This window comes from Anabaena sp. CCY 0017 (genome assembly GCF_963920885.1).
In the GTDB taxonomy this organism is placed as follows: Bacteria; Cyanobacteriota; Cyanobacteriia; order Cyanobacteriales; family Nostocaceae; genus Nodularia.
This window is the reverse complement of sequence record NZ_CAWUDG010000009.1, coordinates 1-115,343: the sequence shown is the minus strand read 5'-3', so window position 1 is coordinate 115,343 and position 115,343 is coordinate 1. Positions and strand designations below refer to the sequence as shown.

Sequence of the window (115,343 nt, the reverse complement as noted above, 5' to 3'; positions counted from 1 at the left end):
AAACAACGCATTGCCCAAGGATTGAGTTTAAATCATCTTCATTCCTCAAGCTTAGAGAAATTCACTGCGAAAATAGTAGCACTTGCCTTGTCGCCCTTTCATTCGCTGGGAGAACGCTTAGTTTATGCCAAAGTCCGCGAAGCCGTAGGTGGACGCATGAAGCACGTCATTACTGGTGGTGGGGCATTACCGAGACACATAGATAACTTTTTTGAAATTATTGGTGTGGAGATTTTGCAGGGTTACGGCTTAACAGAAACCTCTCCTGTCGCCAACGCCCGTCGTCCTTGGCATAATGTGCGGGGTTCATCCGGACAGCCAATCGCCGGCACAGAAGTAAAAATTGTAGATCCTGAAACCAAAGTGCCTTTACCTATTGGTCAACGAGGTTTGGTGCTATTGAAAGGACCGCAAATTATGCAAGGCTATTATCAAAACCCGGAAGCAACGGCCAAGGTAATTGATGCCGAGGGATGGTTTAATAGCGGCGACTTGGGTTGGGTGACACCAGAAAACGACTTGGTGCTGACTGGTAGGGCAAAAGATACAATTGTCTTGACTAATGGGGAAAATATCGAACCGCAACCAATTGAAGATGCTTCTTTGCGATCGCCCTACGTGGATCAAATTATGCTAGTAGGACAAGATCAGCGCAGCATCGGGGCTTTGATTGTCCCCAACACCGAAGCCTTAGAAAAATGGGCAGCCAGTCAAAATCTACAACTGCCGCTATCAGAAGAAAACTCTTCAGAACTCAGCAAATCTATTGATCTGGAGAGTAAAATGATCCAGGACTTGTTTCGACAAGAATTGAATCGGGAAGTGCAGAACCGTCCTGGTTATCGACCAGATGATCGGATTGGTCCGTTCAGGCTGATTCTCGAACCCTTTTCTCAGGAAAATGGCTTGATGACCCAAACCCTGAAAGTTCGGCGGCACGTAGTCGCGGAACGCTATCGCGATATTATTGACGGAATGTATACCCGATAAACATTCCACCTGCTAACTATAGAGTGAACGTGAATTTATGGATGTCTCCAACCCTAACTTGCTGCTGAAGCGTGTTGTTAATGTCAAGGTCATAGTTACTCCCCTGTGGAAAGAGGAAGTACAACAGCAACTGCAAGCACAAATCAATCAAAGTGATCAGCAACTGCAACAGCTTGATGTCGAAGGACAAAGAGCAATTGCGGCCATTCAAAAGCAGAGTCTACAACCACCAGGCCCTCAAACCCTGCAACAAATTGACGGTATCCAAGGCCAAGTTAATCAAAAGAAAACTGAACTGCTAGAGCAAAAAAATCAATTGTTGCAAAATCTCCAGCAAGTACAGTTTCTGGAGTTGGATCAAGAAGTCAATCAATTTCAAATGGAAGGTTTTTTCCGGGTCGAAAAAGGTGATAACTTGATTAGTAAAATGCAAGTAGAAATCCTGTTGCGCGATGGCGTTGTCGAAGATATTCGCGGCGACATTTAAAAGTTATCAGTTATCAGTTATCAGTTATCAGTTACCAGTCAAGAGACTTAATTTGGTTTGATTTTTCTATTTTATGCCTTGTTTACTGATAACTGTTCACTGTTGACTGCATTAATAATCAGCTTTGGTGGCGGGTCTAAATCCCCCACCATTCGCTTTGGTCACTAATAACTGATCACTGTTCACTGATTTAAATCTTCTCGGCCAAGATACAATTTAATCTGGCAAAAGCTGTTAAAGTCCATAAACCATTGATTCTGATACCACTTTATGAGCATTCACGAAGTATTTATGCCGGCGCTGAGTTCCACCATGACCGAAGGAAAAATCGTTTCCTGGGTGAAATCGCCAGGCGATAAAGTGGAAAAAGGCGAAACCGTGGTGGTGGTAGAGTCAGATAAGGCAGATATGGATGTGGAAACCTTCTATGAAGGATATCTTGCCCATATCATAGTACAAGCTGGTGATACTGCACCTGTAGGGTCGGCGATCGCCTACGTAGTCGAAACAGAAGCCGAAATCGCCACCGCCAAGAATTTGGCTAACTCCGGTTCAGCTGCGTCCACCCCAACCCCAACCCCCGAACCAGTTGCAGCCACCGCCTCAGTGGGAACACCTGCCTTGGCGACTCAAAACGGGTCTAACCACCGGGAAGGAAGACTAGTAGTTTCACCCCGCGCCCGCAAATTAGCCAAAGAACTCAAAGTTGATTTAACTACTCTCCAAGGTAGTGGCCCCTATGGTCGCATCGTTGCCGAAGATGTAGAATCATCTGTGAATAAAGGCCAGCCAGCCGCCGCTACCCCAGCACCAAAACCCACCTACACTCCAGCACCCGCACCCGCACCCGCATTAGTACCAGTTGTTCCTGGTCAAACAGTGCCGTTCACAACCTTCCAGCAAGCTGTAGTGCGGAACATGGTAGCTAGTCTAGCTGTACCAGTTTTCCGTGTGGGTTACACAATTACCACTGATGGCTTAGATAAACTTTACAAACAAATTAAATCCAAAGGCGTAACCATGACAGCGCTATTGGCTAAAGCCGTAGCGGTGACATTACAAAAACATCCATTATTAAATGCCAGTTATTCAGAACAGGGAATTGTTTCTCATTCTGGGATCAACATTGCCATAGCCGTAGCAATGGATGATGGCGGATTAATTACACCAGTTTTGCAAAATGCAGACATGGTAGATATTTATTCTCTCTCCCGGACGTGGAAAAATTTAGTAGAACGTGCTAAATCCAAACAACTCCAACCCGAAGAATACAACAGTGGTACATTTACTTTGTCGAACTTAGGGATGTTTGGCGTAGACACATTTGATGCTATTTTACCCCCTGGACAAGGCTCAATTTTAGCCATTGGTGGATCTCGTCCGCAAGTAGTAGCCACAGGCGACGGTTTATTTGGCGTGCGCCAACAAATGCAAGTAAACATTACCTGTGACCACCGGATTATTTACGGTGCTGACGCTGCGGCGTTCTTAAAAGATTTAGCAAAATTGATTGAAACCGATGCTCAATCTTTAACAATGTAGTTAAGAAAAAACCTCAAAGAAGAGGTAGGGAAAAGAGAGCAAGGGGGAGTTTTAAACAAAATAGCACTTATTCCCTTGCCTCTTCTTCAACTGTCCCCGTGATCCCAAACATCTTCCAGCATTGGGGCTAGTTCCGTATTTAACCGACCAGCGCGGACAAACTCTGCATAAGTGTCTGCTTCAATAGCCAAAAGTTCTTCCCGGAACTGTTCAGTGATAAAGTTGCGTACATTGGGATATTCAACCTGTAACTTATCAATTTTGATTTGCAGATTTTCCATCTCCCCTTTAATCAGTGTTTCTTGATAACGGTAAAACTCAGGGTCAATACCTAGACGGTTATCTGACTGGAGATGCTGCAAAACACGTTCTAAAGCCACATGACGGGTAGCCAGTTCTGAATATCGATCACGTAGAGGTGTATCACCCAAAAGATTCAGTTTCTGCAACAAAGGTTTAATACTTAATCCTTGGACGAGTAGAGTAAATAAAACTACTCCAAACACCGTAGCAATAATTTTTTCTCGTTCTGGCAGTCCTATGGGTACACTTAAGGCTAAGGCAATAGAAACAGAACCGCGTACCCCACCCCACCATAAAATAGTCTGTTCAGATAAAGGGATTTGAGATTGGGTAATCGCAGCACTCAAATTGCTGAGAAGATAAATAGCCACAGCCCGCATCAAAATCATGGCTACTATTGTAATCCCAATGATTTGCAGATTCTCGCCCAAAACAGCAAAGCGAATTTGGTCGCCAATCAATAAAAAGACAATTGAGTTCACAAAAAATGCTAAAAAATCCCAAAATTCTGAAACAATCACCCTAGTACGGGGATTCATACCGACGCGAGAACCAAAGTTACCTAAAATTAAGCCTGTGGTGACAACTCCAATTACTCCAGACCCACCCAACTCTTCAATAATTAGGTACGTACCGTAAGCAGAAACCAGAGTTAAAGACTGTTCCACCATTGGTAAATCAAAGCGCTGGGTGAGATAAGAAATACCAAAACCAATTAATCCACCCACTGCTACGCCGATACCAACGACTATTCCCAGTTGTAACAAAATTGGCTGGACACCCAATTCGGCATTTCCCAAAGATAGCGCCACCATAAAACCAAAGGCCACCACCGCCATGCCATCATTAAATAAGCTTTCGCCTTCCATCATGGTGGTGAGATTTTTACCCACGCCCAACTCGCGGAATAAAGCAGTCACAGAAACCGGGTCAGTAGCAGATAAACTAGCGCCAATCAGCAAAGCCGTACTTAAAGATATGCCCGCTAGTTGATTTAAACCAAAGGCGATGCCTGCAATGGAAATTACTACCCCTAAAACTGCATACAAGCAAATTGTCACCAAATTGCGTTTTAACTCCGCCCAGCGCAAATTCCAGGCAGCTTCAAACAATAACGGCGGCAAAAAGATGAACAGAATTAATTCTGGGGAAAGGGTAACAAGGCGGACATCAATAAAGGCCAACCCTAAGCCCACAATTACGAGGAGTAATGTATAGGGGATGTGGCGAAACCAACTAAATATCTGCGGTAACGTCGCCACCCCTAAAGATACAGAAAGTACCAAAAGAAATTGCTTGAGATTAGTGGTGATAATTTGTTCACCAATTGCTGATTCCATCATCATACGTAAACTTTAGTATAGTTTTGCACTTATTTTTATCTATCGGAGAAGAGGAAGTTAGTCAGGTGGACGCAACTCGCCTTTGTCAACCTACACCTTTATATGAAAATTTCTCCCCAAAGTATAGCAAAGTGCTAAGTACTGTAAAGCCCTGCGGGCATAGCTGTGCTGAGAGCGATCGCAATGACATTGTGTCAAACTACTTAATAATACTGCTTGATCCACCCCTCAAACATCGCAGGTTAATTGCTCAATACGGTCAGTTTGAGGAACGTCTGCTCAAGCCATGATGAAAAAGCTCAATATGCTAAATTAATCACATCAACTTGCTAGTAGCAGACTATGAGCTATCCAGACTTTTCTCCACAAGGTTATCAGGTCATCAACGAACTGGGACGGAATCGCGAAGGGGGGAGAATTGCATGGTTAGCGACAGACCTGAAGACAAGTCAACAGGTAGTAGTTAAGCAGTTCTGTTTTGCTCAAATTGGTTCAAACTGGTCAGCGTATAAAGAACACGAGCGAGAAATTCAAGTCTTACAAGGACTAAATCATCCAGGGATTCCCAAATGTTTGGGTGCATTTGAAACCCCGGATGGCTTTTGTTTAATCCAAGAATACAAAAACGCTCCAAATTTAGCAGTTGGGCGTAGCTTTGACCCGGAAGAAATCAAACAAATAGCTGTTAAAGCCTTAGAGATATTAGTTTATTTGCAAAATCGGATTCCTCCGGTGATCCATCGAGATATTAAACCAGAAAATATCTTAGTGGATGAGCAAATCAATGTCTATTTAATTGACTTTGGCATGAGTCGCATTGGTAGCCAGGAACTAGCTGCTAGTAGTGTATTTAATGGTACACCTGGCTTTATTCCACCCGAACAAATACGTAAACCAACGGTAGGATCTGACCTGTATGGTTTGGGTGCTACGCTGATTTGTCTACTCACTGGGACAAAATCAACGCAGATGTACAATTTAACTGATGATGATGACCCTTATGTGATTAATTTTCGTTATTTATTACCTCGGTTAAGTTCACACTTTCTCAACTGGTTAGAGTTAATGGTAAAACCTCGACTCAAAGAACGTTTTACTGATGCACAAACAGCTTTAGATATGTTGAAACCTCTTGATTTAATCCGTGTCCCAGAAGTTAAATTGAGTCAATCAATACTAGTGTTTGAAGCAACTAAGTTAGGTGAACAGATGAAACAACCGATTGAGGTTGTTAATACCATCTCTGGTACAGTGCTACAAGGTAAATGGCAAGTTGCACACCATCCTCAAGACCCACCTCATACCCCAGTTTCTCACCCTTGGATTGTGATAGAACCTGCTAAATTTAGCCGCAATGATACTGTATGTACTGTCTTGTTAGATACTAGCAAATTGATGGCAGATAAGTTATATAAACGCCAGCTAATATTGCGTACTAATGCTGACCCAGAAGTTTACAGTTTAACTGTGCAAGTACAGACGGCTCCTTTACCGATAGAAAGGGATACAATGCCTGACGCTGATCTTCTTTACGTATTTTTGCCCTGTGCTGTTGTATCTCTATTCTTCTCTTGGGCTATAGCTATTGGTGGAGCGGAGACTGTGATTACGGCTGTAAGTGGGGCGATGATTGGGGTAGCGATGGGGGGGGCGATGGGGGCTGGAAGTGCTGCGCGTGTAGGTGCTAGTCAGGCGGTGGGTGTGGCTGCATTCTTGGCTGTGATTGGGTCGGTAATTGGGGCGGTAATTGGGGCGGCGAGTGTAAATTTTGCCAGTGCAGGGTCTGTTTTCGGGGCTATGCTAGTGGCTGTGATTGGAACTGTAATTGGTTCGATGAATGCTAAGATTAGGTCAATTCCTATACAATTGCTGTTACTCACGGCAGGATTAGGAATCAGCTTCGGAATTGGTGTTATCTTCGGAGTTTTCAATCCCTACATTTTTTTAGCAATAGCAGGAACTGGATTACCTTTAGCAACAATGCTGCTTTATCCACGGTTTGAACGACGCAAGTTAATTGCTCAATACCGCCAGTCTGAAAATCGTCTCATCAAACCATAAATGAAGGTCAATCACAGTATACCGACACTTTTCTGAAATCCTTTTGAAAAAGCTCTATGTGCTAAATTAGTCACATTAACTTGGTGCTACCCAACTATGAACTATCCAGACTTTTCCCCACAAGGCTATCAAGTCATCAGCGAACTGGGACGGAATCGCGAAGGGGGAAGAATTGCATGGTTAGCAACAGATTTAAAGACAAGTCAACAAGTAGTAGTCAAGCAGTTCTGTTTTGCTCAAGTTGGTTCAAATTGGTCAGCTTATAAAGAACATGAGCGAGAAATTCAAGTTCTACAGGGACTCAATCATCCAGGGATTCCCAAATATTTAGGTGTATTGGAAACAACCGATGGCTTTTGTTTAATTCAAGAATACAAAAACGCCCCGAATTTAGCAGTTCAACGCAGCTTTGACCCGGAAGAAATTAAACAAATAGCCGTCAAAGCTTTAGAAATATTAGTATATTTACAAAATCGGATTCCTCCGGTGATCCATCGAGATATTAAACCAGAAAATATCTTAGTGGATGAGCAATTCAATGTTTATCTGATTGACTTTGGCATGAGTCGCATTGGTAGCCAAGAACTAGCTGCTAGTAGTCTATTTAATGGGACACCTGGTTTTATTCCGCCCGAACAAATACGTAAGCCAACGGTAGGATCTGATCTATATGGTTTGGGTGCTACGCTGATTTGTCTGCTGACTGGGACAAAATCAACGCAGATGCAAAATTTAAGTGATGATGATGACCCTTATGTGATTAATTTTCGTCATTTGTTGCCTAAATTAAGCCTGCGCTTTCTCGACTGGTTGGAGTTGATGGTGAAACCTCGATTCAAGGAACGTTTTGCTGATGCACAAACAGCTTCAGATGCGTTAAAACAGCTTGATTTGGTACGTGTACCGGGAGTTGAGTTGAGTACATCGTTGCTGGAGTTCACAGCAACGCGGTTAGGTGAAAGGCTAAGGCAAATTATTACAGTTGAGAACCCGATACCAGATACGATGCTCGAAGGTAAATGGGAAGTCGCGCCTCATCCCCAAGACCCACCCCATACCCCAGATTCTCACCCGTGGATTACTGTACAACCTCCTCAGTTTAGCCGTCATCATACTCAATGTAATGTGCAAGTGGATACTAGCAAGTTGATGGCGGACAAGCTGTATAAACGTCAGTTACTATTGCGTACCAATGCTGATCCAGCAGTTTACTCTTTAACTGTGCAAGTCCAGACAGCGCCTCTGCCAATTGAAAAGCGAAAAGTCCCTTATACTCAATTTGCTGTCATATTCTTAGTTTTTGCGGTGGTATCTATAACTATATCTTGGGCTATAGCTGTGGGTGGGGATGGGGCTTTGATGGTAGCTTTTGTGGGGGCTTTTGTGGGGGCTGTGGGTGGGGCTGCTGGTGGGGCTGTGGGTGGGGCTGGGGCTACGCGTGGGGCTGCGAGTGGGGCTGTTATGGGGGCTATAGCTGTGGGTGGGGCTGGGGCTGTTATGGTGGCTATGCTTAAGGCTGGGGCTGGTGCTGGGGGTGTGGCTATGAGTGGGGCTGTTATGGTGGCTATGGGTTGGGCTGTTATAGTGGCTAAAAATATGATTTACACTTTTGAGCATAAGTCAATTGTTCGACGGTTGCTGCTACTCACAGCAGGATTAGGAATCAGCTTCGGAATTGGTTGTATAGTCGGACTGTTCAACCCCTACATTTTATTAGTACTAGCAGGAATGGGTTTACCCTTAGCAACTATGCTGCTTTATCCACCCCTCCAACGTCGCAGGTTAATTGCTCAATACCGTAAGTCTGAAGAACGTCTCATCAAACCATGAGTATTTACTTTACAGTAGTTCCACAAATTCCTCAACGGACAAGCCAGCTTGACGAATAATTGTACGTAAAGCGCCTCGATCTAGCTCTTTATGATCTGGTACAGTGATTGTGGTTTTAGGTTGATCACGAACTAAAATAATATGACTGCCACGCTGTGGAATCACAATAAAGCTGATTGTTTCAAGTGCCTTGATACAATCTGATCCTGATATCACAGGCAGCTTACTCATACCAGTACGACTTCAATTGTATCAGAGGGAACAGGTTCGCCCCGGTCTTGCAGAACTTCAATGTAGAGTGCAATTGCTTCTTCAATGTTCGCCAAGGCTTCCTCTCTTGTTTTCCCTTGACTAATGCAACCAGGTAAACTGGGTACTTCTACCACAAAGTAACCATCTTCACCAGGATATAACAGCACTTGGCGCTTAAATTCGGCTTGAGATTTTGCAACTGTCATTACTCAACACCTACTCAATTACTTCCTCAAATCTTAGCACTCATCTTGTATTGGCGACTTGCTGTGAAATAACATATAGAGCTATCATGATAATGATTATCACTGTATTTAAAAGATTTATTACCTGAAAGCATTTTTTGCTGAGTCTGATTACCAAAAGCGCTGGGAAATGATTCAGCAAGCCCGAAATGGTGGTTCGATGACTCAGGCGATCGCTATGCAGTTGCGTCGGGCTGTGCGTCATGGTAATTTGATCATGGATGAATATTGCCAAATTGAAAAAGCGCAATGGTTAGAGGATCATTGGCAAGTCCAATGTAATAACGGCGGTGAGTACGAATGTGAACGGATATGGCTATGTACTGGCAATAAATTTGATGTCACGGCTGAACCATTATTAACAGAAATCTTAGAAACTTACCCGATTTCCATAGTCAACGGCTTACCAATTTTGGATGATTATCTGCGTTGGTCTGGTTGTGAATTATTTATTACGGGTGGGTTATCGGCTTTGCAGGTGGGACCGACAGCGCGGAATTTATCAGGCGCGAGAATGGCTAGTGAGAAAATCGTCCAGGCAATTATCAAGTCAAAAATGGCTTATGCGACTTCCCGCTAACCTGAAAGCTCAGAAAAATTAAAGATGGTGCGTTAGCCTACTGGCGTGGCAAGCTTAAAATATTGCAAAAAAATTGTAGGTTGGGTTGACGTAAGGAAACCCAACATTATTGGTCGCGTTGGGTTGCGCTGCGCTTAACCCAACCTACGTCTCATGCACTATTTTAGCCTTGTCACGCCACTACTACTTTTCATTGAGCAGCTTTTGGGGCAAAGATTAAGTAAGTTCCTCCCAACCCTTCGACAATTGTGCGGGTATTAGCAACCATCAGCTTTTGATAGGTATCAGCTTCGCTTCCTGGTTCACTCAGTCCATTAGTATATAGTGGTCTTCTTGATACTCTCACATTCGCTTCTGTAGCCACAGGTTGAATTAATTCGGAGTTAATTGTGGTCTCAGCAAAAATTGTGGGTACTTGCGCTTGCTGAATAGTTCTCGCCCAATTTTTGACTTGTGTATCTGTGATATTTCCCCCACCACTGACACCGTTTAACCCGACTACTAAAGGAATTTTGTAGGCTGTGGCATAATAATTTAATATATTACTCGTTGTAACTAATTTGCGTTGATTATCAGGAATAGTATCTACTCTTGATTTTATCCAACTATCGAGTTGAGTTAGTTGATTTTTAATTCCTGTGGCATTACTACTATATAATGTAGCGTTATCAGGTTGTAATTTTCCTAAGTTGTTGCTAATTACCTCTACCATCCTGATCGCGTTTTGAGGATTGTGCCAAATATGAGGGTTAGGTAAATTTTGACCAGATACCTGAAATTGCTGTGGTTGAGTCACCGCAAGTTGATTTACAGCTATTTTGGGGGCAGAATTTTGACTTTCGGCAACTATTTTGCTCAATTCTGGGTTTAAATTGTAGCCACTATACAGAATTATATTAGCTTGTGCGATCGCTTCCCGGTCTTCTGGTTTGGGTTGATAGAGGTAAGTGTCATTACCGGGAGAAGCCAAGCAAATCAGGTTAATTGTATTTTCAGCTATCTGTCTAGTTAAGTCACAAAGTACAGTTGTAGTGGCGACAACACGGGGGAGATTTTCGTCTATTGTTGTGGTTGTCTGAGTGAATGAAGTGCTGGCTGCTTGATTTCCACAGCCAATAAATGCAACTGTGAAGAGGGCTAATGTTGCTCGTAAGTAATTATTTAATGGTATTTCTTTTAGCATCTTTAACTCATCAGTAATGTATGAAAGTGCTGAAAATTTTAAAATAGTAGATGTGCTGATTATGGTGATTATTACTCATAACAATGAATCTAAGGCAATTGTAACCCTAGATTAAAAAGTTTGGATATACAAGCGTAACAAAATCAGCAAATTAGTCTGAATATGAAGACTTAAATTAATTTATTGGATAGTAATCCTAATTCAGCTATGAACAGGAAGATCCCCGACTTTTTAAAAAAGTCGGGGATCTAAGCTTCTTGATATTGGTTTAACAGTCTACTAATTCTGGGGTTTGATTAAGAATTTGACTTTGAATTGACATAAATCCTTGATAAGCGGAAGAATTTAATTTATCTGGGTGAAAAGCAGCGACATTATGACAGTTTTGAAATGCCAATTTTATCCCTAAATAACGCTCAACTGCTCCCCAAATAGCATCTCCACCCATCATTTGCAATAATTGAGCGCGTTCCTTCTCACTTAGTGGTGGTACAGCAGTGATAACTGATAACTGTTAACTGATAACTGGTAATTGCCCTTGCAACAATTCAAATTTAGACTGAAAACAAGTGGCGCAATTGCAACCAAGTTGATCCAGAATTGGATTAGATGTTCTGGTAGCATGAAGCGTTGCTAATTCGCTAATAGGTTGGGTAGATGCTACCGAAATCATTTGTGTAGCAAATGCAGGATTAAGACTGGATGCCTGTGCAGGAGTTGCTACCAGTAGTATAGAGGTAAGAAATACAGGACAGGCAAGCAAAGTCATTTTGGCTATGTTCATAATTCACAGATAAATACTATTTCTGATACAGCATAGCCAATTAATTGACTGTCTTCAACCTGTATGATTATGTACTTTTAACTACGCCCGAATCCTTGACCTCGTAGCACCTTAGACCAAACGAGTAATTCGCCTTTGTCACCACCTGCGGCGAGGAATTTACCTTGAGGATGCCAAGCTAGGCTAGAAAATCCGCCGGAAACACCTGTCAGCACTTGGGTTACTTGTTTAGCTTTGTTCCACAAACACAGCCAGCCATCACTAGCGGCGGAAGCGAGAAGGAAGCTGTTAGGAGCAAAGGCGATCGCAGTGATAATATCAACGTGATTCGTTAAAATTCGGGCTTCCCAACCCAAAGATTCATCCTCTAGCTTTTCCCAAACTACGATACCTTCAACGCTGGAAGATGCCAAAATTGGCGCACCCAGTTTAGTAGTAGCTTCTGACCATGCTAATTTACGGATTTTACCAGGAAAGCCACGCATCACCCAAGGATCGGGATTGTTCCATTCTAAAACAGTGATACTGCGATCCATGTTGCCAGAAGCCAGGAATTTGCCATCGGGAGACCAAGCCATCGCGATACTGACACTAGGCATATCTAGAATATACGGTTCCTGATCCCAGTTTTGGCTATCCCAAACCTTAACTCCCTGATAGCCACCAATAGCTAAATACTGTCCATCGCTACGCCAATCAAGCCCCAATACTGAGGATTTATCAAAATTCAGGGTGACAACAACTTCCCTAGAATCAGCATCCCATACTTGGACGTAACGCCCTAAACTAAAAGCTAGTTGGTTACTGGTAGGACTCCACGCTAACTGATCAACCCATGCAGGGGCGTTTTCTAATGTGGCAATTAATTCAGTATCCTGCCAGATTTTCACCTGTCCATCCTGTCCACCAACGGCTAAAAACTTGCCATCTGGGGAAAAAGCCACACAGTCTACTGATGCACCGTTACCAGTTTGTAAAGTTGTCAGATTGTCATCATGCCACAGTACAACGTCACCAGCTGCGGAAGTTGCTCCTAAAGTTTTACCATGCGGCGACCAAGCGATCGCAGTCACATAATCTGAAAGCGTCGTTGAATAGTGTTCTTCAAATTCCTTAGTTTTGCTAGCTGTGGGATTCATAATCTGTGCAGATGTAAAAGAGAATAGGGAATTTTCCTTGTAGAGACGCGATTCATCGCGTCTTCCTCAAGTGTTCAATCGCGTCTTCTTATACCAAGTATTCATCGCGTCTTCTTATAATTCAAACGAAACAAGCCAGAAAATCCTGCTTCAATTGGGCTTCATCAAGATTACGACCAATAAAGACCAATTCATTCTTGCGAGTTTCATTTGCTTTCCAAGGGCGGTCAGGTTTACCATCTAATATCATGTGAACACCTTGGAACACATATCGATTATCTTCCCCAGCAATATTTAAAATCCCTTTCATGCGGAAGATATCTGGCCCTTGAGTCTGCAATAATTCCGAAAGCCAAGCGTTGAGTTTCTGCCCATCGAGTTCGCCACTTTCTACCAAAGCTACAGAATAAACTTGTTCATCATGTTGGTGAGCATCTTCACCCAAGAAATCTGGGTCAATTTCCAAGGCACGGGCTAAGTCAAAGGCTTTCACACCCAACAAAGCATCCATTCCTAGTTGCGCGTTTTCGGTGGGGTAAATTTTAGCGATCGCATTCATACTCCGAATCCGCTTTTCTAATTCCTGTAACTGTTCTGGTGTTACCAAATCAGTTTTATTCAGCAGAATCACATCAGCAAAGGCAATCTGTTCTTGTGCTTCGTCTGCATCCCAGTGTTGCCAAATATGCTTGGCATCCACAACAGTTACTACTGCATCTAAAGACAGAAGACTTTGCATATCTTCATCGACAAAAAATGTTTGAATTACTGGGGCTGGGTCAGCTAAACCAGTAGTTTCAATTACTAAATGGTCAAACTTATCTCGCCGCTTCATCAAATTACCAACAATCCGAATTAAATCACCCCGCACTGTACAGCAAATACAGCCATTATTCATCTCAAAAATTTCTTCATCCGCATCAATAATCAATTGATTATCAATACCCACTTCCCCAAATTCATTCACAATTACAGCTACTTTTTTGCCGTGTTCGTATGTGAGAATGTGGTTTAGCAGTGTGGTTTTGCCCGCACCCAGGTAGCCTGTCAAGACAGTTACAGGGACTGTATTCGTAATTTCTTCAGTCAACATAGTCTCAATGCCTTTTTTTGATAGTTGAGATAATCATTACCACCCATAATAATTCTTTTTATATGTTTGTGGTGAATTTACTGTAATTGGTTTGAAGAGGTCAACCCAGTGCTTCATCAAAAGTCAGTTTTGTACTGATACATCTGCAATAAGTAGTAAATATTAACGCCGTTGAGTTGAAAGTAACAGCATTTTTTAACAATTCCTTAATTGACAACACAAGAATAATAATCATTACCATAAACAGGGATTCTACTCATTTAGTGAAACATGACAGTTTCCAATAACACGGACATTGTTGATTGCTGAAAGCCTTGATGTAGGGGTGGGTATGGCTACGCCACGCAAGCTATGACAGATATGTTCAATTACCAATAAAATTTTAATAAACCCGCCCCTACTTGGTTTCTACTGTTTCTGGGTGCAGAATCAGGCTTTTCAGCTTAACAAAAAATCTTGTACGGCTGTGAATACAATCTCTGGGTATTCTTCATGTAGTCCCAGGGAACCAGGAACGATGACGCTTCTCACTTCTGGTAATGCGGCTAAAGCGTTCATTTCTTGTCGCGATTTGGGCGGACTGGATTCCCCAATTACTACCATCAGGGGTATAGACAAAGATTGCACAAGTGAGAGAAAATCAGACTGCTCTCGTATAGCGTCAAGATTACCCGTGACAAAAGCCGCAGAAGCAAATCTAGCCCCTGGTTTTTGCGTGGTTTGCCATTTTTTTTCCATGAAACTGGGTGTAAGTTTAGCGTCGTCGCTAAAAACATGACGGCGATACATCCAAGTTAAAAATGATGGTGTGGTGTTGAGTTTGTACAGGGCTTGTCCTACTATAGGCGATCGCACTAATCCTTTGACCATATCTGCTATCTGTGGACTCGCTCCCATAGTTGGTAACGGACCTCGCCAAGTGGGTGCTAGTAACAAAATTCGCGTAAAAACATCGGGCTGCTTTACAGCTAGTTTTAAGACATAACTAGAAGCATGACCAGCCGCTACCACACTAATGGGACTATTAAACACAGTTTTGACAAAATCTTCTAAAAACTGCTGATATATTTCTGGTCGATAATTTAAACTAGGGCGAGAAGATTGTCCAAATCCCGGCCAGTCCACTGCTGTAACTTGAAAGTGGGGAGCTAGTAATTTGGCTAATTCACCCATTTCTGCACGCATGGAAACGCTACTGAAGGCGGGTAGTAGTAAGAGGGGTGAACCTGTCCCGATAGTTTCATAAATCACCCTTAATGGTTGGTTTTCCCAACTCCAGGTATATTCTTGAACTGCTCCACCAAATCCTAAAGGATCATAGGTTGATAGTAAATTGGTTGACATAAGGTTCAATCAGAATTGTGAACTTTACAAGAATAATTGTGGCTTACTGGCGTGCTTTCCGCCCTAAAATTTTTAGTTATAGGTATTTTCAGGTAAATAGACCACCCGCTAGGGGCGCAAGGCCTTGCGCCCTGACCGAAGAGGCGGAGGGGCTTTTTAGCAGGGGGAGCAATCCCTGCCCAGTAGCCGTGAAGCGGAGCGGAACATGGGTACAAGCCCCGCCCTTCTAGCAGGGCTGTTTCGTTCCCTAAAAGGGTTAAAATTGCAAGGGTCAAACAGATAAAAATTGAGGGCAAATCCACAATCAGGACAAAAAATTTTGGTGTCTTTAGCCCAAAATACCTGATTTTTCTTTGCGACTTTGCGCCTTTGCGTGAGATTATCCTCTTGACAAATCTCCAACACAAGCGAATGAAACAGCCCCGCCCTTCTAGGGCGCTCTTACTGGGACTTGTACAAACTCCGTCTCAGTTTTCCCCCTTGCTCCCTGCCCTCCCCTGCTTCTTTTGACGACAGATGTGATTCAAATACGTGAAAACGGAAACAGTTACAGTATTTAGAACATCCTTCATCAGAAAGATTAAATTTTTTCCTTAGCACCCAACATCTGTAAAAGTTTATCGACATTATCAATATCCCCAACAATCCGCCTAATTGGTTGCGGCCAAACCTTAACCAGAGTCGGAGTTGCCGAAACTTGGTCAATTTCCGCTTGTTCAGGATTCGTTAAAACATCAATCACCTTCATTGTGTAAGGATACCCCAGCGATCGCTCTAAAAGTCCGTGCAGGTTCTGGAGAATACGCTCAGTGTTTGCACTATGTCCAGCCACAAACAGACGTAAGACATAACACTCTGCTTGCAACTGTAGCTTTTGCGTAGGTATAACCGGGGGATAATACTTTGGTTTCGCTTGAGAACAGTCCAAATCCACAATTAAATCATGGTCTTCCCACAGTTGGGGAAAAGTCGAGCGATAAGTACTTAATACCATGCGATCGCACAAACCCTCCTGCCAAGGTGCGGTTTGCCAAACTAAATCCGTGCCAAAAATAGCGTTAAGTACAGCCTGATGACGAATCACAGCCGGATATGCTTCTGCAAAAGTGCGGACTTGGTGGGTTTGTGGATCTAACCAGTGGTCAATAGTTGCAGTATAACAAGGGACTAAAAAGTGTGGTGGTTCTGGTAAATCTAAAATTTCCTGCAAAACAGCACACAAATGCAAATGCCATCGACCCTGCTTGTTAGGGTCGATGCAGTAAATTAAATCTCCTCCTGGTGTAAAAAGGGCAATACCTTTAAACAATTGGGGTTTAGATAGTTTATCTGTGATCAAGTCAGTTACAGGGTTGAGAGAAAACAAAAATCAAAAAATTTATTTTTCACCCCCTATTCTATAGCAACCGCCAAGGAGCTTAGAACATTGTTGATTCTTGAAAGCCTTGATGTAGGGGCGGGTTTACTAAGAATTTCGACGAACCACAGACTGACCGCTTAAACCCGCCCCTACGCACTCAACACTGTGCTATAGCTAAACTCGTCCGCGAAGAAACTGCGCCATTTCGTTAGGAGTCGGCGACATTTCCAAAGCCGTTTCTTCCGTGATCCGGCCTTCGTGGTAGAGATTGAGCAAAGATTGATTCATCGTAATCATACCATCAAAGCTAGCTTGCTTCATCAGTTCAGTAATTTCATCATACTTACCATCTTTGATCCATTCTTTAATAGCCTCAGTATTAATTAAGATGTCATGGAATGCCGCCCGTTTACCATCAGTTGTCCGGCATAAACCTTGAGCCACCACGGATACTAAAGACTCGGAAATTCCTACCCGGATGGGATCTTGTTCTTCCCCTGAGTAAAGATTGAGAATCCGTTCAATGGTTTTCACCGCACTATTGGTGTGTAGGGTTCCCATAACCAAGTGACCAGTTTGAGCCGCTTTCAGGGCAGTATTCACGGTTTCTTTATCCCGCATTTCCCCCACCAGAATCAAATCTGGATCTTCCCGTAAAGCTGCTTTTAAAGCATTATCAAATTGCCGGGTGTGCATTCCTACTTCCCGTTGCTTAATCAGGGATTTGCGGCTTTCGTGGACAAATTCAATAGGATCTTCAATGGTGATGATATGTTTAGCCATCTCTCTATTGATGTAGTCAATCATCGCCGCCATTGTCGTCGATTTACCAGAACCAGTTGGCCCCGTAACTAAAATCAAGCCTTTGTGGTAGTGGCAAATATCCCGCAAAATTGGTGGTAATCTCAACTGTTCCATCGACAAGATTTTTAGAGGAATTAACCTCAACACCATTGCATAGCCTCTGAGGGAGTCAAAAATATTAATCCGCACACGGGCGAAGTCATATTGAGTTGCACCATCAAATTCGAGATTGTCTTGAAACTGCTTAATTTCTAACTCTGTCAACACCTCCTGCAACCAACTAATAAATGTCTCTCGATCTGTTGGTGGATAATCTGTTGACTGAATTTCTCCTCGGTTGCGGAAACGAGGGATTTCACCTACTCCCAAATGAACATCAGAATATCCTAAGTCATAAGCTTGTCTAATAATCTGCGCTAAACTCAGACCCGGACTACTACTTTTGGCTGTTACAGCAGAAGTAGGTATAGATATCGGCATCGGTGGGGGATTACCCGGACGATGGTTGGTGGAACTCCGATTAGTCGCTGACATATCCAACGTTTGTGTAGACTGGCGTTGGGTAGATGGTGGTGGTGGTGGTGGTGGCGGTACATTCCGGGGCGGAACAGTATTTGAATTTGATGGAACCTGTGATTCTGTCATATAACTTTAAAATTTGGAATTGATCAACCGAAATCTGGGGAAAATCTCTTGTGGCTACTCTGAATAACGTGGAAAGTTTACTCAGAACCGCAATGCAGCAATCCTTGACATGGGATTTTTCATACTTGTATATTTTCAGTCAATTTTTCTTGAATTTCATTTCCAGAGAATATTTTCTATTTTTTCTCATATATAACTGTTTAACACACTACATCTATGCAAGTCCTACAGTAAATACAACTATAAATAAAAGTATCTCTATACACTACTTTTGATAACCTAGCCTTTTTTGTATCAAGCATAGACGTAAATAAATAACACCAATAGCGAGGATAAATTTTCAGCCTGATATGAGAATTATGAGAATAGAAGGTAAAAATTATAAGAAATGTTAAGTAAAACCGAATTAATTAGTAGGAAACGCATTTGCACAACAAAGCCCTATTCCCCTCTATTCCTGAAGATAGATGCCACAAACTCGCTCATAAATTAAGTGTGAAGTTGACGTTACATTCACAGGGAAAAAAAATCAAATGTAAACTTTAGTAAATAAATGCTCATTTTATGAAAAGGGTTTTATATACTGAAACTTCAATTGAACGATTCAGTTAACTCGTTAAAAACGATATATGACTGAGATAAAAACCTTGCTGTATATTTTTGGGAGGAAAAGTCATGGTTTCGGCTCAAAGCTCTAATCTAGGAAAGACCTACTCCTTGATGATGATCAAAAGTTTTTTGATTTGGACTTTCACATTGGCAGTGTGCTTGCTGGTTGTCGGTTTTCCATTAGTCTTTGTAATGGCTACGGTCGGATGCTTGTTGTCAATTGTGTTGCAATCTGTAATGCCTGCTAGTGCAGTTTTGCTCGTATCAGGCGGTTTAATCATGTTTAATGTCTTGGCAGTCATGATTGCTGCTGGCGTGTTGACTTTTAGAGGTGTACACCCAAACGAAGTCAAGTGGTTGAGTTGGTTAAATGGAGAAACTGAACAAATGCAGACTTCTGTATATGCTGCTTGTCCTTTAACTTGTGACATAGAGGTATAGTTCATCCTGCTTAATTCGACAAACAGAGCATCTGCCCGGTTAAGCCGGGTTTTTTCATTTTTGGTGCGCCATCAGAATCCCGCTATCTTCAAGATACCGGGATTTTAAAACTGGAAATTTTCATAGGATTGCTATAGTTTGTAGTAGACATCTGGTGACAAAGTAGAGATGTTTCGTGAAACGCCTTTACAAGGTTCTGAAAAAAGGTTTGAAGTGCAACAGCCACATACTAGATATTTTCGTTATAAAAAATGACTATTAAAAAGAAAATTTGCATTATTTTGGGGACAAGACCGGAAGCAATTAAACTGGCTCCAGTCATTCAGATATTTCAACAGTCGCCCAAATTTGATTTGCAGGTAATTTTAACTGGACAACATCGCGAGATGGTTGAGCAGGTGATGCAGTTATTCCACCTGAAGGCTGATGATGATTTAGAAATTATGCAGCCGCAGCAAAGTTTAAATGATATTACTTGCCGCAGCTTACAAGGTTTAGAAGCATTATTCCAAAAAAGTCAGCCGGATTTAGTCATAGTCCAGGGAGACACTACCACAGCTTTTGCCGCAGCTTTGGCAGCTTTTTATCAAAAAATCCCCGTTGGTCATGTAGAAGCTGGGTTAAGAACTGATGACTTATTTAATCCATATCCAGAAGAAGCAAATCGGCGGCTAATTTCTCAACTGACTCAGTTGCATTTTGCGCCAACTCCGTGGGCGGCGGAGAACTTACAGCGTTCTGGGGTTTTGGGAGAAATTCATCTCACAGGTAATACTGTGATTGATGCACTATTAAATGTAGCTGCAACTAAACCCGCTTGTAATGTACCCGGTTTAGATTGGAATTCGTATCGCACCTTGTTAGCCACAGTCCATCGGCGGGAAAATTGGGGAGAACCATTACAAGCGATCGCTCAAGCATTTTTACAGATATTAAATAAGTTTTCTGATACAGCCTTACTGTTACCATTACACCGTAATCCCACAGTAAGACAACCATTACAGACGCTTTTAGGAAATCATCCGCGTATCTTTTTGATTGAGCCGTTAGATTATAGCGAACTAGTGGGGGCTATTGAGCGATCGCATTTCCTTTTAACTGATTCTGGTGGTTTGCAAGAAGAAGCCCCTAGCCTGGGAAAACCAGTGTTGGTTCTCAGAGATACGACAGAAAGGCCAGAGGCTGTAACTGCTGGTACAGCTAAACTTGTGGGAACTACAACCCAAAACATTGTTCAATCTGCGGGTGAGTTGCTAAGTAACCCCAACGCCTATCAAGCAATGGCAAACGCCATAAATCCCTATGGAGATGGTCACTCCGCCGAACGCATCTTAGAAATTGTGCAAAATTATTTTTAAGTTCTAAAAATTGCACTGCGAGTTTGGGGGCCAACAATGCCATCAACAAGTAAGTTATTCCGAGCCTGAAACTCTCTGACTACGCGAGTTGTGGTCGGTCCATAATATCCCGTAGGTTGGACATTTAAAGCTCTTTGAACTTCCGTCACGGCCGCACCGCGAGATCCCCGACTCAAAAGAACTTGCCCACCAGTACCGGCTTGGTTGCCATTCCTAAAAATGGCATTGCGAGTTTGAGGGCCAACAATGCCATCAACACGTAAATTATTTCGAGCCTGAAATGCTCTAACTACGCGAGTTGTAGTCGGGCCATAATACCCAGTTTGTTGTACACCCAAAGCTCTTTGAACTTCCGTCACAGCCGCACCACGAGATCCCAAACCCAGAATCACTGTCCCACCTGTACCATTATTCGGGGTGACAGGGCGATTATTTGGTGTGCTACCCACCCATCTCGCCGAAACGAATCTATTTTGAGACAGTCGAGCGAAACCATTGATAATTTCCGTAGTCCTTATTTGAGTACCATTAGGGATACATTCCAAAGTTCGGGAGTTGAGGTTAGCATCTTCACGGACACGTAAACAACTACCGTTAGTTCTTACATAAGATGTGGAAGCTGACTGAGCGTGGGTAACAGTAGCAAAAAGTAAACTAATGCCAGCGAAAGCTAACCAAGCAGAAGATTTGAGAAAATTTAGCCAGTGGAATTTGAATTTCGGCAGATGTTCTGCTTTGGCTGCAACTATCGCAGCAGGCTGAAAGAGTTTTTTCCACTCAAGCTGAAAGTTAGGAAGATTGTATTCAATATTTTCATTCCCTTCCTCATTGGCCATAGAGATATGAGAATAAGCCATATAGTCCATAATGCCCCCTTTATGCAATAGCTTGATAACTTTTACTTGATTTTACTCTATATTTAATTTTACGGTATTCAAAATTACATTAAACTTTTTTGGTCTTAAAAATATCAATACGAATTTGTAAGCCTTTGTGCCATACTTCCACAGCTTTAGAATTGACTAAGTAAGAATAAGTACCGTTATCTGCGCGATATGTATCTTGGCCAATATTCCGAGCTGGAATCTTAATCGATTTACTTGAATTTTGTTTGAACTGCCCAAAATAAAATAACTGGCCATTGTCTTGACAAATTTTGATCAGATTATTTGCAGTTTCACCTTCAAGAATTATGATGCCACTGCATTCAGTTTCAAGTCTTACAGGGGCAGGATTGATGGGTTGAGGCGGTGAAACTTGTTGTACAGTTGGGGGTGTTTTTTGGTCTGTGCTTGCAGATGCTAACAAGCGAATAGGGTCAGATGCTACCTTACCATTAGGATAAACTTCAAAGTGCAGATGAGGGGCGGAACTATTACCCGTAGAACCCATTTCGGCAATCATTTGGCCTTGTTTGACCTTTTGACCTTTACTCACAAGTAAACGGCGACTGTGGCCATACACTGTGACACTTTGATCAAGATGTTTAATTTCTATAGCATTGCCCAATCCCCAATTATCCCAACCTGCTTTGACAACAGTACCGGATGCAGCCGCAAAAATCGGAGTCCCAGAAGCCCCGGCGATATCAATTCCTTCATGTTGATATTTGCGGAAACCTTGAGAAATTAACCCTTGAGCTGGCCAGATAAAGTGACTAGATGCAAAAGAAATATGAACTGGTGGTAACTGAGTTAGGGCAGAAGTATTGATACTTAGTGTACTAATTAAACTAATTAATGCAATCAAACCATAAATAATAATCTTAACTTTTGCCATAAACATGATCATTTAGACACTTTCTGATTAAGTGTTATTTCAACATACAACAGGTAAGATCAGGATAATAAATATGTCAAATTGGCAACTTTTCAACTTCCTTAGCAAGAGGCAGGGGAGCAGGGGGCAAGGGGGAAGGATTCAGGTTTTTTTCTGGCAACAGGGATACAAGCCCCTAAATTTATTTATGAACATTAAAAAAAACTCATGAACCTGAATATACAGGTCATGAGTCAAGAAAATTATTGATCTCAACAAATCAAGATTTGCTAGTTTTTACAGCTTCGGTGATTAGTAACTCAGGTTGTGGCTGTTCTTCTTCCTCTGGTAAACCAAAAATCGATCTATATAACTTTACATACTGCTTGGCTGATTCATACCAACTGAAGTTCTGGCTCATCCCCCGTTGTTGTAATTCCTGCCATTGAGGTTGGAAACGGAAACCTTCCCAAGCCCGAATCATACAGGTAAACAGGTCTAACGGTTCATAGCGGTCAAAGCAATAACCAGTACCGGCAGCGTTCATGGGGTCGTGGTGGGATACAGTGTCAACTAATCCACCTGTACGGCGGACAATGGGGGGACAACCATAACGTAAAGACATCATTTGACTGATACCGCAGGGTTCAAAGCGGCTAGGCATTAAGAAGGTATCAGCACCAGCATAAATCCGGCGAGACAGGGCATCGTTATACAGCAAATAAGTGGCCATGCGTCCAGGATAGCGGGATGCTAACTGCCACATTTGGGTTTCGTAATTGCGATCGCCTGTTCCCAACAACACGAATTGAGCATCTGTATAAGCCATGAACCGGTCGAGCATTTGCAACAGCAAATCAATGCCTTTTTGCTCTACTAACCGTGTCACCATGCCAATTAAAAAGGCTTTACTATTAACTTCTAAACCCACTTCTTCTTGCAGAGCAATTTTGTTCGCCTTGCGTTTATCTAGAGTATCGATAGTAAACGGTTGCGCCAGGGCTTTATCGTTACTGGGATCGTAAACCTCAAGGTCGATACCGTTAATAATTCCCGATAACTTACCACTAATGAAAGACAGCAAACCTTCTAAAGTTTCACCGTAAGCAGGAGTTTTGATTTGTTCGGCATAAGTGGGAGAAACTGTATTTACCCGGTCGGCAAATTGTACTGCCGCCGCCATTGTGTTATGTCCCTGCATATACCAAGGACACCAGGTAATTTTTTGTAAATACCAACTCCACGGCCCTTGATAAGCCAAGTTGTGAATTGTAAACACAGTGCTGATATCAGGGTCTTGGTGCATCCACACTGGAATCATCCCTGTGTGCCAATCGTGACAGTGAATAATTTCTGGTTTCCAGTAGTTCCAGCAAAATTCAGCTGCACCATTGGCAAAGAAAGTGAACCGCCAGTCCTCACTCTCACCACCATAAATCCGGCGGGGTAAAAAGGCAGGATGTCCAAATAAGTACAAGGGAACATCAGTACCAGGTAACACGCTTTCGTAAACGTCAAAATCCTGGAACATGGCAGATCCCTTCCAAATCGGTGCTTCAGGAACCTCCATTTTGTCTGGGAGGAAGCCGTAATAAGGTAAGAAGATGCGGACATCATGCCCCATTTTTCTCAAAATTTTGGGCAATGCACCCACAACATCCCCCATTCCTCCCACTTTCGCAACCGGAGCTGCTTCTGCTGCAACGAATAGAATCCGCATGGTAGTTTTTATTTCCCTGGTTGTGCTTATCAGTTATCAGTTATCAGTTATTGACTGCGTACTGATTACTTATCTAATCATATTGACTTGCCCAATAGACATCTGGTGAAAATAAAATATGCGTGATTACAGAACCGTTGTAGAGACTTTCACATAACATCTCTACATTCTTTGTTACCAGATGTCTAATAGCTTAGGAACCCCGTTGAATCTCGGTAAATATTTCCTCTAAAATTTCCTGTGCGCCTTGTTTTCTTAACAGTGCTGCTAGTTCTGCACCCAGCTTTTCGGCATTTTTCGCCTCACCAGTTACTGTGTCTTTGACTATTTTTTGACCATCGACGCTGGCGACTATGCCACTTAGGGTTAAATTATCACCATCTATGACTGTATTTACCCCTATAGGTACTTGACAACCACCTTCGAGAATCCGTAAAAATGATCTTTCTGCGAGACAGCGATCGCGTGTTTCGGTATGTTCAATCGCTTTGAGGATGTTGATGATTTCCTTGTCATCAGCCCGGCATTCGATGCCTAAAGCCCCTTGTCCGACTGCGTGGAGCGAAATTTCCTTCGGCAAAACTTGATGGATGCGATCGCTCATTCCCAAGCGCTCTAAACCGGCGGCTGCTAAAATCAGGGCATCATATTCGCCTGAATCCAGTTTTTTCAAGCGGGTATTTAAATTTCCCCGGACATCTTTAAAAGTAAAATGGGGAAATTTGTTGCGTAACTGCGCTAATCTTCTTAAAGAAGATGTGCCAATAACTGCACCTGCGGGCAGAGTCTCAATTTGTTTATCTTTATATTTATCATGTACAACTAGGGCATCTGCTGGGTTTTCCCGTTCTGTAATTACTGCCAGAGTTAAACCTTCTGGTAAATTAGTGGGTAAATCCTTCAAAGAATGAACTGCAAAATCAATTTCCTGATTGAGCATTCCCAGTTCTAATTCTTTAGTAAATAGTCCTTTATCGCCAATTTTGGCTAATGCTACATCCAGGATATTGTCGCCTTGGGTAGACATGGTATGGACTTCAAAAATAATCTCAGGAAAGCTTTTTTGCAGTTGGTCGCGTACCCAGTAGGTTTGAACTAGGGCGAGTTGACTTTTACGAGAACCAATGCGGATAGTGCGTGTAGGACTAGAAATAACTGAAGTCATAAAACAATATGTCAAACCAGGCGATAAACTTATTCTCATCTAGACTACCGCAGTGGGTGAGTCTTCGGATGGTTATTGCCTGATTGAGGTAAACTTTATTATTGTTTTTTTTACATTTGTTTACATTTTTTTGAATTACAGTGATATTATGACTAATTTGACATCTGATTAATTAAAACTTAAGTGTCAACCCTATGAACCGTTCCGCTTGCCTGATCTTTAATCCAGTTGCGGGTCAAGGTGATCCAGAATTAGAACTGGCAATGATTCGCTCATTATTAGAGCCAGAAATTGACTTGGATATTTATCAAACCACGCCAGAAATTGGTGCTGATGAACTGGCGCAAGCGGCTGTAGAACGGGGTGTAGAAGCGATTATTGCTTCCGGGGGAGATGGTACTTTGTCGGCGGCGGCTATGGCAATAGTAAATACTGATATCCCTTTGGGGATTATTTCACGGGGAACAGCCAACGCTTTCGCCGCCGCATTGAGAATACCTGATACCATCGATGCTGCTTGTATGACAATTTTGCAGGGACAAACTCGATATGTGGATGCAGCTTATTGTAATGGTAAGCCAATGGTACTATTGACAGGTATCGGTTTTGAAGCGGAAACTGTAGAACTGGCAGACCGAGACGCGAAAAGACGGTTTGGGATTATAGCTTATGTTTTAGCTGGGGTGCAACAACTACAGAATTTACAGAGTTTTGAAGTAGAAATTGAAACTGAGGATAGGATCATTAAAACGACAGCCTCAGCTGTAACGGTGGCTAATGCTGCTCCTCCTAGTTCAGTCCTGGCTCAGGGGCCAGCCGGAATTATTTATGATGATGGATTATTAGATTTAACCATCGTGGCTCCCGCAAGTAAAGCCGGAGCGATCGCAGCTGCATTTCATCTATTCCAAACGGCTTCAACGAGTAGCGCCGCCGAGCGAGACGATATTGGCTACCTGCGCGGAAATCGATTTAAAATCAGGGCTGAACCGCCTCAAAAGGTGGTTTTAGATGGTGAAATGATTGGTACAACTCCGATTGAAATTCATTGTGTACCAGCAGGCTTGAAAATTTTTGTGCCTTTTGACCAAGTAATTGATCCGGCGGAAAAACTAGAGGGACTTCCGAATTTGACTATTGAGATGAAAGACTCAAACGCAGAAGTGGGGGAGTAAGTCAGGTTGAGAAGCAAGAATTAACGTTGAGGAGTAGGTTGTATTGAAACTCGTTTCTGATCCAGCGATCGCGAAAAAAATTAGTAAAATGCAGCAACGGGTAAAATGGCAAGACCCGTTAATTTTAGAGCGTGGTATTGACCAAACTCGCCTGGTGTTAGCAGATGATCACGCGAATAATTCTGATTTTTCTTTTTTAGTTGTGGGTGACAGTGGGACTGGTAGTCACCGAGGACATAATCCACAGCGACAAGTTGCAGAACAAATGCTACCCCATCATGCTGAATGCAGTTTTATGTTACACACAGGTGATGTGATTTATTTGGTGGGGTCGAGTGAATATTACCAGCAGAACTTTATTCGACCTTACAGAGAATTTCTTGTGGGTGGGGAAGATTCAGACAAGATTGATTACGACCAGATGGTTTTCAATCTACCCATTTTACCAGTACCGGGAAATCATGATTACTATGACTTACCAGTTATTTTAAGTTTGCTTTCTTTGACTACTTTACCGATTCGGCGGTTATTGCGCTCAAAATTAGACCTGGATGTAGGCTTACATGGTTCTAGGAAAGGTAGCGCTTATGCAAAGGCATTTTTAGACTATCTCAAAGCCTTACAGCTTCCAGGTGAGTTAGCGCAACACTTAGATAATTACTATACTGCACAGACCGATACAGGTCGCTGTCTGAATTACCAACCAGGAAATTTTACCCGTTTACCAAATCGTTATTATACGTTTTGTTACAGAGGCATTGACTTTTTTGCCCTAGATTCCAATACATTTAATGAACCAGCACCAATACCTCAAACCCGCGCCGGCAGAGAACAGCGCCGAGTTTTGGAAAAACGCCGTCAGGAGTTTGAGCAGGAAAAGCTGCAAATCATGGAAACTTCCGCCCAGCTAAATCCGGAGAATCCCAGCGACGCTGAGAAACTGGATGATTTACAGGGTCAAATATCCCAAATTGAAGAACTGATTGTTGATATCGAGAAGCAATTACACACAGATAAAAACGCTGTGACTGATATCGAACAACTGGAATGGTTAAAACAAAGACTGATTAAATCTTGGAATAGCGCAGATATACGGGGAAGAATTATTTATTTCCACCATCCGCCTTATGTGACTGAAGCGACAAAATGGCAACAAGCGCAAACTTTAGCGGTTCGCGATCGCCTGCGTGGTGTCTTGGATGCAGTAGCCGCAGAAGTCGGTGATTTGACACAGGGACAGCCTCTAGTAGATTTAGTCTTAAATGGTCACGCGCACTGCTTAGAACACCTGGAAACCTTGGATACAGGACACGCTGATGCTAATATTCACTGGGTTGTGTGTGGCGGTAGTGGGTATAGTTTGCGTCGCCAAAGAACTGAAGGCGCAGATTTAAGAGAAACCGTGGGAGATAATAGTAAATTAGTGGCGCGATCGCATTTATTCGTTGGTCGTCATGGTCGCGGTTCTAAAAAGAAACGACCTTATTCTAGTTTACGCATAGATGTTACAGGCGATGCCCATGCTAAATTTATTGTCCGTCCCTTGGTTGCCGAATGGTATCAAAGGCAATGGCATAATTATGAAATGGCATCTTTTACGATTTAACAAAGACAAAACCCATATTTTCTACCTCCCCTCCTCGCTTGCACAGGAAGAGTTGGGGGAGGGGTAGAATGACTATGCCAAACATCACGAATTCAAATTTCAAGAGTCCTAAATTCTTCCTGGGCCTTTACCCCTGGTATCTCCCTTTTCTGTCAACTTACCTTCTTGATCCTGATTTATTTCTTGGAGTTCTTCAACACGTTCAGCGCTGTCTTGAATAGCCTGTTTTCGAGCGTCTCCCGGTTTTTCATAATACATTTCTGGCTCCACAGCATAGTTATTCACTAAACCTTCTTGGTCTATTGTGTAGCCATCAGTGGTATTTATGCTATCTGTATTACTTTGGTCATTTGTAGATGTATCTTCCTGTGTTTGTTCTGTGGGAAGAGTTTTATAATTTTCGCCTTCTCTCTCTTTACGAGCTGCGGTTTCAGCAGGTATTATGCCTCGATCATAATTATCTACATCTACACGTTCAGATGAATCAATAGCCTGATTATTCACTTTTTTATTAGTCATATATGATTATGCCTTTTTTAAATAACGCCAAGAACTAGATTAAGCTAATGAAAATAATAAAACTACTATCTTTAGAACTAATTTAAATCAGAAAGCTGCTTTTTTTTTCTACCTTTAGACATAATCCCAATTATAATTTTGCAACCAAGCAATTTCTCTCCCCTCTCCTTAATAAGGAGAGGGGCTGGGGGTGAGGTTCTATATTTTATTTACAAAATTGGGACTTGACAAATAAAAAGATTCCAATTTGTCTATGATGTTGGTGGGTTACGCTGTGCTAACCCACCCTACTGGACTGACACGCTTAAAATGAGGCATTAGCCAAAGTCTATATCATCCGCGTTTATCGGCGTTTATCGGCGTTTTTCACATCTAAACTAATACCTATTTTAAGCTGGTCACGCCACTACAATTTTCGGTAAATTAATTTTTTGGTGTTACCTTACTCACCCACAATTTCTTGCTTCAATAATCTGATTTTAGCAATTAATTCTTGGCGAGTTTCAGATTTAGTCAAATAACGCAAACTAAACCAAGTAAAATAACCAATACCAATCAACTCAAAACTTGGTGATAGTAGAGGAACACCATTGATGGCTGCTAATATTGCTATTACTACCTTAAGTGTAATAATTGCAGTCAGAATTAAAACAACATTAATCAAAGAGCGCTGATTTTTCTGAAAAAAGCTACTTATATATTCAGGAATTTGATCTAAAAAGTGAGTTATTCTTCTAGTAACTCGTCGCCATTGAGCTTCCGGTTCAGAAGCTGGAGGTAGCTGAGACAAATTTGCCGTTTCTCCCCCGCTTGGTGGTAGCATTCCACCAGGTGCAATCGCATCCACTGGTTCTAATTGCTTTTGTTGAGTTTCCATAGTGTTTTATTTTGGTAGCTACAGCATTTATTCTAAATTACTGGATTTCACTCAAGATCACAATCAGCTTTGTGAGCTAAACTTCAAGTTTTGCACTTACACAAAGGCGGGCAGGATTTCCAGCCTCAAAGATTTATAATATTAAGATATCTATTCCATTTACTTGCAAAGTACAGTAATTGGGGAATGTAGAATTAACTGGATTTACTCAAAATGAGGAGACCTAACCCTCACTTCCCTAGAATTATAGCGTTTCCTCATCAAATAAGGTATATGATAGTTACCTCATAGCTTGCGGGGTCGGTTTCAAGTACCGAATCAACTGAGAAACGCTATATCTACCTCTTATTACTAACTTGGCTTTGAAATGAACCAATTTAGCCTTGTGGTGGAGCAACAACGGCGTTAACAATCACATCATTAACACCATTAATTTCTTGTGCTAATGGTTCAATCTTAGATAACTGATCCTGATTCTTTACAGTTCCTGACACAGTGACTGTACCTTCTTCTGTAGCGTCAACTGTTAGTAGACCATCAGGGATATTAGCCTCCAACTTAGAACGCACTTCACTGGCTAAGTCTTCAGCAGTTCTATCGGTAATATCGCCACCAGCAGCTAAATTTCGTTCTTCACGAGCGCGAATATCTGCATCTAGTTGATCTCTGCGAACTTGGCTCTGAGAATCTTCCAGGGAGGTTTGTCTGTCTTCTGCGGTTGGTACTTCTCCAACTTGACCAGGAGCCGGTGCTGCGGGATCTGTTCTTGCAGTGTCATCAGCACAAGCAGCCGCACCAAATAATAGAACGCAACTAATTAATAAAGGAGTTAAGTTTTTCATTTTTGTAAGTCTTCCTCACAAATTCAAAGTTGGAAAATATTTCGACATTTTTAGGAGTAGCAAGCAGCATTTCTCATGCTCTTTCTACTCCAGAGAAATCCGGGTGTATTGCTCGACAACTGGGTTAAACTTTTTCATCTCGACGGTCAATAATCACTACCGTTGGATCATCTAGTTCGCTTGTTTTTGAGTAATTAGTACGAACTGTATCTGCAACTGGTGTAGTCTCACGTCTGATAGAATCATGCTCTGAGAGATGTTCTACTTGATCATGAGGATAATCATAAACACCAAACTCTTCAATACCGTAGCGATTGAAAATTCTTTCGGCTGCTGCCAGTTCTGTTTCTGTGCCTTCTACAATGACTAAATAATGTCCTTGTTCAACTCGCTGGTTGTAAACTCTGGCTCGTTCTTCGGGTATTCCTAAACCAACTAATGCCCCAATTAAGCCGCCAGCGACTGCACCAATACCAGCACCAGCCAGAGTAGTAGCCAAAGTTGTTGCTGTTGCACCTGCGAGCATAATTGGTCCAATTCCAGGAATTGCTAAAGTCCCCAGACCAACTAATAAGCCAGTGATACCGCCCACCGCGCCACCAGTTAGCGCCCCAGTTGTTGCACCCTCGTCAGCTTTATTACCGACTTTTTCTGTTACTTGAGTCCCAGCAACATCATCTTGATGATCTGCATCTTTGGCAATAACAGAAACTCTATCCATTGAAAAGCCAGAATTTTTCAATTCATGCAGTGCTTGTTCAGTGTCTCTACGATTAGAAAAAGTGCCTACAGCTCTTCTACGCACGGTAGTAACCATTTTAAATTCCTCTATTTCAGTTTTCTGTAAATTTACGCTTTAATTCACCCGCAGTCACAAAGACTGTTCTAGTAAATTATTAAATTGCATTCTTATACAAAGTGCTATCAACATTTCTATTTACACATTTTTAGAAAAATTATCCATCAATCTCTTGACATAATTGCCGTCTCTATCATTAGGCATAAGTATTTGTTAAATACCTATATGCTTAGATCCCCGACTTCTTGAAGAAGTCGGGGATCTTTTTGTTGTAGCGTGGCCTTTTACGGAGTATACAGATAAATCTATGACTTCTGGAAAAGGTATTTCTTCCCTGAGAAAGTGTAGGTCTAGATAATTGGCAATCTAAACTATGTAAATAAGCCTTTTTAGCAAGAAATGGCTATTAAATTGAGCGCTATTAGGAAAATAATATTATGTTTCAAGGTGTAGAAAACATTTTGACGGGTGTTTGGCTATCTATGGAAATAGCACCCGGAAATGGAATGTCGGAAATTTTAACTCCAGAACAAGTATCATTACTCTTTTCTGGACCTAAGTTGATAGTCGCACTATTAGCCGGGACTTTAATGGCTTTGGCTTTCCAATTTCTCTTGACAAATTTTTCACTGGCTGTAGGAATTTTATCTTTAGGAACAGATTCCTTCTCTCGGTCTGAGTCGAGTAGCTGGGGTGGGACAATTCGCAAGGTTGAAACTAAAATAGGATTTTGGGCATTAATCACCGCAAGTATGGCATTATTTGTTGCTTGTTTTCTGGCGGTGAAATTGAGCTTAATTGAAAGTATGCTTTTAGGCGCAATTATGGGTGTGGTTATCTGGTCTACCTATTTTACATTAGTGGTTTGGCTGGGTTCATCAACCTTGAGTTCCTTGGTTGGTTCTTTTATCAATACTACTAATGCGGGATTACAGGCTATATTGGGAACTGCATCGGCGACAATTGGCGCAAATGCGGCGAAAAAACAAGCGGTTTCCACTGCGGAAGAAATTACAAATGCAGTCCGGCGGGAATTAACTTCGGGTTTAGATGCTGAAGGTATCAAGAATACTCTAGAAACGTCTTTAAAATCTCTGCAAATACCACAAGTTAATTTAGCAGATGTTCGCCAACAATTTGATAAAATTCTCAGTGATGTAGATTTAAAATCTATTGGTGATGCTGATTTACTTAAAAATATCAACCGCCAAACATTTATTGATTTAATTAGCAATCAGGTAAATTTATCCAAGCAACAAATTAATCAAATTGCTGACCAACTCGAAGATGCTTGGAAACAAGTTATTGCTCGTCAAAATCCCACAGAGCAAGTAATTAATTTACTCAAGTCTGCTACACCTGAAGAGTTGAAGTCTGAAAATTTAGGTGAACGTCTTCAGGAATTGGTGGGAGTGAGAGAAAATGGCAATGGTCGCAATACTTTAATTAAACAAGGAATACAATATGGTTTGGGTACTGCGGGTACAGCAGTATTAAATCGAGTAGATTTTTCTGATATTGATATCGAAAAAATTACAACTCAAGTCCAAAAGCTGAGGGATAAAGTTCAAGATATAGATGTTGAGCAAATTACACACCAGTTAGAAGATATCAGAGATAAAACTACTGCACAAATAGCTGCAAGATTACCACAGCAACCAGACAATACTATTAAAGCGGATGTAAAAGACTATATTCTCAATTCTTTACCTTGGCATTTGAACCGCACTACAATTAGAGATGAATTTCAAGAAGTTATCTATGATCCACAAGCAGATCCGACAACGACGCGCCGGGAATTAGCGGAAATTAATCAAGAAGATTTTAGAAACTTGCTCAAACAGCGCAGCGATATTAGCGAGGCGAGAGTAACAGAAATTACTCACCAGATGGAAAGCGTTCGTGAAGAAGTTTTAGAAATTGTTCAACAGGCGGAAGTACGCGAAAAAGGCGAAGAATTGCGTTTGCGTGTGGAAAATTATTTGCGTTCTACAAGTAAAGATGAACTGAATGCAGATGCTATTGAACGAGATTTTACCAGTTTATTACAAGATTTTACAGATTTAGAGATTCGGTTACAAGCCTTTGAGCATGACACTTTTGTGCGGTTACTTTTGCATCGTCAAGATTTGAGTGAAGCAGAGGCTAATAAGATTGTTAATCAACTGGAAAGTATCTGTAATCAAGTCTTGAATCAAGAACGAGAACGCCAAGCACAAGCAACAGCAAAAGCTAATGAATTATGGCAAAGAATTGAAGAGTATCTGCGGAATACTAACAAAGACGAATTGAATCCTGAAGGGATTAAACGTGAATTTGCTACTCTCCTAGAACAGCCAGAAGTTGGAATTAATTTAATCCGCGATCGCCTATCTCATTTTAACCGCGATACAGTGGTAAAATTGCTGAGTCAACGGCAAGATTTGAGCGAGTCAGAGGTCAACCGAATCTTTGACCAAATTCAAGCAGTAGGCGATCGCATTGTACAATTACCCCAAACCACAATAGATAAATTGGCGGAATATCTCCGCAATACTAACCTCGAAGAACTCAACCCAGGAGGTATTAGAGGAGATTTAGAAACATTATTAGCTGACCCACGAGAAGGTGCTTTAGCATTCCGCCATCGCCTATCCCAAATTGACCGTGATACATTGGTTAAACTCCTCAGTCAAAGTCAAGATTTGAGCGAAGAGCAAATTAATCAGAGAATTGATCAGGTACAAAAGGCGATTAATAGTATTATTAAAGCGCCAAGACGTTACGCTAGTCGTGCTGCTCAAAAAGTGACGGATTTTGAAGCTCATCTGGAAAACTATTTGCGTCATACTGATAAAGAAGAACTCAACCCCGAAAGCATCAAACGTGATCTGCAATTGTTGCTGCGAGATCCGCAAGTGGGAGTGGGGAATTTAGGCGATCGCCTGGCGAAATTTGACCGTTCCACAATTGTGGCTTTATTATCTGAAAGGGAAGATATTTCTGAGGAAGAAGCGAACCGAATTGTCGATCAAATTGAGTCGGTGCGTGATGCAGTTGTCAGTCAAATCCAGCAGGTTCAGGAAAGGCTGCAATCGGTAATTGATAGCGTTTTTGGTAAAATCCGCGATTATCTCAACTCCTTGGAGCGTCCAGAACTGAATTATGAGGGGATTCAGCAAGACTTCGCGAAGTTATTTGATGATCCTCAAGCGGGATTTGAAGCTTTGCGCGATCGCCTGAGTCAATTTGACCGTGATACCCTAGTTGCTATCCTCAGTTCTCGTGAAGATATTTCCCCAGAGGATGCTAACCGAATTATCAACCAAATCGAAGGGGCGCGGGATAGTGTATTGCAAAGAGGTGAACGCATCCAGCAAGAAGTACAAAAACGCCTAGAAGCAATTCAAGAACAAGGAAAAATCCAAGCTGAGGAAACTAAAAGAATTGTAGCGAATGCAGCTTGGTGGCTATTTGGGACGGCTGTAACTTCTTTATTTGCGAGTGCGATCGCTGGTGCTTTAGCAACTCAACTGCGGTATATGATATACATTCCCCCAATGTAGAGAGCGATGAGAGTCAGTCCATCCCAAGTCACATAGATTTGGGTGCGACTGACAGCATGATATATTAGTCCAGCTGTTGCTACTGAAGTCATAATCATGGCAATAATCGCAGTTAACAAATGCACATCACTAATTTGCAACCACAAATTACCTTTGAGGTAAACTACATCGTAAACGCCCAAAATCGCTAAATTCCAGAGATTAGAGCCAAAAAGATTCGACACAGCCATTTCCACTGCATTCATGCGAATAGCTTCCACAGATACCACCACTTCCGGTAATGATGTCGCCCCAGCTAGCAGCAACGCCCCGATAAAGCTTTGTCCTAGTCCCGTAACTGCGGAAACTTGGTCGCCCAAAAACGCCAACCACACACCCAGGACTACAGTGGCTACAGCAAGTAAGGTAAAATTCAGATAAGCTTGTCCCCGCTTAATGTGTTGGTATTGCAAAGCTTCCGGTTCTGCTTCTAAAATAGCTGCGGCGAGTCGTCGCATTTCAAACTGCGTCATCATTTTGGCGCTGACGATATAAAGCAAAATTAATAACAAGCTAGGAACACCAACCCATCCTAAAGTTAGAGAAATTCCTTGCTGAGTGAAAAGCATTCCCGCAGCAGTTACGCCCAACATCGCACAACCCAGACTAGCGGAGAGTCCCAGCCCCACAGGTGCGCGTTTGAGTAATGGTTCGCGTCCGCTAAAAATATCCAGCAGTCCCAGAATCATCAAATTGAAAAGACAACTACCTAAAATTGCTCCTGCGGCTAAGTTTGGGGCGTTTAATACAGTAACTGCACTAACTCCTGTCGCCAACTCTGGTAAAGATGTCACACCAGATAATAGTAAACCACCAACCCAGGTACGCCCCAGCCCAGTTTTTTCTGCGACAACATCAGCACTTTGGGAAAGCCGCATTCCCACAGCAATTACGGCGAGGAAACAGACTATAACTTGAATAAAAAGCAACATAGGGAATAAAAAGTGTGGGGATTTGATGCACTATTAAAATACAACAATTATGAATTACGAACTATAGCTATCCTATTTGATTTATGAATTTATCGAACCGCCAAGTCGCCAAGTTCGCCAAGTGAAGAAGTAAAGAGGTTTATAAATGATTTAGGACTGCTATATGAATTACAAACTACGTAGCTTGCTTCTCGCCTTTGGCGAGTATTACGAATTACGAATTACGAATTACTTTTAAAGTTTTCAGGCTGGTATCTGCACAACCAGTTATAAATCCACCCATTGATTGAATTTGTTGTAAATATTCTAAGGCTGCTGGAGTAATTAGTTCTCCAGGCATTAAAATGGGGATTCCTGGAGGATAAGGACAGACGATTTCTGTACAGATGCGATCGCTTGTTTGAGACAAAGGTAAAATTTCACTAACGGCAAAAAAGGCTTCACGGGGAGAAACACTGCCTAAATTATCCCATACAACGAACCCCTTCTGACTTGGGGGAGTACAAATTGGGTGCATCTGCGCCAGAGAAGTAAAACCTTGCACCAATTGCTCAATATCAGATGCAGTGTTACCCAAACTAATAATAAAAGTCAGATGTTGCAATGATGCAAACTCAGCCGTCACACCCAGCTTTTCGTCTAAAATTTCTTCGGCTGCAAATCCGGTTAAACCTAAACCAGAAACAGTAACAGTTAAGCGTGTTTGGTCTAAATTTGGCATTTGCAAAACCGATAATCCCGGAATTTCGCTAATTCTCCTTCTCGCTATATCTGCAAGTTCTAAAGTGCGAGACATTAGCCCTTTTCCAGATAATGCCATTTGTTGACGTGCGGCATCTAAAGAAGCTAAAAGTATATAACTAGGACTGGTAGACTGCACAAGTTGTAAAGCTTTATTGACTCGATCAATATCTATCCTATCCCCTTGGATGTGTAACATTGATGCTTGTGTCATTGCACCCAATACCTTATGAGTAGACTGTACAGTTAAATCTGCACCTGCGGCTAATGCTGAGAGAGGTAAATCAGGATGAAAAGCAAAGTGTGCGCCGTGTGCCTCGTCTACCAGTAAGGGGATATGATATTGGTGAGTAATTTGGGCGATCGCTTGCAAATTTCCACAAACACCGTAATATGTAGGATAAACTACCAGCACTGCTTTAGTATCAGGATGCTTTTCCAGTGATGTTTTTACAGCTTGCGGTGTGATACTGTGAGCAATATCTAAAACTGGGTCATATTCAGGATTAACAAAAATCGGGATAGCACCAGAAAGAATTAAGCCAGAAATTACAGATGAATGGACATTTCGGGGCATAATAATTTTATCCCCAGTGCCACAGGTAGCCAGAATAGCCGCTTCAATCCCACAGGTAGAACCATTCACCAGAAACCAAGTTTTTTCCGCCCCAAAAGCCTCTGCTGCTAATTCTTGCGCTGCTAAAATCACGCCTTGGGGTGCAAACAAATTATCTAAATCTGCTAGTTCCGTTAAATCAGCCCGAAACACTTTTTTCCCCAGTAAATCAGCCAATGGTTGAGAAATGCCTACACCTCGCTTATGTCCTGGCGTATAAAAAGGCGCGTGAGCATGGATTGTACACGCTTTTATGGCATCTAATAAAGGTGTTTGTTTTTGATTTCGCATTTTTGTATAAACTAACCGCTTATAAGTTCATCTGAAAACAATTTATGAGTTTGGACAACAGAATCGAATATAATTAACTAATAAGCTATATTAGCTGCTAATTTAAGTTTCTATGCAAATTACATCTATGCCCGAAGAAGAAGTAAACTTTTTTGAAGAAGATGAAGATCAAGAAATTGAATCTGATTCCCGCATAACTCATAGTTCAGAATTAGAAGAAATACAAAAAATTGTTGTGGCTGGAAGTGACTGGACAACAGCGACAATACTGGATCAAATGGTTCGTAAAAATATCCAGCTAAATCCAAGATTTCAAAGAAGAGATGCTTGGGATATAACTCGTAAAAGCCGATTTATAGAATCATTAATTCTGGGATTTCCTGTACCACAAATAGTATTAGCTGCTCAAAAAGAGCGAAAAAAATTCATAGTTCTTGATGGTAAGCAAAGATTGCTAACAATTCTTCAATTTTATGGTGAGAGTGAAACTCCAAATAACGCTTTTGCTTTAAAGAATTTAGAGTTCATAACTGATATGAATGGTAGCACTTATGAAGACTTAAGAAGTCAGCCTTTTTTGAATAAAGTGCTTGATGATCTTGATAACCAAACTATTCGTACTATAGTAGTTCGGAATGTAGACACCGAAAATTTTCTGTATAAAATTTTTCTCCGTCTTAATGTACAAAGCACTCCTTTATCAGCACAAGAACTAAGACAAGCATTGCATCCTGGTGATTTTATCAATTTTCTAGATGACCAATCAATTAAAAGTCAGGCGCTGAAAAAAATATTCAAATCACCAAATCCTGATTTTCGGATGCGTGATGTCGAATTACTGCTGCGTTATGTAGGATTCCATTATTTTATATCTGAATATCGGGGAAATCTTAAAGCATTTTTAGACGAAACTTGTCAAAAGCTTAATAAAGATTGGGATCAAAGACATGATAATATTGACAATGTAGTTAATGAATTTGAAAAAGCAGTAGAAACTACCATTAATATATTTCAGGAAAAAAACTTTTGTCGAATGTGGTTAAACAATGAAAATACATATCGAAAACGTTTTAATAAAGCTATTTTAGATGTGATGGTTTTTTACTTTTCGGATGAAATTATCAGACAGTCTGCGGAACGAAATAAAGAAAAAGTTGAAGATTCGTTTAAAAAGTTATGTTCATCAAATACTAAGTTTAGGGAAGGTGTTGAGGGAACTACCAATAATATTCGGGAAACTTACAATCGTTTAAGATGGTGGGGTGAAAACCTACTAGAAGTTTTAGATGTCGAGTTTAATCTACCTGAATTTAGAGATAATCGTATTGTATTCAACGGTTTGAGGTAGCATTTATTTTAAATATGCCAAAATCCGTGAGATTTCGTACTTTAAACAAAGAATTAACTAGGCTCAAAAAACAATTTCTTCCTAAAATTAGCCCCATTGGTTTATATTCAGAAAGACAGTTATCTAGAACTCTTGCATACAGAGTGTTAGCCCATGCTGAAATTGAATCTTATCTTGAGGATAGAGCTTGGGAAGTTACTCTGAACGCTAAACAAGTGTGGGATAACGGAGGTAAAACCTGTTTGACTTTGATAAGTTTAGTTGCTTTCTCCGGTCAAATGATGGAGATACCACCACTTACACTGACACCACCAACAACAAATAGAAATAATTCATTAGATAAAATAAAGATAAGTAAAAAAATAGACTTAGCCATTAAGTCTTTTAAAAAAGTTCTTGATAATAATCATGGAGTCAAAGAAGCTAATATTTTGGCATTACTCTTACCCATAGGGATAGATAGTGATGACTTAGATCCTGCTTGCCTTGCTACCATGAATACATTTGGTAAAGAAAGAGGTATTGTAGCGCATACCTCAGCTACATCCTACAGAACTATTCAACCACCAGATCCTGCAAATGAATTAAGCATGGTAAGACAGATTACTGATGAACTTTTAAAAGTAGATGAATTAATTAATAAGTTGATGCAATGAAAATTAAACGCCACATTTAGTTTATGAGAATTGTGGGATAATAGATTATCAAGCTGAATAGCTGAAAATTAGAATCATCTTTAGCTGGGATAGCCATTTTGGGAGATGTCGGTTGCCTGAGTTTTGATCTAGCTTGGGAAAGTCGAATCATAAAATTAGACATACCGTGATTTATCCCACAGCTATTTCTGTACCAGAACCACAAATACCCAACCCCGAACCGAACCCATTACCCAGTCCCCAACCATTACCAGCACCAGTTCCAGAGCCAGTTCCAACCCCCATTCCTCAACCAGTTCCAGCACCAGCACCAGCACCAGCACCAGCACCAGTACCAGCACCTATTCCCCAAACAGTTCCAGGAACAATCCCCCAAACCATCCCTGAACCTGTTTAAATTGACTTTGTAGTTAACAAAATCTCCAATCGAAAATGCTAAGAGCCGGAATTGTCGGACTTCCCAACGTCGGAAAATCTACTTTATTTAATGCTGTAGTGGCGAACGCCAAAGCCGAAGCAGCTAACTTTCCCTTCTGCACGATTGAACCGAATGTGGGCATCGTCTCAGTACCGGATGAGCGCTTAAACGTTCTGGCTAATATTGCCAGTTCTGTACAAACTATACCAGCACGGGTTGAGTTTGTCGATATCGCCGGCTTGGTTAAAGGTGCTAGTCAAGGAGAAGGATTAGGTAATCAATTTTTGTCCCACATCCGCGAAGTTGATGCAATTATCCATGTGGTGCGTTGTTTTGAAAATGAAGATATTATCCATGTCGCCGGTTCTATTGACCCAGCGCGAGATATTGAAATCATTAATTTAGAATTGGGTTTATCTGATTTAGCGCAAATTGAACGCCGAATTGACCGCACTCGTAAACAAGCCCGCACCAGCAAAGATGCACAGTTTGAAATCACAATTCTGGAAAAACTAGCTGCGGCTTTAAATGAAGGTAAATCTGTCCGTCAGGTAAGTTTGGCGGAAGAAGAAGTAGAGATTATTAAGGGATTGGAACTACTAACCAATAAACCAATTATTTACGCTGCTAATGTTTCTGAAGAGGAATTAGCAACGGGGAATGATTTTGTCGAAAAAGTTCGGCAAGTTGCAGCTAGTGAAAATGCCCAAGTTGTGATTGTTTCGGCGCAAGTAGAAGCTGAATTAGTGGAATTACCAGAAGCAGATAAAGCTGATTTTCTAGAATCTTTAGGTGTCAAAGAAGGCGGTTTAAAATCTTTAATTCGGGCGACTTATACCCTTTTAGGTTTGCGAACATATTTCACCTGTGGTCCCAAAGAAACCCGTGCTTGGACAATTAACGCGGGAATGTCTGCACCCCAAGCGGCTGGAGTAATTCACACTGATTTTGAACGGGGATTTATTCGCGCTGAAACCGTTGCTTATGACGCTTTAGTTACACATGGTTCTATGAGTGCGGCAAAGGAAAAAGGCTTAGTTCGCAGTGAAGGAAAAGAATATATTGTGCAAGAAGGGGACGTAATGTTATTCCGGTTTAACGTGTAGTTATTCAGTTAACAGTTATCAGTTATTTTCAGGTAAATAGACCACGCGGTAGGGGTGCAAGACTTTGCGCCCCTACGACAGATGTGGTTCAAATACATGAAAATGAAAGCGGAGTTTTCCAAATCCCGTGAAAAGTTAGAATCTAAATCTCCCCACTCAGCACTTTGCTATAACTGATTCAATTTCTTCCCATAATGTATACATAGGAACCCAAGTTTTCGTCATCTGTACCCAAAACCACACCACCATCTGCACCAGGGACAAGTTCTATCCCTTCAATTTTCCGGTAATTAGAACGGTGGAGAGGTGTAAATTCTGCATTTTGTCGCCAGAGGATTTTATTACTATTAAATCCCAGAGAACCAGCTATATATACAGCCGATTGAAAGGGTCCATCATCTCCAATATCACTGGCAGAGGTAATATAAACTACTCCGGTGGGATCTATTTTTATATCGGTAAGATGGCGCACATTCTCAGAGGGAAATGGTACTTGCAATTCTCTAGAACCTGCAAGGGTAATTTGATATTTAGCTAAATCAAACGTTCCCCAATACATGATTCCCAGTTGTTCTCCTGCGCCTCGATGACCCCATATAGCAACTAATTTATTATCTATATTCTGCAAGCTGAATCCTTCAAAGTTACTATCTTTGGGTACTGCTGGTAAGTTAAATTCTTTGATAACCTCAACAGTTTTTTTTACAGCATCTAATTGTAGATAATAAGCTTTGCCAAAACTGGTTAAAGCGATAAAGTCAGTGTTATTTTTCCCTGGAACCGATGTTATGGCTTCTAAGTCGATGGGTAATTCTGTATCATTAGGCCAGTCTATGGGGAAATATTCAGGTTGCTTTTTACCTTCAATACTAACTATGGCCAGACGACCTTGATTTTTTTGTTTGTTGTCATGAACAATTAAAAATTCTAGGGTGTCGTTTTGCTGTTCTACTAACGCTATACCACTAATACCAAAGAAAAAACCACCCCGCACTGGTAGCCAATCTCGCGCCAAAGTGGGCTGTGATATGAGTAAAAATATAGTTAAGACAAATATAGGAATGATTAATTGGAAAAATCGAGGCATTGTCAAAAATGTTTGCATAGATGCTCAATCATAGCAAACTACGGCGATCGCCTTCAGTTGGCAAAAGGTGAAAAAAGATGACATTGAGAGAATCAGCAGCACCAATACCTGAACTATTATCTTTGACTACAGAAAGTTTTACCTATGCTTTGGAAGTGCTAGCTAATATTGACAGCGATTTAGCTCATATTTTAGAGACGCTAGGAAATCCACCGAGATGGGAAAGAGAATCGGGTTTTCCCACGTTGCTGAGGATAATTCTGGAACAGCAAGTTTCTTTAGCGGCTGCGAATGCTGTATTTAATCGATTGTCTGGAGTTGTTCTATCCCTCACACCAGAGAATTTCATTAAACTTGGTGATGTTCAATTACAAGAGGTTGGTTTTAGTCGCCAAAAGATGCGCTATTGTCGTGAATTAGCAGATGCAATCGTCAATGGTCGGCTTGATCTCGCCAAGCTGGAGACAATGGATGAAACTGCGATTAGAACCGAGTTAAAGCGTATTAAAGGTATTGGAGATTGGACAGTTGATATTTACTTACTGATGGCGCTGAAACGTCCTGATGTCTTTCCTAAAGGTGATTTAGGAATTGCGATCGCCTTCGGCGCGGCTTTGCCTATCGCTATACAAAATATCAAAAAATTACCGACACGTCCAACACCTGCACAAATAGAAGTAATTGCTCAAAACTGGCGACCGTGGCGCGCAGTTGCTACCAGAATCTTATGGCATTACTATCTCAGTAATGCCAAGAGAAAATCAGTTAAAGTTGACCTGTGAATACCCGTTCGGCTGGGCCTGTCATGTAAACTCGTTGGTCGATTTCTGACCATTCAATCTGCAATGGACCACCTGGTAATTCTACAGTGGCGATGCGATCGCAATTTCCAGTCAGTACCCCAGCCACTAAGGCAGCACAAGCACCTGTCCCACAGGCTAATGTTATACCTGCGCCTCGTTCCCATACCCGCATTTTTACATAGTCTCGACTGACTACTTGAATAAATTCAGTATTTATGCGTTGAGGAAAGGCTGGGTGATGTTCAAATTGGGGTCCGATAATTTCTAAGGGAATAGCAGCAACATCTGAAACAAAGGTTATACAGTGGGGATTTCCCATACTCACACAGGTAACTTCCCAAGTTTTACCCGCAACTTCTATGGGTTGATTAATTACTTTTGTCTCAGCAGTACCCAAGGTGGTGGGAATTTCTCCAGCTAGTAATCTTGGTAAACCCATATCTACCTTAACTTGCCCATCAGCCATCAGTTGAGGTGTAATCATCCCAGCTAAGGTATGAATCTGATATGAGTCTTTGTTTCGAGATTCGCCTTCTAAATCGGCGATAAATCTACCTAAACAGCGAATCCCATTCCCACACATTTCCGGTTCTGAACCATCGGAATTAAAAATCCGCATGGTGTAATCTGCACCGTTTTCTCCCGGTAAAGCAAAAATCACACCATCAGCACCGATACCAAAGTGGCGATCGCACAATGGAATTGCTTGCTCAGGAGTCAATAGTGGTAAGGATGACGCGCGATTGTCAACTAAAATAAAATCGTTTCCCAGACCGTGATACTTAGTAAATTCGATTGCCATTTTTTCGATGATGAATTAAGAATGATTAGGGATAGATTGGTATTGGACAATAATCTTCCCCAGTTCCTCAATTATTCCATCATTACTAAAAATGCCTACAATTGAATTTGATACGTCATTACCTAGCATTCGCCAACTACAAGAACTCATTAAACAAAAAACAGTGATCGAGTTGAAACTGGTAACGGGTGATCTGTTGACAGGTAAGGTTTCCTGGCAAGATCAGAACTGTGTTTGTCTTGTTGATGATCATAATCGGCAAATCACTATTTGGAAACAGGCGATCGCTTATTACACCAGCCTAAGTAATCCTGAGACACAAATGCGATCAATCGCGTCTGTACAAGCAAGTCAAGAATAAGATTTTAAAGGTGTGATGCTGCTAGCAAAAAATGGTTGGAGTTGATTTAAACTCGACAATTTACCGCAGAACAGCAATTGATCGCCAACTCGCAAATCGGTTTTTTGCTCAGGACTGCGGATAAATTTACCATCTCGTCGCATCGCTTGTACTTGAACTCCTGATTCTGGGTGCAGATCCAAATCTGCAAGGGTGATACCTAAAACTGGACAATCAGCATTAACTATAATCCACTGACAAGCTTTATTTTCTCCAGGAACAGCCACTTTTCCCTGAGCAAATTCTTCTAAAGCTGCTAATTCCTCAGATGCGCCCACTAACAACAAGCGATCGCCTGCTTCTAAGATAGTTGTAGCATCGGGATAATCTATTTCGACTTCGTTAGCACGGCGAATAGCCATCAAACTTGCGCCTGTTAAGTAGCGGATATCCGCTTCGCCTACACTCATATCAATCAGGGGTGAAGCAGCTGGTAGGGTATACCAACGGCGATTTAAATCACGAGTAGCTTGCTGCAAATCACGAGAAACTTGTGAAGGCGATCGCTCTGGTCGTAATGTTAAATAATGATCGTTACGAATTTGCTTCATTTCCTGTTGCACGACAAAGGATAAAAACCCTAAGCTGGTTAATAAATGACTAGCCATTTCTAAGCTAGCTTCAAACTCTGGTTGGACTACTTCCTTCGCTCCCAATTGATACAGGACTTCAATATTTTTATCTTGAGTCGCACGGACAACCAAATCTAATTCTGGACATAATTCTAAAGCCCGTTTTAAAGCAAGTCGGGTACTCATAGGATCAGGAAGTGCGATCGCCATTCCCTTCGCATTATTTACCCCCGCAGTTTCCAAAACGTGAAGACTCACACAATTACCATAAACATAAGGCACTCCCTCCTCCCGTAATTGCTGTATCCTTCTTTCTGATTGGTCGATAACTACCACAGATAAATCGTGCTGTTGTAACAACCTCACCAAATTCTTACCCACTCGCCCATAACCGCAGACGACAACATGACTTTTTGAAGGTAAATTATCCGAAACATCACGGGGATAATTTTCTTCTAAATAGGGTTGTAACCAAGGCATTGATTCGGCACAATTAAATAAAAATGGCACTAATCGCAACACAAAGGGAGTCAGCATTAAAGTAACTGCTGTAGTTCCTAAAATCAGCAAATATACTCGCCGCGAAACTAAGCCCAAAGCCTGCCCTTCACTGGCTAACACAAAGGAGAATTCCCCAATTTGCGCCAGTCCTAGCCCAGCGATTAAAGCTGTTTTCAAAGGATAGCGAAACAGTTTTACTAATGGAGTGATAATTAAAAATTTACCGACGAATACCAGTGCTACCAATACCAAAATCAATTCGATATTCTTCCACAAAAACACTGGATCAATTAACATCCCAATGGCGACAAAAAATAAACTAGCAAAAATATCTCGCAGTGGTTCGACATAAGTTAAAGTTTGGTCAGCATATTCCACCTCTGATATCATTAAACCAGCAACAAACGCCCCCATTTCAATTGATAGTCCCAAATGTTCTGTCAGCAGAGCAATACCTAAACACAGCGTTACCACACCTAATAAAAATAATTCTCGGCTTTCCGTGCGGGCGAGGATTTGCAACAAAGGCGGAATTAGCCAAATCCCGGCCACTACTGCACCCCCAGCAAATAAAGCCAGCCGTAACAACGCTGTGAGAACTGCAATTCCAATAGTTTCGGCTGGTTGATTTAGAGCTGGTAATACAGCAATCATTAATCCCAGGGCTAAATCCTGTACTACCAAAATCCCTAGCATCACTTGTCCGTGGGGCGTTTCTGTTTCGTTACGCTCCATTAAGCATTTGAGGACAACTGCGGTAGAAGATAAAGATAAAATTGATCCTAAAAATACACCTTTAGCAGGTAAATCTTCCCCAGCCCCGGTGATTCCGCACACTATCACGGTGAACAGAATCGTTAAGACAATTTGTAGCCCACCTCCTCCCAATGCGATCGCTTTTACTTTTTTTAGTTCAGCAAAGGAGAATTCCACACCCAAAGCAAATAATAAAAAGGCGACTCCAAACTGAGCCAGTGTTTCTACTTGAATAACTTCCTTAATGACTCCCAAACCGGCTGGCCCGACAATCATCCCGCCGATCAGATAGCCCAGCAGCACAGGTTGGCGTAAAAGTGAAGCTAAAAGCCCACCACAGGCGGCGACGGCGAGAACTGTAACTAAATCAACAATTAGTCTAAAATCTTCCTGCACAAATTTTTCAAAAAAATATTAAGTCCTATGAACTTAGGATACAAAGTTTTTATATCTGAGGGGAGTAATCAGGGATGATTTTTCCGGGATGCAAAAAAAATTACATTTAGATCCCCGACTTCTTCAAGAAGTCGGGGATCTGAGCCTCTGGATATTTGCCGCATTTGATGTTTAACGAACTGTGGCGCGTGTTGATTCTGCGTCAATGGGTTTAATCAGATACAGCCGCAACATATTAGAAACAATCGAGAACATGGGGGGGATTTTTTGCCAGAACTTGACAAATGGAGAACAATTACTTGCTTTAATCTCCGTCAATCTCTGAGTACTGAGGAAACACTGTTCTAACCGCCAGAAAAACTGCGGGTGATTAGTATCCAAAATCAGAGGAAATGCTCGTGATGAGGTATTATTTGTCTCCTCAATGACTCTATTATTGTATTTGCGGGGATGTATACCAATGGCTTCATAAAATGTCGCCCGTTCAAAGACTGTAATGGTATGGGTGACAAATACAGTTAGCAAAAAGAAACGTACCCACAACCGCGCTCTCCAATTGTTCCATAATTTTGGTTGCGATCGCAGTAATGCCTTAAAGAAATCGCCGTGTCGGTTTTCGTCCTGACACCAACTTTCAAATTTACGGAACAGAGGATAAAATTGATATTCAGGATTTTCCTGAATATGACGATGGACTAAAATATAACGCCAGTAACCAATTTTCTCGGATAGGTAGACAGTGTAAATTACCCACTCTGGCGGGAAAAAAGTATATGTGCGATGTTTAGTTAAATAGCTTAAATCCAGAGACAGATTAAAATCTGCCATTGATTTATTCAGAAATCCGGCATGGCGGGCTTCATCCCGTGCCATATAATTAAAAGCATCAGCCAACAGAGGATTTTTGGCTTTCAGACGACGGGATAATTCTTTAAACAGCAGAAATCCGGAAAACTCGGAAGTGCATGAACGCTCCAAAAAGTCAATAAAAGCGCGGCGCTTTTCTCCCTCAACGTGATCCCACGATTGCTTAAATTCCTCATCGCGCACAAAGTGATGGCGGTTATAATCAGCCCGTAACTCCTCCACAACCGCCTGTATTTCAGCCTCATTAGCCGAAATATCCAAATTAGCCACCGCATCAAAGTCAGTGGTATAAAACCGGGGTGTTAACAACGTTTCTTGAACAGGGGCTTTAATCCCAGGCTTCAGTAATTGAGGTTCGGGGGTTTCGAGAGACTTAACCATGAGACTGCTTTCATGTTTTACCTTTTAATAGTTATATAAGCATAAATTATAGAAACAACACATCAGTTAAATTATCTAAAAGTCAAGCCGCTTCGCGGAGTCATTAGTCCTGAGAACGTCTCTACACTCCTTAACCGAAAAGTCAGGAATTCTCCCCTCTCCTGAGAGAATTGAAAATGGTGTGTTGTGCTACGCCACAACACACCCTACACCCTACACACTACACTCCTTATTCTCCCCTCTCCTTAGTAAGGAGAGGGGTTGGGGGTGAGGTTCTAGAGATCCGCCAAAATTCTTCCTTCTTCCTTTGTGAACTTTGCTTACTTTGCGGTTAGTTTATCCATAATTTTGTCTAACACCAGTGCGTATAAATTCCACAAAACCCCCATCACAACCAGAAAAATATAAAGAAAACTTAATAGCTTTCCAGTTATACAAATATTGATAGTTAAATAATTTGGTGGGAGAAAAAATGATCGCCAAAACCGACAAATGCGATCATTTCAGATTCTTGAGGCTGTTTGGTGGGAGTCAACACATCACGCACTCCCGCGACTCTCTACACTAGACAACAGAGTATACAGATTTATTGGTAGTTTAATTTCCGCAGCGCTGCATGAGGCGGAATGGTCGCAGTTTCTTGGAGGTTTTGATGGTTTTTGTCTTGCCTAGTGTCAAATTTGATCTAGAGATGATCAAAAAGTATGATCATCCTGCACCCAGATACACGAGTTACCCACCCGCTACAGAGTTAAGCACAGAATTTAGTGTAACTGATTTTCACGGTGCGATCGCCGCCTCCAACTACCGAAAATCACCTCTGTCTTTATATTTCCATATTCCCTTTTGTGAAAGTGCTTGCTATTTTTGCGGCTGTAACACAATAATTTCCCAAAATAAGAATATCGCCAAACCTTACTTAGAACATTTGGTGCGGGAAATCAAGAAGATGGCAACTTTGATTGATCAAGACAGAAAAGTTCTGCAAATTCACTGGGGTGGTGGTACACCTAACTATTTAAATCACGATCAAGTTAAATTCTTATGGAAACACATCACCGAAAACTTTAATATTGATCCACAAGCCGAAATTTCCATTGAAATTAATCCCGCCTACGTAGATCAAGATTATATTTTCTTTCTCCGCGAGGTGGGGTTTAACCGCATTAGTTTTGGGATTCAGGATTTTAATCCCCAAGTCCAATTAGCTGTAAATCGCGTCCAGCCAGAAGAACTGTTGTTTAACGTTATGGACTGGATTAAAGCCGCCAAGTTTGACAGTGTGAATGTAGACCTAATTTATGGTTTACCTTATCAAACTCTCCAAACATTTCACGAAACCGTCAACAAGACGATTGCATTAGATCCTAACCGGATTGTGGTTTTTAACTTCGCCTACGTCCCGTGGATGAAGCCAGCGCAAAAAAATATTCCTCAAGCAGCATTGCCAGAACCACAGGAAAAGTTAGAAATTCTCAAGATGACTATTGAGGAATTGACCAGTAGTAAGTATTTATTTATTGGCATGGATCATTTTGCCAAACATAACGATGAATTAGCGATCGCGCAACAAAATCACACCCTCCAGCGTAACTTTCAAGGATACACCACCCACGCCGGCACAGAACTCTTAGGTTTTGGTGCTACATCCATCAGTATGCTTCATGATGCCTATGTGCAGAACCACAAACAATTGAAAGATTATTATCAGGCGATCGCCGCAGATATTTTACCCATTAGTAAAGGAATTAACCTGAGTCAAGATGACATCATCAGACGAGACGTAATCTTATGCATTATGTCTCACTTTCATCTCAATAAGCAAGATATTGAAGATAAATATCACATCAGTTTCGATCAATATTTTGACCATGAGTTAAAGCAATTAGCACCACTGCAAGCCGATGAACTCGTGAAAATATCAACTAAGCAGATCCAGATTACAGATATCGGTAGATTATTAGTGCGAAATATCGCTGTCATCTTTGACAATTACCATCAAACCAAAGATAGACAATTTTCTCGTGCAATTTGAGCTAAGGATTACAGGTATTTTTTTCAATTGGATTGCTGTTCAAAACTGGGTAATTGGTAATTATGCTCATCAAAATCACCAATTATCCTGATAAAATTAACCTGAATTTAATATATAGCAATTATACTAAAAGATATCCCCAATTTCTTCAATAAATCGGGGATCTGAGCCTTTAAAACATCAGCAAATCTAAATGTGATTGTTATAATATAGACTCAAATTAAGTAATTCTCTACCTTTTGGTTTTAATAAGTATTTCCTCTGGCTGAAACAATTGTAAATCTGAATTGCTAAGATAAATACAGTTGAGATTTTAGAGGAAAATTATGAATCTTATTGCTTGGGCAATTTTAGGACTTTTGGCTGGTGCAATCGGTAAAGCAATTTACCCCGGTAGTCAAGGTGGTGGTATTCTCTCAACAATGATTTTGGGTATTATCGGTGCTTTTGTCGGAGGTAGTTTATTTAGCCTCTTCCAAACAGGAACGCTGCAATTAACGGCCACTAGTTTAAGTATTCCTGGTCTTTTTGTAGCAGTTATTGGCTCAATTATTGCTATTTATTTATGGGGACTGTTTACCAGCCGGACTAGCGCCTAATTTAAATTAGCAATTAGCTGATCAAAAGATGAGGAACGTGCCTGCTAAAGCTGCTTACACACTAATGTCGTAAGTTCAATATCTTACATCTAACGGGAATTGCGACGTTCTCTCACCACAAATTGAATTTTATTGCCTTCAACGCACTGATACTACTAAACAGTAGTATCTCCAGCGCTTTTTGGTATTTGAGTATTAGATATCAGAGCTACCTTATCATACCACATTCAGCTATTGTTTTTCCTTAAAAATTACTTAAGAGGCATACTATGTTTTACCACAAAAAAGAGCCTATTCACGCTGTAAATATTGCTGAACCTGACCCTCGTTTTGCTCAATTACTGCTGGAGCAGTTTGGCGGAGCAACTGGAGAATTATCAGCAGCGTTGCAATATTGGGTGCAATCATTTCACGTTGAAAATGCTGGAATTCGAGATATGCTCCAAGACATTGCTCTGGAGGAATTCGGCCACTTAGAAATGGTTGGTAGACTGATTGAAGGTCATACCAAAAATATGGATCAGACAGAGGCATATAAAAGCACTCTGTTCGCTGTCAGAGGTATGGGACCGCACTTTCTAGATAGTCAAGGAAGTGCTTGGACGGCAAGCTATTTGAATGAAGGTGGTGATGTCGTCCGGGATTTGAGAGCTAATATTGCGGCGGAAGCTGGCGCACGTCAAACTTACGAACAATTGATTAAGCTAGCAACAGACCAAGGAACTAAAAATACTTTGGTACATCTATTAACACGAGAAATTTCTCATACTCAAATGTTTATGAAAGCTCTCGATTCATTAGGTAAATTAACCGACCCATTCTTTGGTAATATTCAGCCTGATGAAACTGTCGATATTTATTACAACCTATCTACAGATGGCGATGGTAAAGACCAGCGTGGCCCTTGGAATTCTGAGCCAGCATTCAACTACATTGCTAACCCATTAGAACGCAAATCTTAAATAAACAAGAATGTTGTGTATTGCTAGGAACGGGTTTACCAATCTCTCCGTTAATCACAGCACTTTGTGTATTGGTACGGGCGGGTTTACCAATATCTGCGTTAATCAACAATGATATTTGTTAACCCGCCCCTACTAAAAATTACAATTGAAAATCGGGAGTTCGATTTGTGATTGTTAATGCTACACAAAATGGTTGGGAAATTATTTATCATCGCGCTCATGCTTTGCTAGCAGCCCAATTAGCAGGACAATGGCAGCGTAAAAACCCTCCTGAACGCTTATTTGAAACACTAGCGGCAATTTCCCATCATGATGATTTAGAGAAAGAATGGGAAGAGTATAATTTAACTGTTGGTGGTGCGCCAATGGACTTCACCCTGAGTCAAGAAGTCTCAATTGAGCGACTAACTGATTTAGCAAAAAATGCCCGCTACCGAGGAAGGTGGGTTTCGCTATTAATTTCTATGCACATTAGCCGTTTGCATGAACCAACACGGGGTAAGTTGCCAGAATTAGACAAATTTTTGGATGAACAACGGCAAAACCAGCAACGTTGGCGTGAAGAATTGGGGGTTGAAAAGGCGAAAGTTGATGCAGCTTATGCTTTTATGCAATGGTGCGTAGACGCTTTGCGGCTTGTCGTCAGACATCGCTTGTCTCTAATTTTGTGTCAACATGAATTACCTGCCGATGAGCGCTTTCTGGAAATTAGTCTAGGGCCTGATCATCAACGTTATGATATTATGCAGTATCGCAATGGCTTAGTTACTGTTCAACCCTGGCCTTTTGAGGATGAGCAGTTTACCGTCAACGTTGAAGCTTGCGACCTATTCCAAGTAAAATTTGATAGCAACTCAGAACTCACTTATGCCCTCCAGCAAGCCCCTATTAAGCTGCTAGAGTGGAAATTTGCCAAGAGTTAAAATTTAGAATGATATTGGTGTAGCCTGATTTGAAGAATTACGAATTACGAATTACGAATTAAAAAGCGCTTGGGAGTGTTGCCGTGTTTCCACCCCAAACGCTTTTTATTTTTAACTTGCTCCTCACACACAACTAGAGAATACTGCTGTTTGCTGAAAATACAAGTGTAATATGTGACAGTTTATAAACTGTCACAATGTAATACCCAAAGATTTAATGTAAAAAGTGGCGGATACCAGTTAACACCATGAGTAAACCCAATTCATTCGCAGCCTTAATGGAATCTTGATCGCGCAAACTGCCGCCTGGTTGGACAATGGCAGTAATTCCAGCTGCTGCGGCTGTTTTCACAGAATCATCAAAGGGGAAAAATCCATCGCTGGCTAAAATTGCACCTTGGGCTTTTGCGCCAGCTTGTTCTAAAGCTATTTTAACTGAACCAACGCGATTCATTTGACCAGCACCTACGCCTAGAGTAGTGCGATCGCTTGTAATCACAATAGCATTGGATTTAACGTGTTTACAGACCTTCCAAGCAAACAGTAACTCGGCTAACTCGTCGGGTGTGGGTTGACGTTCGGTGACAATTTGCCATTTACTAGAATCAGCTTGAGCATCATCAGCAGCTTGGACTAAAAAACCACCAGCGATCGCTTTCACGGTATCTTGGGGACCACTACTCAAATCTGCTAACGTTAAAATCCGCAGTTTCGATTTCGCCGCCAAAATTTCTTGGGCTTCAGGCTCACAACTCGGCGCAACCACACATTCTAAAAATGTCTTAGTTAACTCATTAGCTGTCGCCGCATCAATGGGGCGATTAAGTGCCACAATTCCCCCAAAAGCTGAAACCGAATCAGCATTAAAAGCTTTTTGATATGCTTCCACCAGAGTACTTCCGACAGCAACACCACAGGGGTTTGTGTGTTTAATTACCGTGGCTGCTGGGGTATCAGTAAACTCAGCAATAATGCGCCGGGCGGCTTCTAAATCAACTAAGTTGTTATAACTCAGTTCCTTACCTTGTAATTTTGTCGCCGCAGCCCAACCAGTGGGAGTAGTTCCGCTTTGATACCAAGCAGCAGGTTGATGGGGGTTTTCGCCGTAACGCAGAGATTGCAATTGCTGCCCAGAAAGGCTATATTCCTGGGGTAGAGAATCCTGAGATTGTTGGCTAAGATAAGCTGCTATGGCTTGATCATAACTAGCCGTATGGGAAAAACCTTTTAAAGCACATTTTTGGCGAAACTCCAGAGATGCAGTGCCGTTATTTTGCCCTAATTCCTGCAAATATTCCTCATACTGTGCTGGGTCACATAATACCGTGAGATGGGCGAAATTTTTCGATGCAGCCCGTAACATCGCCGGTCCACCGATATCAATTTGTTCCACAGCATCAGATAACGTCACCCCAGGTTTAGCAATAGTTTCCTCAAAGGGATAAAGATTCACTACCACTAAATCAATCGGGCGAATTTGGTTATTTTCTAAATCAGTCAAATGTTGGGGAATATCTCGCCGCGCCAAAATTCCGCCATGAATACGAGGATGTAAGGTTTTAACTCGACCACCTAAAATTTCAGGTGAACCAGTGTAATCAGAAACCTTAGTGACAGGTAGCCCCGCATCCTTGAGGGTTTGGGCGGTTCCCCCACTGCTGATTAAATCAAAGTTAAATTCTTCGACCAAGCGACGAGCCAGGTCAACTATACCAGTTTTGTTAGATACACTCAGCAGTGCTAGACGCGCCATGTTTTAGTTCCTCTGATGTAGGCTGTGAAGCGAAAGATCATCAGTTTTACATAAGCCTTGATTTACTTCAAGACCAGATTACAGAACTAAGGGAGTGATAAATAAAAAAAGGCTGTGATTCAAATATGGATTTGTTTCGCGCAAAGGCGCAAAGTCGCAAAGGTATATACTCGCGCAGTGTCACCAATTAGCGGATAGAATGGGTTAATAAGTTATTATTGATTAATCGACGTGATTGGAACCAGATATGAGATTTTTTGATAGTTTACCGGATTTATTTTATTTAGGTTTCTATCGTCCTAAAGATAGTGGGTATTTTAATGAATATAGTAATACTATCTTAGAATTGAAACGTCAAAAAGAGGATTCAATTAATTTTTTTATTAAAGAAATTAGAAAATTTTTGAGTGATGAAGATATTTCAATTGCTACTGTTCCGTCTGGCAAATCCTCCAATCCATCTTCAGGCATTCGTGAGTTAGCTAAACAATTGGTCAAGTCATACTCTAAATTTACTGATGCAGTTTTTTGTCTTGAACGGTTTAAAGATTCAAATGATGATCGAACTCGAACTATAGAAAAGCATTTAAAAACTATTAAAGTAGCTAATTCATCAGTTATCAAAAATAAAAAAGTGATATTAATGGATGATGTATTAACCACAGGAAATTCTATTCAAGCTTGTAAAAAAATGTTACTTGATTCAGGAACAAAGGAAATCAAAATAATTGTCTTAGGAAAAACAATAAGAAACGTTGAATATGCTCATTATTGTATTGACCAAGAAGAAGATGAATATTTAAAAGAAACTATAGATACGATAAATTCAGATTATTATTGGATATGTAAATCCTATGAAATGGAAAAAGATTCTTTAAAACAAGAAATGAATACTGCTCATATATTAGTAGATGAATGGGCTAATGATCAGCATGGATATGTTGATCCAGATGATGATGAAGAACATAATTATATAGAAGAAGAATCTCAGAAAGAACACGAAAAAATTAAGGAAGAATATGATGAAAATCTCTCTACAATAGATAAAAAGCAAGAAGAAGATTCATGCCATGAATATCATACAAGTATGGCATATGAGTGGTATGAATACTTTGTAAATCAAGCTCATCTAGTATTAGAGGGAGATAGTTGTACTTGTTTCAGTGTCGATAATCCTTTTGTTTCTTATTTCCAAGATTGGTAATTATTGCGACCTCCTGATTCCTCTCTATTTTAAAGTTTATTGAAATCACCCCGCCTTTAACTTGCGTCAAAGTCTCCCCTCTCCTTACCAAGGAGAGGGGTTGGGGGTGAGGTCAATTCATATTCTTAAGACAAATCCAAACTCTTACGCCACCCACCCAGAAAAGCTGCAACACCAACAACCCCAAGGGCTACAGCGCCCCATTTCAAAGTCGGATTCATATCCCACCAATCTAAGAAACTGGGGATTGAGAGGTTTCTAAAATCGCCCTCAATGCTGTCATAGCCAGGAATGGCGGTAAAAACATTATCCGGTGCATCCTCTGATTTTGGCTCATTGGTACGTTGACCGGGAAAGGCGATCGCGAGTAAAATTGCATCGACTAATTCCGGTGAAACCCGTTGCAGTAAATCTAATACTTTGCCTGCATCCCCCACGATAAAATCCCGCATGGGGTGTTCAGCCACATAGAGAATGGCATCAGTGACAATTTTGGGTTCGTAATAAGGCGGTATCCCCGTAGGCTTTACCCCTAACTTGGTGCGAATCTTATTGTAATAGGGTGTGTTAATTGTGGAAGGTAATATTGAGGTGACATTAATGGGTAATTTTTCATGTTGCAATTCCACACGTAAGGATTCTAAAAAACCTTCTAAACCGTGTTTAGCGGCAGAATAGGGGCTTTGTAGTGGCAAACTGCGCCTACCCTCCATTGAGGAAATATGAATTAATGAGCCGCGTCCCTGTTGTTTGAGATAAGGTAGTGCAGCCATAGCACCATACACTTGTCCCATCAAGGTGACATCCACAACTCGCTCAAATTCTTCTGGGGTAATTTTCTCAAACGGCGCGATGATACCTGTAGCCGCAGCATGAACCCAAGTATCCAAGCGCCCATATTCTGCCACAGTTTTGTCTGCGATCGCCTTAACTTGCTGAAAATCACTGACATCGGCAATAGTATATATCGCCTCACCGCCCAATCCGCGAATTTCTTCAACTAGAGACTTTAATCCAGGTTCACTGCGGGCTGACGCTACTACTTTTGCACCACGTTGGGCAAACTTTAGCGCTGTTTCTCTACCGATACCGCTAGAAGCCCCCACGACGGCGACTACTTGCTGATTAATGGGCTTTAATTGCATGGTTAATTATCCCTATCCTTTCTTTTATGGATAAGTTGGATAATTAATTTGGACATCTTTCGTGGGACTTACGCAGCAGGTAGATTTCGGGAGGGGATTTTTAAGAAATAAATTAACGTTCGCGGAGCGTGGCGTTAGCCATACCACAGAGACGCAGAGGACACAGAGAAAGATGGAAGAGAGGGGTTTTTTATTTGTCAGTCCTCAGTAGGGGCGGGTTTAGTAATATCCTCATTGATGTTGAATGATATCTGTAAACCCGCCCTGACTACGAATCTTTCCACAAAGCAATTCCACCTAATAAACCAGTGATATTCGGGATGAGTTTGACGTTTAAGGGTAGCTCAAGATTTACCCTGACAGCTTCACCGCCGCCAATGTAAAGGTAATCATAATTGAACAGTCTTTGTAAAGAGGCGATCGCTTTCTCTAAACGCTTGTTCCATCTTTTATCACCAATTTTCTCTAATTCTGCCCGTCCGAGTTGTTCTTCATAGGTTTTACCCTTGCGAAATGGATGATGTCCCATTTCCATATTTGGCACAAGTTTGCCATCTATAAATAAAGCCGAACCAAAACCTGTACCCAAGGTAATTACCAATTCCAAACCTTTACCTGCTACCGCCCCAAAACCCTGCATATCGGCATCATTAATCACTCGTACAGGCTTGTTAAGACGTTGGGACAATGCTGTTTCCAAGTCAAATCCAATCCAATCTTGATATAAGTTGACTGCTGTTTCTGTGACTCCCTGACGCACTACACCGGGAAAACCTACAGAAACGCGATGAAATTCACCTTGAGATGCTGCTAACACTTCTATAGCATCAATAATCATTTCTGGTTTAGCCGGTTGGGGTGTCTCTAAACGCATCCTTTTGGTTATGGGATTTCCTGTGATATCTAAAACCAGTGCTTTAACACCACTACCGCCAATATCAACTGATAGGGTACGAATAGATTCATGCTCTTCAATCATTGAGTTTTGTCCTTCCTACTGCTTGGTGTACTGGGGATTCGGTATTGGTTGGTACGGGCGGGTTTAGTAATATCCACAGTTGATGTTGAATCATATCTATGAACCCGCCCCTACTGGGGACTTTACCCCTGCTTCTTGCCCTCATTTCCCTGGAATCCCGTTAACATGAAAATGACGCGATAGTAGTAAGATGCACAGCTTTATTCCCCCAGAACGGTTTTTTCCCTACTTGACTTGGACTGATATCCAGGCTATGCCGAATAAGGAAAATGTAGTAATCATTCAACCAGTCGGGGCGATTGAACAACATGGCCCTCATTTACCACTGATTGTTGATGCTGCTATTGGTGTAGGAGTTCTGGGAGCAGCCCTGAAAAAACTGGATATTAGCATTCCCGCCTATGCTTTACCCACTCTCTATTATGGTAAATCGAATGAGCATTGGCATTTTCCCGGAACGATAACTTTAAGTACTCAAACCCTGACAGCAATTATTATGGAAATGGGTGAAAGTATCTACCGGGCTGGGTTTAGAAAATTGGTGTTGATGAATTCCCACGGCGGACAACCCCAAGTTATGCAAATGGTGGCGCGGGATTTGCATATTCAATATGATGATTTTTTGGTGTTTCCCTTGTTTACTTGGCGTGTGCCTCATATCACCAAAGAATTATTAACACCGAAGGAAGCAGCCCAAGGAATGCACGCGGGAGATGCCGAAACTAGCATTATGTTGGCGATTTTGCCAGAACAGGTGAAAATGGATTTAGCTGTGGCTGAGTATCCACCAGAACAAACCCAAAGCACTTTACTGAGTTTAGAGGGTAAGTTACCTGTGTCTTGGGCGACGCGAGATGTCAGTAAAAGTGGTGTAATTGGTGACGCAACCACCGCAACTAAGGAAAAAGGCGATCGCATCTTGGAATCTGTCTCAGATGGTTGGGTACAAGCTATTCAAGATATTTATGCTTTTCAACTACCCCAACCCCGATAATATTTTCCGAAATATCTGCCTACAGCTTATTGAGATTTGTTAGTGTAGATATAGTACAAATAATTTTGATGGTGGTGTAGCTGAATCACAGCTACTGAGTGGCAAACTGTTAGTAAAGGTCACACTTAGAGATAATATTATGACGGCATTTGAACCTCAGAGCCTTCGTTCTTATAGCCAAGAGGATGTGCAGCGTATTCTTCAGTTAGCGATCGCTCGTCAAGCTGATGACCAAGATAAAGAGTTTTCTTATCAGCAACTCTTGGAAATTGCGAAAGAGTTAGATATATCACCAGATTCTCTAAATTTAGCAGAAATTGACTGGCGATCGCAACACAGCGAAATCCAACAAAGACAAGCTTTTAATTCCTACCGTCTAGGAAGATTTAAAAAGCGTGTTGGTAATTATGCCATTATTAACAGTTTTTTGCTCCTGCTGGATTTAGTCGCTGGTGGCGGTCTTACCTGGTCATTGTATTTTCTACTATTTTGCGGCTTGACATTAGGCCTAGATATTTGGAATACCTTTCAAACGAAAGGCGAAGAATACGAAATGGCTTTTCAAAAGTGGAATCGCAAACATCAAATTAAACAAACCATTAATACAGTTATGACTAAGTGGTTTAAAGCGTTACAAATTTAGTTATAGCGGTTTTCTTCAGAGTTTTGGGCGAATATAATATCGCTACGCTTCGCGTTAGCGATACGCTACTACACAGGCCAAGTCGGCCTCCGTGGACTAATGAAAAACTTGGATTTTTAACCCGCGCAGGCGGGTTTAGTTTGTATAGCCGCGACTTCTAGTCGCCAGGGCTAGTAATAAATTCGACTTTACCACAATATATGATTCAGTAAATGACGAAAAAGCTTGACTCCTTTTGGTTCTTGATAATTAGTTGGTAGTAGATTAAATATGGCGTTTTGTAATACCTCCAAAACTCTATCAACTTCCTGGCGCTTGATTCTAGAAGTTTGAGCAAAGTATAGTGGTTCCCCAAAGCGCACAGTCAACTCTTTACCTAAATAAAGGTCATGAGTGCCAATTAGTACGACTGGTATAATCGGGACACCAGCTCGTAAAGCATAAATCACAGTTCCTCGTTTCAGGGGATGTAATTGACCTTCTGTGCTTCCCAAACGTCCTTCAGGAAAAACTACAAGTCCGTCACCCTGAGACAAAATTCCCTGTACAATGCGGTCTATTTGGCGCAGCGTTTGTATATCTCCCCCTGTGGGGACATTCTCCTCAATTGCTTTCGCTAGTTCCAAGAGGTCTTGTCTTCCAGCTTTAGCCGCTTCCATTACCGCCACTTCTTCTTTCCATATCCGTTCTAAAGGAATTACACCTCCCACCAAACGCAGGATAAAACGTTTCCACGCCTTGTTATACAGGGTACGCGCATCACCTAGTACGTAGTAGTGAGGATGGGTAGGAAGTTCGCCTAACAGCAGCAAGGGGTCGATATGGTGGAGATGGTTAGCAGCGAGGATAGCTGGTGTTTGAGGTATTCTCTCAAGATTTTCGACCCGTACCCGAAACAAAGTATGAATGAGCGATCGCAATACACAACGACGTACTATAGCATTAACTCTAGTTTCTGGATGTCCTTGACTAATAGCTTCCAATCGAGGGAGAATTTCTTCTATTGTACGGCGAACAGTGCGATCGCTCGCAGCCGCCACACCCTCTTGTACCCGCTTAATCGTTGCAGCCGTCAAAGTAGTATCGTCTGTTTTCTCATCGGGGTAAATTGGGGAAGTCACCGCATCAGCTCCGTCTTTCGGAAAAGATTTGTTAGCAGAACTTTTGATCAAACACTCTTTGAATTCATGAATATATCATAATTGTTCATGGCACAATCTAGAATTAACCACCAGTTAAAAGATTTAAAGCATCAATTACTCGTATCATCTGCGACAGAGGGAGAGTCAGAGTTAGAACGATAATTACAAGATTGTATTTTAATTAGAGTAGTGTATGAGTAAGGATTACAAAAAATGCAAGTTCTAAAAAGAGCCATCAAACCACAAACCTATATATCGTTCCTTCACATCTACCCAACGACTTGGGGGACTGCTGGTGATATTTGTTTAGTGCGAAAATCTGTAGCTGATAACAGTGCATCCAAGTTCATAGGTCACAAACTCCAACTAGTGATTCCCAAAGGGATGGAGCGCAATGAGTTGGCTGGCGTTCCAGTCATCAAAGTTGCAGGTCATGTCGGTGACGGACATCCTAAAGATAAACACTCAGAATGGGAAGCTTATGAAGGTATAGATAGAGAAATAGCACTTGCGGCCATGAAACCTTGGGGTTTCAACTTAATTGAGTTTAGCTAACCTCCAATCAATGTAAAATCCAGATTTTACAGCGATTTCCAGGTAAATATACCACACCGTAGGGGCGCAAGGCCTTGCGCCCCTACGACAGATGTGATTCAAATACATGAAAACTGCTATAAATCCGCACAGGCGGGTTTGATTTCTGCAAGCCCCGAATAACCTGAATATATTGCAATACAGTTCAGTTAAGCCTAAAAGTCTACGACTACGTAGGTTGGGTTGAGGAACGAAACCCAACGCTTGCATGACTTTGTTGGGTTTCACTTCGTTCTACCCAACCTACAATTTTCTTAACTGCACCGTATTGGAATATACTGTCCAGTAAAGTACATTTACTCATCCCACAGACAAGTTTTGTACTCCCGCTTAATTAAGTTAGCGTAGCGATACCTAGCATCGTTACGAATTACGAATTACGAATTACGAATTACGAATTACAAAAAATAAGTTACTAATGTTTGCGGATTTTTTGCCACCAAAACAGGTTTACCCTTAACTGCTCCATGAGTCAGAGTACAAATTTTATAAAGGTTGTCACATTCAAATATTGCCAAAACTAGCTCTTTACCAGTTGGATATGGAGATGGTAAAGATTTACCTACCTCACATTCTATATTCACACCGTTTTCCAGCCATTGTAACTTCCAAATTCGCTTTTGGGTAATTGGTGCTTGGGCAAATTTAGCAATCTTATAATAAACATCCTCGGCTCTAGTATGGTCATTAGCGGCTGGAATAAAAAATTTCATGGTTTTTGGTTTTTAGCATCAGTTAATTTCAGCTACCAAGGTAACTTACTTCCATCCCAAGAGAAAAATTTTCCACTATCACCGTCTTGAAGTTGGTCAATTACAGACAGCAATTGAGTTACACAAAGTTCCACTGAAAATAGCTTTTCCGGTGGTACGTTTCTCTGGAATGGACGGGATAGGCGTGTATCCGTTGTTCCAGGATGTAAAGTAACTATTAATGTTTTCGGACAACTTCTACCATACTCAATTGCTGCTGTTCGCATAAACATATTAAGTGCAGTTTTAGAAGCCCGATAGCCATACCAGCCACCAATTTCATTATCACCAATACTAGCTAATTTAGCAGAAATACTGGCAAACACGCTATTTTCACTATGGCGAAATAAAGGTAGTAGGTGTTTAGCCAGTAAAATAGATCCAATACTATTAACTTGGAAGTAACGCAGCAAGTTTTCAGAATTAATTTGCTTTAAGCTTTTTTCAGGTTGAAAAGTGTCGTCATGCAATATTCCTACACAGTTAATCACTAAGTGTAACTTATTGACTTCGGTTTTAATGCGTTGGACAACTTCAGCAATTTGCGACTCTTCCGTAATATCCAAAGATAAACAAATTAATTTATCAGAATATTTCTTTTCTAAAGCGATTAATTCACTTGCTGATTCAAGTTGACGATAGGTTGCATAAACTTTGGCAATTCTATCATCTTCTAGCAATTTTCTCACAAACCCTAAACCGATACCTTGACTAGCACCAATAATCAAGGCATTAGCAGAATTAAGAGTATTTCCAAAAGCCATGTCTTTCATCTTTAATAAAAAATTGTAGCATTTCCCAGTCTAATAAAGTACAAAATCATCTGCGTTTATCTGCGTCCATCTGTGTTTAATTATTACTACTTTATTTACCAATACAAAATCTACTAAAAATCCGATCAAGGACTGATTCTGTAACCTGTTCTCCGGTAATTTCTCCTAATGCTTGAATCGCACCACGTAAATCAATTGTCCAGAAATCAAGGGGTAATTGATCCGCAATTGTAACTTGTACTTGTTCTAAAGATATTTTAGCTTGAGTTAAGGCTGCGGCTTGTCTTTGATTAATGGCTAAATCCATATCAGCCGCTTGCACTTTCCCAGTTTGCACGATGTTTAAAATTGCTGTTTCCAAAGCATCAATACCTTGATTTTCTGCCGCTACTGTGGTAACAACTTGGTTAATGTTGTGGGGATATTTAAAACCAATATTAAAGGGTGTTTTTATTAGGTCAATTTTATTAATGATCAGAATTAAGGGACGGTGTTGGACTTGTTGATAAATTTCGTGGTCAGCTTCAGTCCATCCTACTGATGCGTCAATAGTTAATAATACTAAATCAGCTGCATTTGCCGCACGGCGCGATCGCTCTACGCCAATTTTTTCTACTTGGTCTACTGTTTCCCGAATCCCGGCTGTATCTAGCACCTGCACAGGAATTCCCCCCACCACAAGCTGAGACTCAACTACATCACGGGTTGTCCCTGGTAAATCAGTCACAATGGCGCGATCGCTCTGACTCCAAGCATTCAATAAGCTGGATTTACCGACATTTGGTCGTCCCACAATTGCCACTTTTAACCCAGTTCGCAGCAGTTCGCCTTTATCCTTTGTGGCTAAAAATTTAGTAATTTCTGCGGCAACGTGATCAATATCTGATATGATGGCTTCATGATCCAACGGAGGTAAGTCTTCCTCAAAATCAATTCGAGCTTCAATTTCAGCCAGAATATCCAAACAGTTAGCGCGTAACTGCCGAATAGGAGAGGCTAATTTTCCCTGTAAACCAGCTAAAGCCGTTTGAGCAGCTTGGGGCGATCGCGCACCCACTAAATCAGCAATGCTTTCAGCTTGGGTTAAATCCAGCCGTCCATTCAAAAAGGCTCGGAGAGTAAATTCACCCGGTTGAGCAAGCCTAGCGCCTTGTTCTAGACACAATTGTAAGACCTGCTGCACTGCCATAATTCCGCCATGACAATGGAATTCTACCACATCTTCACGAGTGTAAGAACGGGGCGCTTGCATGATTAATAACAGCGCTTCATCCACCAATGCTTGTGTCTGGGGATGGCGGATATAACCGTAAAGAATGCGGTGACTTTCCCAAACTTGCTGCCCAGGGGCGGAAAATAGAGCTTGGGCGATCGCCATTGCTTGGGAACCAGATACCCGTACAATACTAACGCTACCCTGTTGAGGAATTACAGCCGTTGCGATCGCGGCAATAGTTCCAGTAATAGCCAAGAGTTCCGACATGAGCGCCCTTTTTAATAAAACATTGCATATATATCCTTAGCGTAGCAGTCACGAGTCTGATTATCAGGGACTTTGATCTAAATGGTAGGTATTTAAACCATGAGGAGCAGAAGTTGCGCGGTAAAATTTATCTGGAGGGTAATACTTGAAAGCGAAGAGTAAGATCATGTCAGGTTCATTAGTGACGATGACCACAATATAGAACCCCACCCCCAACCCCTCCCCGCCAGCGAGGAGGGGAGCTAAAGCGCTGATTTGGCAGGGTTACGGGTTTAATAAGTAGTCAAACAGACGTGATATTGAGAGTGGAGATTTACAAGTATAAATCACAACTCCTAATTAACACATTTTATAACCCTTCTATAGCAGGGTTGTTAGCCAAACAAGAAAAATGTGTTTGTTTCATTCGTTGCGAGGGGATTTAATACTTTTGACTTCCCCTCCTGGGGCGCTCATATTTTAAAGAGAGGATATTCACTGTGGAACAAAAAATTGATTGCGCTCAAGCCTGCGTTAACGGTTGCGTATTAGGGGATAAATGCCCCCATGTCGAGTTTAGAGAAGCAACTGCCAAATTTATCGAAGAGACATCTTTAGACCAAATGCTGGCGATGGCAGAAGAACGCTTGCGGAAAAAAATGACCGAACCCCCTAAATGGGTTTTACCCGAAGACTTATAAAAATTCTACATTCTTTCTCCCCTCCTCGCTTGCGGGGAGGGGCTGGGGGTGGGGTTCCATATTATCGAACCGAACTTGATATAAATCGAGTCTCTACAAAGGACTGGGATTTTCTACTGAGTTTGAAAGATATTTTGCACCATTTTCTTATCCGTACTTGCAGCAGCTTGATCTAAAGCAGTAATTTCGCCAGAATCTAACAACCAACCCAAAGCACCAATATTTTGCTGCGCCTGTTCCAGGCTTTTCGCCCCAGGGATAGGAATAGTACCCTTACAGATACACCAATTAATTGCTACCTGAGACATAGTTTTATTTCTAGATTGCGCCACCTCTCGTAAACATTCTAAAAGCGATCGCACACCAGGTAAAAGCTGCCTAAATAATAAACCCCGGATACCCTTGGGTAAACTGCCTTTTTTCGCATATTTACCCGTTAAAATCCCCAACGCCAGAGGACTATAGGCAATTAACTTTATCCCCAACTCATCACAAACATCCTTCAGCCCTAATTCTGTCACAGGATAGGTAGAAAGCAAAGAATACTGAACTTGCAGCGTTTTAATAGGAACACCCCGCGCCGCAAACTTTTCATGTACCCATTGCAACCGCTTCGGTCCATAATTAGATAAACCGACCCCCTTCACTAGACCTTGTTCGTATAAATCAGCCAGACCATCTAACAAACCTGATTCTTGCCAAGGTGCATAATTAGCCGTAGACCAGTGCATTTGCACCAAATCGACATTTTTGCCCAAACGTTGCGCCGAAGCCTGACAAGCCTTAACCATTGCTTGACGAGTCCATCTCCAAGGGTAAGCCGCCAGCTTAGTAGCAATGCAAATATTATCTTTATTTACCCCTTGATATTCTTGAGTAAATCGCCCCAGCAGTAACTCACTGCGTCCATTTAATCGCCCAGTCCCGTAAGAATCACCAGTATCAAACAAAGTTACACCATTGCTGACACAGAGATTAAAAACAGCTTGTAACTGTTCATCCATGCTTTCATTGTATCCCCAGAGTAATTGATTACCCCATGCCCAAGTGCCACAGCCCATACTGGGTAGAGATAGTTCTTGGCTAATCTGCATATTGACTCATTGTAGACATCCCTAACAACTAATTATCTTCATATCTTGCACCGGGCGACTAGAAGTCGCGGCTATACAAACAAAGTCCGCCTGCGCGGACTAAGAGAAAATCAGAGTTTTTAACCCACGGAGGTGGGTTTCGTCTGTGTAGCCGCGATTTTCAATCGCCTGGGCTAGTTGCAAACAGAAAATTAGAGTTTTTAACCCACGAAGGTGGGTTTCGTCTGTGTAGCCGCGATTTCCAATCGCCTGGGCTAGGTGCTTATTTCAATTCGGTCGATGTTCAATTGAGACAACAAAAAACGCGATAAATGCTAAAGTCTGAAAATTGGGGTCAACTTGAGAACTTAAACCAAAAAATAAAATATGGAAGCACAAATCAGTAGTAAAGAAATCATAGATATGCGGGAAATATTGGAAGATTACCAACCTGCACAATATGCCCTAGATAACTTAGCTAGACATAATGGTAACGTTGAACGCTCATTTGAAGATTTATGGATTGAGAAAAATGGTAAAACATTAATGTCAGAAGGCAAATCAATCTGGAAAGTCACGCTGAATGTACTGCGTCAAGAACTCTGCGGTGATGATGGCTTTCGTGGTCAACTCAAAGAATACACGAAAAATCCAGGCAGTTCACCGTTGCTATCAGGTTTGATTGTCTCTCTAGTCGGTCTTGCAACCACAAATGGATTACCAATTGATCCTGCGATCGCCACTGTAATTGTTTTGTATATACTCAAAATAGGATTAAATATATTTTGTGACTACACAGAACCACCTGCGGAAAAGGTTGGGACTCTCCCACCGGGGGACTAATATGGTTTAGTTTTATCTTTAAATCTTAGCCCTTTCTTCGCTTGCGGGGAGGGCGAATGCGTTACTTCATGATCAATCTGGTAATCTGTCTAAATATTCCCGTATCATCCCTGCGTTATATTCATCCTGATACTCAACAAATATCTCTAACGCTGTCTGCAAGTTAGCCCTCGCCTCTGGGTAGTTTTCCTCTGCTTCTGCAAGTAGTCCCAACTGACCGTAGGTACTGGCTTGTTCATAGCGATCGCCATATTCGATAAAGATATTCAAAGCCTGTTGATAATTGCGCCGTGCTTCTTCATATTCTCGCAATTCTTGGGCAACTCTTCCCAACTGGTGGTATGTGCCAGCTTGTTCATAGCGATCACTATATTCGATAAAGAGATTCAAAGCCAGTTGATAATTGCGCCGTGCTTGTTCATAGTCTCGCAATTCTTGGGCAACTGTTCCCAACTGGTGGTAGGTGTTGGCTTGCTTATAGCGATCGCCATATTCGATAAAGAGATTCAAAGCCAGTTGATAATTGCGCCGTGCTTGTTCATAGTCTCGCAATTCTTGGGCAACACTTCCCAACTGGTGGTATGTGCCGGCTTGGGAATAGCGATCGCCATATTCGATAAAGAGATTCAAAGCCAGTTGATAATTGCGCCGTGCTTGTTCATATTCTCGCAATTCTTCGGCAACTCTTCCCAAATCATGGTAGGTTGTGGCTTGCCAACGTTGTTTTTGTCTTTCTTCTTCACCCACTAAGGTAGGAAAAATTTCTAAAGTCTTTTCGTAAGAACATTTAGCTTGCTGGTACTGCTTTGCCTCCAGTTGACAATTACCCAGTCTAGCAATTGCAAATGCTATCTGATAACCTAATTCACCCTGGATAAATGCCGGGGGATAATTTTCTAAGTTTTGACAAATCATTTCTGCCAACTTGAGGTTACTTTGGTTATCACTAATCAAATTAAAGTATTGATATAAACAAAAGTAGATCCTAATACTTTCTTGTTTCCGCAAACAAATTTGCAGGGACTGATAAAGGTTTTCATATTCCCAATTACAGAATAATATACCCCTTTGACGCTCTTGAGCATCTTTAGAATTCATCAATTTCTGATAATTATCTGCCAAACCTATATAGTGGTTTTTAAACCCTTTTTCTAAAGCTGCCTGTATTGTCTCATCAACAGATGCTAATTTAGTCTTTAAAAAGTAGGGGAAAATAGGTTGAATTTTGAGAAAGTTATGATTATTCTCAATTAGTGAGAGTAAACCCCAGTTAATTGCTTCTTGAATGCCATCATCGAATTTATCAAAACAATAATTATTTAATGGTTCTAACTTTTGCAGTTGCTCAATATATTGCGGAATAGTTCCACGGAAAATAAACCCACTAAAAGGAGCCAAACACAGCAATAATTTCTGTGCATCTGGTGACAAATTACTGTGAGAATATTCCACACATTTCAAAATACTCTTAGTCTTATCCTCACTCACCACATCCAAATTTACATCAGCCCCTTGCAACCCCTGCAAAATATCCTGGGGTGATTGCCTTTGCAAATTCGTCAACACAACTTCCATCGCTAGGGGATACCCTGCCAATAATTTCATCAATTTTTCAAAATCTGCATCTTGACGAATCCCATCAATAAGGTGTGCAGCTACATTCCGTTCTAAAATTTTCTCTGCTAATTCCGTCCGGGCTTCTTTATCTAATCCTTGTAACTCATAAATATTCTGTTTAAAAGTCTGAGATTGTAGCCATTCTTCCCGACTACGTGAACCCAAAACCACCCGCGTTTTACCACCTACCAACTTCCCGATAAAATCCAGGATTTGCTGACGTTCTGCCTCTGGTAAAGTATTTTGAATCGCCAGTTGTTGCCCAGTCACCGATTCCAAATTATCCAAAATCACAGCGTAAGCTGCACCCCGCAACTTTGCCACTAATTTCTGTACCTGTGCAGGCTGACTCATGGCTTGAAACTGCGCCCGTTCAAATTTACCATACACCTGCTGACCAATATCAAACAAAATTTGTGTCAGCGTCCAGGCTTTTTGGTCATAGCCAAAATAAAATACATCCTCAACAAAATGTGTCCTCTGCCACCATTCCCTTAAATAATTTAACAAAGTTGTTTTCCCAGTTCCCCCCATACCTTGCAACAGCAAAACATTATGCCTGAGCAAAGCTTTCTCAATTTTGAGAATCTCCAAATCCCGACCAATAAATCCATATTCCGGCAAGGAGAAACGATACTGAATAGCAACAGATTCGTAATATTTCTCTTCTTCTTCTGGCGTAAACTGCCGTAAATTAAAATTCACTACCTGATGAGAATAAACCACAGGTAATAACCAATCTTCTAAATTAATATATTTATTGAAATAGGCTTTACGTTCTTTATCATTGAACAGTTCCAGCCTCCCCAGCCTGATAGCTTCAGTCATGGGTTTATGAGCAAACAAATGTTGATAAAGCTGTGACATCATCAACTTTGCCGCCGACACAGTGACAGAATACCCCATAGCCACCACCATCTGCATCCCTGCGGTCATTAACCGACTTCCCAGACTGGTTTCACGAGTATCTTCACTTAACCCCTCCTCGCTGGCGGAGTTCTTCACCTGTTTCCCCGACTGACAAGCATTGAGAATACACACAGGAATCCCCTTTCCGGTCAACAATGCGGCTAACTCTGAAGCTTCTACCAAATCCACCTTTCCCTGAGACTCGCCCTCAAAGCAGACAAAAGCTTTCACCCCATCAAAGGGCTGCAAATCACCACGTCCATAACGCCCTTTATAAAAATAGCGTTCAGGTTTGCTGGGAGACTCAACCTGTTGATAATTTAGCAGCGTCCCGTGCATATCCAAATGAACGATGTGGTAAAATCCCGCACCTTTTTCTTGTAAATGCTTAGACAAACTTTCGTAAGTTCCCGGACGCAGCAACTCAACATTTACCCGCAAATTGCTATTGTCAATCAACTCCAGCAACGGGCGAGAAATTGTCCGATAGCCCACATCCCTTTCCTCATCTGGACGCGCCACCACTACCAGCAGATTAATCACAGGCGATGACTGCACATTAGCTGAAACTGGTGCAGGTCTGACATTCTTCCGCAACATTACACAGTCTACCGCCAGTGGTCGGCTTAAATCTGGGTCTTGTAGAGCTTCCCAGTGTATAGCGTGAAATTCTGGGGTTTTCGCCACGATTTCAATCTGTACTTGACTCAGATTACCCCGTAGTTGTCGATATAAGCTGTAAGCATTGAAATCTGCCTGAAAAACTTGCTTAAATAGGCTTTCACCGTATATTTTAACGCTACCTGCTGCCCTCTCTGCAATGACAGTATCACTAAAAAGAAACGTTACCCATTCTTCAAAATACCACTCTAGTAGTTTTTCTTCCTTGGGGGTAAAGGGGTCAGTAATCGTCACTGGGTATTCTCCGCCATCAAATTTGAGAATTGCTGCAAATCCGGTATCTATTCGCCTTTCTTCCCGAATTGTGATGACTGTCATGGGGTAAGCTTGTCCGCACGTATGATTACATACCTACATACTACATAATATTGTTTGGGATTTTCGGATAACCACAAGAAACAGCGCTTTAATCCCAAACCTCAGTAGGGTTTGCTGAAAAAATTTCATAGCCCCCTCCTCGCTTGCGGGGAGGGGGTTGGGGGTGGGGTTCAAGTATCTATTAAAGTGGGAAACGTTATATGAAAAAATATAAATTATTCGTAGTCAACCCTTCGGCTACGCTCTCGCTGAGTATCAACAATTCAAGGTGCGTTAGCCTACGGCATAACACACCCTAGTGGATTGACAAGCCTAAAACACGGTATTAAAGTTTTGGACTAGCCACAAGCAACAGCGATCGCTCTTACCCAAAATCATGTCAGGATATTACTATAATTAGTGTTTAATTAAACTAAAAGTTTAATTAATATTTAGTATATTCACTCATGGTATAGTTACAATTACTTGTAGCTCGAAAACGCTACAGTTACTACGAAACATACTTGTCGCCCTTCAGAAAAAAAAATTAGCGGACACTTTTGAGTTACTACCTACGTCATCTATCTGACTGTACTCAATTTGCTTCTGTTTATCGGAGGCAAATATTTGTTGTGGATGGAACAAACAACTAACGACCAACAAACCCTTTAGTAAGCATAAATGTTAGTAGATGATATGACTAGGAAATTTGATCACACAAAGATATGGCAAGCATGGAGAGCTAACGCATTATTCGAGGCTATGAAGTTACCTTTGATTGTGCGATCGCGTAGCGCTGTGCGATCGCTCAAAAGTTTTTTTCCCATTCTTGCCTGCATATCATTTATTACAGTACTGCTACTGAATAGTTTTAGTCCAGTAATGGCACAACTACCGCGTCAAGAGATTCGCGGAGTTTGGATTACCAACAATGATTTCAACACCCTCAGAGATCGTGCCAAAGTCCAATCAGCCATGACTCAATTACGGGAGCTAAACTTTAACACCATCTATCCTGTAGTGTGGAATTCTGGTTATGTGATGTATCCCAGTGCCGTAGCACAACGCGCTGGTATTCAACCTTTCGTCTTTCGAGGTGCAGATGGACATGATATTCTCGAAGACTTAATTACCCAAGCCCATCGCCGGGGACTCTTGGCAATTCCCTGGTTTGAGTTTGGTTTCATGGCTCCCCCAACCTCAGAACTGGCGTTGGAACACCCAGAATGGCTAACACAAAAGCGGGATGGTAGCGAAACTTCCATTAGTGCGGCTGGTGAAGTTGTCTGGCTCAATCCCTTCCATCCCGAAGTACAGCAATTTATCACTAGTCTTGTAGTAGAAACTGTGACTCAATATAATGTCGATGGCATTCAATTTGATGATCACATGAGTTTGCCCCACGAATTTGGTTACGATCCCTACACCATTCGTTTGTACACCCAAGAAACCAAGAATCGTCCCCCCAATAATCCCAATGATGAGGCATGGGTAAAGTGGCGGGCAGATAAAATCACAGCCTTTATGGTGCAACTCAACCAAGCTGTAAAAGCCAGAAAACCCAACGCAATTTTCTCGGTTGCCCCCAACTACTATGATTTTGCATATAAATTTCAACTCCAAGACTGGCTGGCTTGGATGCGACAAAACATTGTAGACGAGCTAATTGTGCAGATTTATCGCCCCGATTTGCAAAGCTTTGTGTCTAATATTTCCCGTCGAGAAATTCAAGAAGCCCAACAAGTGATTCCCACAGGTATCGGTGTAATGACAGGTTTACGCAATCGACCTGTTTCCATACAACAAATTAAGGCTCAGGTAAGGGCAGCCCAAGCACGGGGTTTAGGTGTCACCTTCTTCTACTACGAAACACTTTGGGACTCTGCCCCAGAACCTGCAAACAAAAGGATAGCGGGATTTAAAAGTCTTTTCCCTAATCCTGCCTTCCGTTCAGCGTTGCAGTCAGGGAACTAGATAAAAGGTATCTCATAGCCCCATCCTCGCTTGCGGGGAGGGGGTTGGGGGTGGGGTTCTTATCATCGCTCTTTCACCCCAAAAACAGCTTGTATGCAGGGTTTTGGCTTTCATCCCAATAGCGGTAGCCAAGGGTATCTAGAAATGCTCGCCACTCCTCCATCTCTTGGGGGGGTACTTGCATTCCTACCACAATGCGCCCATAATCTGCCCCATTGTTGCGGTAGTGAAACATACTAATATTCCAGTTGGGACTCATGGAACCAACAAATTTCATTAATGCGCCAGGACGTTCAGGAAACTCAAAACGATAAAGTAATTCGTTATGCGCTAGGGGAGAATGCCCACCAACCATGTGCCGCAGGTGTAACTTTGTCAGTTCATCATCTGTTAAGTCAATGGTTTTAAAACCACAGCTTTCAAAGGATTCAACCATTTTTTCAGCGTCGGCACGGTTTTGAATTTGCACACCTACGAAAATATGAGCTTCTGTTTCATCGGCAATGCGATAATTAAACTCGGTGAGATTGCGTTGACCAATACATTCACAAAACTGACGCAGACTACCCTGTTCTTCGGGAATGGCCACTGCAAGGATAGCTTCACGACGTTCCCCAAACTCTGCCCGTTCTGCGACAAACCGCAGACGGTCAAAGTTCATGTTAGCACCACAGGCAACGGCGATTAAGGTTTGTCCTTGAATTTGTTCTCGTTCGGCGTAGGCTTTGGCAGCTGCGATCGCTAAAGCACCAGCAGGTTCTAAAATTGAGCGTGTATCCTCAAACACATCTTTAATCGCCGCGCAGGTATCATCTGTATCCACCAAAATAATTTCATCTACATAGTTTTGGCACAAACGAAAAGTTTCCTCTCCCACTTCCCGCACCGCCACCCCATCAGCAAATAAACCCACCTGAGACAACCGCACCCGATGTCCAGCTTTCAGCGATTGCGACATGGCATCAGCATCCACAGGTTCCACACCGATAATCTTAATTTCCGGACGCAACCGTTTTACATAAGCCGCAATTCCCGAAATCAATCCCCCACCACCAATAGCCACAAAAATTGCATGGATGGGTTGCTGATATTGGCGCAAAATTTCCATGCCAATTGTCCCCTGTCCTGCGATGACATCAGGATCATCAAAAGGATGAATAAAAGTTAATCCCTTTTCTGCTTCCACTTCACGGGCGTAAGCATAAGCATCATCGTAGGTATTCCCATGTAATAGCACCTCTCCCCCCCTGGCTTTGACTGCATCTATTTTCACCTGGGGAGTAGTCACCGGCATGACAATAATTGCTCGTGTTCCTAAGCGACTAGCAGCTAAAGCGACACCTTGGGCATGATTCCCCGCAGATGCAGCAATGACACCCTGCGCCAGCAATTCCGGTGAAAGGTTGACCATTTTGTTGTAAGCACCCCGCAGCTTAAAAGAAAAAACTGACTGCATATCCTCCCGCTTCAGCAACAGTTGATTATTCAGTCGTTTCGAGAGGTTGGGCGCATACTCCAGTGGTGTTTCCTGGGCAACATCGTACACACGGGCAGTCAGAATCTGTACCAGGTAGTCGCAATACATCGGGTTAACAGCTAGGGCAATTTGAGATGGATTGTTAATTCTACCGTTATTCGGTGTACCTGTTTTGCAGACATTGTTTAACTTGTGAGGAAAGATGAGGAGATTCAGAAGTTTTTGATTGTTGCTCTTCTACACCCTACACCCCACACCCTTTTTTCTGTAAAACCTTGATTTTTAGGAGACGCAGCTTGGGAGGACTAATTGAATTGAGTTATATTTTAAGTATAAAAAATGGCTAACCTTCTATGCCTAGTAATCCCTCGCCTCAATTATCCTCAGAGCCAGAAAACTCTTTTCAAGAGAAACTGATCCGATCAATTTGGCTGCACGGAGACAAATACTGTTATTTGTTTGAACCCGATGGCTCTTATCGATTGTTAAGCACTGATCGCCGAGGTAGTTACACCATCTCAGCCAATGGTCGATCTGTTTTGCTAAATTGGACAACTGATCCCTTCACTGAAGAATTGCTAGTGCTGGAGGATGGAAGTTTGTTGATGAGTGGGAGGGCGTTTGTGGAAATTGGTGTGCGATCGCCTGCTCCTTCCCTCCCTGCCAATCCCCTACCCCAGCCTGATGCTGAAATTCCTGCTCCCACTCCATCACAGAGTTACGAATTTGAGATAGACACAGGCAAAATGCCCAATTATGGAATCATTACCCTACAGGGTTGCCAAGTGAGGCTGATTCATAAGGGTTATGGTGGGAATGTTTTGTCTGACGAAGTGCGTGAGTTTGATTCCCAAGAGGAAGCAGAAGATTACTACCACTCCACCATTCTCAGCAATGATCCTTACTATTCACCTCCTTCTCACACCGAATCCGTTTACCTGGAATTATCCGACGACCATTCCCACAAGTTCTATGAAGTCACTGTTCAAGGATTAGCTGTCATCATCCGCTATGGGCGCATTGGCACTACTGGACAAACCTCCAGCACCACCTACAGCAGTCCTAAAAAAGCCGAAGCAGCAGCCGAGAAGAAAATCAATGAAAAGTTGAAAAAAGGCTACGTCATCACGACCATTGCCCCACCTCCCCGACCTGAACCCGATTTGGATATTGCCCAATTTATTCGTCCCGCCTGGAAGCCGATGGTTATTGAAGGAGATGGCGATTCTCTAGCTTCCAAGTTTTGCGGTCGTCCTTGGCTGGCAGAAGAGGAAACCTGGCCTACTTGCCCCAACTGCGCCCAGCCAATGCAACTCTTCTTGCAACTGAATTTAGCCGATTTACCAGAACCTCTGGGCGAAGAGTTTGGTACAGGTCTACTCCAAATGTTTCACTGTATTCCTGGTGACTGCCAGCCAGAGTACGAATGTGGAACAATCTTTTACGGTAGAGTGCCTTTCCTGATTAAAAATGTCAGGATTCGTCTAGTGCAGCCATTAGGCAACGGTTCCACCCCTCCCTTACCCACAATAGATGGGCAAGAGTATGGAATAGATTTTCCTGCCAAGACCATCACCGATTGGGTAGAAATTGAAGACTATCCCCACCCTGATGATCTCATCGCACAGGTCTACGGTTGGGATCAGGTCACAAACTATGACCGGGGGAATGAATTGGCTGGGCGGTTAGGCTTGGAGGAATACGATGAGGTCTACCCCACCGATGAGGACGATAAGCTGGCGGGCTACCCGCGCTGGGTTCAAGATATGGAGTGTCCAGGCTGTCCCATTTGTCACGCTCCCATGCGGCAAGTATTTCAACTAGCTTCCTGCCAAAACCTGCCCTATATGTTTGGCGATATAGGTATTGCTCATATCATGCAATGCAAAACGCACAAAGATCAGTTTGCCTTTGTTTGGTCTGGCTGCTAAATATTTGTCCTAGCCCTAAATCATTGCTTGGATCACAATCTATTTAGAAAATTTACTTCATCATGATTGGATTCTTGTTACTTTTAATGATGCTGATTAGCCCGACTCTGCTGATTCTCTGGAGTGCCTTGGCGAGGTTTGGGTTTACCTGGAATCTGTTTTTAATTCCAGTAGGTAGCATAGTTGGATTTGTGGTGATGGCAATTGGTGCTGCTTCTTTCTATGAGTTGATCATCTGGTTAAGCGATCGTCAAACTGGTCCACCTCCGGGTGGTTCACTGGGAGCGGGAACTGGTAGGGCGATCTTGACGTTTATTTTGATGGTTTTATTTGGCTGGATTGGTTCAGGAATTGGGGCTTGGTTAGTCAGGAGGTATTGGATAGGTTAGGAAATCGTGTTGTGAATAAAGTCTCAGAGTCGGTTCAAAAATCAAATAGTAGTCTTATATATTGGCTTTTTGCTACTATTTTCCTCTTTAGCAAACAGTTCTATTAAAGCAACCGTACCTACAAAAAAGGTATAAATCGCATATTTGATGGGAGTTTTTTGTTTTTTCGGTGCATAAAAAGCCGCAATTACCGCTTCAATTGAATGCGCCGTAATCGCAAAACGTTCAATCCAAAAAATAAAATTCAGGCTGCTGGGAATACTAAGGTTATTCATGACTGCATAAATATTCCACAATTCCCAGCCGATAGCACAGGACATAAAAACTGTGGATATCACTTTGATCATCGTAGTTAGTGTTTTTTGGATATTCATGCAGATTCAGGGTAACTTTACTTAAAACATTATCCGGCAAATTGCCAAAGATGCCAGCATTCCTGCTGCATCAGCACACAACGCCGCCGGGAGTGTGTAGCTTGTGCGAACAATACCAATGCTGCCAAAATAAACCGCCATGACATAAAAGGTAGTTTCTGTTGAACCTTGCATGGTGGAAACGAGAAAAGACAGAAAACTGTCTGGGTCATTTTTGACAATTTCTGACATCAACCCATAGGAACCACTACCTGAAAGGGGGCGAATTAATGCCATTGGTAAGGCTTCTGGTGGTAGGGTAATCAGTGACGTAATGGGAGAAACTATGGCTGTGAGGATATCAAGAGCGCCACTAGCACGAAACATTCCAATCGCCACAAAAATGGCGACTAAAAACGGAATAATCCGAATGGCAATTTCAAAGCCTTCTTTTGCTCCGTCGGTGAGAACTTCGTAAACTTTCACTCCTCGGAAATAACCAAATAACAGGAATAAACAAATTAAAATAGGTAGTAGCCAGTTGGAAAGGTTACTGAGAAAAACCATACTGAAGATATACGGAAATCCACGGATTGACAGACGGTAAAATACAGCCGCCAAAAATGCCACAATTAGACCGCCGAAAACGATATTACCAATCATTCCGGGAGGAATTAATTCAGATTCTGGTGTTTCATCGGTTGCGGTTTTGCTATCTGTTTCGGTAGTTTCTAATTCAGATTCTAAAGGAGTCAGCTTAGAGGATGCACGGCGGGCAAAAATTTTACTAGCAATAATAGCCACGGCTGTGGAGGCGATAGTGGCAATAATTGAGGGTAAAACGATTGCGGCGGGATTAGTAGCCCCTGCACTAGCGCGGACAGTAATTACACCCAGGGGTAACAGTGTCACAGATGAGGTATTAATGGCTAAAAACAAACACATTGCAGGTGTTGCGGTTCCCGGATTAGGATTGAGTTTATTCAGTTCTGCCATCGCTTTTAAACCCATCGGGGTAGCTGCGTTTCCTAATCCCAGGGCGTTGGCTGCCATATTCATCACCATCGCGGACATAGCCGGGTGATTTACGGGAACTTCGGGAAAAAGTCGGCTCATGAGTGGACGAATTAAACGGGCGATGAATCGCATCATCCCTGCGGCTTCAGCAACTTTCATAATTCCTAACCACAGCGCCATCGCCCCAATTAGTCCAATGGCTAGGGTGACAGCACTTTCAGCTGCTGTGAAAGAGGCTTCTGTTAAAGCGGCCATATTGCCGTTATAAGCTGCTACTACTGTCGCGGAAACAATCAGGAACAGCCAAATGGCATTGAGTGGCGATGATGATTTTTTCATCTAAATTTTAAAATTTGATTAAATAATTTTTTGCATAGTAAGCTATGGGACGGTCAATTGTGAAGAGCAGTAGCTCGATCATCCGATGTTACAGTATTTTTGCTCTGGGAGAATGAGAGCGATCGCCTAAGCCGGAGATCGCACCCCATAACTAATCAAGATCAAGATATGATTTGTGTAATCCACCAAATAGGGGAGCAAGCGATAGATGAAAGTAGAGTCCATCTATATCCAAAATTTCAAAAAATTTGAAAATTTGCGGGTTTCGTTTCACAACAAAATTCTTGATGAAGTCAGCGATCGCTTCCTAATTTTAGGAGACAATGGTTCTGGGAAAACAACATTATTACAGGCGATCGCTCTGCCTCTAGCACTCGCAACTGGGCGAATTCAGAACATTTCTGACTTTGATTGGATTGGATTTTTACCAGGGCGGTACTGGCAATGGGGAACACCAAGAATAGAATTAGAAGTATCTTTTGAAGAAGAAGAACTGGAAGCTACTCGTGAGATTGCGGAAAGATGGTATCACGCTCTACCAGCAGATTTTCGTCCAGACCAATTTGTTACACCAGGAAACAGTCGTGTAGTCAAAGTCATTCTGAATGGAGAGTTATGGAAGGCTGGTAATACATCAGCCGAACGCGCTCAGTTTCGAGGACGCTATTATACACAGCGCATCATTAATCGCGAGCGCATCATTAATCGCGCTGATCAGTCTGTTCGCCATTATTTCTCTCGACTTCCGGGGCTTTTTTGGTTTGATCAGTTTCGTAACTTGGGAGCTAATCCCAACCAGGAAAGCGGAGAAGGTGTCAAGGAAGGTAGAAGTGAAACTTCTTTTGAGTCAGGCGTTGGTCGTTTGCGGCAATATCTAATTGGTTGGAAACGTAAGCAAGAAGATGGTAGAAATTATGAAAATGATTACTTGAGCCAGTTAGAGCGACTGTATAAAATAGTATTTCCCGATCGTTATTTTTGGGGGCTAGAAAATTTGCCCAGTATAGATTCTCCGACGGAAGAAGCTACTTACTTCTTACTCAGCGATGGAAATCGTACTTATGATTTAGTGGAGATGTCTGCTGGTGAGCAATCAATTTTTCCTATCCTTTATGAGTTGGTTAGACAGCAGGTTGCGTACTCAGTTGTACTGATTGATGAAATAGACTTGAATTTACATCCTCCCGCAGCCCAAGTTTTGATCAGTCAATTGCTGAAAATTCAGCCAACTTGCCAGTTTATTATCACAACCCACTCTGAAACTGTCAGCAATGTTATTAGTGAAAGTGATAGATACCGCCTGTCTGGAGGGGTGTTGTGTCTGTAAATGTTCTTTACTGTGAAGGAAACTCTGGAAGCTATGATCTAATAGTTATCCGCCAACTTCTGCCTAAATGTGAGATTCGTCCCCTTGGTGGCAGAACATTTATGGAAAAAATTATCGCTGACAGGGCAATCAATCCCAATTTAGCTGGACTAGTTGATCGTGATTTCGACGACTATAACTTCACTCCTACAAACTCACCACTAATATACAAATATGAAGGAATTCATATCGGTTGGAAGTGGCAAAGAAAAGAAATAGAAAATTATTTGATTGATCCAGTAGTCGTTAGACGTGCTTTAGGAAACAAAGCACCACAAAGAGATTTATATCAAGACACTTTAGATGAAGCCGCAAGAGGAATTGCCGTTTATACAGCAGCTCGTACTGCTCTTGCTTGTTTTAAGTTTCGGAACAGTTGGGGTGATCCGATTCAGCCAGTGTTTGGATCAGTTCACAATTTCCCTAGAAGGTTAAACTTAGACGCTTGTCAGCAGAATATTAGAGAAATAGTGAGTAAACATAAAGGTGATCGTATTGTTACGCCAGAAGATGTTTTGCATAGATTTGAAGATCTGCTTCCATCTTTTAGACCTGATGGATTTCGATTTCAAAATTACTTAACTTTTTTTGCTGGAAAAGATTTACTTTGGATGATGCGGAATAAACTAACGCAATTTGGATTTGAATCAACCACATCCGCAGTTGATAGTCCAATTCCAGTTTTTTTAGAAAGAATTGTCAAAAGAATAGAACGAGCAGAAGATGTATGGCTATGGCTTCCAGAATGGGAAGCATTGAGAGAAGAATTTATTAATGCTAGTTTTTAATTTTACTTGTTTGATCAGTTTATAAAGGGTTGAACCTGTTAATCTACAGTTGTCTGCAACTTTTAGATTACATAATTTATCGACCTGCTTTCAGCCAGTCAAAAACCTGCTCAACTGTCAAATCTAGGGTGAAGAATTTTGCTATTGGCAAGCGACGATGCTCCGCCCGCCAGAGGCGATCGCCACCAGTTAACTCCATCGGTTCCTGTCCTGGAATAAATGCTAAAATTAATCTCTCCTCTGGATCAATTAACCATCCTAGCTGAGATATTGTTGTCTTCATCTTTCTGGTAAATAAATTACATCTTTTTTTGTTTCGCGCATTCGCCGGAGGCGTTCCCGAAGGGTAGGCGCAAAGTCGCAAAGGAAGAAATACTGAAAGTCGGAGTATAATATACATACATGAAAGCTGCTGTTATGATTAATTCATGGTGGAGATAATTGCTGTTTTTATAATCATTGCCCTGATTGTGATTGGTATTTTAGCCAGTCCGATTCTGATCAAACAGCGCCGCAATCGTATTAAACGCCGTCCTTTCCCTCCATTGTGGACTGCTATCATTGAAAACCATCTGCCCATTTACCCCAACCTTTCATCTGATGAACGTCGCAGACTTCAGGGACATATTCAAGTATTTTTAGCAGAAAAGCAATTCATTGGCTGTGGCGGTTTGCAAGTAACAGAAGAAATGAAGGTAACTATTGCGGCTGTTGCTTGTTTACTTTTACTCAACGAACGAGGAAAATATTTTCCGCAACTACGTTCTATTTTAATTTATCCCAGGACATATTTTGTGAATCAAACTGTAGCCACGGGAAATTATGTAGTTGAAGAAAGACGCGAGGCTAGATTGGGTGAATCATGGACTCAAGACCAAGTAATATTATCTTGGGAACAGGTTGAACAAGATACTGGTAACTGGAAAGATGGACATAATGTTGTGCTACACGAATTTGCTCATCAGTTAGATCAGGAGGATAGAACAGCTAATGGTGTGCCTATTTTGCAGCGAAACTCAGATTATCCTGTGTGGGCGCAAGTGATGACAGCAGAATATCAAAAACTTTGTCATGATATTCCCAGAAAGGTTAAAACTGTTATGGATGGCTATGGTACAACCAATCCCGCAGAGTTTTTTGCTGTAGCTACGGAAACGTTCTATGAAAAACCGCGCCAATTAAAACAGCACCATCCAGCACTGTATGAGCAATTACAAAGGTATTATCAATTAGATCCTGTGCAGTGGACTTAGGGATAAATCCATTAAATTCGCTAGTTTGTAAACAATTCGCGCCCCGACGTTACCATCCCACTCAGCATCACCGACTTCGCAGACATCAAAACCGATGATTTTGCGGTTGCTTTTGACTAATTCCCGGAATAAACAAAAAGTTTGCTCTAATTCTAACCCACCTGGTACAGGAGTACCCGTACTGGGGCAGAGTTTGGGATCAAGTCCATCCACATCAAAGCTAATATAAACGTACTCTGGTAAATGACTGATAATTTCTCGGCAGATATCAATCCAAGTGCTGCCAGCGTAGAGCTTTTGTTTGATAATTGGGTCATAATAAGCTATAATGCGATCGCCTGATTTATCAATCATTTTCACTTCATCATGAGAAATATCACGCAAGCCTACCTGGACTAATTTGGATATCTGCGGAATTTTTAACCCATTAAACATAATCGAAGCGTGGGAAAATTCAAACCCCTCATAAGCATCGCGTAAATCTGCATGGGCATCAATATGTAAAATACCATAGTTGGGATACTTAGCGGCTAATGCTTGGAAGTAACCTAATGGTACACTGTGATCTCCACCAATGACTGCAACACGCTTCCCCTGATTCATTGCGGCTTGACATTGGGCAAATAACCATTGATTCACCTGTTCACCAGCTTGATTAATTTCTGTCAGCACAGGGGTTAAATCGGGTGTAGCGGTCAGTTGTTCACCTTGTGCTAGTCTGGCAATAATTTTGGCTGCTAAGGTGCGATAATATTCATTTTTTTCTAAAATATCTTGGGGAATTTCCATCATGAAAATTCCTTGTTTCCAGCCATCAGGATGGTCGAAATCGAATAAATCTAGTTGTATCGAAGCATCGAGTATTTGCTGCGGTCCGTTGGCTGTACCAGCACCATAAGAGACAGTGACTTCCCAGGGTACAGGAATGACAATCAAGTTGGCAGACTCATAATCGCATGGTAAACCGAAGATGTTACCATTGATTTCACCTACGCCACTGGGATTGTAGTCTGGTTGTTGAATAGTCATGGTTTTGGATTTACACGCAGGGGTAAGCTCTCACTATTTTAACTAAAAAATGGTGCTGGTGATTTCAAGGATAAATTTATCTACCTCACTCAGATGAAATTTGCTGTCATGATGACAATGCAGCAATTATTTCGTCAAAATTGCGGTGATATACCTGTTCTCCATAGTTGTGCCATGCTTCGTCTGAGGAGTGAGGAAATCTTGTTAATGTTGCTTCTTGAATATATTTCATCATGGGGCGACGCAGATTTTCGTATTTCTCGAAGGCTGTAGCGATCGCCTCTGGCGGGGCGTAGCCCATCGCCTCCCCATTATCCCACTTATTTGTCTCGGCAATCTGAGTAATTAACGTTGTCACTGCTAGCGCATCTTCAAATCCTTGATTAACTCCTTGTGCCATAAAAGGAGGCATTCCATGAGCTGCATCACCCACTAATACCACACGTCCTCTACTCCATGTAGGTTGACTTTTGCTCTCAGATATGGTGGCGTGATGAATATAATATGGACGTTGCTGCATATTAGCAGGAGGAGATAGACGAACTAATTCCTGAAGTATATCGGGATAACCAGCTTTTTCTAACTGCTGCATTGCTAAATCCAGCAAAGAACTTTCAGATTTACCTTCTAACGATTCCAAAGACACAGCCAGATGTAAAATGTATCCCATGAGCATACCTGGTCTGCGAAATAACATCATCCTTATCTCATCCAGAGAATCGCTAATTTCGGCAGCATTACTGATAGTGACAATGGGTGAGTTTTGAAAAAACTTCTCTTCAAGTTGTGTCTGTAGTTTCTTAGGGATTTCGGTTATTTCCCGACAAGATATAGCGGCATATCCAGAATATTCAGGTTGTGCAGAATCACTGTAGGGACTATCTTTGTAAAGCACTCTCCGAATGGTCGAATTAATACCATCTGCTGCTACAATTAGTTTCGCTCGGAACGATTTGGTGACTGATTGTTGAGAAATAGGATCTAAATTTTGAGGCTGGTTGTGATCAACTGTTTGTCCATCAGCCCAATAGGCATAGGGGTTTGCTTCTGTTCCTTGATCAGAAACGCAATCTATCCGGGCACACCCATTTTCTGGCTCATCTACAACATTGATACAACGATGATTGATTTTAACTCTATCTTCAGGAATGAGATTTCTGAGGGTGGTTTGCAAATTGTACCAAGCAATTGATACTCGACCCTCACCATAATTTTGAAACCAGTGATCAAACCCTAGAGGAATTGACCGAATAGTTTCCCCCTGCAAATTCTTATAAACCCATTCGGGTGAATTTTTCGCAGGTTTTTCTCCCTGAGTTTTATCACTATTAGACTGGGGGGAATTCAGGAACCCCATCCCAGCTTTCTTAACTGCTTCGTAAGCTTGAGTATCTAAATGTTTGAGAGATTTTAAGCCATTGGGAAGAAGATCCAATACCTGACCAACTTGACGAAAAGCGCGAGTTTGATCAACAACCAGAATATTTTCTATCCCACATTTACGTAAGCCAATAGCTGTTGCTAATCCGATAGGTCCTGCGCCAACTATCACAACATCATAGATTTCTATAGATCCGTCCAGGCTTAAACTATCTGTATTTATACGCTGAATTGGTTGAGTGTTAGGCATATTTATATACGTTGATAGTGAGGAGAGGTTGGTGAAGACAAGAAGTAATAGCCATCAATTAACATACCATCAGCAAGGATGATTAAAAGCCGCCATAATATTTATTATCCCAAACTCTTACTCCCGAAAGGGTGCGGAATGTGAGATTTAACAAAATCAATTGTTTTAATTATGTCTTTAGCCAATCAACAAGTTAACTATTCCGATCAAGTTGCTGTACCTACATGGAAAATCAAGCTGCTATATGACGGTGAATGCCCTTTGTGTGTGCGTGAAGTTAACTTTTTGCGAAAACGGGATGCTGGTCGCGGTTTGGTGGCTTTTGTGGATATTGCCGATGATAACTATACGCCTGAAGAACATGGTGGGGTTGACTTTGAAACGGCGATGGGGCGCATTCATGCGGTTTTACCAGATGGGACGCTGGTGAAAAATGTTGAGGTTTTTCGTCGCATTTATGAAACCCTGGGAATGGGTTGGATTTATGCCATAACTAAGTTACCAATTTTTGGGGCGATCGCTGATTTTATTTATGGCGTTTGGGCTGACTGGCGACTTTCTCTGACTGGAAGACCGAATTTAGCAACTATTCTTAACCAACGTCAGCAGAAAATTGAGTGTAACACCGAAGGGCGCTGTCGTACTGACTAGAATGGCGTTTCTGCTTGTAGATGCAGGGTTTTACCTAATTGGGGATGTTTAAAGCTAAGTTCTCTGGCGTGTAGATGTAAGCGACTGGCAACAGCATTGCATCCATACAGGCGATCGCCTAAAATAGTAATCCCCAGTCCTGCTTGATCAGCAGCATGAACTCTCAATTGGTGGGTGCGTCCTGTGAGGGGAATCAACTCAACACGCGTATAATTTACTTCCCTCCCTATCACCCGAAATTTAGTCAAACTGGGTTTACCATGTTGCCAATTAACTTGCTGATAGGGGCGATTGTCAGGATTTCCCCATAACGGTAGTTCAATTACACCTTCTTCCACTGTCAGAGAACCGGAAAGTATAGCCTCATAAACCTTGTGAATTTGCCGTTGCTGAAATTGCTGGCTCAGTTGCCGATGGATTTGTCTATTTCGCGTTAGTAGTAAAATACCAGAAGTTTCCTGATCTAGCCGATGCACCGTCATAATTTCTGCATCATCTGGAAACGAACAACGCCAGCGACTCAGCACACTATCTTGAGTCTCCCGATAACGACCAGGAACCGAAAGTAGCCCTGGGGGTTTATTCACAGCAATCAGCCATTCATCTTCATAAATAATCGGGAAATTTATCTGACTTTTCACGTTATGTGGAAAAGCTAACGCGAAACCTAACCCCCTAACCCCCTTCCCTACCAGGGAAGGGGGAAAATTTACAGCCTCTCTCCTTGCAGGGGAGAGGTTCGGAGAGGGGTTTTCCAGATCCCGTAAAAAGTCAGATAAATTCATCCCTCCCTTAGCATTAAAATTGCTGTTTAAACTGCTTTGCTTTGTCTCTGCTGGGTCTGGGGAATCAGATTTTAACCCCGAAAGCAAAAACCCCATTAACGGCTGACAACGCTCAACACAGGCTCCATAAAATTCTCCCTGTACTTTGTCCTGATTTTCTGAAGTTTCTCCCCACCAAAATTCCGCCATTGCTAGAGGTTTAAGTCCATGATTAGCTGCATAGTGCAGCAGCTTCGGCGCACAACAATCTCCCGTACCCGTAGGTATAGACCCGGCTGGCATTAATTTTTGTAAAGATGCCGATTGCCCTAAAAAATTCATTAGGGAATAAGCCTCGTGCATTTGCGCCTGTAATTGGCGGGATAGTGCTTTACGCCGTTGTTTGAGTGACTGTATTTGTCTGTCTGCGGCTGCAATCAATTCCTGTAAAGGTTGCAACACAGCATTCTGTTGGGCTTTAAGTTTGCGGCGTTCAATTCCTTGCTGACGGCTTTCCTCTTCCAGTTTTGCCAATGCAGTAGTCAGTGCTTCCCCGGTGAGTTCTTGGTAATATTGCCGACGTTTGGTGTCACGTTCTTGCTTCGAGTTGCGATGGCAATGACTCATCTGTTGCAACTGCTGCTCAAACTCGTAAGATAGAATTTCACACTGCTGTCTTTCTCGGAGTTGCTGGAGAGTAATCAATTCCTGTTTGATATTATCCAGTTCAGCTAAAGTCTGTCCTTCCTCTACAGCTACTTCATCTCGTCCCGGAATTGGTGGAACCCAACCTTCAATTACACTACAACCATTGAGAAGACCTGAAAATGCTTTTAAAACTTGTGTTTCGCCTGTAGGAAGTTCAACCAGCAAAACACCATACATCTTCCCCTCCCGATTATAAACCGTATCGGTGGCTAATTCTTGCATTAAATTACGAGCGATCGCCTCCACAAAAACAGTGCGGGGTAATCTCAACAAATCACCACTTTCAGGACAAAACCCTTCATACCAATAACTAACCCTGAAATCACCGACCATATTACTAAAATCTTCCTCCTCTATTGGCGAACTTGGCGACTAACGCCCTGGGGGCATACGCTAAAGCGAAGGCGGTTCGTTAAATCTAACCAACCATGCCAATATAGAGACAATAAGCATAAAACCCAGCAAAAGGAAGGTCAAAAAACGCTGTGCAGATAACATTTTTAGGGACAAGTTCAGGAGTACCCACGCGATCGCGCAATGTTTCCAGCATAGCGCTGAGATTACCCCAAAGAGCAGAACTGTGGCTATTGGACTGTGGCGAAGGTACTCAGCATCAACTTTTGCGGAGTGACCTCAAAATGAGTCAACTATCGCGAATATTCATCACCCATCTGCACGGCGACCATATTTTTGGCTTAATGGGACTGCTTGCTACTTGTGGGTTAGCAGGTAACGTGCAACGGGTTGATCTCTATGGACCACCAGGATTAAACGAATATATCCAAGCCGCCACACGTTACTCACACACACACTTTTCCTATCCGGTAAAAGTTCATGTTGTCCAACCCGGAATCATTTATGAAGATGATGAATTTACCGTTAGCTGTAGTCCTTTACATCACCGCATCACAGCATTTGGTTATCGCATAGCAGAAAAAGATCGCCCAGGACGCTTTGATATCGAAAAAGCCAAAGCCTTGGAAATTCCGCCTGGTAGAGTTTACGGTCAACTCAAGCGGGGTGAAACAGTAACACTGACAGATGGACGAGTAATTAAAGGCACGGAATTATGTGGACCAACAGAAATTGGACGCAAAATAGCCTATTGTACAGATACAATTTATTCCGATGGTGCAGTGGAATTGGCACAAGATGCCGATGTCTTAATTCATGAGGCTACCTTTGCCCATCAAGATGCAGATTTAGCCTTTCAGCGACTGCATTCTACAACCACAATGGCAGCGCAAACAGCCTTAGTCGCTGGGGCGCATAAATTAATCATGACACATTTCAGTCCCCGCTATGCTCCGGGAAACATTATAGAACTCAAAGATTTACTTCATGAAGCCAGAGCAATTTTTCCCAAAACAGATATGGCTTATGATTTCATGGCTTATGGTGTACCCAGGCGACGGGAAGCAGAGTTAAGTCAAATCAGCAAGTGATTTTTTTAAAGCCATAGAAGGCATGGCTGCGCTTACCGCGTAGCGTGCCGGAGGCTCCATTTTGGGGCGCTCACCTCTTGCACCTAGCCAATCTTAAAATTTTATCCGATTCTCAAGCAGTTCAACGAGCAAACCGAAAATTATTGAGTAATTTCACACAAATTTTAATGATAATAATAAATATTTCTGAAAAAGGAAGTCTATGTTACATAATTCAAATGATTTCATGTCTAAAAACATTTAAATTATGTAACATAAAAAAATGTTTAATAATTGCCAAGATGAAGTGAAATATCCAGTCAAGTTGTAACTATTTAGCGGATAAATTAGCTGTGATCCCTGCAATAGCGATGCCATATAATTAATATTATTGAAGATGCAGGTGATTCTATTTACAGCATATTTTTTTTAGATGCTTGTCTTTTTATCCGGTCAGTCATTAATTTAAGTATTATTAATGATCATTAACTACACATTATTAATGTAACAAATTTAGCTATTTTTTTTGTACAAACTCTTCATGATTGGGAGAAAAAATATTTAGTATTATGTTTGGTCTATAGGTTGAGAAAAACTCATTTTTAAGCCCATATATAGCGTTGCTGGATTTTGATATTAGAGGAATTGGATAGTGAATAACACAAGCATGAATCAAAACGGACTGGTTCATCAATCTTCAATAAAAGCAATTGATGTCAGACGACTACCTAAAATTTTGCTGCGCCGACGCTTTTTGTGCTTAGGTGTGTCCGGCATCTTTATGTCAATTGCTGGCTTTTTGGCTGTCAATATTAAACCAGATTACCAAAGCTCAATGGAGATATTGGTAAATTCCAATTTATATGAAGGTGTCAGATTAAGTAATCTGCAATTAGGTGTAAATAGTGAGTTAACTGAACCAAACCTACCAGTATTTGACTACAGTTCTCAGATGAAATTAATGATGAGTTCTAAGTTGCTTCAGAAAGCTGTAGATATTCTTAAACCTGATTATCCAGATATTACTATAGCCGATATTAAAGGTAATAATAATAACAATAAAAATTCTGCTTTAGTAGTGAAGCAATTAGAAAGTAGGGCTGGAGTTAATCAAGTTCCTAGCCAAGTATTGCAAGTCTCCTTTCAATATGATGATCCAGTTAAAACACAAAAAGTCCTGCAAGCTCTACGACAAGTTTATCTAAATTATAATATAGAGCAACAACAAGAACGGCTGAATAAAGGACTTACTTTTGTCAGTACTCGCTTACCCCAGATTAAAAAACAAGTAGAGCAAGCAGAGAAAAACTTAGAAGACTTTCGTCGGAAACATAATCTACTCGACCCGTTAGTGCAAAGTAGAATCCTCCTAGAATCTCGTGCCAATATTGAAAGACAGCGAGAAGCTACCCGCGCACATTTGAAAGATGTACAAGCTCAGTATAATAACTTAGAAGAAAAAATTACTGCTTTATCCCAAAATGCACAAATTGCTTCTCGTTTAAATCAATCAACTCGTTACCAATCGCTATTGAATGAAGTTCAAAAAACTGAGCAAGCACTAGCTAGGGAAGAAATACGCCATACACAAGAGTCACCAGTTTTACAAAACCTGAAGCAGCAACACCAGAGTCAACAACGGCTGTTACAACAAGAGGTGAAAAAGTTACTAGATAATCAAGCGATTAATACTAACAATACCAAAAAATTACTCTTGATCCAAGGGCAAACAACAGAAGTTGACCCAATTTTGGTGCAAGAGTTTATTCAGGTGCAAACAGTTGTTAAAGGACTCATTGCTCATGAAAATAGTTTGGCTGAGTCAGAAAAGCGTCTCAGTTTGGAATTAAGCAAATATCCCAGCCTCATAGCTGAGTATAACCGCTTACTACCAGCAGTAGAAACTCAACGCAAAATACTGGAGCAATTACTCCAGACGCAACAGTATTTGGGATTAAAGATTTCTCAGGGAGGGTTTGATTGGCAAGTGTTAGAGGAACCAGCTTTAGGAACTTCTACCAATAACCGCAGATCAATGCTTTTACTGGGGGGAGTTGTATTTAGCCCCATTTTAGGTATTGCGATCGCCCTCTTATGGGGAATGTTTAATTATACGATTTATTCCGTACCAGAATTACAGAAGCTGACGAAACTGCGATTCCTGGGTTCAGTACCAAAACTAGCGCCACAAGGTTTCAAAAAGCGTTTACCAATTTGGTTTTGGCAGAAACAACAAAATTTAGCACCGTCTTTGGTAGAAACTAGCACTTGGTTGCCTTGCCATGAAAGCTTGGATATGGTCTACCAAAATATTCAAATATTCCAGCATCCTTACTCTTTGAAGTCCCTGATGTTAACTTCAGCCCTATCTAGAGAAGGTAAGACAACCTTGGCGCTGGGGTTGGCGGCTAGTGCAGCTCGGATGCATCAACGCATATTATTGATTGATGCTAACCTGCGGTATCCTCACTTACACAAAAACTTGCAACTATCTAATGACTGGGGACTATCTCTGTTATTAGTCGATGAAGCAAATACCCAAATTCAAGATTATATCCAGCCGATACATCCTTCCATTGATATTTTGACTGCTGGTCCCATAGCGGAAGACACAATTAAGCTGCTAAGTCAAGAGCGAATGCAAGAACTGATCAAATTATTTGAGCAGACCTATGATTTAGTAATCATAGATGCTCCGTCAATTTTAGGCACGGTCGATGCCAGAATTTTGGCTTCATTCTGTCATGGCATTTTGATGGTGGGGCGCATTGGTCAGATTACCCCTAATGAATTGACGCAAGCTCTAGAAATTTTGAGCAATTTGAATTTAGTGGGAATTATTGCTAACGATGTGAGCAATTTTCAAGGGGAGAATAAATTGCCCAATGACCAATAACCAATAGCTGAAATTTCATACTAACTGCATAATTAGGAGGAAGTGGCAACTTCCCAGGTTAGATAACGGTCTCATCTTAAGTGGTAGACACTATAAGTCCAGAGCGTCAAACAGATACTTGCTTAAATGTGATTTAAATGATCAGTATGAAATTTCAACTGTTATTAGGCTCTTTATTTTCCCAGATCAAAGTACGTCATTGGTGGATAGGTATCTTCTTGTGGTTGGCTTTAGTGGCCCCAGCTCAAGCATCGGTAATTCTGCGCGTGGCGATTGAGAGGGGAGTTAAACAGGTAAAAGTTGGTAGTTCCACAACTGCGGTTGTTAAGGATAGTACGGGTCGGACTCTCGGACAATTGCCGGCAATGAGTTCATTTAATGCTCAAACTATTCCCGGTGGTGTGGCTCTGGATAGGTGGCAATCTGGTTTATTTTGGATTGAACCAACAGGGGATGGATTTGTTTATATTGGCGATCGCTGGTATCGTGGCAGAACGCTAGTTGTCCCCACAGATAAAGGTTTAGATGCCGTTAACTGGGTTGATTTAGAAGAATATCTTTATAGTGTCATCGGTGGCGAAATGGATTCTGGATGGCCCCAGGAGGCTCTTAAAGCCCAGGCGATCGCAGCTCGTACTTATGCCCTCTACAAGCGCAACGAACAGCGCAATAATCCCACTTATGACTTAGGGGCTAGTCCCGACCGTTGGCAAATTTATAAAGGAGTCATGAGCGAATCACCCACTATTTACGCCGCAGTTGATGCCACAGCCGGGAAAGTATTAACACACAACAACGAAATTATTCTCTCAGTTTTCCACGCTTGTTCGGGGGGACATACTGAAAATGTCGAAGATGTTTGGGGAAATCCTCTCGCTTACCTGCGTGCTGTTCAAGACTACGATCAAAATATCAGCGCCTGTAATTGGGAAAGAACCTTTACCTCTGACGAAATTAGCTCCAGAATCTCTGGTGTCGGCAATGTCAAAGACATGGTTGCAGAAGTTTTTTCGCCTTTCCGTAGTGTGAAAGCCTTAAGAATTGTGGGCGACAAGGGTACAAGAGTGCTAAAAGGCGAAGAAGTCCGGACTGCACTCAGACTCAGAAGCACTCGCTTTAATATCACTAAGGGCGCAAATGGAAGTTTTGTATTACAAGGTTTAGGCTTCGGTCATGGCTTAGGAATGAGCCAGTGGGGAGCGTACAATCTAGCTCGACAAGGAGCCAACCACCTGCAAATTTTAGGACATTACTATCAAGGAGTAGCCCTCACACCAATTCAAACCAAATAATTGCGAATAGGGAATAATTCCTAGGGGTGTGTTATGCCATATAACGCACCTTTAATTCTGAGGAATCATCCAAATACTACGGTTCTGTTAGTATAGACTAAGACGCGATTTTGTAAATGCAATCTCACGGCTCTTGCTAATACAACTCGTTCTAAATCCTTACCTTTCCTAATTAAATCATCAATTTCATCGCGGTGGCTGACTCGCACTACATCTTGTTCAATAATTGGCCCAGCATCTAAGTCAGCAGTAGCATAATGGGCTGTAGCTCCAATAATTTTAACTCCACGTTCAAATGCTCGGTGATAGGGATTTGCTCCTACAAAAGCTGGTAAAAATGAATGATGAATATTAATTATTTTGGGAAACTTGCCAATAAAATCTGCACTGACAATTTGCATATATTTCGCCAAAACTACTAAATCAATTTTATATTTTTGTAGTAATTCTAGTTGTTGGGCTTCCTGTTCAGCTTTGTGATCTTTAGTGATCGGGATATGATAGAAATCAATGCCAAATTGCTCTGCTACTTCCTGTAAATTAGCATGATTGCTCATGATGAGGGGAATCTCAGCCGCAAATTCTTTGGCGCGTTGTCGCCAAATTAAGTCAAATAAACAATGGTCTTGGCGACTTACCCAAATGGCAATACGTGGTATACTATCAGAAAAGTGTAATTGCCACTGAGCATCTAAAGGTTGAGCGATCGCACTAAATGCCGGAGCAATAAATTCTCGTGGTAAATTAAATCCGTCTAACTGCCATTCAATCCGGGTCAGAAATAATCCAGCCGCAAAATCTGTATGCTGGTCTGCATGAATAATATTTCCGCCATTAGCATAGATGAAATTGGCAAATTTGGCAACTAATCCTCTGCGGTCAGGACAGGAAATAAGCAAGGTGGCGGTAGGATTGGTCATGTAACCTGATTTAAGTTTTAATTATTAATTGTTTCGTTTTCTGGAGTTCTTTGGGACTCACTTGTATCTTCAGGTTGTTTCCATTCTGAAAGTTGCCGATTTACAGCATTTTCAAAATCTGTAGAGACTAGGAGAATATTTACATTACCATTTTCTGGGGTTGGAGAATCAGTTTTTGCATACAAAAAGCGACCGTTAAAGTCAGGTTTACCCAAAATTAACTGATGAGTTTGTTGATTTTTTAAGCTAATATTAATCGTAGCTAGTGGTTGATCTAAACCAAATTCATTTAATTGATTAGCTGGAGTTGAGAGAGTGCGATCGCTTTGACCTTGCGCTAACAAATCTGTTAAATAAGCAACAATAGCATCATTTGCTGGTTCTGTGATTGGAGATATTATTAGCCATTGGGAATTTCCCGCTTCAGGGTTACGTTTGAAATTCAGATTAATATCTTTGGTTTTGACTGCTAAAGATTGTATATCATCTTCTGTAAAAGAGAAAATTTTCTGCTTTTGTGTCTTGATTTCTTCTCGCTGCGGTTCACCTCTAATTTCATGGAAATAAACAAAACCACCCAAACCCAGCGCTAGGAGTATTAAAATTAATGTTGTTTTCGGTAATTTCATAATTTATACAAATTCGATATGAGTAAAAAGTAGAAAATTTTACTTTTTACTTTTTACTTTTTAATTACCTTCTTTTCCACCAGATTATAGCCGCAGCCATTAACCCCATTACAGGTAGTAATAACAGAGACGACAAGGTTAAAAGGTTAGCTTGTACGATGTTCAAATTAATTCGCCGATTTCTTGGTTCTTTGGGACGAATTGAAAGGGGTTGCTGATCTTGTTGACTCAACCAAATGACTGAGTTGAGAAATACATCGCCATTAAGTTGCTGTTCAAATAAGCCATCGGTGGCAAAATCTGAATCTCCTATTACTACTAACCGTGACTCAATCGTAGGTTCTGCGGGCTTTTCTGCGGTTGGAGATGTAGGGTTAGTTTCTTCTGTTGGTGTGGGTGAAGCTTCGGGAGTTGGTGTTGGCGTTGGTGAAGCTTCGGGAGTTGGTGTTGGCGTTGGTGAAACTTCGGGAGTTGGTGTTGGTGTGGGTGAAACTTCGGGAGTTGGTGTTGGTGTGGGTGAAGCTTCGGGAGTTGGTGTTGGCGTTGGTGAAGCTTCGGGAGTTGGTGTTGGTGTCGGTGAAGCTTCGGGAGTCGGCTGAGTTTCGGCTGGTATTGTTTTTGTGAAAGCCACAGCCAAAGTTAGAGGCCCTGGAATATCTGTTTCTCGGTCAAATTCTAAAGTTTCGCTTTGCTGGTCGCTTTCACCCCAACTGTCGGGATAAGGTTTAGTTTGCAATAAGACAGTAGATTCAATACCCGCTACAGGAGTGATTTCTAAAGGTCTTGCTAATCGATAAAAGGAAATACCATTACCAAACTCTTTTGTAATAGGATGTTGTCCGTAATCTGTGACAATGGGAACAGCCGGGCCAAGTCCCACACCTGTCCCAGAAACATCCACACCTAAACGATTATCTAAGATAACACCCCACTCTTGCAGCAAGCTATCAAGATTAGTCTCAGTATTGGGGTCAATCATTAATAGTGCATTACCGCCACGATTGAGATAATTTTGTAAAGCTTTCACCTCGTTATCAAATAATTCTCGTTTCGGTCCCGCAACTACAACAACATCTGCATCTTCTGGAACTTGGGGTTTTTCTACTAAATTCAGTGGAGATGCAGTGTAATTTCTATCACCTAATCCCTGAATGGCTTGTGAAATTCCTCCCTGACCAGACGTTATCGCTTGTTCGCCATGACCTTGAAGAAAGTAAACAGAAGTCGTGGTTGCATTAGTAATTTGTTGTAGTCGATTTGTTAATCGAATTTCCGACAAACGTTCATTGACATTTAACGTTTGCACTAATTGGCGGTTATCTCCAGATTCTAAATAAACTTCCCCATAATCTTTAACACCAAATTTGTTGGCTAAAGTCGGTCTCGCTTGGGGGTCAATATACTCAAACTCAAAATTGGTACTTTCTCGCCGATAATTTTCTAGTAATTCCCGATCTTGGGGATTGCGATTAACATCAAATATCCAGACTTTGACTGATTTTGGTAAGCTACGCACTAAATTTTGCGATTGCGGGGCTAGGGTAAATAATTGGGCTTCAGTTAAATCCTGACGCAGGTTGTAGCGAGTTCCCAAAAAGTTAACTAACCCTAAAATTACAAATACAGCCACAATGGAAATTAAAGCATTAGTACTAACTTGAGTAGAACGACGATTCCACCATTTAGTTTGATAGCTTTGCAATCCTATCCATAAAGCACTGATAACAATTCCCGTAATTAGGAATACTAAGGGAATAATTCCCCAGTTTCCCGAAACTAATCCAGATGTTAAGCCCACAGCTATTGAAAATGGACCTAGCCAAAATAAATATTTTACCAGTTTGTTTTTTTTGATAATCTTCATGTTATTAGTCATTGGTCATTTGTCATGAGTTATTAGTTTAATTAACTACTAACTACCGACGTTGAAAACGTAACGCATCAATTGACTGGGCTGTGAGAAAGATGCCTAAAAAAATGTAACTGGTAAATAAAATCAAGGCGCTGGTATCAAAAATCCCTTGGATAAGAGTATTGTAATGTTTTAATAATGAGAAATGACCTACAATTTCTCCTACTGGCCCGCCGATACTTTTGGCAATCACATCAACAAACAATAACAATAAAACGAGGGCGAAGGTGAGGACAGCAGATAAAATTGTGCTGTCGGTGAGTGAGGAAATAAACATTCCTAATGATAAAATTGCGGCTGCTAGCAAGATTAAGCCCAAATGCCCTAGTAAGGGAATTGTTAGCGATATGGGAGGATTTGAGGCACTGATGGCGATCGCCTGAAATACAAACAATGGCACAATCATGGTGGTAAAAAATGTCAGTACCCCTAATAATTTACCTACAGCTACCGCCCAGTTAGTGACTGGTGACGTGGCTAAAAGTTCCAAAGTACCACGCTTGCGTTCTTCGGCATACAGCCCCATTGAAAGAATTGGTAAAATAAATAACAATAGCCAACCCAATCTATCCAAAAATGCCCGGACAAATTCATAAGGAACATCTATGGGTGGAACTGGTACGCCTAGCTGTTGTCCTTGTACATCTATTTGGTTGACTGCGGGGATAATTCCATCTGGCCCTAGTAAAATCGTCACAAAGAATAACCCGCCGATTAACCAAAATACGCTAGCGATCGCATAAGCTAAAGGCGAGATAAAATAACTCTGTAACTCTCGGCGATAAATGGCAATAATATTACCCAGTACTATACCCATTTATGCTGCTTCTCCTTCGTTGGTTTCTGAATCTGCAACGACATCTAAATTTTTTTCTTCTGTAGTCAGTTGCAAAAATACATCTTCTAGGGTAGCGCTGACACGTCGCATTTCATGTAATCCAAAACCTGCATTTAGCAAAGTAGCCGCAATAGCTGTTCCCGGTTCAATTCCTAGTTGCGATATTACCCGCAGGTGGGCGCGGTTGTCGCTAGATGGTTGATGACTCGAAACAGATTCTACCAGACTTACACCTGGGATATTTTGCAAAACTTGTTTTGCTAAACCACTATCTCCCTCAATTTCTAATTCATATCCTGCACCACCTGCCAACTGTGTCATCAAATTTTCTGGTGTATTAGTTGCTACTAATTTACCTTTGTTAATAATGGCGACTCGGCTACAAGTCATACTCACCTCTGGCAAAATGTGGGTAGACAAAATAATAGTATGAGTCCCAGCCAAGCTTTTAATTAAATTGCGAACTTCAATAATTTGCCGAGGATCAAGTCCTACGGTGGGTTCATCCAAAATAATCGCCGGGGGATCATGGACGATGGCTTGAGCAATCCCCACTCTTTGACGATATCCTTTGGATAGTTTGCGTATAATGACTTTGCGTTTCTCTTCTAAGTTGCAGCGTGCAATGGCGGCTGTTACCTTTTCGGCGCGATCACCTGCGGAAATGCCCTTAATTCGCGTCACAAAATGCAAAAACCCTTCTACCGTCATTTCTGGATATAAAGGGGGTGTCTCAGGCAAATAACCAATACGTTGGCGGACTGCGAGAGAATCATCATTAACATCAAAACCAGCAATTCTCGCTTTTCCCTCTGTAGCTGGGAGATAACCGGCTAAAATTCGCATGGTTGTAGTTTTACCAGCCCCATTCGGCCCCAAAAACCCTAAAATTTCCCCAGGTTCGACGCTAAAGGTTACATCATTAATAGCTGGGGTAGAACCATAGGTTTTACTGAGATGTTCTACTTCAATCATTTTTATCAGGCGATCGCTCAGATATACAATATCCAATCATCTTAGATCATGGACAGATTTGGACTGGGATCAGGTCAGGCTTTTTCGTTCATTTCGTTGATTGCGTACATTTTGAATAAATTCTATAATAGGCGATAAGTATCGCTATAACTTTGACATCAAAATAATCACAGGCTAGTATTTATGGCACTGAATGCTCACCAAATAGTAGGATGTGTTGCACCCACAGAAGAAGACACGACTCTGGCACAAGCTAGTAGTCAAGCCTTGGCATCCTATGTAAAAAATCATCAAACTGAGCAGATAATCAAAGTTCTGTTCCATGAAGGAGCGAGTGAAACAATAACCATACCAGCATCTGCATTTCATCTGCTCGTTGATATTTTGACGCAGATGGCCAAGGGAAATGCTGTGACACTTATCCCCGTTAAAAAGGAACTCACCACTCAAGAAGCTGCTGATATTCTCAATGTCTCGCGCCCTTATTTAGTAGGTTTATTGGAGTCTGGAGAAATTCCCTTTCGGAAAGTTGGGACGCGTCGGCGAGTGCATTACCAAGATGTCATAGACTACAAACACCAGATTGATGCTCAACGAATGCAGAATCTTGAGGAACTGGCTGCTCAAGCTCAAGAACTAAAAATTTGATGGATGCTCATGTTCGAGATTGTCTTGTGACTGATGATGAAGCATTAATTCCCAAGGTAGAAATAACCACTTTTATAGAGGATATAGATCATGAATTTTGCACCAACAGAAGAAAAAATGTGGGAAAAATCACCTTCTAGAAAACAAATTAGAAGGTCTGATACTGAGATAAATGAAAAGTATGAATCTGGTGAACAAAGAATACTGACTGAAATGAATCGGGAAAAGCTACCAAGCTTTGTTGAAGCCTTAAAAAAACCTAGCTATATGGATGTACGTCCTTTTTATCAAAGAAGAACTCGGTGGGATGAAACCATGCAATCAAGACTAATTGAGTCATTCTTGATTAATATTCCAGTTCCCCCAATTGTTCTTTATGAGAAAGAGTTTAACTGTTATGAAGTCATGGATGGTCAACAAAGAATTACTGCTCTCCATGATTTTTATGATAACCGGTTAAAATTGTCAGGACTAGAACTTTGGCCAGAACTCAACGGAAGAACCTATGCTAATCTTCCTGCCAAAATTAGAGCAGGGATTGATCGTCGCTCCATATCATCCATAGTTTTAATTACAGAGTCAGCATCAAATCCTGAAGAAGCGTTGCTATTAAAGCAACTTGCCTTTGAAAGACTAAATACAGGTGGTGTCGCTTTAAGTCGTCAGGAAATACGTAACTGTCTGTATTATGGTAAGTTTAATCAACTCTTACTTGAACTAGCAAATAATTCTATATTTGCCGATGCTTGGGGAATTCCAATTGATAATGAGAAACAACTGAATGAGAACAATCTATATAAGAAGATGGAAGATGCCGAATTAGTTCTGCGTTTTTTTGCTTTACGCCATGTAGAAGATTTCCGTAGGGGAATGGAAGGATTTATGGATCTATATATGATTAAAAGTCTCAATTTTTCTGATGAAGATATACGTATTCTCAAAAATATTTTTCTACAAACTGTAAATGTAGCACACCAAATCTATGCAAATAATTTATTTAAGCCCTTTGAACCCAGTACTGATACATGGAAGGAGAATGCTTATAAAGCTTCTTATGATGCAGTTATGGTTGGATTCAGCAGACATTTAGCAAATGCAGATATTTTAGTAGAAAAAAAGTTAATAGTAATTGAAGAGACAAAAAAACTTTTTAGAAGAGATACATCAAAGCTATTTACAGGTGGAGGTCGAACCAAGTCTGATATTCAAGAAAGAATCAGATTATTCGACGAAATGTTATCCCAAGTCATCGCAGGTTAAAGAGCGATGTTTGAGGAAATTTTAATGACAGCAAAAGTTAATATTAATACTGTCCGTTCTATTATTAAAACTAATGATAGGCTGAGGGAGATTTCGTTTGCTTCCGGTGCTTTATTTAAGACGGGAATATGCGAAGAAACAGAATTAGTCCTCAATGAACTTTTGCAAGATATACCGAAAGCGAGAGAATGGAGAATTTACGATCAATGTGCTGTATTAACACGCTTGTATGCAATTTATGAGCGTTTTGTAGAAGAATTAATTAGTGATTGGTTAATACTTTTACCAGGATTATATCCCTGCTATTCAGATTTGGAGAAAACAATCAGAAATACTCACCAGCTAGGAGTAGGAAGATTACTGACTGAACTGAATAAAAACAGATATGAACACCTCACTTCTGAGAAAGTTATGCAAGGTTTGTTTTATGGGACTACTGGTGAGAAAGAGTACGAATTACTGCCAGATGCGTTTCTCATTCATGAACAGAACTTACGCCGAGAAACTTTAGAAAGATTATGTGCAAATGCTGGTATATCAAACGCTTGGGCATGGGTTGAAAAACATAGATCCATCAAATATTTTTTAGAAGAAATTAGAGGAGATCAGAATAGTGCGGAAGGAGAACTTAATGAATTTATTAGCTATCGCAATGATGCAGCACACGGGTTCCCTGATGAAGTTCTAGGGGCTAGTACATTATTAGAATTATGTGACTTTGTAGATGCTTTGTCCCAAGCACTTGCTGAATTAGTAACTTATCAGGTTATTAAACGCAAGGAATCAATAGGGCAGATTAGAGAAATTGGCAAAATTACTGAGTGGTATAAGAAGCCGAATGCTTACATTGCAAGAGTTGAAGAAATTAAGCTATCCGTTGGTAACAGCCTTTTCTTAGTCAGTGAAGAGACATCTTGTTGCTATTTGGTTGCTATCAACAGTATTAAAATTGATGATAGTTCAGTCAATGATTTACAAACAACTACTGGGATGGAAGTTGGGTTACAGTTTGACTTGAGTGCTAAAATAGGGTTGCGTTTATATCAATTAGAATTTGAATAACATCGACACTGCGTTGGCGTAAATTGTTAGAGAGAGTAAAGCTGCTAGATTGATTAAAAACCTAGCAATAGGATATTTCTACACTCTTTTCAGAGATATGTATCGATTTTTCTTTTGGTTGCGTTAACCTATATATTGCTTCGCATCTTACGCCGCTAAATTTTCCCTGCTTACCAATGCAGTGCGATATCTTCACTATGTCTAATCAACGCAAAATTCAAAACATCTACACCGATGGCGCTTGTACTGGGAACCCTGGCCCTGGGGGTTGGGGTGTGGTCGCTTATTTCAACGATGGCAAAGTTCACGAAATGGGTGATGCTGCCAGCTATACGACTAATAATAAGATGGAAATGCAAGCGGCGATCGCAGCTTTAAATTTCTTCCATGCATCTGGACAAGTTGAACCTATAACCCTCTACACCGATAGCGAATACCTGATAAACTGCGTGACAAAGTGGTTGCCAGGATGGAAAAAAAGAGGCTGGAAAAAGGCAGATGGTAAACCTGTCCAGAACCAAGACCTTTTAGAACTTCTGGATCAACTCAATACTCCCCAAGTAAATTGGCAACACGTCAGGGGACATTCTGGTAACATAGGTAACGAGCGTTGTGATGCGATCGCTCGCTCCTATGCTAGCGGTCAAATCCCTTCTCTACAAGAATTATCCGCTACTGATTCCTACAAATCTTTACATTCTGTAAGTGAAGATAATGTAGAAAAGGTAGCAGATTATGCATCTAATTCTAAAGTAATTAACAAAAGTACACAAGATGACAGTACTTTTATATCAGATATAAACACTATGGAACCATCCACCGCACAAGTTGCGGCCGTAAATGAAGAAAAACTATCTACAACCAGGGTAAAGCAACTCAAAAACTTGCTGGAAACTCTGCGGATAGCTGATGAAATTTCGGAAAAAGGCTATTTAATTAGTAGTTCGGAACTAGCAGACTTGATGGATGTCCACGCCAGCGCTGTCACTAGTAGGGGAGACGAATGGCGCTGGCGGAACTGGATCGTATCACGGGTAAGACGGGAAGGAAATCAAATTCTCTGGGAACTAGAAAGAGGCGATTGCGCTTCGCGCAGTACCGGAGGCAATGGCCTAGAAACCGAAGACGATTCGTAATTCGTAATTCGTAATTCGTAATTCGTAATTCGTAATTTTTCCTTGTAGAGACGCGATAAATCGCGTCTTCCATCTTCCAGATCAAGCAATCAATTATACGTCCTTCCTCGCCATTCCTTGGGAGTGTGCAGTGCTGAGATAAAGATTCGCAGTACAGCGATGGGGTCAGCTAAAGGAGAAAGCCAAAATAACCAGCCACCTTGAGCATCTTTCCGATCATAAGAAGGTGCGATCGCCAATAGCATAGCAAAACGAATCGCCAAGAGAAATACATTTAAACCCAACAACAGAGGATGGGAGGAAAGCCAAAAGCAACTCAGCACAACCAACAGAGGTAAACCCTGAACTGCTGAAAGTAACCATAAATCCCCCCAAATTTGAGCAGATGGAGATGCGTCCTTCAAATCCAGACTGCGCCCCCATTCCTTCCAAGTCTCTACCGCACCCTCATACATCCGCACCTTCAGCACCTTTGCGCCATCGAAGAAGCCCACCTTAAAGCCTTGAGCCGCAATATGTCGCGCTAATGTGACATCATCACAAAAAGAACTCTTCGCACTGTTATAACCACCCACTGCTGCTAAAACCGAACGGCGACACAAAAAGCATTGCCCATTTGCCATCACCCGTTCTGGCTGTTCCGTGGTAATTCCAGCCGGGTCAAATCGGTAGAGCAAAGTCATTAATAATGCTGGTTGCAGCAAGCATTCACCAGGATACTGAAGGATAAATTGCGGTGAAAGGGAAACCAAATCATATTCTTGGGCTGCTGCGGTCTGCACCAAACTAGCAACTAGACCGGGATCTGGTTGGGTATCAGCATCCATCCCTAGAAACCACTCACTAGCTTCCGAACTATGCAAAAAGCCATTATGTAATGCCCAAGGACGACCCACCCAATTAGCAGGTAAGGGGTCATCAGTCATTAAGCGAAAACGGGGGTCTTGCTGCTGTGCAGTTTTGACTAAATCCGGCGTACCATCCTGGGAATTACTATCTACTACGATAATTTCCCGCACTTCGTAACTTTGCCGACTCAAGCCTGATAACAGAGGACTAATGCGAAGCGCCTCGTTTAGCGTGGGAACAACAACGCTGACAGTACCCAAAAGCTCAGGTGTTGGCTGTTGGGCTTCAAGGGGCGGATGTCGTCTTGGCCCCTTGACCAGACGTGAAAGCAGAATGGCTGTTGCTGGTATTTGGATAAGTAGCAATAGAAAAGTTATGACGCTTTCTACTGTTAAAGCGTTTTCCACAGTAAAAATATTTTGCAATGGGAATGGTGATTACAAAGAATTGGGTAGGGGACATGGGGTATGGCAAAAGTCAAAAGTCAAGAGTAGGGGCGGGTATGGCTACGCCACGCAAGCTACATAGATATCATTTAATATCAACGAGGATATTAGTAAACCCGCCCCTACTGTGAATTGGTTTTGGGATTTTGTCATGTCCTAACCGCCTTTGCTGTTGCGGTATTGCTTGTCTTCCTGTCCCCTAATTTTATTTCAAAGCAACTTTAATATTTGCCACTGAAACTGCGTTGGTTGTTGATTCCGCATCAGCTTGAGCAGATATGGCTGATCCTTTTAACCACAGTGCTAGAGAGGGACCGACACCTAACGCAAAGCCTAAGACTACAGGAATGGTGAAACCAGCCGCTAAACTCATGACTGTAGCAAAGCCAAAGTTAGCCAAATATACTACTAAGGGTACATTGAGTTGCGATCGCTCAAATTTAATCGGGTTGTTATTCCATAGCACAGCGGCCACAGTCATAAACACAGCACCAGTACCCAGCCAGCCCACAAAGTTTTGATAAGGCATTCCAAAGAAAGGCCCTGGTTGTTGCCAATACCAGAAAGGCAGAGAAGTTTGGCTCATTGCTGGGTCTAGCACAAAATCCCAAGAAGTCAATAGCAAAGAACCCAAACCGATAGCACAGATATGTCGCCATAAGCTAGGTTTTGTATCCACTTCTAAACCAGCCCGCGCCAGTAGGTAAGAAGCGCATCCGACATAAAACCATGACAGGGGAATTGTGAACGGTACTAAACCAGCGATTTTATAGCCCAAGCCACTGAGATAGCTGTAGTTACCGAAAGGAAAGCCTGTACTGGTTCCTAGTAGTTCACTGCCTAAAGAAATAAATATTGCGGGTAGCATAAATGCCAATATTCTACCCAAACCCAAAGTCCGCAAACCATATAAGAATACAGCGGCCGTTCCCAAGATCATATAGACCACACCACCGCCTGCCATACTCCACTGCATGGCGGTTTGTCCAAATTCAGATAAATGGAAGATGACTTCGGCATTAGGTACAACTAGTAGTATGCCTACCAATCCAAACACCATTGACACGATATGACCAATTAGGCATACGCGCTCCGCAATTACAAGTTGTTTCATAAATAAGTCCTTAACAAAATGTGACGTGTGGCAACTCGGCTGTTAATAGTTTACAAATGTTTACGCAAATATTTAACTAGTTTATGCCATTATTCTGGTGCAAGTGGTTTAGTTTTCTTGGCAAGAGCATAACAGCCTATTGATTTCATCTACAAAAAATAGGATGATAAACCTATAGTCTAAGTCATTGCAGCCAAGATTCATCCCACTAAATACAGCTTTTTCTAGTTAGCCTTTGTGATATCACCTATAGGTTCACAGGTGTTTAGCATCCAAAAATATATTCTAGGAGCGATAATAATTAAAGTAAAACCAAGGCTTTTATCACCCCAATACTTGTTAAATCACAGATTGAGCCACTAAGGTTACACCCCATGTCAATTGTGAAAACATTTCCTTGGATTTCCTTAGTGCTGGTACTGTTTAGCTACGGTACATTGGGTTGGGCATTATCCGAGACTCAAGCCCCTTTATATATCTGGATAAGTTTTATACTTGTAGTTTTTCTTTTAGTGGGTAGCTTGACTATTCCTGGCTCGGCCATATCAAAATACACTAATTTATTACTGCAATCAAATATCAGGTCTTTTGCTGTTGCCTCTTTTGGCGCATTCTTGTTTTTTTTAATGCTGGCGTGGTTCCGAATATTTCTCGATACCTTGCTGATTATTTCTGCTGGTATCTTAGCCAGGATAGACTGTCAAAGTGCCGGTTATAAGCAAGGACAAGCTTTTTTAATTACATTGATATTTTCATTAGCAGGTTTAGCCTTGGGTAAAGTCCTACATCTGGGATTTTCCCAGCCGTAAAGGGTGGGGAGTACCCACCCAACCAAATCTAAACAGCTGCTGCTTCCACTGGCGCAGCGACTGGATAAACGCTAACTTTTTTACGGGATTTGCCTTTTCTTTCAAAGGTTACTACACCGTCAACTAAAGCAAACAAAGTGTCATCGCTGCCAATACCGACGTTGTTACCGGGGTGAACCTTGGTACCACGTTGACGCACGAGAATATTTCCCGCAATCACATTTTGACCACCAAAGCGCTTTACACCCAGGCGTTGAGCATTAGAGTCGCGTCCGTTACGAGTACTACCTGTTCCTTTCTTGTGAGCCATAATTACCTCTTGTGTTTTTTGTATTTATTATTCAGCAACAGCTTCCGCCGGGGATTCTTCGAGAACAGGAAGTTCAACAGCTACACCGTTTTCGGGACCAAAGACTTCACCATTAAAGTTGATGGAATCAATCATCAGTCTCGTGATTTCCTGGCGATGTCCCCGTTTTTTGCGGGTTTTCTTTTTAGGCTTCATTTTATATACCAGGACTTTGCGGCCTCTAAAGTTCCGCACCACTGTCCCTTCTACAGTCGCCCCTGCTACTAACGGTTGTCCAATGGTGACTTCGCCGCCGTGCTGTACTAGTAATACTGAATCTATTGTAACTTTTTCATCCGCTTCGATATGGAGCAGTTCAATATCGTAAAAGCGACCTGGCTCAACTTTTAGTTGCTTACCGCCAGTTTCAATAATTGCGTAGGTCATGGAATGGTCCTTAAGGTTGCCGTACAGGTAGCTGGCTTTAAAGGCGATTTTTCTGGTTTTGAGCGATCGCTGTTGCTAGCTTTTTTATATGTCCACCTGATCCGAGCAGGAATGAGACAGACAATCTACTACTATAGTTTATGAACTGCGTTTAAGTCAATCTAATGATGTGGATTTAATAAAATCGCACCTCACCCCCAACCCCTCTCCTTATCAAGGAGAGGGGAGTTTAAAGTTGCGCCGTAACCCACCTTTTTCACTGCTTTTTAATCATTTTTAGATAAGTGATATATCCCTATTGCAGCTGCTATGCCTAACACAGCAGGAGCAGCAACAGCAGCAGCAATAAGACTTCCTCCACCAACTCCTCCGATAGGTGCTACAAATTTGTTGACTTGTTTACTGTCGGAACGACCTGTTTTGCAGTAGTGTGCAAAATGCTCACAGTTATTAAACAAAAGGTTATATTTTTGTTCACCCAACTTGCTGATTGCTCTTTGCACTACAACTTCTGGGGAATCACATTTACCGTACTTTTCAGTAAAAATTGTTTCTCCGTCAGCAAACACATATCTACTGACAAGGCGAATAATTTTTTGGTCTGTAATTGTACCATGATAGTGAATAACCGTACCGTCTCCACAATCAATCCCATGATGAGTGGTCATCCTTCCGCTAATCTTCATACTGCGGTAGATGTGATCTCCCTTGGCCATGAATAACCTCGCTATATTCAGCTACAAAGAATGTATTACTTTGTACTAAGATATTTGAGCTTTAATTATTACGTCAATTGTACAAATACGAAATTTTTCCCATGAAGCATGACTGCGGAAATGTAAAGATAACGTAAATTTTTTATCTATTCCTTCTTTGTTAACCGTGAATACCCTTAGTTGGCGGTTTGCTTTGAATTAGATAAAATAGCTATATTTAACCAATAAATATGAAAAGAATAGAAGTTGAACAAAGAACAATCTTAATCGGTCTATCTGGTAGCCACGGCTATGGGTTAAATCGTCCTGAATCAGACTTTGATTTTCGGGGGATATTTATTGCACCCAAAAGATATTACTTGGGATTTGACCGCATAGAACAAAAAGATACTGGTTGGGATGAACCTGGGATATTTCCCTTTATTGACGGTAATGAAGACACAGTTATTTATGAGTTAAAAAAGATAATTCAGTTATTAGCAGGGGCAAATCCTAATATTTTAGAATTGCTGTGGTTGCAAAATTATCCTGTTTTAACATCTGTGGGACAACAGTTAATTAAGCACAAAAGAATCTTTTTAACCAAAAAAGTTAAACATACTTATTCTGGTTATGCTTTTGCTCAAATCAAAAAGATGGAAACTCATCGTAAATGGTTATTAAATCCACCACAAAAGAAACCACTCCCATCTAATTTTGGCATAGAAGACGAAACCCCACTTATTAAAGATGAGCTAAACGCTTTTCTAGAGTATCTTTATCATTTAATTAGAGGCAGAATTGAGTTTTTAGAAGAAGCTGAAGAATTATATAAGTTGCTGACGGCAGATATTGATTTTAAAGGAGTATTGAAACAATATACTTTACCTGATGAAACTTTGGAATATACCCAAAAATTAACCAATAGCCGCAAAGATTTTATTCGTTTACTGCAAAAAAGCCAAAATTATCAAATAGCTTTAAGAGAATGGAAAGCTTACATATCTTGGCAGGAAAACAGAAATCCTGCTAGGGCGGAAATGGAAAGAAAGTCTGGTTTTGACCTCAAGCATGGAATGCACTGCATTAGATTATTACGCAGTGGGTTAGAAATACTACAGCGAGGGGAAATAATTGTAGATAGAAGAATAGCTGGTGATGTGGAAGATTTGAAAGCTATTTTAAGAGGTGATTACTCTTATGAACAAGTGATGAAAATGGCAGAGGATTTGGTTAGCCAAATGGAAATTGTTTACGATAAATCACGTTTACCCGCTCGACCTGATTTGGAGCAAATTAATGATTTATGTATGGAACTGGTAGAGATGCAAGGGTGGGGATGAAGAAGCAAGGGAGCAGGGAGCAGGGGAACAGGGGAAACAAGATTCTTGCTCCCTCTCCTTAGTAAGGAGAGGGTTGGGGTGAGGTTCTATTACAGCAAATCAGCAAAGCCGTAGATACTAATCAAAAGCAATAATAATGCGGTGAATTGGGTTAATCTTACTTGGGGTGAGGGCGCGATCGCTTCCCGTACTAAGATAGAAATAGAAGCCCCCACTACTAAGCTCAAACCCAATACTAAATAAGGTATATCTGGTAAAATTATCGCTACGATTAACATGGCGATCGCTAGCATGAGCATCAAGAACTCTACAAACCCTGGTGGGTTGTATTGGCTAGCTAAAATAAAGTTGTTTAAGCAAGAGTTCCACAATCTCATAATTTAGTGCTGAATGGAGACGCGATTCATCGCGTCTGTACAAGAAAGAAAGTGCTGAGTTATGAAAACTCAACACTGAAAAGCTTTTAATTTCTCGCCCCTATTTTTTGACCTACACCATTTTTTTGTGCAGCATCATCTTCAGGTGGTTCCAAACCAAAAACCCGTGCAAACGCTTTTTGTACCTTGTAGCCAGTATCAATTGACTCTAAGGGGTCTTTCCGCAGTCTGTGACGCAGACATAGAGTAATTACACGCTTGATATCATCAACAGTGACTTCAGTTCGACCTTCAAATGCGGTTAATGCTTTGGCGGCGCGGTTGCTAACAATATCACCACGCAAACCATCTACATCTAGTTCTGAACAAATTTCGGAAATTTTTACTCGTTGGTCGTAGTCAAGTGTCACCGATGGTAACAAATTCTGAGCATTGACAATTTTTTGTTGTAATGCTTCTTGTTCCGCTTGGCATTTTTCTAGAAATACAGGAGGATTCTGATCAAATTCCGCCCTCTGTTCTACAATCTGTACCCGCAAAACTGGTTCTTTGACAGTATGAATTTCTGCGTGCATCCCAAAACGGTCTAGCAGTTGGGGACGCAGTTCACCTTCTTCAGGGTTCCCAGAACCTACAAGCACAAAGCGGGCTGGGTGACGAATAGAAATACCTTCCCGTTCTACAGTATTCCAACCACTGGCTGCGGAGTCCAGTAGCACGTCTACTAGGTGGTCGTCTAGCAAATTCACTTCATCCACATAAAGAATGCCACGGTTAGCCTTAGCCAGCAATCCCGGCTCAAAAGCTTTCACACCCTCAGATAAAGCTTTCTCAATGTCGATAGTGCCACAAACTCGGTCTTCTGTAGCCCCCAATGGCAAGTCTACCATTTGAACTTTTTTGTGAGCTATGGGAATTTCCGCCCCTTGTTCTACCATTTGGCGAACTTCATCACTCATCACGTCGGGGTCGTTGGGGTCACTGTTGAAGGGGTCATTGGCAACCACGGGGATTTCAGGCAATAAATCAGCCAGCGCCCTGATAGTCGTGGATTTGCCGGTACCGCGATCGCCCATAATCATTACACCACCGATTTTGGGATCAATCACGTTCAACAGCAGCGCCAGTTTCATTTCTTCCTGGCCCACAATTGCCGTAAATGGGAATACCACGCGACGCGCACTTGCCGTGGATTGAGCAGTTGGAGTCACTAAATTACCTTAACAATATTTTTCTTATTACAATTCCTTATTGTGCCACAGTTAGGGGGTGGAAGCACGGGCAAGCAGATGTGAGTTCTAGGCAATTACGCTAGTTTGAGTGCATATTGAATTAATTTAAACAGCCCTTTTCGATGAATCAAAACCTCAGTTTTACTCCCACCCAAGAGTTACCGACTCATGAAAAACAAAATGTTACCCGACAAAAATTATATGTAAAGCTAGTAATTACCCTCAGCCTAGAACTGCTGCTGGCAATACCTTTGGGTTTAGTCTTAGTCAATTTACACGTAGGCGGAATTGCTTGGATATTTGGTGGAATTGCCTCTGGTGCAATAGTTTTACAAGGATGTCGGATTTTCTACCAGTATTATCCCAAACCTAATCGCCGGGCGAGGAAGGTGGGAATGGCACTTGTCGGCTTGAGTGTCGGTGCATCAAGTAGCAATAGCGATTTAACCAGTCTGGCTTCTGGTGTTCCTATATTTATTTTTCTCACTTTATTTTTACTGCTGTGTGGTGGCTGCATTGGCTACTTATACTCACGCTTGAGTCAAACCAATTTATTAACATCAATGTTGGCGACAGTTCCGGGTGGCGTGGGAGTTATGTCATCTATTGCCGCCGATTACAATAGAAATGTCACTCTTGTAGCTTTAGTTCAGGCAATTCGCGTTACCACTGTAGTATTACTGATTCCGTTAATTGCGCGCACATCAGTTGATCATGTTCTCAGCCCCCAAACCTTACCTGTCACAGTTAAATTACTGAGTTTTGATCCATCTCAACTCGGATTACTCTTTTTAGCATTAGTAATTACCACATTAGTAGTTTCTCTAGCTGGATTATGCAAAATGCCAGCTGCCGAGTTTTTTGGGGCATTAGTAGTTGGTCTAGCCTTTAATTCTTTGCTACACTTGCTACCTGTTTTCGGTGATGTGGATTTTAGCCCGCCAGTGTTCATCAAATTATTAGGTCAACTGCTACTGGGAATTACCATTGGGGAGTATTGGGGAGATAAACCCAACATTGACAAAAGGGCTGTAGGTTATGCTTTTATGTCTGTAGCCATGACTCTGATTGCGGGTGCGATCGCTGCTATGCTGGCCATGCAATTAACCTCTTGGGACTGGTTAACTTGTCTATTAGTTACAGCACCAGGAGGCGCGCCAGAAATGATTTTAGTATCGCTGGCATTAAATCATAATGTAGAAATTGTCACAGCTGGTCATTTAGTACGACTCCTTGCTATTAACAGTTCCCTACCACTATGGATATTTTTGTTTCGCCATCTTGATAGACAGTTATCAGAGTCTGTTTAGTTACCCCAGATGCTCCTGGTAATGAGGTAATTTATTCCCAATGCCCAATGTCCAATGTCCTATTTTTGAACTATTTTAGACAACACTTTCTCTAATTCAGTTCAAAAGGAGACAGGAGATGGTTGCCCAAGTTCAAGAATTAGATGCCCAGCAATGGGTGAAGACTCGTTCTTCCCTTAACCATAATAAATCTACATTCCTCACCTGGACAGGTAAAATTTATAGTTTTATCCCTGGTGAGAAAAGAAAACTGCTCTTTAAAATGTCAGGAGTCAGCGTCAGTAGATGCATTCCCACAGCAGAAGATAGCTGGGATTTTACTTCTAGAGAACTGACTTACTACCTTAATCCCCAAACAGACGAGATCCTACGGCACTGGGAAAACCCCTGGACAGGTGAAACAGTAACTGTCATCCACGTTGCTAATAATCCGGTGCAGGGGCAGTTTCAAGGCAAATTTCCTGCCCAAGTCGAAGGAGATACGACAACTTTTGTTTTTGATATTTTTCCCACATATCCTAATTTACTGGCAGAAGACCCCAAGTTTGCCGCATATAGCCCATATCCAATTTATCAAGCCACGGAATTATTCAAATTAGCTGTACCAACAGTAGATTTATCTAACTTAGAACTAGATTCGGTGTCTCAACTTAGACTCAGTTGGGATAGAATTGGTCAATGGTTGCCCTGGATGAAAATGGGCGATAGCTCTGGTTATCTGATTTACAGTGCTTCAGGAAGTAAAGTCAATGGTTTGACAGAATTACCCCAGTTGCTTCAAGATGAAATTAATACTCGTGTTCCCCTGTACAAGCAAGCGCCAAAAGCTTTTGTAGATGGTGAAGACATGACATCTTGGCTGTACTTCCAAAAACACTTTCAGTCTTACTTAGCTGGTGAAATCTTCCCCCTTCCTGAAGCAGAGGAGTTGTAATTCGTAATTTGTAATTCGTAATTCAGAATGCAGTTAAAATTTCTGCATATTTCTGCTTTCGGGGTAGAAACCTCTAGAAAAACGGGTGCTTTCATCATAGTAAGCCCCAGTAAAGTCAGCACCGTAAAACTTGGCTAAGTTGAGTTTCGCTCCTCGGAGATTGGCCTCGTTCAGTTTAACGCCAGACAAGTTAGCTCTAGTTAAGTTGGCATTGGCTAAATTAGCATGACTTAAATCTGCTCCCCAAAGCTTGGCTTTAGCTAGGTTAGCTCCACTCAAATCTGCTCCCCACAAGTTAATTCCAGGTAAGTAGGCAGCAATTAGCTTGACTCGAACGAGGTTTGCGGCGGGAAAATACCTCTGTCCTGAGTTATAAAGTCGGATTAATTCTTTGGCATCCATGAGTTTCTTGTATGAAATCTCTATTTATAGAATAGTTTGCAATGGGTTTAAACGCAGAGGGGCGCGGAGGTTTATTTTCTCAGAGAACTAGCCTATTTCCTTGTAGAGCAAAGGTTTCATGGCTTAGATAAACTAATACTACTCATTTACTACTCAAAAGCACTGGTTTCACCCCTAATTTTTAAGGTTTTCCCAGTGCGATCGCTCTACTCATTTACTGCTCATTTATGTTTTTCCAGGAATTCATCAAGTTTGCTTTCGAGCCGCTCGAAAACTATGATTCCTGATGCCCGCTTTTTTAAATTTTCAATTTCACCCCCTAACCTAGACCCTTGCCCATCCAGGCGATAGGTAAAACTATCTCGACTAGCAATAGAATCTTGTATGTGTAGGTCAAGCCGCTTATCTATAAGGTAAAGCTGTTTTTCTACGCCATCCTTAACTCTATCTATATCTTTATAAATCGCTGCTTCCATCCTGGCAATACGCCACACAAACCCCACGAAAGTAAAAAAAGCGATTATAATTTCCAACGCATCTTTTGTACCCATAGGTAATAACTCCTGTCATAACTAAACCCACACATCAATTTCGACTATCCAAAAGAATTGAGATTTAACCCCTGCCCTTTTCCTGACTCCAAAACGGCGACTGGAAAAGGGTAGGGGCTTTTTCATTTCCAGGACAGTATTATTTTCAACTGGGTAGATGCGAGAAAAATCTGCAAAGTCCTGATAATTATCAACTTGAGCGATGTACCCGTAGTTAATAAAAAGTGGATCGGAGTTTAAGATATTCCTCACTCGAATCCACTCCACGGAGCTATCAATTAAATATGTAAATTGCCAGTCGTCAGATATTGGGATAGCTGCTACATTTACCCATCCCACTCCCATTCCTCCTCGGATTCACCAATTTCGTCTAGGCGCTCATCATATTCCCCCCCATAGAGATATTCCTCCAGGTCTGAGGCAGTAGCGACTCGTGCCAGTCCACTGCCAGGCTCAACCACAAAAGCAAATCCATCTGGGTCTTTGGCTGCTTCGCTCTTCCAGTTTGGAGGAGGGAAAGCTAAAGTCCAATCAAAGTCCGGGTCGCCAGGGAGGATAATTACCCTCCCATCATCAGGGTATTGGGTTCTATGCGTTAGGGATGAGGTCATAGCTCACACCTCTAACAGTCCAACCTTTATCCACAGCAGCATCTATCACAGAAGCTTGAGGCTTGATGAAGGTCGAAACCGTCGAACCACCTTCTCTCTTAGATGCTCTAGGCGGTTTAGGTGTGGAACCCCAAACCATATTATCTGTAGACCCAGAAGCCTGTTCTATACCCAGTTCTCCAGCCTTGCTAACTTCTGCGGCGGTTAGGTTCCAGGCGTACTTGTAGCCACCGGGCATATCAACGTAAACAGTCCGAGTAGCGCCAGCCGTCTTAACCCCGCGAATACCAGAACCACTGGCTGTTACAATCCAGTTCGCTTTTTGTAGGTCGTTAATTTTAGCGCTAGAGCAGAAACTACTAACCCTACTACCCCCAGCTATTTCCAATGTGGCCCTGTTCGGCTTTGGACTATTAGCACCAAAAAATACACCCGCAGCGCCTGCAAAAGTAGTCTGTCCCAGTACGCCTTTGTATTGATTATGGAAGGCTTGATTGATTTGAAATCCATACTTCAATCCAGAAAATTCAACATAAGCGGGTACTTTATTCCCCCTACGTCTTGGCATTTTTAATCTCCTATGTCTTAGTTAAAATTTCAAAATATCAGCCCTAGACGTTAGGACCAGTGATGGTATCCAGGTTTAACGGAATGTTAAAGGATGAAACTTGGGTAACACCAACAACACCCTCCTCTGTTGGTGCTGAATAGCTGAATGCCGGAAATGAATCAAGTTGTTCGCCTGCAATTTGTCCCTCATTGACAGCGACCTGCGCCCTGCCTGCGGCATCCCTAATCTTGTACAAAAATTCAACGACGGTTTCCTGCGTCAAGGCAGTAAGACTTTCACCAGTAATTACTCCTGCGTCAATCATCACCTTTCCACCACTAACGATGATTGCATCTTCCAACCCCATAGCAGTCAGCGCGGTCTGAAGTTGCACCCAGGTCAAATCAGTTATAGCAGCCATACGGTCAATCAATTATTAAATGATGCTCTCACTATGGCACGGCTACTGAGGATTGTATAGTGGATGTAATCGCTTCCAGGGAGGGGGCTTTAGCAATACTGAGAAATCAGCACCCCTATAGGGTTCTTATTTTTTGGCATTAATGGAAACCAGCAAATGGTTGTAAATGTTAATTTTTATTAAGTTATCCAAGCGGGGTTTTATCGTCAGGTTCCCTGTACAAATCTAATCTTCTGCGAGTCTTTTTATAGGCTTTTTTCCCCTGCCTGGGCTTACCAGCTAAATCTGTAGGCTCAGATATTAATGTTGCGTAGCATGGGTAGTATCTTGTGGGCAGTTTAATTTTATCTGGGTCTACTTGAACATCATCACTCACACGCAATTTAGTAATTTTATCTACAGATAGAGTGGCTAGCAGGCGAACGACTTTTACAGCTTCCTCTTTCGTCGCTCCATAAACAGCCATTTGCCTGCCTGATGACATTGTTGCAGTGGCTCTATATTCCCCCCAGGTAAAAGGAGCGGCAGCCCTCCTCACTTGCTCCCAGGTTAGCCCTTTTTTACAGTTTGGGATATGGTAACTAGCAGCTGTAGGATTTTCGCCGCGAACCTTCCAGGGGGGCTTCTCTTTAGATTTGAAAATAATATTTAAAATTCTTTCCTGCCTTCTGGGTCTTTGGACATCGGCAACTGGTAAACCCATGATTTGACCAACATCTTTATTCCAGATTGTTCTTTGATTGGCCATCGCTTGGAGTATCGCCAGTTTAATATCTTTTTGCCTACCAAAAAAAACGATATCTTGTGATGATTTGACGATACTAGCCATAGTTATGGTTCAGGGTTGATGCGAACTGATTTATTCTCTCCTAATTCTATTTCATTTTTAAATTGTTCCATCCGCCAAATATCATCCAATCCCATCGTAACGATATATCCTGAGTCCCAGAAAGCATTTTCTACTCCGCCCAAATATCCCTTTACGAACTCCCGCAAAATTTCAGGCTTGATAGACTGAATTTTCTCATCAACCTTTTTCGCAAAACTCCAAGCTTCTCCCGGTTGTGCGACTGGGGATAAGCCAAACATCCTCAAACTTCGCAAACTTAATATTGATTGGTTAAAAAGATTCTGTAACCCAAGCTGACCTATCAGGGTGATTCCGAATTTAAATTGATTCTCAATGTTTGTTCTGGATTCTGCGGTCACGTCTTGGCGTAATGCTGCCACCCTTTCTTTTGCAATATCAACAGCTACCCGTGCTGGAATGATTGGGTATTTAATTGGCACGCCGTTAACTACGGCGACTGTGGCAACTCTAATAGTTGAATCTCCTAAAATGTATCCAGCCATATTAGATATTAAATTGTTGGTAGATTCAATCTGTTGCTTGATTTGCGCGTCTGATTGATTCCAATCGAAGTTGTAAACCGTGTAGCTAGTCATCTGCAAAAACTGCCATAAACTAGACCAGCTAATTTGAATTCCAAGGGCATTAGCTACAGACAATGCAAAACCACCAAGCCGCTTTAAACCTCCCAGTACCCGTCCAAATAACCCCTTCCCATCACTACTAGCAGCATCAGCTAATTGACTTGAGAATTTGCGGACACGATGCCAACGATTAGCCCCTTTATACTGGGCTTGCTGACCAATAGTAAAAACATCCTTTCCCGGCTCTAAATCAATAGTTCCGTCTGGGTTTATTTTCATTTCAATCCCCTCAGATATTGCTTTAATTTATCGGTCAAGTCCTCAATTTCCATGAGTGGTACACCGTCAATCTTCATATCTCCTACGGGTTCTCTGAGGAGCTTTAAGAATAGCTTCCAATCATCCTCGTCAGCCTTCAATCGTGCCAGAGCATCTTTAGCAATAATTCCCCCCATGACAGCATCCCCAGGCTTGTATTGATTGGTGAGAGCCGCTTTTGTGATGCCTGCTGAAATCAAGAGGGTATTTAGTTTATGTTCGAGGTGTCCACTCCGGTGAGAGTAGCTAATTATTTGTTGGTCAGATTCCTTAATAAATTCCTTAATATTCTGCGTTCCTGGGGTGAATAAAGTTTTAATAGTCTTTGGAGTTCTGTTAATTTGATACCCAAGATATTTAGCATTAGCCAAACTAATATCCTGAGAAATTAAAGCGGCGTTTTTAGTTGCTGCTGTTTCAATTAAGCTTTTCATTCCTAATTGAGTGTTGAGTTGTAAATCATCCTGAATTACTAGCGAAATCCCCATTATTTCGGCTATGCCATCACTAATATTATCAATACGAATATTCTTCTCAACTATCTTGCCCCCTTCCTCTACCTCAACAGATATATTTAACGGGAATTCACCTACTACAGACCTAAATTGAGCATACTGATAAGCTTGGAAGCTAACATTATCAGTGATTTTTTGATATTCAGCTTTGTTCCAATCACTAATATTAATAATTTCCCCAGTTGCGGGATTCCGAGTAATTTTAGGCATGGTGCTAGGAGGAGCATCTACAGGCAATTTATGCAACCCGGAGCGCCTCCATGTAGCAGCATCCAGCCCGAATAGCATTTGTGGCAAGCTTGTAGCCTGCATTGTTAAGGGCTGAGTATCAACAAGTGGGGTAGATTGTTCTCTGTATGCAAGCTTGATTGATTTTTTAATTGAAGTTTCAGGGTTAAAATCGTATGTCACGACATCGCCTTTAAACCAATCATTACCGCCCATGATTCTGTATGTTCTGCAAACGACTTTGGAAACGGTCTCTAGCTGTGTTGACAACTGCTGAACCTGCGATTGGATGCCATACAATCCAACGCCACCATAAGGTAATGAAACATCCTGTCCAACTACACAATCATGCGCCGTAATAGCCCCTGCTATTGGTGGGAAATTAGCAGCAATATTTGCTGTTGTATTTGATATGTTGGTGACTTGGTTGTTGATATTAGTAACCTTGTTATTAACATTAGTTGTATTTGTATTTATTTGGGTAATTTGTCTTTGAATGCCTGCCAATTCTGCCATATCAAAACGTCCCACTTCACCAGTCAAACCACGAGGACCAACACTGCCAGTCAAACCACGAGGACCAACACTGCCAGTCAAACCACGTTGACCAAC

Annotated in this window: 107 protein-coding genes and 1 pseudogene (1 of these 108 running past the window's edge); 46 read left to right on the top strand and 62 right to left on the bottom strand. The window is 41.6% G+C overall.

The features are described from left to right. The 3 genes from ACM0OW_RS13405 to ACM0OW_RS13395 form a co-directional block, all read left to right on the top strand. On the top strand, positions 1-990 hold the 3' portion of the coding sequence (locus tag ACM0OW_RS13405) for an AMP-dependent synthetase/ligase (protein WP_414550597.1). Its footprint begins 987 nt before the window's first position; only the last 990 of its 1,977 coding nucleotides appear in the window; its start codon lies beyond the left edge, outside the window; the stop codon is at positions 988-990. 37 nt (positions 991-1,027) lie between these two features. Next, complete coding sequence (locus ACM0OW_RS13400; protein WP_414550596.1) at positions 1,028-1,477, top strand: YlqD family protein; 450 nt, start codon at positions 1,028-1,030, stop codon at positions 1,475-1,477. A 270-nt stretch (positions 1,478-1,747) separates the two neighbouring features. Continuing rightward, a complete protein-coding gene (locus ACM0OW_RS13395; RefSeq protein WP_414550595.1) occupies positions 1,748-3,019 on the top strand; it encodes a dihydrolipoamide acetyltransferase family protein in 1,272 nt (423 codons plus the stop codon). Between the two features lie 86 nt (positions 3,020-3,105). Here ACM0OW_RS13395 and ACM0OW_RS13390 read toward each other — a convergent pair whose 3' ends face one another. Next, the gene (locus ACM0OW_RS13390; protein WP_414550594.1) at positions 3,106-4,668 is read right to left on the bottom strand and encodes a cation:proton antiporter; all 1,563 of its coding nucleotides are present in this window, start codon (positions 4,666-4,668) and stop codon (positions 3,106-3,108) included. Between the two features lie 339 nt (positions 4,669-5,007). On the opposite strand from ACM0OW_RS13390, the gene ACM0OW_RS13385 reads away from it, so the two are divergent. Together ACM0OW_RS13385 and ACM0OW_RS13380 are read left to right on the top strand one after the other, a co-directional pair. After that, positions 5,008-6,726: a protein kinase domain-containing protein gene (locus ACM0OW_RS13385; protein ID WP_414550593.1), complete on the top strand. Its 1,719-nt coding sequence runs from the start codon at positions 5,008-5,010 to the stop codon at positions 6,724-6,726. 96 nt (positions 6,727-6,822) lie between these two features. After that, positions 6,823-8,556 carry a serine/threonine protein kinase gene (locus ACM0OW_RS13380; RefSeq protein WP_414550592.1) on the top strand — a complete coding sequence of 578 codons (1,734 nt, stop codon included), beginning with the start codon at positions 6,823-6,825 and terminating at the stop codon, positions 8,554-8,556. A 9-nt stretch (positions 8,557-8,565) separates the two neighbouring features. Here ACM0OW_RS13380 and ACM0OW_RS13375 read toward each other — a convergent pair whose 3' ends face one another. Together ACM0OW_RS13375 and ACM0OW_RS13370 are read right to left on the bottom strand one after the other, a co-directional pair. Further along, positions 8,566-8,787, bottom strand: coding sequence for a type II toxin-antitoxin system HicA family toxin (locus ACM0OW_RS13375; RefSeq protein WP_414550591.1), 222 nt, complete (start codon positions 8,785-8,787; stop codon positions 8,566-8,568). Further along, the gene (locus tag ACM0OW_RS13370; protein WP_271933455.1) at positions 8,784-9,014 is read right to left on the bottom strand and encodes a type II toxin-antitoxin system HicB family antitoxin; all 231 of its coding nucleotides are present in this window, start codon (positions 9,012-9,014) and stop codon (positions 8,784-8,786) included. Before ACM0OW_RS13370 ends, ACM0OW_RS13375 begins: the two co-directional genes overlap by 4 nt. Before the next feature lie 121 nt (positions 9,015-9,135). On the opposite strand from ACM0OW_RS13370, the pseudogene ACM0OW_RS13365 reads away from it, so the two are divergent. After that, a pseudogene (locus ACM0OW_RS13365) lies at positions 9,136-9,633 on the top strand (FAD-dependent oxidoreductase); the annotation flags it as partial. Between the two features lie 190 nt (positions 9,634-9,823). On the opposite strand, the gene ACM0OW_RS13360 reads toward ACM0OW_RS13365, so the two are convergent. The 8 genes from ACM0OW_RS13360 to ACM0OW_RS13325 form a co-directional block, all read right to left on the bottom strand. Beyond that, a complete protein-coding gene (locus ACM0OW_RS13360) occupies positions 9,824-10,816 on the bottom strand; it encodes a metal ABC transporter solute-binding protein, Zn/Mn family (protein ID WP_414550590.1) in 993 nt (330 codons plus the stop codon). A gap of 268 nt (positions 10,817-11,084) precedes the next feature. Beyond that, positions 11,085-11,318, bottom strand: a complete 234-nt coding sequence (locus ACM0OW_RS13355; RefSeq protein WP_414550655.1) for an SCO5389 family protein — start codon at positions 11,316-11,318, stop codon at positions 11,085-11,087. 12 nt (positions 11,319-11,330) lie between these two features. Next, positions 11,331-11,600: a hypothetical protein gene (locus ACM0OW_RS13350; protein WP_414550589.1), complete on the bottom strand. Its 270-nt coding sequence runs from the start codon at positions 11,598-11,600 to the stop codon at positions 11,331-11,333. A gap of 77 nt (positions 11,601-11,677) precedes the next feature. After that, positions 11,678-12,739 carry a WD40 repeat domain-containing protein gene (locus ACM0OW_RS13345; protein WP_414550588.1) on the bottom strand — a complete coding sequence of 354 codons (1,062 nt, stop codon included), beginning with the start codon at positions 12,737-12,739 and terminating at the stop codon, positions 11,678-11,680. Positions 12,740-12,860: 121 nt separating this feature from the next. After that, positions 12,861-13,832 (bottom strand): CobW family GTP-binding protein, encoded by a 972-nt coding sequence (locus tag ACM0OW_RS13340; RefSeq protein ID WP_414550587.1) that lies wholly within the window; start codon positions 13,830-13,832, stop codon positions 12,861-12,863. A 438-nt stretch (positions 13,833-14,270) separates the two neighbouring features. Next, positions 14,271-15,176, bottom strand: coding sequence for an alpha/beta fold hydrolase (locus tag ACM0OW_RS13335; RefSeq protein ID WP_414550586.1), 906 nt, complete (start codon positions 15,174-15,176; stop codon positions 14,271-14,273). A gap of 580 nt (positions 15,177-15,756) precedes the next feature. After that, positions 15,757-16,542 (bottom strand): circadian clock KaiB family protein, encoded by a 786-nt coding sequence (locus tag ACM0OW_RS13330; protein WP_414550585.1) that lies wholly within the window; start codon positions 16,540-16,542, stop codon positions 15,757-15,759. A gap of 168 nt (positions 16,543-16,710) precedes the next feature. Continuing rightward, positions 16,711-17,985 (bottom strand): type IV pilus twitching motility protein PilT, encoded by a 1,275-nt coding sequence (locus tag ACM0OW_RS13325; protein WP_414550584.1) that lies wholly within the window; start codon positions 17,983-17,985, stop codon positions 16,711-16,713. A 675-nt stretch (positions 17,986-18,660) separates the two neighbouring features. Between ACM0OW_RS13325 and ACM0OW_RS13320 the strand changes: the two genes are divergently transcribed. Together ACM0OW_RS13320 and wecB are read left to right on the top strand one after the other, a co-directional pair. Further along, positions 18,661-19,035 (top strand): hypothetical protein, encoded by a 375-nt coding sequence (locus tag ACM0OW_RS13320; protein ID WP_414550583.1) that lies wholly within the window; start codon positions 18,661-18,663, stop codon positions 19,033-19,035. Between the two features lie 251 nt (positions 19,036-19,286). Further along, positions 19,287-20,393 (top strand): non-hydrolyzing UDP-N-acetylglucosamine 2-epimerase, encoded by a 1,107-nt coding sequence (wecB, locus tag ACM0OW_RS13315; protein ID WP_414550582.1) that lies wholly within the window; start codon positions 19,287-19,289, stop codon positions 20,391-20,393. Here the strand turns inward: wecB and ACM0OW_RS13310 are convergent. The 4 genes from ACM0OW_RS13310 to hemC form a co-directional block, all read right to left on the bottom strand. Further along, positions 20,390-21,229 (bottom strand): peptidoglycan-binding protein, encoded by an 840-nt coding sequence (locus ACM0OW_RS13310; RefSeq protein ID WP_414550581.1) that lies wholly within the window; start codon positions 21,227-21,229, stop codon positions 20,390-20,392. The genes wecB and ACM0OW_RS13310 overlap by 4 nt on opposite strands. A gap of 109 nt (positions 21,230-21,338) precedes the next feature. Beyond that, entirely contained in the window at positions 21,339-22,172 is an 834-nt protein-coding gene (locus tag ACM0OW_RS13305) for a M23 family metallopeptidase (RefSeq protein WP_414550580.1), read from the bottom strand. Positions 22,173-22,431: 259 nt separating this feature from the next. Then, entirely contained in the window at positions 22,432-23,871 is a 1,440-nt protein-coding gene (gene glgA, locus ACM0OW_RS13300) for a glycogen synthase GlgA (RefSeq protein ID WP_414550579.1), read from the bottom strand. A 193-nt stretch (positions 23,872-24,064) separates the two neighbouring features. Then, positions 24,065-25,036 carry a hydroxymethylbilane synthase gene (gene hemC, locus ACM0OW_RS13295; protein ID WP_414550578.1) on the bottom strand — a complete coding sequence of 324 codons (972 nt, stop codon included), beginning with the start codon at positions 25,034-25,036 and terminating at the stop codon, positions 24,065-24,067. A 194-nt stretch (positions 25,037-25,230) separates the two neighbouring features. On the opposite strand from hemC, the gene ACM0OW_RS13290 reads away from it, so the two are divergent. After that, positions 25,231-26,211 carry a YegS/Rv2252/BmrU family lipid kinase gene (locus ACM0OW_RS13290; protein WP_414550577.1) on the top strand — a complete coding sequence of 327 codons (981 nt, stop codon included), beginning with the start codon at positions 25,231-25,233 and terminating at the stop codon, positions 26,209-26,211. 43 nt (positions 26,212-26,254) lie between these two features. Continuing rightward, positions 26,255-27,817, top strand: coding sequence for a metallophosphoesterase (locus ACM0OW_RS13285; RefSeq protein WP_414550576.1), 1,563 nt, complete (start codon positions 26,255-26,257; stop codon positions 27,815-27,817). 108 nt (positions 27,818-27,925) lie between these two features. On the opposite strand, the gene ACM0OW_RS13280 is transcribed toward ACM0OW_RS13285, so the two are convergent. From ACM0OW_RS13280 to ACM0OW_RS13265, 4 genes are all read right to left on the bottom strand, one after another. Beyond that, the gene (locus ACM0OW_RS13280; protein WP_414550575.1) at positions 27,926-28,336 is read right to left on the bottom strand and encodes a hypothetical protein; all 411 of its coding nucleotides are present in this window, start codon (positions 28,334-28,336) and stop codon (positions 27,926-27,928) included. A 442-nt stretch (positions 28,337-28,778) separates the two neighbouring features. After that, positions 28,779-29,213 carry a CAAD domain-containing protein gene (locus ACM0OW_RS13275; RefSeq protein WP_414550574.1) on the bottom strand — a complete coding sequence of 145 codons (435 nt, stop codon included), beginning with the start codon at positions 29,211-29,213 and terminating at the stop codon, positions 28,779-28,781. A 377-nt stretch (positions 29,214-29,590) separates the two neighbouring features. Next, positions 29,591-30,055 carry a BON domain-containing protein gene (locus ACM0OW_RS13270; RefSeq protein WP_414550573.1) on the bottom strand — a complete coding sequence of 155 codons (465 nt, stop codon included), beginning with the start codon at positions 30,053-30,055 and terminating at the stop codon, positions 29,591-29,593. Between the two features lie 124 nt (positions 30,056-30,179). Beyond that, a complete protein-coding gene (locus ACM0OW_RS13265; protein ID WP_414550572.1) occupies positions 30,180-30,872 on the bottom strand; it encodes a general stress protein in 693 nt (230 codons plus the stop codon). A 419-nt stretch (positions 30,873-31,291) separates the two neighbouring features. On the opposite strand from ACM0OW_RS13265, the gene ACM0OW_RS13260 reads away from it, so the two are divergent. Further along, positions 31,292-34,399 carry an MFS transporter gene (locus ACM0OW_RS13260; protein WP_414550571.1) on the top strand — a complete coding sequence of 1,036 codons (3,108 nt, stop codon included), beginning with the start codon at positions 31,292-31,294 and terminating at the stop codon, positions 34,397-34,399. On the opposite strand, the gene ACM0OW_RS13255 is transcribed toward ACM0OW_RS13260, so the two are convergent. Both ACM0OW_RS13255 and ACM0OW_RS13250 read right to left on the bottom strand, forming a co-directional pair. After that, complete coding sequence (locus tag ACM0OW_RS13255) at positions 34,363-35,370, bottom strand: sodium:calcium antiporter (protein WP_414550570.1); 1,008 nt, start codon at positions 35,368-35,370, stop codon at positions 34,363-34,365. The genes ACM0OW_RS13260 and ACM0OW_RS13255 overlap by 37 nt on opposite strands. 214 nt (positions 35,371-35,584) lie before the next feature. Next, positions 35,585-37,018, bottom strand: a complete 1,434-nt coding sequence (locus tag ACM0OW_RS13250; RefSeq protein ID WP_414550569.1) for an aminotransferase class I/II-fold pyridoxal phosphate-dependent enzyme — start codon at positions 37,016-37,018, stop codon at positions 35,585-35,587. Positions 37,019-37,145: 127 nt separating this feature from the next. Between ACM0OW_RS13250 and ACM0OW_RS13245 the strand changes: the two genes are divergently transcribed. The 4 genes from ACM0OW_RS13245 to ychF all read left to right on the top strand — a co-directional run bounded on the left by ACM0OW_RS13245 (position 37,146) and on the right by ychF (position 40,546). Continuing rightward, positions 37,146-38,366 (top strand): DUF262 domain-containing protein, encoded by a 1,221-nt coding sequence (locus ACM0OW_RS13245; RefSeq protein ID WP_414550568.1) that lies wholly within the window; start codon positions 37,146-37,148, stop codon positions 38,364-38,366. A 14-nt stretch (positions 38,367-38,380) separates the two neighbouring features. Continuing rightward, positions 38,381-39,022: a hypothetical protein gene (locus ACM0OW_RS13240; RefSeq protein ID WP_414550567.1), complete on the top strand. Its 642-nt coding sequence runs from the start codon at positions 38,381-38,383 to the stop codon at positions 39,020-39,022. 166 nt (positions 39,023-39,188) lie between these two features. Then, positions 39,189-39,419 carry a hypothetical protein gene (locus ACM0OW_RS13235; RefSeq protein WP_414550654.1) on the top strand — a complete coding sequence of 77 codons (231 nt, stop codon included), beginning with the start codon at positions 39,189-39,191 and terminating at the stop codon, positions 39,417-39,419. A gap of 35 nt (positions 39,420-39,454) precedes the next feature. Then, positions 39,455-40,546 (top strand): redox-regulated ATPase YchF, encoded by a 1,092-nt coding sequence (gene ychF / locus ACM0OW_RS13230; protein WP_414550566.1) that lies wholly within the window; start codon positions 39,455-39,457, stop codon positions 40,544-40,546. A 178-nt stretch (positions 40,547-40,724) separates the two neighbouring features. Here ychF and ACM0OW_RS13225 read toward each other — a convergent pair whose 3' ends face one another. Next, the gene (locus tag ACM0OW_RS13225) at positions 40,725-41,651 is read right to left on the bottom strand and encodes a hypothetical protein (RefSeq protein WP_414550565.1); all 927 of its coding nucleotides are present in this window, start codon (positions 41,649-41,651) and stop codon (positions 40,725-40,727) included. 59 nt (positions 41,652-41,710) lie between these two features. Between ACM0OW_RS13225 and ACM0OW_RS13220 the strand changes: the two genes are divergently transcribed. Next, on the top strand, positions 41,711-42,415 hold the full coding sequence (locus tag ACM0OW_RS13220; protein ID WP_414550564.1) for a DNA-3-methyladenine glycosylase family protein: 705 nt from the start codon (positions 41,711-41,713) through the stop codon (positions 42,413-42,415). Here the strand turns inward: ACM0OW_RS13220 and dapF are convergent. Next, the gene (gene dapF / locus ACM0OW_RS13215) at positions 42,399-43,238 is read right to left on the bottom strand and encodes a diaminopimelate epimerase (RefSeq protein ID WP_414550563.1); all 840 of its coding nucleotides are present in this window, start codon (positions 43,236-43,238) and stop codon (positions 42,399-42,401) included. The genes ACM0OW_RS13220 and dapF overlap by 17 nt on opposite strands. Positions 43,239-43,329: 91 nt before the next feature. Between dapF and ACM0OW_RS13210 the strand changes: the two genes are divergently transcribed. Continuing rightward, positions 43,330-43,599 carry an Hfq-related RNA-binding protein gene (locus tag ACM0OW_RS13210; RefSeq protein WP_414550562.1) on the top strand — a complete coding sequence of 90 codons (270 nt, stop codon included), beginning with the start codon at positions 43,330-43,332 and terminating at the stop codon, positions 43,597-43,599. On the opposite strand, the gene ACM0OW_RS13205 is transcribed toward ACM0OW_RS13210, so the two are convergent. Beyond that, positions 43,590-45,863: a cation:proton antiporter gene (locus ACM0OW_RS13205; protein WP_414550561.1), complete on the bottom strand. Its 2,274-nt coding sequence runs from the start codon at positions 45,861-45,863 to the stop codon at positions 43,590-43,592. The genes ACM0OW_RS13210 and ACM0OW_RS13205 overlap by 10 nt on opposite strands. A 171-nt stretch (positions 45,864-46,034) precedes the next feature. Continuing rightward, positions 46,035-47,111, bottom strand: coding sequence for a magnesium-protoporphyrin IX monomethyl ester (oxidative) cyclase (acsF, locus tag ACM0OW_RS13200; protein WP_414550560.1), 1,077 nt, complete (start codon positions 47,109-47,111; stop codon positions 46,035-46,037). Positions 47,112-47,763: 652 nt separating this feature from the next. Between acsF and hemN the strand changes: the two genes are divergently transcribed. The 4 genes from hemN to ACM0OW_RS13180 all read left to right on the top strand — a co-directional run bounded on the left by hemN (position 47,764) and on the right by ACM0OW_RS13180 (position 51,633). After that, the gene (hemN, locus tag ACM0OW_RS13195; RefSeq protein ID WP_414550653.1) at positions 47,764-49,146 is read left to right on the top strand and encodes an oxygen-independent coproporphyrinogen III oxidase; all 1,383 of its coding nucleotides are present in this window, start codon (positions 47,764-47,766) and stop codon (positions 49,144-49,146) included. A gap of 326 nt (positions 49,147-49,472) precedes the next feature. Then, a complete protein-coding gene (locus tag ACM0OW_RS13190; RefSeq protein WP_414550559.1) occupies positions 49,473-49,745 on the top strand; it encodes a GlsB/YeaQ/YmgE family stress response membrane protein in 273 nt (90 codons plus the stop codon). Between the two features lie 269 nt (positions 49,746-50,014). Further along, complete coding sequence (locus tag ACM0OW_RS13185; RefSeq protein WP_414550558.1) at positions 50,015-50,707, top strand: manganese catalase family protein; 693 nt, start codon at positions 50,015-50,017, stop codon at positions 50,705-50,707. A 170-nt stretch (positions 50,708-50,877) separates the two neighbouring features. Continuing rightward, complete coding sequence (locus tag ACM0OW_RS13180; RefSeq protein ID WP_414550557.1) at positions 50,878-51,633, top strand: DUF3891 family protein; 756 nt, start codon at positions 50,878-50,880, stop codon at positions 51,631-51,633. Between the two features lie 214 nt (positions 51,634-51,847). On the opposite strand, the gene purH is transcribed toward ACM0OW_RS13180, so the two are convergent. Next, positions 51,848-53,386, bottom strand: coding sequence for a bifunctional phosphoribosylaminoimidazolecarboxamide formyltransferase/IMP cyclohydrolase (gene purH / locus ACM0OW_RS13175; RefSeq protein ID WP_414550556.1), 1,539 nt, complete (start codon positions 53,384-53,386; stop codon positions 51,848-51,850). Positions 53,387-53,633: 247 nt separating this feature from the next. Between purH and ACM0OW_RS13170 the strand changes: the two genes are divergently transcribed. Continuing rightward, on the top strand, positions 53,634-54,590 hold the full coding sequence (locus tag ACM0OW_RS13170; RefSeq protein WP_414550555.1) for a phosphoribosyltransferase: 957 nt from the start codon (positions 53,634-53,636) through the stop codon (positions 54,588-54,590). A gap of 125 nt (positions 54,591-54,715) precedes the next feature. Here ACM0OW_RS13170 and ACM0OW_RS13165 read toward each other — a convergent pair whose 3' ends face one another. Both ACM0OW_RS13165 and ACM0OW_RS13160 read right to left on the bottom strand, forming a co-directional pair. Next, positions 54,716-55,735, bottom strand: a complete 1,020-nt coding sequence (locus ACM0OW_RS13165) for an SDR family oxidoreductase (RefSeq protein ID WP_414550554.1) — start codon at positions 55,733-55,735, stop codon at positions 54,716-54,718. A gap of 268 nt (positions 55,736-56,003) precedes the next feature. After that, entirely contained in the window at positions 56,004-56,714 is a 711-nt protein-coding gene (locus ACM0OW_RS13160; RefSeq protein ID WP_414550553.1) for an ROK family protein, read from the bottom strand. A 190-nt stretch (positions 56,715-56,904) separates the two neighbouring features. Here ACM0OW_RS13160 and ACM0OW_RS13155 point away from each other — a divergent pair, with 190 nt between their 5' ends. Together ACM0OW_RS13155 and ACM0OW_RS13150 are read left to right on the top strand one after the other, a co-directional pair. Next, positions 56,905-57,708, top strand: coding sequence for a creatininase family protein (locus ACM0OW_RS13155; RefSeq protein ID WP_414550552.1), 804 nt, complete (start codon positions 56,905-56,907; stop codon positions 57,706-57,708). Positions 57,709-57,847: 139 nt separating this feature from the next. Continuing rightward, on the top strand, positions 57,848-58,351 hold the full coding sequence (locus ACM0OW_RS13150) for a 2TM domain-containing protein (RefSeq protein ID WP_414550551.1): 504 nt from the start codon (positions 57,848-57,850) through the stop codon (positions 58,349-58,351). Positions 58,352-58,539: 188 nt separating this feature from the next. Here the strand turns inward: ACM0OW_RS13150 and ACM0OW_RS13145 are convergent, their stop codons facing one another. Beyond that, positions 58,540-59,472 (bottom strand): lysophospholipid acyltransferase family protein, encoded by a 933-nt coding sequence (locus ACM0OW_RS13145; protein WP_414550550.1) that lies wholly within the window; start codon positions 59,470-59,472, stop codon positions 58,540-58,542. Between the two features lie 234 nt (positions 59,473-59,706). On the opposite strand from ACM0OW_RS13145, the gene ACM0OW_RS13140 reads away from it, so the two are divergent. Next, positions 59,707-60,048, top strand: a complete 342-nt coding sequence (locus ACM0OW_RS13140; RefSeq protein ID WP_414550549.1) for a hypothetical protein — start codon at positions 59,707-59,709, stop codon at positions 60,046-60,048. Positions 60,049-60,485: 437 nt separating this feature from the next. On the opposite strand, the gene ACM0OW_RS13135 is transcribed toward ACM0OW_RS13140, so the two are convergent. From ACM0OW_RS13135 to mnmE, 3 genes are all read right to left on the bottom strand, one after another. Next, the gene (locus tag ACM0OW_RS13135) at positions 60,486-60,800 is read right to left on the bottom strand and encodes a hypothetical protein (protein ID WP_414550548.1); all 315 of its coding nucleotides are present in this window, start codon (positions 60,798-60,800) and stop codon (positions 60,486-60,488) included. Positions 60,801-60,832: 32 nt separating this feature from the next. Then, complete coding sequence (locus ACM0OW_RS13130) at positions 60,833-61,603, bottom strand: SDR family NAD(P)-dependent oxidoreductase (protein WP_414550547.1); 771 nt, start codon at positions 61,601-61,603, stop codon at positions 60,833-60,835. 100 nt (positions 61,604-61,703) lie between these two features. Beyond that, a complete protein-coding gene (gene mnmE, locus ACM0OW_RS13125) occupies positions 61,704-63,095 on the bottom strand; it encodes a tRNA uridine-5-carboxymethylaminomethyl(34) synthesis GTPase MnmE (RefSeq protein ID WP_414550546.1) in 1,392 nt (463 codons plus the stop codon). A 479-nt stretch (positions 63,096-63,574) separates the two neighbouring features. Between mnmE and ACM0OW_RS13120 the strand changes: the two genes are divergently transcribed. Then, positions 63,575-63,775 (top strand): hypothetical protein, encoded by a 201-nt coding sequence (locus ACM0OW_RS13120; RefSeq protein ID WP_414550545.1) that lies wholly within the window; start codon positions 63,575-63,577, stop codon positions 63,773-63,775. A 113-nt stretch (positions 63,776-63,888) separates the two neighbouring features. On the opposite strand, the gene ACM0OW_RS13115 is transcribed toward ACM0OW_RS13120, so the two are convergent. Beyond that, a complete protein-coding gene (locus tag ACM0OW_RS13115; RefSeq protein ID WP_414550544.1) occupies positions 63,889-64,869 on the bottom strand; it encodes an aldo/keto reductase in 981 nt (326 codons plus the stop codon). Positions 64,870-65,235: 366 nt separating this feature from the next. On the opposite strand from ACM0OW_RS13115, the gene ACM0OW_RS13110 reads away from it, so the two are divergent. Continuing rightward, positions 65,236-65,691, top strand: coding sequence for a hypothetical protein (locus ACM0OW_RS13110; protein WP_414550543.1), 456 nt, complete (start codon positions 65,236-65,238; stop codon positions 65,689-65,691). A 72-nt stretch (positions 65,692-65,763) separates the two neighbouring features. On the opposite strand, the gene ACM0OW_RS13105 is transcribed toward ACM0OW_RS13110, so the two are convergent. Next, entirely contained in the window at positions 65,764-69,216 is a 3,453-nt protein-coding gene (locus tag ACM0OW_RS13105; protein WP_414550542.1) for a tetratricopeptide repeat protein, read from the bottom strand. A 741-nt stretch (positions 69,217-69,957) separates the two neighbouring features. On the opposite strand from ACM0OW_RS13105, the gene ACM0OW_RS13100 reads away from it, so the two are divergent. Beyond that, positions 69,958-71,169, top strand: coding sequence for a glycoside hydrolase family 10 protein (locus ACM0OW_RS13100; protein WP_414550652.1), 1,212 nt, complete (start codon positions 69,958-69,960; stop codon positions 71,167-71,169). Positions 71,170-71,242: 73 nt separating this feature from the next. Here the strand turns inward: ACM0OW_RS13100 and ilvA are convergent, their stop codons facing one another. Beyond that, positions 71,243-72,754 (bottom strand): threonine ammonia-lyase, biosynthetic, encoded by a 1,512-nt coding sequence (gene ilvA / locus ACM0OW_RS13095; protein WP_414550541.1) that lies wholly within the window; start codon positions 72,752-72,754, stop codon positions 71,243-71,245. Between the two features lie 245 nt (positions 72,755-72,999). On the opposite strand from ilvA, the gene ACM0OW_RS13090 reads away from it, so the two are divergent. Continuing rightward, complete coding sequence (locus ACM0OW_RS13090; protein WP_414550540.1) at positions 73,000-74,577, top strand: WGR domain-containing protein; 1,578 nt, start codon at positions 73,000-73,002, stop codon at positions 74,575-74,577. Positions 74,578-74,639: 62 nt separating this feature from the next. Then, complete coding sequence (locus ACM0OW_RS13085; RefSeq protein WP_414550539.1) at positions 74,640-74,966, top strand: hypothetical protein; 327 nt, start codon at positions 74,640-74,642, stop codon at positions 74,964-74,966. 41 nt (positions 74,967-75,007) lie between these two features. Here the strand turns inward: ACM0OW_RS13085 and ACM0OW_RS13080 are convergent, their stop codons facing one another. Together ACM0OW_RS13080 and ACM0OW_RS13075 are read right to left on the bottom strand one after the other, a co-directional pair. Then, positions 75,008-75,340 (bottom strand): hypothetical protein, encoded by a 333-nt coding sequence (locus ACM0OW_RS13080; protein WP_414550538.1) that lies wholly within the window; start codon positions 75,338-75,340, stop codon positions 75,008-75,010. Between the two features lie 21 nt (positions 75,341-75,361). After that, complete coding sequence (locus ACM0OW_RS13075; RefSeq protein ID WP_414550537.1) at positions 75,362-76,675, bottom strand: nucleoside recognition domain-containing protein; 1,314 nt, start codon at positions 76,673-76,675, stop codon at positions 75,362-75,364. Between the two features lie 208 nt (positions 76,676-76,883). On the opposite strand from ACM0OW_RS13075, the gene ACM0OW_RS13070 reads away from it, so the two are divergent. Then, positions 76,884-78,002 (top strand): AAA family ATPase, encoded by a 1,119-nt coding sequence (locus ACM0OW_RS13070; protein WP_414550536.1) that lies wholly within the window; start codon positions 76,884-76,886, stop codon positions 78,000-78,002. Then, on the top strand, positions 77,993-78,829 hold the full coding sequence (locus ACM0OW_RS13065) for a hypothetical protein (protein ID WP_414550535.1): 837 nt from the start codon (positions 77,993-77,995) through the stop codon (positions 78,827-78,829). The genes ACM0OW_RS13070 and ACM0OW_RS13065 overlap by 10 nt, the downstream gene beginning before the upstream one ends. Positions 78,830-78,905: 76 nt before the next feature. Here ACM0OW_RS13065 and ACM0OW_RS13060 read toward each other — a convergent pair whose 3' ends face one another. Further along, entirely contained in the window at positions 78,906-79,112 is a 207-nt protein-coding gene (locus tag ACM0OW_RS13060) for a hypothetical protein (RefSeq protein WP_414550534.1), read from the bottom strand. 145 nt (positions 79,113-79,257) lie between these two features. Between ACM0OW_RS13060 and ACM0OW_RS13055 the strand changes: the two genes are divergently transcribed. Continuing rightward, positions 79,258-80,082 carry a M90 family metallopeptidase gene (locus tag ACM0OW_RS13055; protein ID WP_414550533.1) on the top strand — a complete coding sequence of 275 codons (825 nt, stop codon included), beginning with the start codon at positions 79,258-79,260 and terminating at the stop codon, positions 80,080-80,082. Here the strand turns inward: ACM0OW_RS13055 and speB are convergent. Together speB and ACM0OW_RS13045 are read right to left on the bottom strand one after the other, a co-directional pair. Next, complete coding sequence (gene speB / locus ACM0OW_RS13050) at positions 80,059-81,111, bottom strand: agmatinase SpeB (protein WP_414550532.1); 1,053 nt, start codon at positions 81,109-81,111, stop codon at positions 80,059-80,061. The two genes, ACM0OW_RS13055 and speB, sit on opposite strands and share 24 nt — an antisense overlap. Positions 81,112-81,217: 106 nt before the next feature. Then, complete coding sequence (locus ACM0OW_RS13045; protein WP_414550531.1) at positions 81,218-82,741, bottom strand: FAD-dependent oxidoreductase; 1,524 nt, start codon at positions 82,739-82,741, stop codon at positions 81,218-81,220. 171 nt (positions 82,742-82,912) lie between these two features. Between ACM0OW_RS13045 and ACM0OW_RS13040 the strand changes: the two genes are divergently transcribed. Then, on the top strand, positions 82,913-83,392 hold the full coding sequence (locus tag ACM0OW_RS13040) for a thiol-disulfide oxidoreductase DCC family protein (RefSeq protein ID WP_414550530.1): 480 nt from the start codon (positions 82,913-82,915) through the stop codon (positions 83,390-83,392). Here ACM0OW_RS13040 and ACM0OW_RS13035 read toward each other — a convergent pair. Beyond that, a complete protein-coding gene (locus tag ACM0OW_RS13035; RefSeq protein WP_414550529.1) occupies positions 83,389-85,197 on the bottom strand; it encodes a pseudouridine synthase in 1,809 nt (602 codons plus the stop codon). The two genes, ACM0OW_RS13040 and ACM0OW_RS13035, sit on opposite strands and share 4 nt — an antisense overlap. Positions 85,198-85,349: 152 nt before the next feature. Between ACM0OW_RS13035 and ACM0OW_RS13030 the strand changes: the two genes are divergently transcribed. The 3 genes from ACM0OW_RS13030 to ACM0OW_RS13020 all read left to right on the top strand — a co-directional run bounded on the left by ACM0OW_RS13030 (position 85,350) and on the right by ACM0OW_RS13020 (position 90,476). Continuing rightward, positions 85,350-86,309 carry a ribonuclease Z gene (locus tag ACM0OW_RS13030; protein ID WP_414550528.1) on the top strand — a complete coding sequence of 320 codons (960 nt, stop codon included), beginning with the start codon at positions 85,350-85,352 and terminating at the stop codon, positions 86,307-86,309. 646 nt (positions 86,310-86,955) lie between these two features. After that, positions 86,956-89,184, top strand: a complete 2,229-nt coding sequence (locus ACM0OW_RS13025; protein ID WP_414550651.1) for a GumC family protein — start codon at positions 86,956-86,958, stop codon at positions 89,182-89,184. 146 nt (positions 89,185-89,330) lie between these two features. Beyond that, the gene (locus ACM0OW_RS13020) at positions 89,331-90,476 is read left to right on the top strand and encodes a SpoIID/LytB domain-containing protein (RefSeq protein WP_414550527.1); all 1,146 of its coding nucleotides are present in this window, start codon (positions 89,331-89,333) and stop codon (positions 90,474-90,476) included. A 65-nt stretch (positions 90,477-90,541) separates the two neighbouring features. Here ACM0OW_RS13020 and purU read toward each other — a convergent pair whose 3' ends face one another. From purU to ACM0OW_RS12995, 5 genes are all read right to left on the bottom strand, one after another. Continuing rightward, complete coding sequence (purU, locus tag ACM0OW_RS13015; protein ID WP_414550526.1) at positions 90,542-91,396, bottom strand: formyltetrahydrofolate deformylase; 855 nt, start codon at positions 91,394-91,396, stop codon at positions 90,542-90,544. A gap of 17 nt (positions 91,397-91,413) precedes the next feature. Next, the gene (locus tag ACM0OW_RS13010) at positions 91,414-92,025 is read right to left on the bottom strand and encodes a DUF4340 domain-containing protein (RefSeq protein ID WP_414550525.1); all 612 of its coding nucleotides are present in this window, start codon (positions 92,023-92,025) and stop codon (positions 91,414-91,416) included. 64 nt (positions 92,026-92,089) lie between these two features. Further along, positions 92,090-93,889, bottom strand: coding sequence for a Gldg family protein (locus ACM0OW_RS13005; RefSeq protein ID WP_414550650.1), 1,800 nt, complete (start codon positions 93,887-93,889; stop codon positions 92,090-92,092). Between the two features lie 52 nt (positions 93,890-93,941). Continuing rightward, positions 93,942-94,754, bottom strand: a complete 813-nt coding sequence (locus ACM0OW_RS13000) for an ABC transporter permease (protein WP_414550524.1) — start codon at positions 94,752-94,754, stop codon at positions 93,942-93,944. Further along, on the bottom strand, positions 94,755-95,750 hold the full coding sequence (locus ACM0OW_RS12995) for an ABC transporter ATP-binding protein (RefSeq protein ID WP_414550649.1): 996 nt from the start codon (positions 95,748-95,750) through the stop codon (positions 94,755-94,757). Between the two features lie 183 nt (positions 95,751-95,933). Here ACM0OW_RS12995 and ACM0OW_RS12990 point away from each other — a divergent pair, with 183 nt between their 5' ends. From ACM0OW_RS12990 to rnhA, 4 genes are all read left to right on the top strand, one after another. Continuing rightward, entirely contained in the window at positions 95,934-96,398 is a 465-nt protein-coding gene (locus ACM0OW_RS12990; protein ID WP_414550523.1) for a helix-turn-helix domain-containing protein, read from the top strand. Between the two features lie 90 nt (positions 96,399-96,488). Then, positions 96,489-97,658: a DUF262 domain-containing protein gene (locus ACM0OW_RS12985; protein WP_414550522.1), complete on the top strand. Its 1,170-nt coding sequence runs from the start codon at positions 96,489-96,491 to the stop codon at positions 97,656-97,658. A 24-nt stretch (positions 97,659-97,682) separates the two neighbouring features. Then, complete coding sequence (locus ACM0OW_RS12980; protein ID WP_414550521.1) at positions 97,683-98,720, top strand: MAE_28990/MAE_18760 family HEPN-like nuclease; 1,038 nt, start codon at positions 97,683-97,685, stop codon at positions 98,718-98,720. Positions 98,721-98,917: 197 nt separating this feature from the next. After that, positions 98,918-99,856, top strand: a complete 939-nt coding sequence (gene rnhA / locus ACM0OW_RS12975) for a ribonuclease HI (protein ID WP_414550520.1) — start codon at positions 98,918-98,920, stop codon at positions 99,854-99,856. 89 nt (positions 99,857-99,945) lie between these two features. Here the strand turns inward: rnhA and cruG are convergent, their stop codons facing one another. Together cruG and cruF are read right to left on the bottom strand one after the other, a co-directional pair. Then, entirely contained in the window at positions 99,946-101,112 is a 1,167-nt protein-coding gene (cruG, locus tag ACM0OW_RS12970) for a 2'-O-glycosyltransferase CruG (RefSeq protein WP_414550648.1), read from the bottom strand. A gap of 244 nt (positions 101,113-101,356) precedes the next feature. Next, positions 101,357-102,265 carry a gamma-carotene 1'-hydroxylase CruF gene (gene cruF, locus ACM0OW_RS12965; RefSeq protein ID WP_414550519.1) on the bottom strand — a complete coding sequence of 303 codons (909 nt, stop codon included), beginning with the start codon at positions 102,263-102,265 and terminating at the stop codon, positions 101,357-101,359. Positions 102,266-102,639: 374 nt separating this feature from the next. On the opposite strand from cruF, the gene ACM0OW_RS12960 reads away from it, so the two are divergent. Beyond that, on the top strand, positions 102,640-103,074 hold the full coding sequence (locus ACM0OW_RS12960; RefSeq protein ID WP_414550518.1) for a hypothetical protein: 435 nt from the start codon (positions 102,640-102,642) through the stop codon (positions 103,072-103,074). A gap of 28 nt (positions 103,075-103,102) precedes the next feature. Here the strand turns inward: ACM0OW_RS12960 and rpmA are convergent, their stop codons facing one another. Continuing rightward, the gene (gene rpmA / locus ACM0OW_RS12955) at positions 103,103-103,384 is read right to left on the bottom strand and encodes a 50S ribosomal protein L27 (RefSeq protein ID WP_414550517.1); all 282 of its coding nucleotides are present in this window, start codon (positions 103,382-103,384) and stop codon (positions 103,103-103,105) included. A 27-nt stretch (positions 103,385-103,411) separates the two neighbouring features. Further along, positions 103,412-103,810 carry a 50S ribosomal protein L21 gene (gene rplU, locus ACM0OW_RS12950; protein WP_414550516.1) on the bottom strand — a complete coding sequence of 133 codons (399 nt, stop codon included), beginning with the start codon at positions 103,808-103,810 and terminating at the stop codon, positions 103,412-103,414. Positions 103,811-103,813: 3 nt separating this feature from the next. Here rplU and ACM0OW_RS12945 point away from each other — a divergent pair, with 3 nt between their 5' ends. After that, on the top strand, positions 103,814-103,954 hold the full coding sequence (locus tag ACM0OW_RS12945) for a hypothetical protein (protein WP_414550515.1): 141 nt from the start codon (positions 103,814-103,816) through the stop codon (positions 103,952-103,954). 122 nt (positions 103,955-104,076) lie between these two features. On the opposite strand, the gene ACM0OW_RS12940 is transcribed toward ACM0OW_RS12945, so the two are convergent. Next, a complete protein-coding gene (locus ACM0OW_RS12940; protein ID WP_414550514.1) occupies positions 104,077-104,526 on the bottom strand; it encodes a lecithin retinol acyltransferase family protein in 450 nt (149 codons plus the stop codon). A gap of 230 nt (positions 104,527-104,756) precedes the next feature. On the opposite strand from ACM0OW_RS12940, the gene ACM0OW_RS12935 reads away from it, so the two are divergent. Further along, a complete protein-coding gene (locus ACM0OW_RS12935) occupies positions 104,757-105,848 on the top strand; it encodes a DNA polymerase beta superfamily protein (RefSeq protein ID WP_414550513.1) in 1,092 nt (363 codons plus the stop codon). Between the two features lie 89 nt (positions 105,849-105,937). On the opposite strand, the gene ACM0OW_RS12930 is transcribed toward ACM0OW_RS12935, so the two are convergent. Next, complete coding sequence (locus ACM0OW_RS12930) at positions 105,938-106,225, bottom strand: hypothetical protein (protein WP_414550512.1); 288 nt, start codon at positions 106,223-106,225, stop codon at positions 105,938-105,940. Between the two features lie 86 nt (positions 106,226-106,311). After that, positions 106,312-107,436: a magnesium chelatase ATPase subunit I gene (gene bchI, locus ACM0OW_RS12925; RefSeq protein ID WP_414550511.1), complete on the bottom strand. Its 1,125-nt coding sequence runs from the start codon at positions 107,434-107,436 to the stop codon at positions 106,312-106,314. Positions 107,437-107,579: 143 nt separating this feature from the next. Here bchI and ACM0OW_RS12920 point away from each other — a divergent pair, with 143 nt between their 5' ends. Beyond that, a complete protein-coding gene (locus tag ACM0OW_RS12920; protein ID WP_414550510.1) occupies positions 107,580-108,767 on the top strand; it encodes an AbrB family transcriptional regulator in 1,188 nt (395 codons plus the stop codon). Positions 108,768-108,885: 118 nt separating this feature from the next. Then, entirely contained in the window at positions 108,886-109,701 is an 816-nt protein-coding gene (locus ACM0OW_RS12915) for a DUF1838 domain-containing protein (RefSeq protein WP_414550509.1), read from the top strand. Between the two features lie 33 nt (positions 109,702-109,734). Here the strand turns inward: ACM0OW_RS12915 and ACM0OW_RS12910 are convergent, their stop codons facing one another. The 9 genes from ACM0OW_RS12910 to ACM0OW_RS12870 form a co-directional block, all read right to left on the bottom strand. Continuing rightward, positions 109,735-110,103, bottom strand: coding sequence for a pentapeptide repeat-containing protein (locus ACM0OW_RS12910; RefSeq protein WP_414550508.1), 369 nt, complete (start codon positions 110,101-110,103; stop codon positions 109,735-109,737). A 221-nt stretch (positions 110,104-110,324) separates the two neighbouring features. Then, positions 110,325-110,654 (bottom strand): hypothetical protein, encoded by a 330-nt coding sequence (locus ACM0OW_RS12905; RefSeq protein ID WP_414550507.1) that lies wholly within the window; start codon positions 110,652-110,654, stop codon positions 110,325-110,327. 21 nt (positions 110,655-110,675) lie between these two features. After that, entirely contained in the window at positions 110,676-110,993 is a 318-nt protein-coding gene (locus tag ACM0OW_RS12900; RefSeq protein WP_414550506.1) for a hypothetical protein, read from the bottom strand. Continuing rightward, positions 110,981-111,265, bottom strand: coding sequence for a hypothetical protein (locus ACM0OW_RS12895; RefSeq protein WP_414550505.1), 285 nt, complete (start codon positions 111,263-111,265; stop codon positions 110,981-110,983). Before ACM0OW_RS12895 ends, ACM0OW_RS12900 begins: the two co-directional genes overlap by 13 nt. Next, the gene (locus ACM0OW_RS12890; protein ID WP_414550504.1) at positions 111,243-111,833 is read right to left on the bottom strand and encodes a hypothetical protein; all 591 of its coding nucleotides are present in this window, start codon (positions 111,831-111,833) and stop codon (positions 111,243-111,245) included. Before ACM0OW_RS12890 ends, ACM0OW_RS12895 begins: the two co-directional genes overlap by 23 nt. A 43-nt stretch (positions 111,834-111,876) precedes the next feature. Then, a complete protein-coding gene (locus tag ACM0OW_RS12885) occupies positions 111,877-112,209 on the bottom strand; it encodes a hypothetical protein (protein WP_414550503.1) in 333 nt (110 codons plus the stop codon). Positions 112,210-112,420: 211 nt separating this feature from the next. Beyond that, a complete protein-coding gene (locus ACM0OW_RS12880; protein ID WP_414550502.1) occupies positions 112,421-113,065 on the bottom strand; it encodes a hypothetical protein in 645 nt (214 codons plus the stop codon). A gap of 2 nt (positions 113,066-113,067) precedes the next feature. Further along, positions 113,068-113,949, bottom strand: coding sequence for a hypothetical protein (locus tag ACM0OW_RS12875; protein WP_414550501.1), 882 nt, complete (start codon positions 113,947-113,949; stop codon positions 113,068-113,070). After that, positions 113,946-115,343 (bottom strand): collagen-like protein (locus tag ACM0OW_RS12870; protein ID WP_414550500.1); only part of this gene is annotated, 1,398 nt, incomplete at its 5' end. The genes ACM0OW_RS12870 and ACM0OW_RS12875, both read right to left, overlap by 4 nt.

What these genes read in the sequence shown, in the direction of transcription:
- ACM0OW_RS13270 (WP_414550573.1), bottom strand. Translation starts at nt 30,055, where the DNA reads ATGAAAAACTTAACTCCTTTATTAATTAGTTGCGTTCTATTATTTGGT.
- ACM0OW_RS13250 (WP_414550569.1), bottom strand. Translation starts at nt 37,018, where the DNA reads ATGCGAAATCAAAAACAAACACCTTTATTAGATGCCATAAAAGCGTGT.
- ACM0OW_RS13055 (WP_414550533.1), top strand. Translation starts at nt 79,258, where the DNA reads ATGGTGGAGATAATTGCTGTTTTTATAATCATTGCCCTGATTGTGATT.
- purU (WP_414550526.1), bottom strand. Translation starts at nt 91,396, where the DNA reads ATGACCAATCCTACCGCCACCTTGCTTATTTCCTGTCCTGACCGCAGA.
- ACM0OW_RS12990 (WP_414550523.1), top strand. Translation starts at nt 95,934, where the DNA reads ATGGCACTGAATGCTCACCAAATAGTAGGATGTGTTGCACCCACAGAA.
- purH (WP_414550556.1), bottom strand. Translation starts at nt 53,386, where the DNA reads ATGGCGCGTCTAGCACTGCTGAGTGTATCTAACAAAACTGGTATAGTT.
- ACM0OW_RS13390 (WP_414550594.1), bottom strand. Translation starts at nt 4,668, where the DNA reads ATGATGATGGAATCAGCAATTGGTGAACAAATTATCACCACTAATCTC.
- hemC (WP_414550578.1), bottom strand. Translation starts at nt 25,036, where the DNA reads ATGACTTCAGTTATTTCTAGTCCTACACGCACTATCCGCATTGGTTCT.
- ACM0OW_RS13100 (WP_414550652.1), top strand. Translation starts at nt 69,958, where the DNA reads ATGAAGTTACCTTTGATTGTGCGATCGCGTAGCGCTGTGCGATCGCTC.
- ACM0OW_RS12985 (WP_414550522.1), top strand. Translation starts at nt 96,489, where the DNA reads ATGAATTTTGCACCAACAGAAGAAAAAATGTGGGAAAAATCACCTTCT.
- ACM0OW_RS12895 (WP_414550505.1), bottom strand. Translation starts at nt 111,265, where the DNA reads ATGACCTCATCCCTAACGCATAGAACCCAATACCCTGATGATGGGAGG.
- ACM0OW_RS13165 (WP_414550554.1), bottom strand. Translation starts at nt 55,735, where the DNA reads ATGCAATTAAAGCCCATTAATCAGCAAGTAGTCGCCGTCGTGGGGGCT.
- ACM0OW_RS13140 (WP_414550549.1), top strand. Translation starts at nt 59,707, where the DNA reads ATGCAAGTTCTAAAAAGAGCCATCAAACCACAAACCTATATATCGTTC.
- ACM0OW_RS13240 (WP_414550567.1), top strand. Translation starts at nt 38,381, where the DNA reads ATGCCAAAATCCGTGAGATTTCGTACTTTAAACAAAGAATTAACTAGG.
- ACM0OW_RS13150 (WP_414550551.1), top strand. Translation starts at nt 57,848, where the DNA reads ATGACGGCATTTGAACCTCAGAGCCTTCGTTCTTATAGCCAAGAGGAT.
- ACM0OW_RS13070 (WP_414550536.1), top strand. Translation starts at nt 76,884, where the DNA reads ATGAAAGTAGAGTCCATCTATATCCAAAATTTCAAAAAATTTGAAAAT.
- ACM0OW_RS13275 (WP_414550574.1), bottom strand. Translation starts at nt 29,213, where the DNA reads ATGGAAACTCAACAAAAGCAATTAGAACCAGTGGATGCGATTGCACCT.
- ACM0OW_RS12935 (WP_414550513.1), top strand. Translation starts at nt 104,757, where the DNA reads ATGAAAAGAATAGAAGTTGAACAAAGAACAATCTTAATCGGTCTATCT.
- ACM0OW_RS13190 (WP_414550559.1), top strand. Translation starts at nt 49,473, where the DNA reads ATGAATCTTATTGCTTGGGCAATTTTAGGACTTTTGGCTGGTGCAATC.
- ACM0OW_RS13080 (WP_414550538.1), bottom strand. Translation starts at nt 75,340, where the DNA reads ATGAATATCCAAAAAACACTAACTACGATGATCAAAGTGATATCCACA.
- ACM0OW_RS13290 (WP_414550577.1), top strand. Translation starts at nt 25,231, where the DNA reads ATGAACCGTTCCGCTTGCCTGATCTTTAATCCAGTTGCGGGTCAAGGT.
- ACM0OW_RS13025 (WP_414550651.1), top strand. Translation starts at nt 86,956, where the DNA reads ATGAATCAAAACGGACTGGTTCATCAATCTTCAATAAAAGCAATTGAT.
- ACM0OW_RS12910 (WP_414550508.1), bottom strand. Translation starts at nt 110,103, where the DNA reads ATGGATGCCAAAGAATTAATCCGACTTTATAACTCAGGACAGAGGTAT.
- cruF (WP_414550519.1), bottom strand. Translation starts at nt 102,265, where the DNA reads ATGAAACAACTTGTAATTGCGGAGCGCGTATGCCTAATTGGTCATATC.
- ACM0OW_RS12880 (WP_414550502.1), bottom strand. Translation starts at nt 113,065, where the DNA reads ATGGCTAGTATCGTCAAATCATCACAAGATATCGTTTTTTTTGGTAGG.
- hemN (WP_414550653.1), top strand. Translation starts at nt 47,764, where the DNA reads ATGGTTTTTGTCTTGCCTAGTGTCAAATTTGATCTAGAGATGATCAAA.
- ACM0OW_RS12980 (WP_414550521.1), top strand. Translation starts at nt 97,683, where the DNA reads ATGACAGCAAAAGTTAATATTAATACTGTCCGTTCTATTATTAAAACT.
- ACM0OW_RS13075 (WP_414550537.1), bottom strand. Translation starts at nt 76,675, where the DNA reads ATGAAAAAATCATCATCGCCACTCAATGCCATTTGGCTGTTCCTGATT.
- ACM0OW_RS13220 (WP_414550564.1), top strand. Translation starts at nt 41,711, where the DNA reads ATGACATTGAGAGAATCAGCAGCACCAATACCTGAACTATTATCTTTG.
- ACM0OW_RS13375 (WP_414550591.1), bottom strand. Translation starts at nt 8,787, where the DNA reads ATGAGTAAGCTGCCTGTGATATCAGGATCAGATTGTATCAAGGCACTT.
- rplU (WP_414550516.1), bottom strand. Translation starts at nt 103,810, where the DNA reads ATGACCTACGCAATTATTGAAACTGGCGGTAAGCAACTAAAAGTTGAG.
- ACM0OW_RS13085 (WP_414550539.1), top strand. Translation starts at nt 74,640, where the DNA reads ATGATTGGATTCTTGTTACTTTTAATGATGCTGATTAGCCCGACTCTG.
- ACM0OW_RS13010 (WP_414550525.1), bottom strand. Translation starts at nt 92,025, where the DNA reads ATGAAATTACCGAAAACAACATTAATTTTAATACTCCTAGCGCTGGGT.
- ACM0OW_RS13335 (WP_414550586.1), bottom strand. Translation starts at nt 15,176, where the DNA reads ATGTCAACCAATTTACTATCAACCTATGATCCTTTAGGATTTGGTGGA.
- ACM0OW_RS13170 (WP_414550555.1), top strand. Translation starts at nt 53,634, where the DNA reads ATGAGATTTTTTGATAGTTTACCGGATTTATTTTATTTAGGTTTCTAT.
- ACM0OW_RS13105 (WP_414550542.1), bottom strand. Translation starts at nt 69,216, where the DNA reads ATGACAGTCATCACAATTCGGGAAGAAAGGCGAATAGATACCGGATTT.
- ACM0OW_RS12930 (WP_414550512.1), bottom strand. Translation starts at nt 106,225, where the DNA reads ATGAGATTGTGGAACTCTTGCTTAAACAACTTTATTTTAGCTAGCCAA.
- acsF (WP_414550560.1), bottom strand. Translation starts at nt 47,111, where the DNA reads ATGGTTAAGTCTCTCGAAACCCCCGAACCTCAATTACTGAAGCCTGGG.
- ACM0OW_RS13005 (WP_414550650.1), bottom strand. Translation starts at nt 93,889, where the DNA reads ATGAAGATTATCAAAAAAAACAAACTGGTAAAATATTTATTTTGGCTA.
- glgA (WP_414550579.1), bottom strand. Translation starts at nt 23,871, where the DNA reads ATGCGGATTCTATTCGTTGCAGCAGAAGCAGCTCCGGTTGCGAAAGTG.
- ACM0OW_RS13115 (WP_414550544.1), bottom strand. Translation starts at nt 64,869, where the DNA reads ATGCAGATTAGCCAAGAACTATCTCTACCCAGTATGGGCTGTGGCACT.
- ACM0OW_RS13245 (WP_414550568.1), top strand. Translation starts at nt 37,146, where the DNA reads ATGCCCGAAGAAGAAGTAAACTTTTTTGAAGAAGATGAAGATCAAGAA.
- ACM0OW_RS13060 (WP_414550534.1), bottom strand. Translation starts at nt 79,112, where the DNA reads ATGAAGACAACAATATCTCAGCTAGGATGGTTAATTGATCCAGAGGAG.
- ACM0OW_RS13045 (WP_414550531.1), bottom strand. Translation starts at nt 82,741, where the DNA reads ATGCCTAACACTCAACCAATTCAGCGTATAAATACAGATAGTTTAAGC.
- ACM0OW_RS13020 (WP_414550527.1), top strand. Translation starts at nt 89,331, where the DNA reads ATGAAATTTCAACTGTTATTAGGCTCTTTATTTTCCCAGATCAAAGTA.
- ACM0OW_RS13340 (WP_414550587.1), bottom strand. Translation starts at nt 13,832, where the DNA reads ATGTTGACTGAAGAAATTACGAATACAGTCCCTGTAACTGTCTTGACA.
- ACM0OW_RS13185 (WP_414550558.1), top strand. Translation starts at nt 50,015, where the DNA reads ATGTTTTACCACAAAAAAGAGCCTATTCACGCTGTAAATATTGCTGAA.
- ACM0OW_RS13325 (WP_414550584.1), bottom strand. Translation starts at nt 17,985, where the DNA reads ATGACAGAATCACAGGTTCCATCAAATTCAAATACTGTTCCGCCCCGG.
- ACM0OW_RS13400 (WP_414550596.1), top strand. Translation starts at nt 1,028, where the DNA reads ATGGATGTCTCCAACCCTAACTTGCTGCTGAAGCGTGTTGTTAATGTC.
- mnmE (WP_414550546.1), bottom strand. Translation starts at nt 63,095, where the DNA reads ATGTCGGAACTCTTGGCTATTACTGGAACTATTGCCGCGATCGCAACG.
- ACM0OW_RS12890 (WP_414550504.1), bottom strand. Translation starts at nt 111,833, where the DNA reads ATGCCAAGACGTAGGGGGAATAAAGTACCCGCTTATGTTGAATTTTCT.
- ACM0OW_RS13040 (WP_414550530.1), top strand. Translation starts at nt 82,913, where the DNA reads ATGTCTTTAGCCAATCAACAAGTTAACTATTCCGATCAAGTTGCTGTA.
- ACM0OW_RS13370 (WP_271933455.1), bottom strand. Translation starts at nt 9,014, where the DNA reads ATGACAGTTGCAAAATCTCAAGCCGAATTTAAGCGCCAAGTGCTGTTA.
- wecB (WP_414550582.1), top strand. Translation starts at nt 19,287, where the DNA reads ATGACTATTAAAAAGAAAATTTGCATTATTTTGGGGACAAGACCGGAA.
- ACM0OW_RS12940 (WP_414550514.1), bottom strand. Translation starts at nt 104,526, where the DNA reads ATGGCCAAGGGAGATCACATCTACCGCAGTATGAAGATTAGCGGAAGG.
- ACM0OW_RS13320 (WP_414550583.1), top strand. Translation starts at nt 18,661, where the DNA reads ATGGTTTCGGCTCAAAGCTCTAATCTAGGAAAGACCTACTCCTTGATG.
- ACM0OW_RS13130 (WP_414550547.1), bottom strand. Translation starts at nt 61,603, where the DNA reads ATGGCTTTTGGAAATACTCTTAATTCTGCTAATGCCTTGATTATTGGT.
- ACM0OW_RS13350 (WP_414550589.1), bottom strand. Translation starts at nt 11,600, where the DNA reads ATGAACATAGCCAAAATGACTTTGCTTGCCTGTCCTGTATTTCTTACC.
- ACM0OW_RS13305 (WP_414550580.1), bottom strand. Translation starts at nt 22,172, where the DNA reads ATGGCAAAAGTTAAGATTATTATTTATGGTTTGATTGCATTAATTAGT.
- ACM0OW_RS12915 (WP_414550509.1), top strand. Translation starts at nt 108,886, where the DNA reads ATGGTTGCCCAAGTTCAAGAATTAGATGCCCAGCAATGGGTGAAGACT.
- speB (WP_414550532.1), bottom strand. Translation starts at nt 81,111, where the DNA reads ATGACTATTCAACAACCAGACTACAATCCCAGTGGCGTAGGTGAAATC.
- ACM0OW_RS12875 (WP_414550501.1), bottom strand. Translation starts at nt 113,949, where the DNA reads ATGAAAATAAACCCAGACGGAACTATTGATTTAGAGCCGGGAAAGGAT.
- ACM0OW_RS12905 (WP_414550507.1), bottom strand. Translation starts at nt 110,654, where the DNA reads ATGGGTACAAAAGATGCGTTGGAAATTATAATCGCTTTTTTTACTTTC.
- ACM0OW_RS13280 (WP_414550575.1), bottom strand. Translation starts at nt 28,336, where the DNA reads ATGACTAATAAAAAAGTGAATAATCAGGCTATTGATTCATCTGAACGT.
- ACM0OW_RS13000 (WP_414550524.1), bottom strand. Translation starts at nt 94,754, where the DNA reads ATGGGTATAGTACTGGGTAATATTATTGCCATTTATCGCCGAGAGTTA.
- ACM0OW_RS13155 (WP_414550552.1), top strand. Translation starts at nt 56,905, where the DNA reads ATGCACAGCTTTATTCCCCCAGAACGGTTTTTTCCCTACTTGACTTGG.
- ACM0OW_RS13345 (WP_414550588.1), bottom strand. Translation starts at nt 12,739, where the DNA reads ATGAATCCCACAGCTAGCAAAACTAAGGAATTTGAAGAACACTATTCA.
- ilvA (WP_414550541.1), bottom strand. Translation starts at nt 72,754, where the DNA reads ATGTATTGCGACTACCTGGTACAGATTCTGACTGCCCGTGTGTACGAT.
- ACM0OW_RS13310 (WP_414550581.1), bottom strand. Translation starts at nt 21,229, where the DNA reads ATGGCCAATGAGGAAGGGAATGAAAATATTGAATACAATCTTCCTAAC.
- ACM0OW_RS13385 (WP_414550593.1), top strand. Translation starts at nt 5,008, where the DNA reads ATGAGCTATCCAGACTTTTCTCCACAAGGTTATCAGGTCATCAACGAA.
- ACM0OW_RS13260 (WP_414550571.1), top strand. Translation starts at nt 31,292, where the DNA reads ATGTTTCAAGGTGTAGAAAACATTTTGACGGGTGTTTGGCTATCTATG.
- ACM0OW_RS13360 (WP_414550590.1), bottom strand. Translation starts at nt 10,816, where the DNA reads ATGCTAAAAGAAATACCATTAAATAATTACTTACGAGCAACATTAGCC.
- rpmA (WP_414550517.1), bottom strand. Translation starts at nt 103,384, where the DNA reads ATGGCTCACAAGAAAGGAACAGGTAGTACTCGTAACGGACGCGACTCT.
- ACM0OW_RS12920 (WP_414550510.1), top strand. Translation starts at nt 107,580, where the DNA reads ATGAATCAAAACCTCAGTTTTACTCCCACCCAAGAGTTACCGACTCAT.
- ACM0OW_RS13380 (WP_414550592.1), top strand. Translation starts at nt 6,823, where the DNA reads ATGAACTATCCAGACTTTTCCCCACAAGGCTATCAAGTCATCAGCGAA.
- rnhA (WP_414550520.1), top strand. Translation starts at nt 98,918, where the DNA reads ATGTCTAATCAACGCAAAATTCAAAACATCTACACCGATGGCGCTTGT.
- ychF (WP_414550566.1), top strand. Translation starts at nt 39,455, where the DNA reads ATGCTAAGAGCCGGAATTGTCGGACTTCCCAACGTCGGAAAATCTACT.
- ACM0OW_RS13210 (WP_414550562.1), top strand. Translation starts at nt 43,330, where the DNA reads ATGCCTACAATTGAATTTGATACGTCATTACCTAGCATTCGCCAACTA.
- ACM0OW_RS13395 (WP_414550595.1), top strand. Translation starts at nt 1,748, where the DNA reads ATGAGCATTCACGAAGTATTTATGCCGGCGCTGAGTTCCACCATGACC.
- ACM0OW_RS13035 (WP_414550529.1), bottom strand. Translation starts at nt 85,197, where the DNA reads ATGGTCGGTGATTTCAGGGTTAGTTATTGGTATGAAGGGTTTTGTCCT.
- ACM0OW_RS12960 (WP_414550518.1), top strand. Translation starts at nt 102,640, where the DNA reads ATGTCAATTGTGAAAACATTTCCTTGGATTTCCTTAGTGCTGGTACTG.
- ACM0OW_RS13255 (WP_414550570.1), bottom strand. Translation starts at nt 35,370, where the DNA reads ATGTTGCTTTTTATTCAAGTTATAGTCTGTTTCCTCGCCGTAATTGCT.
- dapF (WP_414550563.1), bottom strand. Translation starts at nt 43,238, where the DNA reads ATGGCAATCGAATTTACTAAGTATCACGGTCTGGGAAACGATTTTATT.
- ACM0OW_RS13160 (WP_414550553.1), bottom strand. Translation starts at nt 56,714, where the DNA reads ATGATTGAAGAGCATGAATCTATTCGTACCCTATCAGTTGATATTGGC.
- ACM0OW_RS13090 (WP_414550540.1), top strand. Translation starts at nt 73,000, where the DNA reads ATGCCTAGTAATCCCTCGCCTCAATTATCCTCAGAGCCAGAAAACTCT.
- ACM0OW_RS12945 (WP_414550515.1), top strand. Translation starts at nt 103,814, where the DNA reads ATGGTCCTTAAGGTTGCCGTACAGGTAGCTGGCTTTAAAGGCGATTTT.
- ACM0OW_RS13265 (WP_414550572.1), bottom strand. Translation starts at nt 30,872, where the DNA reads ATGGTTACTACCGTGCGTAGAAGAGCTGTAGGCACTTTTTCTAATCGT.
- ACM0OW_RS13135 (WP_414550548.1), bottom strand. Translation starts at nt 60,800, where the DNA reads ATGAAATTTTTTATTCCAGCCGCTAATGACCATACTAGAGCCGAGGAT.
- ACM0OW_RS12995 (WP_414550649.1), bottom strand. Translation starts at nt 95,750, where the DNA reads ATGATTGAAGTAGAACATCTCAGTAAAACCTATGGTTCTACCCCAGCT.
- ACM0OW_RS13110 (WP_414550543.1), top strand. Translation starts at nt 65,236, where the DNA reads ATGGAAGCACAAATCAGTAGTAAAGAAATCATAGATATGCGGGAAATA.
- ACM0OW_RS13225 (WP_414550565.1), bottom strand. Translation starts at nt 41,651, where the DNA reads ATGCAAACATTTTTGACAATGCCTCGATTTTTCCAATTAATCATTCCT.